The following is a 111299-nucleotide window of genomic DNA, read 5'->3' on the forward strand; positions in this document are numbered from 1 at the left end:
TCCCGGCATGCGCGAAGCCATGCGCCACGCTGTCGAGGCCCAGGTAAATCCGGAGCGCCGTGCCCAGGCACAGCGCCTGCTCGACCAGTTCGAGACCATGGTCAGCAATGAGCTGACGCCCATGCTGCAGGCGCTGGACGCCGGCGATATGGCTCGCGCCCAGCAGATCTACCGCGACCAGTACGCCAAGAGCTACGGCGTGATGCGCGGCGGTGCCAACGAGCTGCTCGACACCCTGCTGCAGCAGGCTGAACAGCAGAATCAGAGCAGCACCGACAACTATGAAGAAGGCCGCACGCGGCAACTGGTGATCATCGCACTGGGCCTACTGGTGTCGTTCGTCGCCTCCTGGCTGATCGTCACCAACCTGCGCCGACGCGTATCCACCCTGCAGAACAGCCTGGGCCATGCCGCCGACAACCTGGCGCTCAATGCACCCATCCAGCTGAACGGCAGCGACGAGCTCAGCGACATCGCCCAGAGCTTCAACCGCTTCCTGGCAAAGGTGCATGGCATCATGCAGCAGCTGGCCGGTAACTCCCGCGAGCTGGCGGCCATGGCCCGAGATGTGGCCGAGCGTGCACGACTGACCCAGAGCAACTGCGTGGCCCAGAGCGACCGCACCGTGCAGGTGGCCACCGCCATCCACGAGCTCGGCTCGACGGTCAATGAAATTGCTGGAAATGCCGAGAACGCCGCTCAGGTGGCCCGCGAAGCCACCGACTATGCCAACACCGGACGCGAAGTGGTGGACCAGGCCAACCGGCAGGTCGACTCGCTGAACGGCGAGCTGGAGCAGACCGCCAGGGTGGTCGGCGAACTGGCCGGGCAGATTGAGGCGATCAGCGCGACTCTGGGCACCATCCGCAGCATTTCCGAGCAGACCAACCTGCTGGCCCTCAACGCGGCCATCGAGGCGGCTCGTGCCGGCGAGCAGGGCCGTGGCTTTGCCGTGGTGGCCGACGAGGTACGTACCCTGGCCAGCCGCTCCGGCGCCTCCACCGAGGAAATCCAGAAAGTCATCGACCGCCTGCAGGCCGAATCGCGCTCGGCGGTCGAGGCCATGGCCAAGGGCCGTCAGCAGAGCGAGCGGGTGGTCGAATCCGCCGGCAAGGCGTCCCAGGCGCTGGCGCAGATCAACGGTCATATCACCCAGATCAGCGACCAGAACATCCAGGTCGCCACCGCCACCGAGGAGCAGTCCGCAGTGGTCGAGGAGATCAACCGCAACGTCGAACAGATCAACCAGTTCACCCAGGAAACCACGCAGATCGCCGATCAGCTCAACGATGCCAGCAGCAACCTGCAACAGTTGTCGCGCCAGCTCGACGAGCTGGTCGGCAACTTCAAGCTGTAAAACAGTTGCCGCCGGCGCAATGCCGGCGGCGGCCTTGCTAGTCCCGCTCTGGCGCCAGCAGGCGCGCGCCCAGCACCACCGCCCCACCCAGATACGCCACCGTGCTCCATGCCGCCATCAGGATGCCACCGAAGCGCTGGTCATCCACCTGCTCGAAACCGAACGCGCCCAGGCACAGCTCGGCGGGATAGATCAGCTTCGGCGCCATGATCAGCACCACGCCCAGCATGGTCATGTGCACGAAGGTCAGGAAGAAGCCGAACATTGCCGCTGCCAGCCCCCGACGTGAATCGCTGGCAAAACCGAGCAGCCAGACGCCAAGCCCCACGGCAAGAAAGCTGGCCTGCTGGGCGACGAACGCCCAGACGTTGAGCGCCGCCGCTTCATGCAGCGGCGGCGCATGCCAGCCCCACACAATGGCCATTTCAGCAGCGAAGATTAATGAGATCGTCGCGCCGCTGTGGCGCAGCCTGTCTACCCTCAAGCCTGCGCGGGCCAGGCCGATGGCCAACAGCGGCGCCGCCAGGGCAATCACGCCCAGGTGCAGCAGCATATGGGCGGAAAACGCCGTGCGGCTCATCGCCGGCAAGGGCCCCAGCCAGCAGGCGGCGAGCACCACGAAACCGAGCAGCAGCGGCCAGTTGCGCACAGGTCTGCTTGGCGCGGCGAGCTGATCAGCCATCGCGCGATTGCGCCAGGGCGGTGGAGATTTCCCGTATCGCATCCGCCGGCGCGGTGCGCAGGGGAATCAGGCTGGCCAGCTCGCCCTGCGGGTTCATCAAGTAGACCACGCCGGTGTGGTCGAGCACGTAGGTATCGCCCATTGGCACCTTTCGAAAGTACACAGCGTAAGCATCGGCGACTTGCTGGATCTGCTCCGATGTGCCGGTCAGACCGAGGATGCGCTCGTCGAAAAAGGTCGTGTAGGCAGCCAGCACCTCGGGTGTATCGCGCTCAGGGTCGAGGCTGATAAACAGCGGCTGCAACCGGTCGCCCTGCTCGCCCATACCGTCGAGCACTTTGGCGACCTGCATCAGGGTGGTCGGGCAGATATCCGCGCAACGGGTAAAGCCGAAGAACACCAGCAACCATTGTCCGTGGAAACTCTCGTGCGTAACGGCGCGCCCACTCGGGTCACGCAGTTCGAACGGCCCGCCGATGCGCTGGCCGGCATCGACGGCGGCCACCACCGGCGTGCGTGCCGGCCATAGCTGATAGGAAAGCGGCAACGCGGCGAGCAGCAACCCGATGATCACGGCGCTGGCTATCCAGGTGCGTTTCATGTGCGGCCTCCTCATCCGTCCCCGGCAGTGTTCTGCGCCTGCCTGAGGTTAATGACCGCGCCCGATCAGGCAGAGTGCGACCTGTAAAAGGTAACCTCAGGTCTCCAACACCACTCGCCTCACACCTTGGCCGACGACGACAGCTGCAGCCATACCGAAAACGCGCCCAGAGCAGCCCAGAAAATGGTGAACAGCCAGGGCGAACGCAACGAGAAGCGCAGGGACTTCAAATAGCGCTCCTTGCTGGACTCGTGCTCGCTGAACAGCGGCGACTCGTCGTAGGCGTGGCCAAACTTCGGCTCGCTGTGCAACAGCTGCTGTTGCTTGAAATGCCAGTGGCCGATGATCGCGGCCGAGGCGCGAATGCCCGGCCAGGCATTCAGTGAACTGACGATGCCGAGCAGCGCCAGCATGGTGGGCACCACCAGGGTGAACATGTCGCCCCAATCGGGGTTGGCGTTGGCCATCGACGAGGCAAAGGCGATGACCAGAAACGACTGCGCCGCCAGGTAGGCGTTGGTGCGGTCGGCCATCAGGTTGGTTTCGTACTGGATCTCCCGGCGATAGAAATCCAGGCGTTCCTTGGGCGTACCGAACATCAGCGAGTCGGAGACTTCGGAGTCGTCTCCAACCGGTTCGGCTTCAGGTGAGGTGATGATTCTGGACACGTGGAGAACTACCGGTTCGGCGGTGAAAAGAATGACGCCGGCGCCTCGCAGACATGCTGCAGGGCGCCGCAGGGTCGTTAGCGCTTGGCTTCGGTATCCGGCGCTTGCGAGCGGGTCAGGAAGGCATCGGTCAGCTCGGGCAGGTGAGCCTTAATCCACTCGGCCATCGCCTCCTCCTGGGGCAGGATGGTCTCGCAGACACGCTGGGTTTCGCGGTCACCAGCAGCCTTGGCGGCGGCGATCAGTACGGTGTAAGAGGCGATTTCCAGGTTCTCGAACACGTAGCCGCTCATGGCGCCCTTGATCACTTCATCGCTCATGACCGAGCCACCGACCGCCTGACCGAAGGCGGTCAGCTTGCCGGCGATGTCCTTGAGCATGGACGGTTTCTCACCGAGACGCTCCAGGCAGCCTTCCAGCAGTTCACGCTGGCCCTGGGTCTCCTCGATATGCTGTTCGATACGGGTCTTGAGTTTCGGATAATGTTCAAGGCGCGCGGCCTGCGCCTTCAACATCTGCTCGGCCTGCTGTTCCATCGCGTGGGCATCACGAAGCCAGCTCAACAAATTTTCGGTTTTGGTCGCCATGATCATTCGCTCCTAACATATTTGCGGATTCATTATTGGGAACGAGCGCGGCGCCAATACGTTCGCAATTAAGGACGAGCGGTTTACTTGAATGAACGAACAATTAACCAGCATGTTTTTCTGACAAATAATCCGCTCAAGAAAACGGTCAACACCTATACGTACAATCAATAAATTTATACACAAAGAATTAAATATAACTTCTCGCACAAGATCATTGGCTATTTTTTCGCTATCAATAAAAAGCCCCGCGAAGTGCGGGGCTCGATATTGGGTCCGGCTCAGGCCGTCGGGCGCTGGCGACGGTCCAGATTGCGCCGCGTCCACATCATCTTGGCAGCGGTCGGGCTTACCGGCGCGCCGGTGAAGGTAGGCAGCTTGCGGCGTACCCAGCGGGCGCCAGCGCCCTTCCAGGAGATTTCGCCGCTGACCAGCTTCTGGTCGCGCTCCAACTCGTGTGCCAGGGCGCGTAGCTCGTTCTGCTCGACCACGGTGCGGCGGTCGATGGCGCGGCAAAGTTGGGTTTCGCCACCCTTGGCAACTGTCAGCAGAAATTTTCCGTCCGGGCGCGGTGTGAGAGTGATTTCATGATCCGGCAGCGCAGACGCAAGCACTTCAATGGCAACAGCAGTCATTGGAAAACTCCCTAAGTGAATGACGGTTTTTAACGTCATTCGGTATTGCACAGCGCATGCCAAAAAAAGGGACTTAGCAAACGCCTGCAAACTGGGTCTTTCGGTCAACTTCTCCAACAATCCACATTGCAAAGTGCAAGATGCAACTTGCAGAGCACCGCATTTTGCATGCCATCAAATTAGAACCACAGAAATAATCTCGACATATATAAGTGGCGCACTTTCCAGTTAATTTACAATGCTTACAAAATTAATGACCTCGCTGCTTTTATATAGGCAGCGAGGTCATTGGGCGGTGAAAGTCGAAGATCGATCAGGGGCGCAGAATCACCTTGCGGCAGTCATCTTCCTGCTTGTCGAACAGCCGATAGCCCTCGGCGGCATCGGAGAGGTTCATGCGGTGGCTGATGATGATCTCCGGCTGCAGCTCCCCACCCTGGATGCGTTCCAGCAAATCCGGCAGCAAGCCGTGCACATGGGTCTGGCCCATCTTGAAGGTCAGGCCCTTGTCGAAGGCATCGCCGAACAGGAAGCCGTGGATGAACCCTGCATACACGCCGGGCACGCTCACCGTGCCGCCGCGCCGAACCGCCGCGATGCACTGGCGCAGCGCCTTGCCGCTGCTGCCCTCGAGCTTGAGCTGGGTGAGCAGGGTTTCCGTGGCACTGCCCTTGGCCTCGAAGCCGACCGCGTCGATAGCGGCGTCCACGCCACGATAGCCTTCGGTCTGCTCGATGATCGCTTCGGCGGGGTCATCGATCTTGTCGAAATTGATTGGCACCACGCCATAGGTCGCCCGCGCGTATTCGAGGCGGTACGGCTGGTTGTCGACCATGAAGATCTGCCGGGCGCCGAGCATCCGTGCACAGGCCGCCGCCATCAGCCCCACTGGGCCGGCGCCGTAGATCGCCACGCTGCTACCCTCCTTCACCCCGCCATTGATCACCGCCTGGTAGCCGGTCGGCAGAATGTCGGTGAGAAACAGCACGCGCTCGTCATCGAGCTCATCGGGAATCTTGAACGGCCCGGCATTGGCCTTGGGCACCCGTACCAGTTCGGCCTGGCCGCCGGGCATGCCGCCATACAGGTGGCTGTAGCCGAACAGCGCGGCGCCGGAAGGAATCTGTTTCTTGTTGATGATCGCGCCGCGACCGTCGTTGGTGGTTTCACAGGCGGCGTGCAGGTTCATGTCGCAGAAGAAGCAGCTGCCGCAGGCGATTACGAACGGCACGATCACCCGGTCGCCCTTGCTGACCGCCGTCACGGCGCTGCCGACTTCCTCGACGATGCCCATGAATTCATGGCCGAACACGTCGCCGTGCTTCACCTGAGGAATCTTGCCGCGATACAGGTGCAGGTCCGAGCCGCAGATCGCCGTGGCGGTCACCCGCAGGATGATGTCGTCCGGTTCCTGGATGATGGGGTCGGGTACGTTGTCGACGCGAACGTCGTGGCTGCCGTGATAGGTCAATGCGCGCATGCTGCTCTCCAGAACGAGGGTTTGAGTGCCTGTTCTAGAGTCCGAGGAAGCGCCGATTCCTTTGGTTCAGCCCTGGGGATGAGTGGCCGCTTACGCTTGTGGGGCGCGGCTTTGCAGCATTTCGAGGGCCTGAGCGACGCGCTCGGCGAGGGAGCCGCGCAGCTCGTGATAGACGCAGCCGCGGCGCTGTAACTCGTCGCGATACCAGACCTGCTGGCGACGGCGAAAGGTTTCGTCCTGGCGGGTGCCATCCTGCACGAAGGGAAAGTCGTCAGCGCACAGGAAGGTGTGCGCATAAGGCCGCTCGGCCAGGCGCTGCAGTTCGGGCTCGGAGCGGCCGAACATCGCGCCGCTGTAGAACAGCGTGGTCAACGGCGAGGTATCGCAGACCAGGTAGCGGGTGGCGCGCTCGGCAGCGGCGTTCTCGCGGGCGACCTGGGTGCGGCCGATATGCAGCAGATCATCGTACTGCAGCTCGCCGCCGCGCGCCTCCCAGCACTCGCGCCCGTATTCGGCGACATGCACGCTGCCCAACGCCTGGGCCAGTGCCGCGGCCAGGCTGCTCTTGCCGGTGGACTCGCCGCCCAGCAGCACGATGCGCTCGACGAAATCGGCATACACCGGCGGCGCCAGAAATGCCTTGAGCCGGTGGGGATCTTCACGCAAGCGAGTACCGGAGATCGGCACGGCAGCCCGCGCCTGATCGACGCAGACATGCTGCACCGGATGGCCAAAGCACTGGGCCAGGTGCGCGGCGAAGCCATCGCCATAGCTTTCACTGGTGAACACCGCATCGACCGTGGTGCCAAGCACCCCCTGGCACAGCTCGGCGACGAACTGGCGCTGTTGGTGATCGGGCGCCTCGTTGTGCGGCAGATCAGGCAGCACCCGGCCCTCGCCACGCCAGGCGTCGATACGCGCCTGGGTGACCACCAAAGCTGGCACATCGGCAAAGCGCGTCTGCAACCAGCGCTCGCGGCGTGGCGCCTCGCAGCCGGGCAACTCCGGCAACGAGTAGCTGAGCAGGTGGAGCTGCTCGCACTGGGCCAGCGCCTCGCGGATCAGGAATTCATGGCCCAGGTGCAAAGGTGAGAACTTGCCGACCACCAGGCCGCGTCGAAAGGCTTTACGCATCTCAGGCCAACCGTTCCTGGCCCTGCAGCTCACGACGCCAGCGGTACAGGCCGTACCAGGCGTTGCACCAGAACAGCACGTAAAGCCCGGCGGTCAGGTACAACTCGCGGGTGGCGAACAGCGGCACCGCTAGGGTGTTGACCAGCAACCAGCCGTACCAGGTTTGCAGACGCCGGCGCATCAGCAGCAACTGCGCCAGCACGCTGAAGGTCAGCACCAGGGAATCCACCAGCGGCGCGTAGGCATCGGTGAAACGATGCAGCAACAGGCCGTAGGCAACCGCAACGATGACCGCCATAGCCAGATAACCGAGCAGTGCCTGAGGCGGCGTGCGGCTGATCGGCAACTCAGCACCGGCATTGCCACGCTGCCAGGCCCACCAGCCCATGGCGCTGGTGACGATGAAAAAGCCCTGCAGGGTAACGTCGGCATACAGCTGCACGGTTAAGAACAACCAGCCGAACAGCAAACAGCCGACGATACCCACCGACCAGGTGTGCACACTGTTGCGCGCCGCAAGCAGCACGGCGATCAGGTTGGCGATATTGGCGAGCAGCTCCAGATTGCTGGGCATCAACGGGTCCTTGTCAGGCAGCCGTGGCGCCTGTCAGCCGGGTCGGGAAAGCGTGGATGGCCCGCCGGAAAGCGAGCCGAGGCGCAGCATAGCGCAACGGCTGCAGCCAGCGCGCGCAGTCAGTGCCCGGCTTGCTACTATCGCCCGCTGCCCACCCACGCGAGGACGACCATGAGTGATGACCGCCCCACCCGCAAGCGCTCTAGCCTGCAAGCGGGCAAAGCGCCAACCCTGGCAGACGTCGCCAAGGTTGCCGGGGTGTCGCCGATCACCGTGTCGCGCACCCTCAACCAGCCGGAGATCGTGCGCGCCGAATTGCGCGAAAAGGTCTTCCGCGCCGTACAGCTGACCGGCTACTTACCGGCCATGCTCACCGGCGCCGCCACACAACGCAGCCGGCTGATTTCCCTGCTGGTGCCGACCGTGACCAACTCGATTTTCGCCGACACCATGCAGGCGCTGATCGGCACCCTCACCGAAGCCGGCCACGAAACCCTGATCGGCCTGACCAACTACAGCGCCGAGCGCGAGGAGCAGCTGCTCGACACCATCCTGCGCCGCCGCCCCGACGGTATCGTGCTCACCGGCACCCTGCACACCAAGGCCAGCCGCACGCGCCTGTCGCGCTCGGGCATTCCCACTGTAGAAACCTGGGACCTGGCGCCACGGCCGCTGGACATGCTGGTGGGGTTTTCCCACGAAGCGGTCGGCGCGGCTATCGCCCGTTATCTCGCGGCCAAGGGCTACCGTCGCTTCGCCGTGGTGACGCTGGACGACCCGCGCGGCCAGCGGCGCTGCGACAGCCTCGAAGAGGAACTGGCCAACCAGGGCATCAACGTGCCGCGGGTGGTGCTGCCGCCACCGGCGACGGTCGATCTGGGGCGCGAGGGGCTAAGGCGCCTGCTGGCCGCCGGCGAACGCCCCGAGGTGCTGGTGTGCAGCTCCGACACCCTGGCCCATGGCGTGCTGGTCGAAGCCGCCGAGCGCGGCATCCGCGTACCGGACGATCTGGCAGTGATGGGCTTTGGCGACCTGAACATCGCCGCACACCTGCAGCCGTCGCTGTCCACGGTGCGCATCAACGGCGCGGAGATCGGTCTGCAGGCCGCCCGCGCACTGCTGCAGCGCATCGAGCATCCCGATGAGGAAGCGGTGAAAGTACGCATCGATACGGGTTTCAGCATTGTCGAGCGGCAGAGCGCCTGAGAACTTCACCTATGCGGAAAAACGCAAATCTCGCGGGCATGGACTAAGCACCCCCGCCCGCTCCCAAAGATCGCACAGCGCGTGAAACCTGCTTTACCCTGTTAGACGGATATACGACGAGAACAGCGCTCCCCGTGGGAGTGGGCCATGCCCGCGAAAAATCGCAGGCAGGCTCCGCCTACGCTGAAAATCACCGACCATGCAAGATCGATGGTGATACAGCTCAGGCAGAAAGGCCCTCAGCGCCAAGCCGCCATCCAGCCCAAACCATCCTCGGTAAGCCCACGTGGGTTGTATTCGCAGCCGATCCAGCCTTCGTAACCCAGCTCGTCGAGCAGCGCGAACAGATAGGCGTAGTTCACCTCGCCAAGGTCCGGCTCATGCCGATCCGGCACCCCGGCGATCTGGATGTGCCCCACCCCCGCCTGGAAGCGCTTGAAGCAGGCGGCCAGGTCACCCTCCATGATCTGCGCGTGGAAGAAATCCATCTGTACCTTGAGATTGGGCTCGCCCAACTCGGCGAGGATGGCATGCCCCTCGGCCTGCCGGTTGATGAAGTAGCCGGGAATGGAGCGGGTGTTGATCGGCTCGATCAGCAGGGTCAGATCCTGCTCGGCCAGCCGCCGGGTCGCGTAGCGCAGGTTTTCCAGGTACACCTCGCGCATCCGCGGGCGCAGCGCCTCGTCCTCGATCAGCCCGGCCATGGCGTGCAGCCGTGGGCAGCCCAGGGCCTGGGCGTATTCGATGGCCTGGTCGACGCTTTCACGGAACTGCGCCTCACGCCCCGGCAAGGCGGCGATGCCCCGTTCGCCAGCGGCGAAGTCACCCGGCGGCAGGTTGAACAGCACCTGGCTCAAGCCATTTTCGGCCAATCGCTCGGCCAGCTCGGCGGCCGGATAATCGTAAGGAAACAGATACTCGACGCCCTTGAAGCCGGCGGCAGCGGCGCGGCCGAAGCGCTCGATGAAGGGCGCGTCAGCGAACATCATGCTCAGGTTGGCAGCGAATCGTGGCATTGCGATCACCATTGGGCGCCGTAGGTCTGGCGCAGCTCGTCAATTTGTTCTTCATTCAGAGGGCGCGTCGGCTGCTGGCGCAGCAGCAGGTACAGCTTGGCGGTTTCCTCCAGCTCTTCGATGGCGTAGGTCGCCGCCTCCAGGTTCTTGCCCGACACCACGGGCCCATGATTGGCCAGCAGCACCGAGCTGTGCTTTCCAACCAGGCCACGAATCGCCTCACCCAGCTGCGGGTCACCCGGGCGGTGGTAGGGAATCAGCGGTAGGCGCCCGACCCGCATGACAAAGTACGGCGTCAGCGGCGGCAGGCAGGAACTCGCGTCCAGGCAATCGAGACAGGACACCGCCGCCGAATGGGTGCAATGCAAATGCACGATGGCGCCCGAGTCGTCTCGCCCCTCGTACACCGCGCGGTGCAGGAAGGCTTCCTTGGAGGCCGGTTTGCCGGCCAGGTGATTGCCCTGCCAGTCGAGCTTGGCAATATCAGCCGGGTCCAGACGACCCAGGCAGGCGTTGGTGGGCGTGAGCAGCCAGCCATCATCAAGGCGCACGCTGATGTTGCCCGACGAGCCGGGGCTCAGGCCACGCCCGTAGAGGGAGCGGCCGATCTCGACGATTTCTTCGCGCAGCAAGTTTTCTTTGCTCATGCCAGTTTCTCCCAGGCCTTGACCATGAAATCGGTGCTGCCGAAGTTGCCGGATTTGAGCGCCAGCGCCAACGGTTTGCCGGCACGCCCCAGGGTTTGCGTCCAGGGCACGCCCGGGTCGATACTCGGGCCGATGCGCAGACCCGCGATATTCAGAGCATTCACCACCGCGCCGGAGGTTTCGCCGCCGGCGACCAGCAGTTGCCCTACGCCCTGCTCGTCCACCAATGCTCGGGCGATAGCGGCCAGCGCAGCCTCGACGCGCTCACCCACCTGCTGGGTGCCGAACTGCTGCTGCACGCGGCGTACTTGCTCGGGCGGGCTGCTGGCGTAGATCAGCACCGGCCCCTGCTGCTCGACAGACCAGGCCAGCGCCTCAGCGACCAACTCGTCGCCACGGGCCATCAGCTCGCCGGCCTCGAGGCGAAACGCCGGGTACACCCCTGCCGCCTGCTCCACCTGCGCCAACGTGGCCCGCGAGCAGCTGCCACTGAGGATCGCCTGGCGCCCCCAGCCTCGGTCCAGTTTGCCGGCTTCGCTACCGGCGCCGAGCAGGCCCCGGGCCTTCCAGTCCTGAGCCAGACCGAGAGCCAGGCCGGAGCCTGCGGTTACCAGCGGCAATTGCGCGCAAGCGCCGCCCAGGACGGTCAAGTCGTCATTGTCGGTAGCGTCGCTGATGGCGATGCCGATGGACTCGTCGCGCAGCTCGGCGATCCGCTGGCGGGTCGCCTCGACACCGGCGCGCAGGGTGCGGTAGTCGATCAGGCCGACGCGGTGACGGGTCTGCGGTTGCAGCACGCGCATCAGGTTGGCGTCGCGCATTGGCGTCAGCGGATGGTCCTGCATGCCACTCTCGTTGAGCAGCACGTCGTTGGCGAACAGGTAACCGTTGAACACGCTACGGCGATTTTCCGGGAACGCCGGGCAGGCGACGGTGAAATCGCTGCCCAAGGCGCTCAGCAACGCATCGCTGACCGGGCCGATATTGCCTTCGGCAGTGGAGTCGAAGGTCGAGCAGTACTTGAAGTAGAACTGCCGGCAGCCCTGCGCCTGCAGCCATTCGAGCGCCTGCAGAGACTGCTTCACCGCCTCCTCAGGCGGCAGGTTGCGTGACTTCAATGCGACCACCAGCACGTCGGCCTCGCCAAGCTCGAACGGGCGCTGCGGCACGCCGATGGTCTGTACGGTGCGCGCGCCACCACGCACGAACATGCTGGCGAGGTCGGTGGCCCCGGTGAAGTCATCGGCAATGCATCCGATCAGGGGCATGGTCACATCTCCTCGTTGGCGGCGACAGGCAGCTGGATGCCGGGAAAGATCTTCGCCACGGCGATGTCATCCTCGCGGCCCAGGCCGGCGGCCGAGGCCTGCTTGAACATCTGGTGCGCGCTGGCCGTCATCGGCAACGGGAAAACCGCGTCCTGGGCACTGTCGAGCACGAGACCGAGATCCTTGACGAAGATGTCGACAGCCGAGCGCGGCTGGTAGTCGCCGGCCAGCAGGTGCGGTACGCGGTTCTCGAACATCCAGGAATTGCCGGCGCTGTGGCTGATCACCTCGTACAGCGCCTTGGGGTCGCAGCCCTGGCGGATGCCATAGGCCATGGCTTCGGCAGCGGCGGCGATATGCACGCCGGCGAGTAGCTGGTTGACCAGTTTGATCTGCGAGCCCTGCCCGGCTTCATCGCCCAGCCGATAGACCTTGGCCGCCACAGCCGCCAACGCGGCTTCGCACTGCTGAAACGCCGCCGCAGGCCCGGAGGCCATGATGGTCAGCTCACCCGCCGCGGCACGCACGGCACCACCGGAAATGGGTGCATCGAGCATCGCCACCTGGTGTTCGGCCAGGCGCTTGGCGATGCGCCGTGCGGCGTCCGCAGCAATGGTCGCGCAGGCCACCACCACCGTGCCCGGGCGCAGACGTGCAGCGATGCCCTGTTCGCCGAACAGCAACGCCTCGGTTTGCTTGGCATTGACCACCACGATGAACAGCACGTCGCTGCCCGCAGCCTGGTCGCCCAGGCTGGCGACCGGCAGGCCACCCTCGGCAGCGAATGCCTGGCGTACCTCCTCGCGAATATCGTAGCCCCAGACCGACAGGCCGGCGCGCAACAGGGAGCGCGCCATGCCCAGGCCCATGGAGCCGAGCCCGATCACGCCAATGGTGGATGTCGCTGTCATCTTGAAACTCCTCTTGTGATTGTTATCCGTCGCCATCGGCCTCGCTGCGCGCTTCACGCAGGCGCGTTTCGGCGTTGCGCAGGTGGGTGGAGGCCGCCTGGCGCGCGGCCTCGCTGTCGCCGGCGGCAATCGCCTCCAGCAAGGCATGGTGTTCGTGGTCGACCTGCTGCATGTAGTGGGCGTTACGCGCCTCGTTGCGGCGGGTCACGCTGATCGCCTGCTGCAGCAGCTGGTGCAGAAAATCAATGGTTTCCAGGAAATGCTGGTTGCCGGTCGCCGCCACTACGCTGCGGTGAAAGGCCAGGTCCTGCCTGACGCCGTCCTCACCCCGCTCGACCGCTTCGTCAAGTTCGGCCAGGGCGTTGCGCATTGCCCGCAGGTGAGCGTTGTCGCGGCGCGAGGCGGCCAGCTCGGCGGCCTTGATCTCCAGTGCGCTGCGCAGCTCGAGGATCTCCACCACTGCCGAGAAATCACCTTGCGGCTGCGCCAGGCGCAGGGCCACCGAGGGTTTGCTGGCGACAAAGGTGCCACTGCCCTGACGGGAAATGAGCATGCCTTCGCGCTTGAGCATGGAAATGGCCTCGCGCACCACGGTGCGGCTGACCCCGTACTGGTCGCACAGCGCCTGCTCGGTGGGCAGCCGCGTACCGGCGCCCAATTCGCCTTCGTGCACCGCCTCGCTCAGGCGTTTGGCCAGCCGCTCGGCGAGCTTGGGGGTGGCTTCGTTCAGCATCTGCACAGCGATCTCCCGGCAACCTTCACAGCGGTTCTCGCGCGGCTCGCGCACAGGAGAACGACGCCAACGGTTGCGCCAATGTTAAATTCATCATACAACATGACAACTACCTGTCACCTGATTCGTCCAATAACAAGAATACGGGGCATGCGTATGCCCGGATATTCTCCTCAGGGAGTGTGATCCATGAAGATACTGGTAACTGGTGGCGCCGGCTTTCTCGGTGCCCGACTGGTCGAGGCGCTGCTGGCGCCCGATGCGCGTGATCTGATGCCGGAGGGCGGGCGCATCGTGTCGGCGGACCTGGCTGCCTGCCCCATCGCCGATCCGCGCATCGAATCGCGCACCGGCGACATTTCCGACCCTGCCTTTCTCGCTTCGCTGGTCGACGCCGACACCCGCGTGATCTATCACCTGGCTGCCATCGTCAGCGGCCAGGCCGAAGCGGACTTCGACCTGGGCCTGCGCATCAATTTCGACGCCTCGCGCGCCTTGCTCGAACACTGCCGTGAGCAGGGCCAGGTGCCGCGCTTCGTGTTCGCCAGCTCCCTTGCCGTATTCGGCGGGCCGTTGCCTGACCGGGTACCCGAGTCGCTGGCTCCGCTGCCGCAATCGTCCTACGGGGCGCAGAAGGCCATGGCCGAACTGCTGATCAACGATTATTCGCGCAAGGGCTTCGTCGATGGCCGCGTATGCCGGCTGCCGACGATTTCCGTGCGCCCGGGCAAACCCAATGCCGCGGCCTCATCGTTCGCCAGCGGCATCGTGCGTGAACCATTGGCCGGCCAGGTCAGCAACTGCCCGGTGCCGCTGGACACACGGCTGTGGTTGTCCTCCCCCGGCACGGTGATCGCCAACCTGCTGCACGCCGCGCGCCTGGATGGCGAAGCCCTGGGCCAGCGCCGCACGCTCAACCTGCCAGGCATCAGCGTGAAGGTCAGCGAAATGCTCGACAGCCTCGCCCGGGTTGGCGGCGAGGCAGCACTTGAGCGCGTCAGCCATGAGCCGGACGAGCGCGTGCAACGCATCGTGTGCAGCTGGCCCGGCGATTTCGACATCACCCGCTCGCTGCAACTGGGGTTCACCGCCGACAGCAATTTCGACGCGGTGATCGAGGCTCACCAGCGCGACATGCACCGCTAACCGCTGCCAGCGGCGCGGTCGCTCCATCTAATAACAACAAGAGGAATCCACCATGCAAGCAACCTCCATCGCCGGGCCTCAGCTGATGGTTGGCCTGGTCCTGGCCATCGTCGTGCTGATCGTGCTCGTGCTGAAAACTCGCATCCACGCCCTGCTGGCGCTGATCATCGCAGCCTCCATCTCCGGCCTGGTCGGCGGCATGGCGCCCGATGCCCTGGTCAAATCCATCACCACTGGCTTCGGTACCACGCTGTCTACCATCGGCCTGGTGATCGGCTTCGGGGTGATGATGGGCCGCCTGCTGGAAGTTTCCGGCGCGGCCGAGCGCATGGCTTACAGCTTCGTGCGCTGGCTGGGCAACAAGCGTGAAGAGTGGGCGATGATGGTCACCGGCTACATCGTCTCGGTGCCGATCTTCTGCGATTCGGCTTTCGTCATCCTCAACCCGCTGGTACGTGCTCTGTCGCGTAACACCGGCAAATCCATGCTGACTCTGGGCATCGCCCTGGCCGGCGGCCTGATGCTCACTCACCATGCGGTACCGCCAACTCCGGGACCGCTGGGCATCGCCGGGATCTTCAACATCGACGTCGGCCTGATGATGTTCTGGGGCGTGGTGTTCACCCTGCCCGCCACTTTCGTGCTGGTCGCCTATGCCCGCTTCATGGGCCCGCGCATCGAAGCGATGATCGCCCAGAGCGGCCAGGCGCCCGTCGACCCGGCGGTGGCCTATCGCGAAGTGCTGCAGCGTGCGGACGAGCGTGAAGCCGAGCTGCCACCGCTGTGGCTGTCGATGCTGCCGATCCTGCTGCCGATTCTGCTGATCTTCGCCAATACCCTGGTCGGCGTGATCGCCAAGCTCGATGCCGGCAGCACCCTGCAGCAGAGCCTGCTCGGCCAGACCGTGGCCTTTCTCGGCAACCCGGTGATCGCCGTCGGCCTGGGCGTGGTCGTCGCGCTCTATGGCCTGGTGCCCCGTCGCCCGCGCGATGAAGTCATCGCCGAGATGGAAAAAGGCGTGGAAAGCGCCGGCATCATTCTCCTGGTAACCGGTGCCGGCGGTGCGCTGGGCGCCGTGCTGCGCGACAGCGGCGCGGGCCAGTACATGGGCGAATGGGTAGCGACGCTACCGTTGCCAGCGGTGCTGATTCCCTTCGTGATCGCCTCTCTGGTACGCCTCATCCAGGGCAGCGGCACGGTGGCGATGATCACCGGCGCGTCGATCTCGGCACCGATCCTGGCGACCATTCCGGATGTGAACATGGTCTTCGCTGCGCAGGCTGCCGCCATCGGCTCGATGGTCTTCGGCTACTTCAACGACAGCTACTTCTGGGTGGTCAACCGCATGCTGGGCGTGAAGAACGCCAAGCATCAGTTGCTGACTTGGTCGGTGCCCACCACCCTGGGCTGGCTCACCTCGCTGCTGACCCTGCTCGTGTTCAACGCCATCCTCGGCTGAGTGTCGCCGGCATCCTGGGCCTGCTAGCGCCCTGGATGCCGGCGCCTCGATGGCCACCATTACATCTTTAATGAAAGCGAGCCGGCACAGGCTTGAATGATTACCTAATCAGCTTAACGTCCGGGATCACGCCGGTGGTCTGCCACCCGGCGACTCCAACAAGAACGTCGAGCGAGGTAATCAGCGTGAGTGATCACATCCTTTCCCAAGGCTGCGCAGACCAGGACCAGATCGCCTGGGTGCGCATCGCCTCGGTCTTCCTGCCCCTGGCCAACCCGATCAGCGATGCCAAGGTGCTGACCGGCCGGCAAAAACCGATGACCGAAATCGCCATGCTGTTCGTGGAAATCGAAAGTAAGGATGGCCACCGCGGTCTGGGCTTCAGCTACTCGAAACGCGCCGGCGGCCCCGGTCAGTTCGCCCATGCCCAGGAAATCGCCCCGGCACTGCTCGGCGAGAACCCCAGCGACATCCAGAAGCTGTGGACCAAACTGTGCTGGGCCGGCGCCTCGGTGGGCCGCAGCGGCCTGTCGACCCAGGCCATCGGCGCCTTCGACGTGGCCCTGTGGGACATGAAAGCCAAGCGCGCGGGCCTCTCCCTGGCCCGCCTGCTAGGTGCCCAGCGCGACTCGGTGCGCTGCTACAACACCTCTGGCGGTTTTCTGCACACGCCGCTGGATCAGCTAAAGGTCAACACCGATCTATCGCGCGAGAAAGGCATCGGCGGCATCAAGCTGAAGGTCGGCCAGCCCGACTCGGCCCTCGACCTGCACCGCGTCGCCACCATTCGCCAGCACCTGGGCGACGACTTCCCGCTGATGGTCGACGCCAACCAGCAGTGGGATCGGCCCACCGCCCAGCGCATGTGCCGGCGTTTCGAGGAATTCAACCTGGTATGGATCGAGGAGCCGCTGGACTGCTACGACGCCGAAGGCCACGCCGCTCTGGCCGCGGCCTTCGACACGCCGATCGCCACCGGCGAGATGCTCACCAGCGTTGCCGAGCATGCCGAGTTCATCAAAGCCCGCGGCGCTGACTACCTGATGCCTGATGGGCCGCGGGTCGGCGGTATCACGCCATTCCTGAAGATCGCCGCCATGGCCGAGCACGCCGGCTTGATGCTCGCCCCACACTTCGCCATGGAGTTGCACGTTCACCTGGCTGCCACCTACCCGACCGAACCCTGGGTCGAACACTTCGAATGGCTCGAGCCTCTGTTCAACGAGCGCCTGGAAACCCGCGATGGCCGCATGCTGGTGCCGAACCGCCCTGGCCTGGGCCTGTCGCTAAGCGAGCACGTGGCTGGGTGGACCGCCCAGCAGGCGGAGTTCGGCCAGCGCGGCTAAGCTCTTCTTCGTGCAACAAAGCGCTACCGGCCCTGTGCCGGTAGTGTCGTTTGTACGAGTGGCCAATTGACGCCATTTTTTGTGTAACCACTCTTTAACGGTCACAAGCGAAGCACTACACTCGCCGCCCCGCGGTGGAACATCCGACAAATCGCGTGGAACGTCGGCGAACAGAGCCCCCTTTGTTAAAGGTTCCGCGCTTCTGGTCGAAGTAATGGAAATCCAAGGATTATTTCTCTGTCAGGAGCTGCGGCATGCAGTCGTTAAAGTCGCTGTACGATTCCATCGAAATGCACTTTTTCGATACCTTGACCAAAAAGCTCTCCAGCCTCTTTCTGTTAGTGGTGGTCAGTGGCCTGCTGGTCTGGGTGGCCTTGAGCCTGCGCGCCGATATCGTGCAGCTGCTGCACGGTGCCCAACTCGACCCGGCATTGCTCAAGCAGGTCGAAGGCAAGCTCGACACCTTGGGCACGGCGCTGACGCTCAGCGCGCTGTTCACGTTGGGCATGGTCAGTTTCATGGTCTGGTATTTCCGCCACCTGATCGTACGCCCGGTCGACAACATGACCCGCGCTTTGGAAGAAATCGCCAGCGGTGAAGGCGACCTGTCCCGCGACCTGCCCCTGCTCACCCACGACGAAATCCGTACCCTGGCCAGCACCTGCAACCGCTTCCTGGCCAAGCAGCGCGAGATCATCAGTAACGTGCAGGCACTGACCGTACAGATCGCCGTGGAATCGGCCCGCTCGCTGAAGAACATCAGCGACTCCAGCGACAGCGCCACCCACCAGGCGCGCTTCGCCAACGAGGTGATGAGCGAGAGCAACATCGCTGTCGGCCGTATCGACGAGGTGTCGCAGCAGACTCAGGCGATCTCGGCGACCACCGCACATAACCTCGGCATGGCACAGGACTCCTACGCGGAACTCCTGGAAGTCACCGGCAACATCAGCGCCATTTCCAACAGCCTCAACGAATTCAGCACCCTGGTTTCGGCGCTCAACGAGCGTTCGTCGAATATCAAGTCGGTGGTCGGCCTGATCCAGCAGATTTCCTCGCAGACCAACCTGCTGGCCCTCAACGCCGCCATCGAAGCGGCCCGTGCCGGCGAAAGCGGCCGTAGTTTCGCGGTAGTCGCCGATGAGGTGCGCACCCTGGCGCAGAACGTCAGCCAGGCCACCGGCGACATCTCGCAAAACATCGACGCCATGCTCAAGGAAGTCAGCACCACCCACGAGCAGACCGCACGCATCAGCCAGAGCGCCCGGGAAACCCAAGTGGTGGTCGAGCGTGCCACAGGGCACTTCGAGACGATGATCGGCGACTTCGAATCCACCACCAGCAAGCTGGCGGAGATCGCCGAGCACATCCAGCAGGTGGCCGATGCCAATACTGGCATCAACGATCGCGTCACCCAGATCCACGCCGACAGCCAGGCCATCGACCAGCGCATGCAGCGCTCGGCCACCGCTACCCGTGACCTCTCAGGCGTTGCCGAACGGGTGCAGGAACTGCTCGGTCGCTTCGTACTTGGCGAGGGCGAACTCGACGCTGCCATCACTCGCGCGACCCAGTGCCGTGACGCCCTGCAGGCGCGCCTGGCAACACTGCAGCGCGAAGGCGTGAACCTGTTCGACCAGAACTACAAGCTGATCCCCAATACCGATCCCAAGCAGTACTTGACCGGCTACACCGAACGCTTCGCGCAGATCTGCCAGGAAGAGATCGACCGTCTGACCAAGGGTACGCAAGGCGGCATCGTGACCTTTATCGTCGACAACAAGGGCTACTGCCCGGTGAACAACAGCTGGGTGTCGAAGCCGCCAACCGGCAACCGCGCCGTCGACCTGCCGGTGTGCCGCAACAAGCGCATGTTCTCCGACCCGGTGGGCCTGCGCGCGGCGGGCAACACTCAGCGCTTCCTGCTGCAGACCTACCTGCGCGACACCGGCGAGATCATGACCGAGATCGACGTGCCGTTCTTCTTCGAGGGGCGCCACTGGGGCAACATGCGCATGGGCTTCGATGCCTCGCGCCTGCTTGGCAAATCCTGATGTTGCGAGGCGCCTGACAAGCCCTCATGACCCACAAAAAAGCCCCGACGATGCGGGGCTTTTTTGTGGGTGCGCTGCACTCAATGCAGAGAATCCAGGTTGCGGCGCGACCACATCATCTTCGCAGCAGTCGGGTTGACCGGGGCGCCAGTGAAGGTCGGCAGCTTGCGCGTTACCCATTGCGCGCCAGCGCCCTTCCAGTTCACTTCGCCGCTGACCAGCTTGTGGTCCCGCAGGATTTCGCGCTCGAGCGCGCGAGCACCGTCCTCGGTGTCGATGGCCGCCTTGTCGACAGCCTTGAGAAAGATGGCCTCGCCCTCCCGACTGATGCTCAGCAGGTACATGCCATCCGGGCGCGGGGTAATAGAAACGTTGTAATCCGGTAACGCGATGCTCAGTTGGTCGAGCGCGGCAGTATTCATCGGTGATCCTTTTATTGGTCGGCAGACAGCTATTGATTAATGCACCTGAACGGGTGCATCACACATGCCAACTTTTCAATGTGACGAATACGCCGGTTTTATTGTCTATCGAGCCGCTTACGCTTGTGCAAGGTAATTGCACTTTGCATGAATCGCCTTTATTGCACGGGCATCATGCACGCCTAATAAGCATTCACTGCGTTTTATATTAAAAGGCCAGCATGGCCGACCGTCTTTTCACGCGAACTTAATGGCACCGGGATACTTCGTAAGTGAACAGGGTAATTATTCTGGTGACAGGTCGAGGCGCTTTGTGCATGTAACGGCCTCAACACGGGTAAGACGCCCTCCAGCTTCCGTCTAACCCTGCGAACCCAATATCCATGGCTTCGCCGCAACCACAGGAGTTCCGCCATGGGCGATCCATCCCTACTATTCTGGCTCGGCGCCTTTGTCGTCATCGCTTTCGTCGACCTGGTCACCATCATGAATCTGTGGCGCAGTGAAAAGCGCTTCAATACCCGACTTATGTGGGCATTGATTATTCTGTTGCTGCCGGTCATTGGTTTGATCATCTGGGGGTTTATTGGCCCGCGTGGCATGCCCAAACCGCCGACTTCACCCGAGCAGAGCAAATAAAGCAGAACTATTGATTTGACAAGAAAGTCCGGACTGCCACTAATACCGGTAATAAAGGAGTAATACCGAGAGCAATAATTGTGGCAAAGCTTAAATTCCTGGACGCTGCAGCATTGCTGTACAACTATTTCCAGCCACTTGTTGTACAAGTGTCATTACAGTCGCCGACCAGTATGGTCGTGCATCTTTCAGAAAAGGACTCGGAAACCTCCCTCGAAGTACGCGATATCCCCTGCAGGACATCGCTGACTCCGACGGAAGTATTCGCCATCATCGAGCAGATCGAAGCACGCATTCGCCTGGACAAACCCGAGCTGTTCAATCGCCACTGCGTGAACAAGGCGCGCCTGCCATGACCGCAACACTTAGGCCTCGGGCTCGCGCTGACGATCCTGCTGGATGGCATCGAGCAGCACCACCAGCTCTGCCGCGGTGGGCACGGTGCGCCCACCCAGCTCATCCTTGACCGAACCCTGCACGCTCGTGGTCGCGAGCCCGAAACGGTTCAGCGCATCGGTCATCGCCTGGTCATCGAGGCCCTGCTGCTGAAGCACCCGCATCAGGCTGTCCCACACATTGCGCAGGTCCGGCTGATGGTCTCGGCCATCCGGCCACGGGTGGCCGACGCGCGGTTCGGGGTGCATTTCCGCCACGGTCACTTCGCCTTCGTAGGCACGTACCCAGCCGCCTTTTTCGGCTACACGAGCATCGCGCGAGGCACGGTTCCAGGCGGCCTGCGCCAGTGCCGGCGAGGTGGTCGCACAGAGCAGTTCGTCATCGAGGTAAATCCGGAATTGGCCCATGTCGTTCTTCCATCGAGTGATTGTCGAGCGTCTCAGAATTCGATTCGGCCGATGCCCAGGGATTCAGCTTTTCTGCCGGCCGGAAGCCCCGAAATCCGTGGATTTGAAGCATCCGAATACAGACGGCGATTGTTCGAACTCGTCAGCCCTCAGGGCCTCGTAATTAACAAGGGGCTGACTCACAGCCCACAGCCAGGAGGAAACCCATGAGCCAGAAACCAATCGATTCGACGCCACCCAACAGCCCTGCCAAGGATGTGCAAGGCGAAGACGTCAACGTGGTGAAAAAGCAAACTCAGCGCCACGGTGAGAAGACCGAGGCGGTGGATCGGGCCATTACTCCGACAACCATCAAGACCAAGGAGCAGGAAGCGGAAAAGATCAAACAGGCTTCTGAAGAAGCGCGTCGCAAGCTCGAGCAATAAGCGTAAAAGATCAACCTCCCGATATCGCTCGGCAGCCGCAAGATGCGGCGAATGGCCCAGGCAACGATGTAATTTTGTAAACGGGCCCGCAGCGGGCGTACTGCGGGCCCCGGGCCTTACGGCAGGGGGTTGCCGCCGGTCACCCCAAAGGTTTCACCAGTGATGTAGCTCGATTCCTGAGACGCCAGCAGCACGTACAGCGGCGCACATTCGGCCGGTTGACCCGGGCGCTTCATTGGCACCTGAGAGCCAAAGGTGGGGATCTTCTCCTGGGGCTGGCCGTCGCTGGGCTGCAGCACGGTCCAGATCGGCCCCGGCGCGACCGCATTGACGCGGATGCCCTGCTCGATCACCTGGCTCGACAGCGCCTTGGTGAAGGCGACGATGGCCGCCTTGGTGGACGCGTAATCGAGCAGCGTGCCGGATGGATCGTAGGACTGGATCGAGGCCGTGTTGATGATCGCCGCACCTGGCGGCATATGCGCCACCGCCGCCTTGCACAGCCAGAACATGGCGTAGACGTTGGTCTTGAAGGTGTGGTCGAACTGCTCGGTGGTAATCTCGGAAATATGCTTCTGGGTGATCTGCTTGCCGGCCACGTTGACCAGAATGTCCAGGCCGCCGAGCGCCTCGACTGCGTCTCGCACCAGGGATACGCAGAAGGCTTCATCCTTGAGGTCGCCGGGAATGGCCACCGCACGCCGGCCCTCGGCCTCAATCAGCTTGATGACTTCCTGGGCATCCGGCTCTTCCTCGGGTAGGTAATTGAGCACGATGTCCGCACCTTCACGGGCGTAGGCGATGGCAGCTGCACGGCCAATGCCAGAGTCGGCACCGGTGATCAGTGCCTTGCGCCCGGCCAGGCGACCGAAGCCGATATAGCTCTCTTCGCCATGATCGGGCTCTGGGGTCATTTCCAGGTCCAGGCCTGGCTCGGGCTGATGCTGCGCGGGGAATTCAGGCTGCGGATACTGGGTCAGCGGGTTCTGCATGGCGAATTGGTTGGTGGTATTGCGGGTCATCGGATTCTCCTGTGCATGGATTCACGGTTGCCGCCACGTCTGAAGCGCAATCGCCACAGGCGAAAATCGCCTGCGTTCCAAGTTGGGAGAAAAGCCCGCCGCTTGAAGTTCAAGCCTTCCGAGCAGCGGGCATAAATGGCTCTAGCACGGCCGCTTCGCTTGTTTTCCACAGCGAAACGGCCGGCGTTTTCAGCGTTGGGCGGCGATCAGCGTCGGCTGCGCATCGCCAGGTGCCGCAGCAGTGCTCAGGCTCAGGGTCACGGGGATGGACTTAGCCGCCGGCACCTTGCTGCGTTCGGCGTGATGCCACAGCGGCACCAGTGGGTTGCACTCCGGGTAATAGGCCGCACAGCAACTCTGGGGAATGTCATAGGCAAGAATCTGCAGCGGCCCAACGCGCCGCTCGACCTGCGGCTCCACTGCGGTGGTCACATCTACCCAATCGCCGCCTGCCAGCCCCAATCGCGCGATATCGTCGGCATTCATGAAGATCACCGAGCGGGTGCCATATACCCCGCGAAAGCGGTCTTCGTAGCCGTAAATGGTGGTGTTGAACTGGTCATTGCTGCGAATCGTCATCAGTTGCAGCACGTCGCGCCGGCCGTAGGCGGCGCTAACGTCATTATCGGCGACGAGCTGCTGCGGCACCGCGAACTGCGCCTTGCCGCTCTCGGTCGCCCACTCACGCTGCGCCGCGGCCAGCGGTCGATGAAAGCCACCGGGCTGCCACATACGCGCTTCGAAATCGTGGAATATTTTGGGGTAGATAGTGGCGATGGCCTTGCGCACCAGCCCGTAATCACGGCGCCAGGCATCCCAGTCGATACCGACCTCGGCGCCCAGGGTCGCGCGCGCCAGCCCCGCGATGATCGCCGGTTCCGAGCGCAAGTGCTCGCTGGCCGGCTCGCTCTTGCCACGCCAGCCGTGAATGCAACCGGTGCTGTCCTCGGTACTGTGGCACTGCTCGACGCCGTCCTGCCGGTCGATCTCGATGCGCCCCAGGCACGGCAGCAGCCAGGCCTGTTCCCCAGGCAGCAGGTGCGAGTGATTGAGCTTGGTGGCCACTTGCACATTGAGCGTCAGACGCTGCCAGGCTGGCTCGATCTGATCGGTGTCCGGCACCGCGCGCAAGAAGTTGCCGCCCAGGCTGACGAAGCCGCGCACCTGGCCATCGAGCATGGCGGTGCAGGCATCGACGGTGTTCAAGCCCATGCGCTCTGGCACCTTGAAGTGAAAGTGCTGCTCGATCAGCTCGCCCGGCACCTTGGCCGGATCCTCGGTGATGCCCACGGTGCGCTGGCCCTGCACGTTGGAGTGGCCGCGCACCGGACAGATGCCGGCACCCGGCTTGCCGATATTGCCGCGTAGCAACAGCAGGTTCACCAGCATCTGCACGTTCTGCACGCCCTGTCGATGCTGAGTAACGCCCATGCCGTAAACGATCATCACCCGTTGCGACTGCGCATAGACCAGCGCCGCGGCCTCCATGGCGGCGCGCTTGAGGCCGGTGATGGCCTCGATCTGCGCCCACTCCTGCTCGCGTACATAGGCGATGAAGTCGTCGGCGCCGCTGGTGTGCTCTGCGATAAAGGCCATGTCCAGCACGCCGGGCTCGCCGCGCTGCCGGGCTGCGTCGTGCAGATCGAGCAGCGCCTTACTGACCCCGACGATGGCTGCGGTATCGCCGCCGATGGCGACCTGGTGATATTGGGTGCTTATCTGCGTCGAATTGGGGCCGAGCATCTCCAACGGCGACTGCGGGTTGACGAACTCCTGCAGGCCACGCTCCTTGAGCGGGTTGAAGGTGATGATCGGCACATCGCGCTGTCGTGCTTCCTGCAACTGGTGCAGCATGCGCGGCGCATTGCTGCCGACGTTCTGGCCGAAGAACAGCAGGCAGTCGGTGTGCGCAAAATCGTTCAGCGTCACCGTGCCGACCGGCACGCCGATGCTCTCCTGCAGACCCACCGAGGTGCTTTCGTGGCACATGTTGGAGCTGTCCGGCAGGTTGTTGGTGCCGTAGGCGCGGGCGAATAGCTGATACATGAACGAAGCCTCCAGCGAGGCACGCCCGGAGGCGTAGAACACCACCTCGTCCGGCTGCAGCGCGCGCAGACCGGCGCCGATTTCCTGGTAGGCAGCCTCCCAGGTGGTTTCCTCATAGTGATCGGTGCCCGGGTTATAGCGCATGGGATGAGTCAGGCGCCCGTGCTGCTCAAGCGCATGGGCCGACCAGCTGCGTAACTCGCTAACGCTGTGCTCGGCGAAGAACGCCGGGCTGCTGCGCTTGGCCGTCAACTCCCACGCCGTAGCCTTGGCGCCGTTCTCACAGAATTCCATCGGGCGAGTGTCGCCCGGTTTGGCCCAGGCGCAACTCACACAGGCAAAACCGTCGGGCTTGTTCTGCCTCAAGAGCGCCGCGCCGATCTTCACCACCGCCTGTTCACGCAGCAGAATACCCGCCACCGACCTGGCCGACCCCCAGCCCCCGGACGCGTCTGTGTAAGGTCGATAACGGGTCTTCGGATCAGTCAGCATGTCCCTCTCCTGCGCATGGCTCGTTCAGGTACGACGAAACCGTTTCGCGAAAGGTTCGGGTTAACGGCCCTGCGGTCTGGCGGGCGATTGATGAGCGGGTGTGTCGGGTGCAGGGAAGCGCTATGGCAGGCTGGCTGCTTGGCGCGAGCTCATTCGCGAAAGCCTCTGTCGCCATTCACGAACGAACTCACAGGTTTAGACGTTCGGACTTAACGGGAATGCGGCAATGCCGAACATAGCCACCAGCAAGATCAGAAGGGCCAGATTGATCAAAATACGTCGTCCTTTGCTAATCCCGATGAACTCTTTGGCGATACCTCCTAAAAACAGGGCCCCTACTGCCAAGAACGCCGGCATCGACACCATCCAGTCAGCGATTTGGCTGTTCATCAGCAGCTCACTATCTGGATAAAGCCCCTCACTGATGGCCATGTATTGGGGCCTTGCATCAACAAGCCCCCAATACGCCGCCACGGTAATCAGCTGAAGCACCAGCAATATCAGGTTGCAGAAGGTCTTCAGCCGGCGAAAACCTCTCACTTCACGGCTGTGCACAGAGCGCGCTCCCGTTCTGAGTCTTGCCCATCATGTCCTTGATCACACCGCGAATTTTAGTGTCTGCCAGTTGCCCACCTTTGGATTCGACCTTGATCCGGCTGAGCGAGAAGGTAGATTCATTGCTCGCATCATAAATGGTGAAATTCACATCAACGGTACCGCTGAATGCCAGCGTCCCCTTTAACTCGACTTCACCTAGCTTGCCAACCAGCGAAGAGCGGCTGCACAGCCAAGCGTGCTTGATGGTATCGATCTTCATCCAGGCCGTTTCGATATGGCCGGCGATCAGCGTACCGCTGTTGCCACCTATTTCAGGACCGGAGGCAATGCCAAAGGTCTGCGGCTGATCGCTGCTAGAACGCCTTAGCTGAATGTAAACACCGCTAAACAGGCTGAAACCAATGCTGGTTTTGGGTAACGCTGCGCCAATACCGCTGGCCAGTATCTTCATCTCCATCACATGCTCCTTATGTGTGTTCGGGTCGGTGGTTTAGTCGCTGAACAAGCATGACGTCACAGCAACAAATCCACCGTGAGTGACCGCGCACAAAGGAAATAAATCCCAAGTGCATGCAGAGGATTCGCACGAGGAGTCAGACGACCTACTACGGTCTTAATCTCGATGCTTGATACGATCCGCCCATGAGCCACTTACCTACCCTGGTTGCCCTGCTGAACGCCGATAAGTATCGCAGGCGAATACTGCAGCAGGTCCGAGCCCTGCATCTGCCTGACTGCTGGGTGGCAGCAGGCTTCGTCCGCAGCGCCGTCTGGGATCACCGGCACGGTCGAGCCAGCTCTTCTCTGTCATCCGATATCGACGTGATCTGGTTCGACCGCGGCAATGCCTCGCCGGAGCGAGATAGCGAATTGAAAGCCCAGCTGCAGAATGTTGATAAAGGGCTCGACTGGTCAGTGAAGAACCAGGCACGCATGCACCTGCGCAACGGCGACCGGCCTTATGAATCGGCGACGGATGCAATGCGTTACTGGCCCGAAACTGCCACGGCAGTCGCGGTGCGGCTAAACGCTGATGATGAATTGGAGGTTGCTGCGCCCTTTGGCCTGAACGACCTTTTCGATCTTGTCGTACGCCCAGCCGGAAGATTTCGAGACGAGAAAAGACACCTGTTTCTTAAGCGGCTACAGAACAAAGATTGGCTAGCGAAATGGCCTGGCCTGAAAGTACTCGACTAATCCCGCAGGGTGAATCACGCTTCACCGATCCATGATGGCGTATGTAAACAGCGACATCCGCCCTACGAGCTGCGGGGCCAATTTCACGGCGCCCACGAGCGCAACCTGAACGGCAGCCATCAGCCCTGCAAAAAACAAGGCATCCAGAAACCAACGCTGCGAAAACAAGTCTCCAGTAGGCGTGTCACCCACGCTTGTAGTCTCGGCAGCCGGCCCTCCGGCACTCCCTTCCTGTCGAAGCATCGCGGACCCTAGATCTTATGGATTGGCACCAAGCTCTTAGCGACAGCCTGATCTGGCTGGCCATCGCCTCGCTGTGCACCTTTATCGGCTTCACCCTCACCGCCACCGCCCTTATCCGCTTCACCCGCTGGGGCCGACAATTCTGGCAGATCACCGGGCCCTATCTCAGCCCGCGCAACAGTTGGCGGCCGCTGCTGACCTTCGCACTGCTCCTGCTACTGGCGCTGTTCGCGGTGCGCATGGATGTGCTGTTTTCGTTCTGGTACAACGGCTTCTACAGCGCCCTGCAGGGGCTGGATCAGCAGGCGTTCTGGTTCCTGCTCGGCGTCTTCGCCATCCTCGCCAGCATCCATGTGGCGCGTGCGCTGTTCGACTTCTACGTGAGCCAGGCGCTGAGCATCCACTGGCGTAGCTGGCTCAACGGGCGCCTGACCGACGACTGGCTCAAGGGCGATGCCTACTACAGGGGCCAGTTCCTCGCGCAGCCGGTCGACAACCCCGACCAGCGCATCGAGCTAGACATCGCCGCCATCGTTTCCAGCTCGCTCAAGCTCTCGCTCGGCGCGGTCAGCGCGCTGGTGTCGCTGGTGGCCTTCAGCGCCATCCTCTGGGGGCTGTCCGCACCGCTGAGCGTAGCCGGCGTGGAGATTCCACGGGCGATGGTATTCGCCGTGTACCTCTACGTGATCATCGCCACGCTGATCGCCTTCCGCCTCGGCCGCCCCTTGATCCGCCTTAATTTCCTCAACGAACAGCGCTCGGCCAACTTCCGCTACGCCCTGGTGCGTCTGCGCGAATACGCCGAAAACGTCGCCTTCTACCAGGGCCGCGACGTGGAGCGGCGTACCCTGCTGGGCCGCTTCGGCGCACTGGTGGAAAACCTCTGGGCACTGGTCTACCGAAGCCTGAAGTTCGACGGCTTCAACCTCGGCGTCAGCCAGGTGGCGGTGGTGTTCCCCTTCATCCTCCAGGCGCCGCGCTTCTTCAGCGGCGCCATCAAACTCGGCGACGTGATGCAGACCGCGCAGGCTTTTGGCCAGGTACAGGACTCGCTTTCGTTTTTCCGCAGCAGCTACGACACCTTCGCCCAGTACCGCGCCACCCTCGACCGCCTGAGCGGCCTGCTCGACGCCAACCAGCAGGCCCGCGAGCTGCCGCAGGTCACCACCAGCACTCAGGCCAGCGGCCTGCAGGTGAATGACCTGCACCTGCAACGCCCGGACGGCCAGTTGCTGGTCGCGGGCCTCAAACTTGATCTACACGCCGGCCAGGCCCTGCTGGTACGCGGCCCCTCCGGCTGCGGCAAGACCACCCTGCTGCGCGCCATCGCCGGGCTGTGGCCCTACGCAGACGGGCAGGTGGCAAGGCCCACCGGGCACCAGGCGCTGTTCCTCGCCCAACGCCCTTACCTGCCGCTGGGCGACCTGCGCAGCGCACTGGCTTACCCAACCGAACCGGGCGACGACCGCGAGCGTATGCAACGGGTGCTGGAACAGGTGTGCCTGCCGCATCTGGCAACTCGCCTGGACGAGCCCGGCGACTGGAGCCGCGTCCTGTCCCTGGGTGAACAGCAACGCCTGGCCTTCGCCCGCCTGCTCTACAACCGCCCGGCGGTGGCCTTCCTCGACGAATCCAGCTCGGCCATGGACGAAGGCCTGGAACAGGCGCTCTACACCCTGCTGCGCCGCGAACTGCCCGACACCCTGTTGATCAGCGTCGGCCACCGCAACACCCTCGCCGCCTTCCACAACCAGCAGCTCGACCTGGACGGCAAAGGCGGCTGGCAACTGAGCGACCGCGAAGGCTGATCGAAAGCAAAGCGCCATAGCCTTTTGGGCTATGACGCCAAGCATCATTTCGCGACCCAAGTTCCGAAAGCCCGTCAGGCGTAGGGTGGATCTCGCTTAACCGATCCACCATGGCGGATGTAAAAAGCGACATCCGCCCTAAGGGCTGAGACCTCGCGCGCCTATATCATGGGACACCTTACCCTTGTGGGAACGGGCCATGCCCGTGATCTCGCGCGCATGGCGCGCTCCCACAAATGCCAAAGCAGAACTGCTCCGTAGCCTGGGTTGAGCGCAACGATTGCCAGGGCGATTCCCGGGTGTCGCTACGCTCGACTCGGGCTACGAGATACCCCTCAGCCTTCCACATGGCTCCACTGCTTGCTCAGGCGTTTGTCCGACACGGCCATTTTGGTGCCCAGCTGCTGGGCCCAGAGGGAGACGCGGTATTCCTCGAGCATCCAGCGGTACAGGGTCAGGTTGGGGTCGCGCTTGCCTTCCTGCAGGTGCTTGCCCAAGCGCGCCTGGTACTGCTCCCAATAGCCGGCCAGCTCGCCGCTCCACACGCGGTCGCGTTGCAGTTGCGCAGCGATCTTGTCGAAGCGTTGTTCGATGGCCTTGAGGTAGCGCGGCAGTTCCTTGAGCCATTCGGCCGGGGTTTCGCGTACGAAGCCGGGATAGACGAGGTTGCTTAGCTGCGCCTTGATGTCGCTGAGCGCCAAGGCCTGGGCCAGGTCGATCTTGCCCTTGAAGCGCTTCTGCAGGCCGTGCCACAGCTTGAGGATTTCCAGGGTCAGGCGCGCCAGCTTCTCGGCGTGTTCGGTCCAGGCGCCGCGCTTCTTCTCGGCCAGGGCGGCCAGGGCGGCGCCGTCGCGCGGCAGCGGCTGTTCACCGTCGAGGATGCAGCTGTCCAGGCTGGCCAGGAGGATGTCCTCGACGAGCGCCTCGACGCGGCCCAGCTCGCGGTGCAGCAGGCCCAGCTCGGTCAGCCCCGGCAACTTGCCACGCAGGAACTTGGCGGGCTCGGCCAGTTGTTGCAGCAGCAGGCGCTGCAAGGCGCGACGATGCTGGAACTCGGCTTCGGCCTGGGTCGGGAAGCGCCCTTCCTTGACCACGCCAGCGTCCTCGACCAGCGCCGGGAACACGGTCATGGACAGCCCGGCGACCTTCTGCTGGGTCTTTTCGGCAACCTGGGCAAAGCCCTTGGCCTCCACCGGCTTCTGCACCTTGTCGGCCTGCGGAATGGCCAATGCAGCCTGGCTGGCCTCGGCGAAGCGGGCGGTCAGCTCGGCCAGGTCGCGGCCTTCGCCGAGCAGCTTGCCGTGGGTGTCGACCACTTCGATGTTCATTTTCAGGTGGTCTTCGAGCTGGCGGGTGGCTTCGATCCACGCCTCGGCGTCGATCCGCGCACCCGTCATACGCTGCAGCTCGCGGGCCAGGCTTTCCGGCAGGCTGCCCTGGCCGAAGGTGAGCTTGCTCAGGGCAGCGCCGACGAAGTCCGGCACCGGCACGAAGTTCTTGCGAATGGCCTTGGGCAGGCCGCGCACGAGGTCGATGGCCTTGGCTTCGATCAGCCCCGGCACCAGCCACTCCAGGCGCTCGCCTGGCAATTGCGGCAATAGCGGCGCCGGCACGCGCAAGGTCACGCCGTCACGGGGATGGTTGGGTTCGAAATGATAGGTGAGCGGCAGTTGCAACTCGCCGATATGCAGAGTGTCCGGATACTGCGCGGCGGTGACTTCCAGCGCCTCGCGGGCCAGCACGTCCTCCTCGCGCATCATCAGCAGCTGCGGGTCCTTGGCGCTCTCGCGCTTGTACCAGCTCTCGAAGGTAGCGGCCTGATAGATGTCCTCCGGAATCCGCGCCTCGTAGTAGGCGAACAGGGTTTCCTCGTCGGCGAGAATGTCGCGGCGGCGCGCCTTGGCTTCCAGCTCGTCGAGCTTTTCCAGCAGTTGGCGGTTGGCGTTCAGGCATTTGGCACGGCTGTTGATCTCACCGCGCACCAGGCCTTCGCGGATGAACAGTTCGCGCGAAGCCTGCGGGTCGATGGGCCCGTAATGCACCGGGCGGCGCCCCACCACGATCAGCCCGTACAGGGTGACCTGCTCGTAGGCCACCACCTGGCCGCGCTTCTTCTCCCAGTGCGGCTCGAAGTGGTTCTTCTTGATCAGGTGCCCGGCCAGCGGCTCGATCCAGTCCGGCTCGATCTTCGCCACCTGACGGGCGAACAGCTTGGTGGTCTCGACCAGTTCGGCGGCCATGATCCAGTTGGGCTTCTTGCGACCGATCACCGACGACGGATGCACCCAGAAACGCCGCTGCCGCGCCCCCTGGTAATCGCCCTCGTCGGTTTTCTGGCCGATCTGGCTGAGCAGACCACTGAGGATCGCCTTGTGCACCGCGGCATAGCTCTTGGCACGCTGCGCCGCCTCGCTGGCCTCGGCCTGCTCGCGCAGGATCACGTTGACCTTGGTGTCGGTGGTCGCCTGCACCGGTTTCGCCGCAGGCTTGCCGGCCTCGGCGGGTTGCGCCGCGGCCCTGGCGGGCACCAGCTGCAGATCCTTGGCGAGCAGCACCAGTTGGCGGTGAGCATCGCGCCACTCGCGCAAGCGCATGTAGTTGAGGAAGTTCTTCTTGCACCAGGTGCGCAGCGGATTGCTGCCCAGCTCCTGGCGCTTTTCCTCGAAGCCGCGCCACAGGTTGATCAGCGCGGCGAAGTCCGAGTCCACGTCCTTCCACTGCGCGTGGGCCTGGTCGGCAGCCTGCTGGCGATCCATCGGCCGCTCGCGCGGATCCTGCACGGACAGCGCACTGGCGACGATCAACAGCTCCTGCAGGCTGCCAAGCTTGGCCGCTTCGAGCACCATGCGGCCGAGGCGCGGGTCGATGGGCAGGCGCGCCAGCTGGCGACCCAGGGGCGTCAACTGGCTCTCGCGATTGACCGCCGAGAGTTCCTGCAAGAGGTTGAAACCGTCGCTGATGGCCTTGCCATCCGGCGGCTCGATAAAGGGGAAATCCTCGATGCCGCCCAGGCGCAGATGGAGCATCTGCAGGATCACCGCCGCCAGGTTGGTGCGCAGGATTTCCGGGTCGGTGAAGGTCGGCCGACCGAGGAAATCCTCCTCGCTGTAAAGCCGCACGCAGATACCCGGCTCGACCCGCCCGCAACGGCCCTTGCGCTGGTTGGCGCTGGCCTGGGAAATCGCCTCGATGGGCAGGCGCTGCACCTTGGCGCGGTAGCTGTAGCGGCTGATGCGCGCGGTGCCGCTGTCGATCACGTAGCGAATGCCTGGCACCGTCAGCGAGGTTTCCGCCACGTTGGTGGCAAGCACGATCTTGCGCCCGGCCATGGGCGCGAAAATCTTCTGCTGCTCGGCGGGCGTGAGCCGCGCATACAGCGGCAGCACTTCGGTAAAGCGCAAGTTGGCCTTGCGTAGCACCTCGGCAGCCTCACGAATCTCGCGCTCGCCGGGCAGGAAGATCAGCACATCGCCGGGGCGCTGGCCGACGCTTTTCTCGTGGGCCGCGATCTCGTCCAGGGCAGCGAGAATGCCCTGGTCGACGGTCAGGTCGTCGAGCAGGCTTTCGCCCTCCTCGTCCACTTCGGCAGCCAGCGGGCGATACCAGGTTTCCACCGGGTAGGTGCGCCCGGAAACTTCGACGATGGGCGCATCCGGCAGCCCGTCGCCGCCGAAGTGCTTGGCGAAACGTTCCAGGTCGATGGTCGCCGAGGTGATGATCACCTTGAGGTCGGGGCGGCGCGGCAGCAGGGTTTTCAGGTAGCCGAGCAGGAAGTCGATGTTGAGGCTGCGTTCGTGGGCCTCGTCGACGATGATGGTGTCGTACTTTTCCAGGTAGCGGTCGTGCTGGGTTTCGGCGAGCAGGATGCCATCGGTCATCAGCTTGATCAGCGTGCTGTCCTTGCTCTGATCCTCGAAACGCACCTGGTAGCCGACCAGCTCACCGAGCGGTGTGCCGATCTCCTCGGCCACCCGCGTGGCCACGCTGCGCGCCGCCAAACGCCGTGGCTGGGTATGACCGATCAGGCCGTGCTGGCCGCGGCCGATTTCCAGGCAGATCTTCGGCAGCTGCGTGGTCTTGCCCGAGCCGGTTTCGCCAGCGATCACCAGCACCTGATGCTTTTCCAGCGCCGCCTTTATCTCGTCGCGCTTGGCGGCGATCGGCAAGGCGTCGTCATAACGCATCACCGGCACGCTCAAGCGCCGCGCCTCGACCTTGGCGCACGACGCCTGAAAACGCTCCAGCCACTGCGCCTGCTTGGCCTCGTCGGGCTTTTTCTGCAGCTCGTGCAACTGCCGGCGCAGACGATGGCGGTCGGCGATCAGGGCATGGTCGAGGTTCTTCTGCAGGGCGGCGATATCGAAGGGGGCGTCGGTCATCAGGCTCGGGGCGGGTCGCGGAAAAGCGGCGATTGTCGCAGATTCCGGGCTGTTGCGCGTAAGCGCTACCGCCGCCCTGCGCGGGTCAAGGCATTCGCTGCCTGGCAGAGCCCATCGCCTGACGCCTGCAGCGCGCACCTTTAACCAGATCGCAGAAGAGGCATGCCGACCGAGAAAACCTCTGGCGGCTGATCAACCAGACCTTGCAACCGACGAGCCAGGTCGCCCATTCTAGGTTCGGTGGCGCCATACCCGGCAATACAATGAACATTGAAACGCCCTTACCAGGTCATGCATGACGTCCCTCATCATAAAACTGTGGGAACACGATCTATTACCGATCAAAGACGGTATCTACTTCAGTGATGGCCGCGCCTATTCGTGCACGATCCGTCAGCACCCTAGGCTAAGCCTCGAAAATGGTCCTTGCTTCGACCTCGATGCCTTTCACGCGAACAACAGCGACGAACTCACGGCCATCGATGGCCTCAAGCAAATAAGACTGTCGAATCTAGGCTACTGCCGAGTCGGTGAAGGTAGCCATGGCTCCGAGGGTTTTATCGCGTATCTGGATAGTGAGCAGCGGCTAATCTGGGTGATCTACGCGCAGCAGTCCAACCCCTTCACGCAAGTCGGCGAAAGTCCGAATGGCCTGATCACGGCCATATCAACCGCTGATATCAGGCTCGAAATCGACGTCGACGAACCACTTGGGCTGCGCTTGTCGGCAAGCAGCGAACGCAGATAAGGCAGCGCCGTGGGGCACTGCCCTGCAACCACCCCGCCGGGGCCGCTTACCGTGCCAACCGTAGCCCCTACAGCTCTGCTACTGCTCCTCGAACTGCAATTGCGGCGGACTGCGACGCAAGCCGCCAGTCAGCCAGAGCAGGTAGAGGCCACCGAGTACCAGCCAGGCGCAGCCGAGCATGATAGCCAGGCGGTCGAGGCTGGCCATCAGCCACAGCGTCGCCAGCAGGCCAATCAGCGGGCACAGCAGGTAGAGCAGCAGTTGCAGCGGGCCGCGCGCCTGGGGTTGGCGGGCGAAGTGGACGATCACCGAGAGGTTGACCAGGCTGAACGCCAGGAAGGCGCCGAAGTTGATGAAGGAGGTCGAGGTGGTCACGTCCAGCTTCAGGGCCAGCAGCGCCACCACGGCGCACACCACGATGGCGCCGACCGGCGTGCCGAAGCGCGGGCTCAGGGTGCCGAGCAGCGCGCGGGGTAGCACGCCGTCGCGGCCCATGGCGAACATCAGCCGCGAGGCGCTGGCCTGGGCCGACAGGCCGGAGGTGAACTGGCCGACGATCAGGCCGATCAGGAACACCGACACAAACAGGTCGCCGCCGATGTTGCGGGCGATCTCGTAAGCCGCCGAGTCGCTGCTCTGGAACACCACGGAAGGATGAGCCAGCTGCACGAAATAGGCGGTGGCCACGAAGATCAACCCGCCGATCAGGGTGATCAGCAGGATCGCCCGCGGGATGGTGCGCTCGGGGTCGTGGGTTTCCTCGGTCAGGGTGCTGACCGCATCGAAGCCCAGGAACGAATAGCAGGCCACCGCTGCGCCGGCCATCACCAGGTTCAGGTTCATGCCTTCACCGAAGAACGGTTGCAGCGACCACAACGGCTTGCTGGCATCGCCCAGCACGTAGTGCACGCACAGCGCCACGAAGGCCAGCAGCACCAGGAACTGCACCAGCATCAGCACACCGTTGATGCCCTTGGCCAGGCGCAGCCCCACCACGTTGATCACGCTGGTGATCACGATGAAGGTCAGCACCCACAGCGCCTGGGGCAACTGCGGGAACGCCGAGTGCAGGTAGGCCGCGCCGATCAGCCAGATGGCCATGGGCAGGAAGAGGTAGTCGAGCAGCACCGCCCAGCCGGCGATGAAGCCCAGGTGATCGCTGATGCTGCGGCGCACGTAGCTGTAGGCAGACCCGGCGACCGGGAACAACCGGGCCATGCGCGCGTAGCTGAGCGCGGTGAAGAACATCGCCACCGAGGCAGCCACGTAAGCAGCCGGCACGGCGCCGCGGGTGATCTCGGCGAGAATACCGAAGGTGCCGAGCACGATGATCGGCGTCATGTAGGCGATGCCGAACAGCACCACCGCGCCCAGAGAAAGGGATCGTTGCAGACGAGCCATTACTTGCTACTCCAGTGTTATTCGTTGTTATGGCAGAGCCGAAGTCGGCAAAAGCACGCGGCTGGGCCGCAGCGGGCGCTTCTGTGGCGCCCGGCAGGTCAATCAGGGAATCAGCAGTTCACGCAGGCCATTGGCGTGGTCGACGCGCGTGCCCGGCAGCGGCATGCGTCGCTCTTCCAGGTAGCGGTAATCGCGGCGTGCTTCGGCCAGGCGCTGGAAGTCCAGGGTGATGCTCTGCCGGCACGGCTCGCGGCCGGCCTCCAGCAGCAGGATGCCGTTGGGGTCGACCACGGCGCTGCCGCCGGCGAACACCAGGCCACCGTCGCCCTCGCCCACCCGGTTGCTCATCACCGCGTAGGCCTGGTTCTCCATGGCCCGCGCCATGATCGCGGTACGGTGCGTCGGCCCGTAGGGATCCATGTTGCCGTTGGTGACGATCAACAGCTCGGCGCCCAACTCGCCCAGGGCACGAGCGCTTTCCGGGAACTCGATGTCGAAGCACACCAGCAGGCCGACCCGCACGCCGTCGAGCAACGCCGTGGCGTAGCGATCGCCCGGCGTGAACACGCCACGGTCCGAGGCCCACAGATGGGTCTTGCGGTAGCTGAGCAGGATGTTCTGCCCGTCCATCAGCACCGTGGTGTTGTAGAAGGCGCCGCCGTCGTTCTCGGCGAAGCCGATGGCCACCGCCAGCCCGCGGGCCGCAGCAGCCTGCCCGATGGCGGTCAGGCTCGGGCCATCCAGGGGCTCGGCCAGCGCGGCGATGTTGTCCGCGGTGGGGAAACCGGTCAGGTAGGTTTCCGGGAACACCAGCAGGCGCGTACCCGCCTGGCACGAGGCGATGGCCTCCAGGGCCTGGGCGAGGTTGTGGGCCGTATCACCGTCACGTCCGGTGAGCTGAGCGAGTTCGACTTGCATGACGGGGCTCCGTTCTTGTTGTTGCATCACGCGGGGGGGCGCACACAGAATGCCGACACCGATGCGCCGGGGTTCGAGTATGGAGGCTGAGCCACCCAGGCGAAATCACGCACGCGGGGTAACCCCACAGGGGTAGACAGATGACCATGACCTTGCACGACATCGCCTTCCATCGCAGCGTGGCCGAGCTCATCGAGGCGCTGCACAGCCCGCCGTTCTGGCGCACCCTGGCCCGCACACTGGCGCAATACGTGCACCACGACAGCTGGGTGGCGCTGATCTTCAGCGAAGGTCGCCCCCAGGTACTGGCCGAGAGCCCCGGCGACGACGGTGCGCCGGATCTGCTGTTCCAGGATTACCTGCACGGTCTCTACCTGCTCGACCCCTTCTACATCGCCAGCCGCGAAAGCACGCGCGAAGGCCTGGTGCGCCTGAGCGACGTTGCCCCGGAATGCTTCGAGCAGACGGACTACTACCAGCGTTACTTCAGCCTCAACGTGGTAGCCGACGAGGTGCAATTCAACGTCGCCCTGCCCGGCGCACGCACCCTGTGCCTGTCGCTGGGCTCACGGCAACGCTTCCTGCCGGAGCAGATCGCCCTGCTCTCGCTGGTGCAGCCCTGGGTGACAGCACTGATGCGCCAGCGCCTGGGCTTCGAGCCCGAACCCAGCGAGCCCGCCGCCGCACCGCCCTGGCAGGAGCGCCTGGAACAGATGGCACATCAGGTGGAAACGGCGCTGACCGGCCGCGAGCTAGAAGTGGTGCGCCTGATGCTCGCCGGCCATTCCAGCAAGGAGGTGGCCCGCAAGCTGGTCATCTCGTCGGAGACCGTGAAGGTGCACCGCAAGCACGTCTACAGCAAGCTGGGCATCAAGTCGCAGTCGGAGTTGTTCGCGCTGTTCCTGCAGGCTCAGCGAGGCTGAGCCTGCAGGCGGCGGTCAATGGGGATGAAGTGCACAGCCCGGTTGGCTGCTGCCCGGCACCACCACCATCAGACAGGCTGGCAATTTACTGCGCAGTCGCTTGGGCGTTTCGACAGCGAAGGCGACCCGCCAGTGGCTGCCCTCGCGAATGGAATCGAGCCGGTAGCTGCCCACCTCCTCTTCCGAGAGGCCCAGGTAGTCAGCGAGTTGGCGATTGGTTGGTTTGGCGCTCATGGATAACCCTTTCCGTGGATTTTCGACAGGCACACTAAGGCTGAGAATCGCCACTGTTTCGCGGCGTTGGCGAAAGCGTGGTCGATGTTTGGGCAAAGCGCAAAATAAACCGGAACCATTTGCAGCGCGGCCGTCTCGGATTTGGATCGCGATCACACTTTCACCGAGTTGCATCCACCTTCACGGACGGCGCATCAATGAACCTGAGCAACCACCCGGCACGGGACCTTTCAGCCGACATTCTCGACTTCCTGCCCGTCGGTATGGTGCCGCGCCTGGAGGCCCTGGTGGCCGCACATAACTCGACGCTGACCGACGAGATCATCCGCGCCATCGAGGCGCACCTGTGCAAACAGGCCAAGGCCAACGTGCTCGCCATCGCCCGCGAAGCCGATGTACTGGGCCATAGCGAAGCCTGAACGAATGCGAGGGTCATTGACCCGGCCACCCCGCTACACCCCTTGACCTTGACGAATACGATAAATATCGCCGCCAGGCCTAAGCCTGCTTGCCATACGGCAGTGGGAAAATAGAGAGGGTGCCTTCAGCACAGCATACGAATGGCCGTGGCAAAAACTGGCTGGTCGGCCCCGTCCTCCATCGCACCAGTCTAGATACTCAGGATTTCGCTAGCCGGCAGCCGATTGGTGGTCTTCATTTCTCGCAGTGAGATGTTGGAGCGAATGCTACTGACCCCTGGCAACGCCCTCAGTACTTTCTCGACGAAACGGCTGTAGCTGTCCAGATCGCGCGCCACCACCTGAAGCAGGAAGTCGGCCTCGCCAGTGGTGTTGTGGCAACTGAGTACCTGCGGTGCGCAAGCGATGATGCTTTCAAACCGGGCAGTGGCCTCTTCGCTGTGATCGGTGCAGGAAATCTGTACGAAAGCCATGACGCCCAGCCCCAACTTTTTTCGGTTGAGAATGGCCTGGTACCCCTCGATAACCCCACATTCCTCCAGGCGCTTCTGCCTGCGCCAACACGATGCTTCACTAAGGGCGACTTGCTGCGAGAGCTTCACGTTCGACAACCTGCCATCGCGCTGTAGTCGGTCACAGATTGCAATATCCACTTTATCAACGGCGCCATGCACGGCAGTTTCCTTCATATAAAGACTATCGATGAAGGATCATTTCACGCGCAGTGAGCTGTCAATCCTATTCTGAAAGGTAATTTCAAGGCGTTTATTCATAATGACTGCAAAGCCCGAGCCCTCGAGATGCAGCGCGGCAGATTGGCCGTACCGGTCAGCGCGCCGCTGCACTTACTTCGCTATTGCATAGCCAGCGGCACGGGACTGATGCCGCATTGAACGTTCAATCCGAGGTGCTCCATGAAAGCCGTAGTCTACGAAGCATTTTCCCAGCCGCCACGCCTGATTACGGTCGCCGATCCCAGCGCGGAACGCCACGGCGTGGTCATTCAGGTCAAAGGCACAGGTGTGTGCCGCAGCGACTGGCATGGCTGGAAAGGCCATGACCCGGACATCCAGTTGCCGCACATACCGGGGCATGAGTTGGCCGGCGTCGTGGCGGAGGTGGGTCGTGATGTAACCAAGTGGAAGGTGGGCGACCGGGTAACTGTACCCTTCGTGGGTGGTTGCGGCGCCTGCCCCGAATGCAACAGCGGCAACCAACAGGTCTGCCAAACCCAGTTCCAGCCCGGTTTTACCCATTGGGGCTCGTTTGCGGAATATGTGGGCATCCACCAGGCCGACCTGAACCTGGTCGCACTGCCTGAGCACATGGACTATGCAACCGCCGCCAGCCTGGGTTGCCGCTTCGTCACCTCATTTCGCGCGGTCGTCGACCAGGGCAAGGTCAGCGCCGGCCAATGGGTAGCCGTACACGGCTGTGGCGGTGTGGGCCTATCGGCCGTAATGATCGCCCAGGCCATCGGTGCCAATGTCATCGCGATCGATATCGCTGACGACAAGCTGGCGCTGGCTCGGTCCCTGGGCGCCGTGGCGACGGTAAATGCGACCCAGGTGGCGGACGTAACCGAGGCAGTCATGGAGATTACCCGCGGGGGCGCTCATGTATCGCTCGATGCGCTGGGGCACCCGACCACCTGCTTCAACTCCATCAACAACCTGCGTCGTCGCGGCCGGCACGTTCAGGTTGGCCTAATGCTGGCCGATCACGCCCAGCCGGCGATCCCGATGAGCAAGGTCATCGCCCACGAACTGGAAATTTACGGCAGCCACGGCATGCAAGCGCATCGCTACGACGCGATGATCGAAATGATCGCCTCCGGCAAACTGGCGCCCGAGAAGCTGGTCGGCAAAACCATCAGCCTGGAACAGTCAATCGACGCGCTGATGAATATGGATCGTTTCGAAACCACTGGCGTTACGGTCGTCACGCAGTTCTAGGGCCGACATAGCCGCGCATTCAAATGCTCTGCGTAGGGATGCGCAGCGTCCGTCAGCCGGTCGGCTAAATGCCCCTGCCGGCCCTTCCAGTCTCGACCGGCACGCCCGCGCACACGAATCCAGATGCGGGGCCAGGCCGAGGCATAAGTCAGCGGCTCGGCTCGACCCGTTGCACCACCACTTCCTGTTGGGTGTACATATCCGTCAGCACCACGTCACCCTCGGTGAAATCCGGAGTGATCATCACCGAGCGGATCAGCCGCTGCGACTGCCCTTCTCGCTCCTGAATATTCTCGAATGCCACCACGATCGACTTGTTGCGCCAGTGCCCGACATCGAAGCCACCAGCGGCGATGAATTGCCCGATATCGCGCTGATCGTTGAAGGCCGACGCTGGCAATACCAGCGGCCGATCCTTGAGGAATACTTCGAAGTACTGATGGCTGCCCGCCGGGAAGTTACGCACGATCACATGCTCGATGCGCCAGTGGTAAACCGAGTTCTCGTACACCACCTTGCGCTCCAACGGTTTGCCGGTGCAGGCAGTGAGTAACGGCAGAAGCATGGCGCTGAGGCACAGGCCGAGTTTACGCAGCATGGGGGTCGGCTCCAGTAAAGGCAGCAGCACTGTTCAGAGCGTAAGGCTGGCGCCATTCGCCCTGGCAGCGTTCGCTATCGCGGGAAAACCGCGTGTGCAGTGACTGCGCTATCAGGCATCGCTGTCAGCAGTGGCGGCCGGCTCTTTCGGCTTCTGCTGAGCACGACGCATCTGGCTGCGCTGGCGTCTGGCCTGCTGCTTGGCATGCAGCGCCTGAGCCGCCGTCACCATGCCGGCCGGCTGGCCGTTCAAGTCCAGGCGCGGCGCGTCTTCGACCATGCTGGCCCAGTAGCGACCGCCCCGGCACCAGGATGCCAGGCCGAGCTTTAGCTGCTCCTGAGTAATGCCCAGCTTCTCCAGATGCTGCTCGGCATCCTTGAGAATGCCTTCCTTGAGCGGAACCTTGGGGGCGGGATTGACCGGGAAGGCCAGCGGGAAGTGCTTCTGCAAACGCCAGATCGCTTCCAGTGCAGGATCCTGCTCCTGAGCCTTCTTTGGCGAGGCAGGCTGGCGCTTGCGCGGTTTGGTCGTCTCGGCCTTCACCTGCTGCTTTTCAGCCCGCAGGCGGTCACGTAGATCAGCTAATTGCTCAAAACCCATCGTTCAGTTAACAACTTGGTGGTTGATTGTCGGCGCAAGCTTATCCCATGCAGTGTTACAACACAGCCTGTTGCGCACTTTGATTTTCAGCACGGCGAATCATGCATGGCCGGCCGGGAAGGAATTCCGTTAAGGTCGGCCGCTTGATCAGGTTTCGGAAGGTCCGTCATGAAGTCGCTGTTTCGCCTAGAGGATCTGGAGTTCAGCCAGGCGCAACTGCGCCTTGTGGTGGTTTTCGTCGTGTCGCTCTATGCCGTGATCATGTATCCGCTGGGGCTGCTCGACGCCGAGTTGCTCAAGGCCGTGCTGGTTACCGGTACGTTATTCACGCTGCTGTCGGTGTTGCTGCTCGCCCACCTCTGGTTCCTGCCGCAGCCCATGGTCTGGCGCAGGGTTGCCGCCATGCTGCTGGACAACCTGGGCGCCTGCGCGGTGATGATTCTCGGCCAGGAAGCGCTGCTGCCAACGTTCTGCGTCCTGCTGAGCATGACGGTCGGCAATGGCGTGCGATTCGGCCGGCCCTACCTGATTCTGGCCACCAGCTTTGGCCTTGCCTCTCTCACCCTCATCGCATTCTTCGTGCCTTTCCTGCAAGAGCACCCGGCGGTTCTGGTGATGATGGTGCTGAGCATGCTGGTGCTGCCCACCTTCAGCTATTTTCTGCTGGGCCGTTTGCAGGAGGCCATGGCGGCCGCCAAGCGCGCCGACCAGGACAAGTCGCGCTTTCTGGCGCAGGCCAGCCATGACCTGCGCCAACCCATCCACGCCATCGGCTTGTTCACCACCTGCCTGCGCGGCACTCCGCTCAATGCCGAGCAGCATCAGCTGATCGACAGCGTCGACCGTTCCCTGCTCAGCGTCGAGCAGCTCTTCCGCTCGCTGCTGGACATCTACACGCTCGACCAGCAGCAGGTGATGCCGCGTAAACAGACGGTAGACCTGCATCGATTGCTGGTCGACCTGAAAAAGCAGAACAGCGAGGCCGCGCGCTGGGCCGGCGTGGATATCCGTATACGTGGCGCCGCCACGCTGACCTACAGCGACCCCGCGCTGCTCGGCACCCTGCTGCAGAACCTGGTATCCAACGCCATCAAATACGCGCCGGGTCGCCCCCTGCTCATCGCCTGCCGCCAGCGTGGCTCGACCCTCACCGTGCAACTGCATGATCGCGGCCCGGGGATTGCCGCGGAGCACCTGCCGCACCTGTTCGAAGAGTTCTATCGCGTACGCCAGGACCGTGACCGGGATGTGGAAGGCATCGGACTGGGGTTGAGCATCGTGCGGCGCATCGCCACCCTCCTCGACCTGCAGATCAGCGTCGCCTCTAGAGTCGGCCACGGTACCTCGATCACCCTGGCAGGCCTGCCGGCAGTCATCCCTCGCCAGGCCCCCCATGCACTGCCGCCGACCGAACCTGTCGCCGACCTGCAAGGCATTCATGTGCTGCTCATCGAGGATGACCGCAGCGTGCTGGAGGCGATGGCCAAGCTGCTGCGCGCCTGGGGCTGCCAGGTCACCGCCATCGACGGCCCACCCAATGCCGCGTTGCCCTGCGATGTGGTGGTGACGGACTTCGATCTGGGCCGCGAGGCAACCGGCATCGAATGCCTGGCGCAGCTGGAAGAGTGGCATGGCCGTCCGTTACCGGCCGTGATTCTTACGGGTCACGACCCGCAGAGAATTCGATCAGCGCTACCGGACCCACGCATACCGCTGCTCTCCAAGCCCGTGCGCTCAGCCGAGCTGCAACGGGTCATCGCCGAATTGGCCGGGCGCCAGGTCAGCGCTCCCCTTCCCTGACCTGGGCGCTGCGACTTGCCGCGCCCAGCCCATGCCGTGCGCCCAGCGCCGCGGCTGCCGAACGCGAACTGAGCTTGAGAACGCCGAGCAGCGCCGACACGTGAATGCGCACGGTAAAGGGCGAAATGCGCAGAATCTGCGCGATCTCCTTGTTGCTCAGCCCATCGGTGATCAGTTGCAGCACCTCGAATTGCCGCGCCGTGAGCGACGAGAAACAATCGGCAGCAGTCGGCGGCTCGTAGGCCGTGAAGCTGCCCTGGGACGCACAACGCACCACAGGCTCGCCATTCAACGCAGCAGTCAGCGCTTCGGCGACCTCACTCGGGGGCAGCGATTTGCCGATAAAGGCGCTGGCCCCTTGGCTCATCACGCGCTCGACCACCAGTGGGTCTTCGCACATCGACACCACCACCAGCAACGAGGCGGGAAACTCCAGGCGCCAGTCCGCAATGGATGCCCAGGCGTTATCGCTCGAGTACATCAGATCCAGCAAAATGCCCGCCGGAGCCTGCGCTCGCGCCAGTTGCAACGCCTCATCTAGCGTCGCCGCTTCCCTGATCAGGGCCTGCGGTCGCGCCTGCGCGAGCAACCGCACCAGCCCATCACGAAAAAGCGGGTGATCGTCGGCGACGATGAAAAGCTCCTGCTGCATCTGCGATGAACGTCCGGGATTCTGAGGTCGATACCATACCCCATCGACGGCAGCTTGGCTGGCGCAATGGATGGTCCAGCCTTCAACTCCGCTTCACTGAATTACCCCGCTCAGGTACGCATCATCTCAGCCGCCTGCTCAGTGGCCTCCGTAGTGCGGGTCGCAAGCTTGCGCACCTCATCGGCCACCACCGCGAAACCTCGCCCCGCCTCACCGGCTCGGGCCGCCTCGATCGCCGCGTTCAGCGCCAGTAGATTGGTCTGGCTGGCGATGCTCTGGATAGTGCCGACGATCTGGGTGAGCTTCACGATGTTGGCTTCCAGGGTGCGCTGGTGCGCCGCCTCGGTATCACGCATGGCGTTCTGCTGATGTTGCAGATCCACGTCTACCAGTGCACCGACCACCCTCAGCGGCGCGCCCGAGGCGTCGCGTTTGGTCTGCCCGCGAGCCCGGAACCAGCGGTACTCACCGCTCTTCATCTTCAGGCGATATTCAATGTCGAAGGGCGTTTTGCCGGTACGATCGTTCAGGTGTGCCTGGAACGCCTCGAGGCTGTAGGCCTTGTCTTCGGGGTGCAGGCGCGATGCCCAACTGTCCAGCACATCGGGAAACTCCTCGACTGTCTCGAAGCCCAGCAGACGACGGAATTGCGGCGACCACCAGAAGGGGTTCTTCGGGTTGACCGGATCACCGGCGATCACCTCCATGTCCCACAGGCCGTCCGACAGCATCTCGCGGGCCAGCTCGAAGCGGGTGATGATCACGTCGTGCTCCTGTTCACGCTGCAGCTCATCGTGAATATCACGCAGCGCGCCGGCGACCCGCAGTGGTACGCCACGGCCGTCGCGTAGGGTTTCGCCTTGGGCAAAGAACCAGCGGTAGGTGCCGTCCTTCATGGCCAGGCGATTCCTGACCCGGTAAGGCGTCAGGCCCGACTTGTCGTTCAGGTGGCGGGCGAAGGCATCCAGGGTCGCCGCCTTGTCTTCAGGGTGCAAGCGGTCAGCCCAGCTGGCCAGCACGTTGGGAAAATCCCGCTCATCGCGGAAGCCGAGCATGGCCCGCAGCTGCGGCGACCACCAAAATTGGTTGCGCGGGTTCACCGGGTCACCGGCTACCACCTCCATATCCCACAGGCCTTCGCTGGAAGCGCGGTTGACCAGATCGAAGCGCGTTTCCGAAGCGCGGGCGCTGGCGTCGGCCTCAGCCAGCATGAGCCGCGCCGCTTCCAGTTCGCGCTCAAGCTCGGCGATGCGATTGTCGCTCTGCGCAGCCTTTTGTTCGCGTGATGTCCATTCACGCTGCACCTCTGCCCAGCTGGCAGACCCACGGCTGGCAGTACCCTGGGCAGAATTCGGAAGCGAAGCGGTGAGTTGCTTGAGCGCCAGGAGCTCAGCGCGCGGACGAAAGAGATGGAGCATGGTTCGGTACTCAGAGGCGTTCGAGAGGTGCCGAATCCATGGCCTTGGTTGGGTTTCAACACACTGAAAGCGCCACCCTACTGGCCGATCAGCTATCAGCGCAGAGTAGGACTGGCGAGACTTTGGAAAGGTTGCATCTTTTTGACATCATTATGATATCAGCGCATCAAAAGAGTACACACACCTAAAGGTCATGTTGGCGGGCGCTATTTTCATCACGGGCCAATAACCGGTCGTGCCCTGACGCGGGCCTGTTCGGTAGCCACATACTTCGCTGTCGCGCTATCTGCAGGCACGCCTAGAGATGGTGAAGGGTTTGAACCTGGGCGCCGGGATGACCTTCGTGGACTTTGCGTATCGGTGGCGACTCTCACCCAGCCTTAGCCGCTCAGGCATCTGCGCTCAAGGCGGCATGGGTACGCAGTTCTTCCTCGATGAATGCGGCGATCATCGCTCGATAAACCTGCTCGACGACCGCTGCCGAAGCGCCGTGCTCATCGGCCAGTGCACGCACCTTGCCGATGACCTGCTCGACACGCGCTGGGGCGCGGACATCCGCACTGTCTTTTTTGAAGTTTGCCGCCTGAGCGACGAAGCCGCCGCGCTGAGCGATGAGGTCGACCATGGCGCGATCGATCTGATCGATGCGCTTGCGTACCTCTTCAAGGGATTTGCATTGCACGTCCATATGACGATTTCCTGTGATGCTCCAAATGGGGCCATCACGTTAGTCAGCATGGCGACATGTGTCTAGCACGTAGGGCGGACTCAGGAACGCTAGCGAACAGTCCGCTGGAGTACGCAAAACGCGTACTCCTTCACCAACGGCACACTGTCTGGCACGCCATACACCTTGGCAGCCTTGCATGCACCTCAACTGCATACCCGCGGAGCAACCGGCCTGGATCGCCAGGCAAATCCAAGCACCATCAGTAGCCCCAACGCAGCCATCGCGGCACCGGCCAGGGAGATCGCCGGGTAGCCGAGGCCTGCACTGATCACCGCACCACCCAGCGCCGCGCCAATGGCGTTGCCGAGGTTGAAGGCGCCGATGTTCACGGCCGAAGCCAGGTTGGGCGCGCCCTTGGCGGCTTCCATCACGCGCATCTGCAGCGGCGGCACGATGGCGAAGCTGGCGATGCCCCAGATGAGGATCGCCACGGCGGCTGGCAGCGGCCAGCGCATCAGCACCGTGAAGGCCAGCAGCACCAGGATCAGCACACTCAGCGAGGCGATCAGGGTGCGGTCGATGGAGCGATCCGCTGCCTTGCCGCCCCACATGTTGCCCAGGGTCAGTCCCACGCCGTAGAGCACCAGCATGGCGGTGATGAAGCCGGTGGAGGCGTGGGTCTGGGTGCTGAGGATCGGCGCGATGTAGGTGAACACGGTGAACATCGCACTGGAGCCGACCACGGTCAGGGCCAGCGCGGCGAGTACCGGGCCACGGCCCAGCACGCGGATTTCGGCGAGCACGCCGTCGCTCTTCGGCAACTCGACATTGGGCAAGGCGAACCACAGCGCGAGCATGGTGATCAGGCCCAGGCCGGAGATGCCCCAGAACGCTGTGCGCCAGCCAAGCACTTCACCGAACCAGGCAGCCAGCGGTACGCCACCGATGGTGGCCAGGGTCAGGCCCATGAACATCGCGGCGACCGCGCCGGCCCGTTTGTCCGGCGCGACCAGGCTGGCCGCCACCACCGAGCCGACGCCGAAGAAGGCGCCGTGGTTGAGCGAGGTGACCACGCGGGCGATCAGCAGGCTGGTGTAGTCGGTGGCCAGGGCAGACATCAGGTTGCCGAGAGTGAAGATGGCCATCAGCCCGATCAGCAGGTAGCGCCGGGGAATCTTGCCGGTGGTCAGGGTCATCAGCGGCGCGCCGATCAGCACGCCGATGGCATAGGCGCTGACCAGCAGGCCGGCGGCGGGAATCGACACACCAAGATCACTGGCGATGCCGGGCAACATGCCCATGGGGGCGAACTCGGTAACGCCGATGCCGAAGGCACCGGTGGCGAGCGCGACGAGGGGTGGATTGATACGCATGAGAGGCTCCTTATCTATGCCGAAAATGCTACGATCCCGACCTCACGGGCGGTAGACCGCTTTTCTGGCAAACACCTTTGCTGCAGAGGCACAAATGGATATAGGCGGCCGATCAGGCGAGATGGAAGTCCTGGTACGCGTGGCGCAGGAAGGTAGCCTGTCGGCGGCGGCGCGCACGCTTGGCCTGACGCCTTCAGCGGTCAGCCGCATCATCGCCCGTACCGAGCAACGCCTGGGTACCCGCCTGCTGCTACGCACTACCCGCGCCATTACCTTCACGGCCGAAGGCGAGGCGTACCTGCGCGGCGCCCGGCGCATCCTGGCCGACCTGGCGGAGGTCGAGGGCGCCATCGCTGACCAGAGCGTGCCCAAAGGACGTATTCGCGTCAGCGCTGCGCTCGGTCATGGCCGGCTGGCCATCGTGCCGCTGGTGGCGGCCTTCAGCGCACGCTACCCGAATATCGTCGTCGACCTCACATTGGGCGATGAGGTGGTGGATATTCTCGGCGGCGTGGCCGACGTGGCGGTGCGTTTCGGCCCTTTGCCGGACAGCCCGCCGACCGCCCGCAAGATCGGCGACACCGGTCAGGTGGTGGTGGCCTCACCCGATTACCTGGCGCGCCATGGCACGCCCCAGGCCCCGGAAGACCTGCTGCAACACAACTGCCTACGCTTCAATTTCCGCCGCGCTGAGCCCAATTGGCCCTTCGTGCGTGACGGCGACGCGTTCTCCCTGAAGGTGTGCGGCAACATCGAATGCAGCAGCGGTGAGGCCCTGGCACAACTGGCCCGGGTCGGCGCTGGCATCGCCCGCATCGGCGCCTTTACGGTCAACGAGGACACCGAGCGGGGCGACCTGGTGCCACTGCTCGAGACCTTCAACCCGGGTGAGCGCGAGCCGATCCACGCCGTATTCGTCGGCGGCCCGACGATGCCAGCGCGAGTGCGGCTGTTCGTGGACTTTCTGATCGAGCATCACCGGTTGTAGGGGCTTGCTTAGAGGGACAACGCTTTGCTTTTCCGCCGTTGTTATCTGAAAGCGATCGGTGCGGCGCCAGTTAACCTCCCTCTCTGCGCCATCACCAAACCAAGGTGGGAACGCGGGGCGCCTAGTTCATGCGCACAAAGTCGCGGGCATGGCCCGCTCCTACAGGTTAGGCAATCCACCCTCAAGGCACAGCTGGATGCGCTCTTGGCGTCCGACCCGCTCAGCGACTCAAACTAAACGCAAACAGCAGATACAACCCGAATGCCACCACTGGCAGCAGGTGCCAGAAATGGGACAGCCACGGCGCCGAGTTGATGTAGCCGACCACCAACAAGGCAGCGGTGCCCAGCGAGATGCTGGGGAGCAGCAGCATCAGGGTCGCCAGCAGGCGGTCCTGAAACGGCGTCAGTTCGTTGTGGTTGGCGATGGCCGCAGCGGAAAAGACCACGATCAGGCCTTGCAGGCCGGCGAAGGTGATCTGGGCGATTACGCCAATGATCAGTGCAGCTAGGGACATGGGTTCGCTTCCTTTCATTCACCCGATTGCAGGTTGGCCAGCAGCTTGCCGGTGAGCGCATGCAGCTGCTGTTTTTCCTCGTCACTGAGGGCGGCCAGAACGCGCTGCAGGTTAGCAACGTGGGCGGTGAGCATGCTGTCGATCAGTTCAAAACCCGCCGGCGTCAGCGCCACCAGGATGCCGCGGCGGTCCGATGGATGCTTGCGCCGCTCGATAAACCCGGCCTTTTCCAGGCGGTCGATGCGGCTGGTCATGCCGCCGGAGGAAATCATCGCGCTTTCGTACAACACCGTGGGCATCAGTGCATAGGGCTCGCCTGAGCGGCGCAGAGTGGCCAGCACGTCGAACTCGCCGGCCTGCAGGCCATGGCTGGCGAAGAACGGCAGCAGATGATCACGACTGATCACCTGACTCAGTTCGCCCAACCTGCCGATCACCGCCATGGCAAAACCGTCCAGATCCGGGCGTTGTCCACGCCACTGCTCGGCGGCCAATTGTGCTCGATCCTGCATATGAACCTCGATTTATCTTGCCATCAAGATACTTTTCAAAAAGAATGTTTGCATCCTAGCGTATCCAGTCCAAGGAGGCACCTGCATGGCAGGCACGCAGCATCGACCCGTTTTAGCCCTGGCCCTGCTGTTCACCGTCGGCGCACTGATGGGGCTCACCAGCATTCTGGTCAAGCTGGCCGGCAGCGCCGGCTGGCAGCCGATGGCCTATCTGTTGTGGGGCCTGCTGGGCGGCGGCCTGCTGCTGTTGTTGTTCGCCTGGTGGCGCGGCGAGCGGCCGGGCATGAGCCTGGCGCAACAACGCTATTACCTGGCTTCGGGTCTGCTCAGCATTGCCGTGCCGAACGGCCTGCTGTTCAGCTCCATCGGCCATGTCGGCGCCGGATTCGCCTCGATGTGCCTGGCCTTCCCGCCCCTGTTCACCTACCTGCTGGCCCTGGCGCTGCGCATGGAAGCGCTCAGCCGCATCCGCTTGCTGGGCATCTGCATCGGCTTGTCAGGCAGCCTGCTGCTGGCCCTGGGCAAACTGCACGGCGGCGACAGCCAGGCCTTGTGGGTGGTGGCGGCGCTGTGCGTGCCGGTATTCCTGGCGCTGGGCAATATCTACCGCGCCCGATACTGGCCCAGCGGCGCCACGCCGCTGTCGCTGGCGCCCGGCATGCTGCTGGGCGGCGCGGTCCTGTTGGGGCTCACAGCGCTGTTTGGCGTGGACTTCTCGCCCAACCTGAACAGCCCCCTGGCCGTCGGCCTGATGCTGGTGCAGATGCTGTTGTTCGCAGCGGTCTATGCGCTGTTCTTCATCCTGCAGAAGCTGGCGGGCACGGTTTTTCTCAGCCAGATCGGCTCGGTGGCGGCGATCACGGGGGCGGCCATGGCCATCGGCCTGCTCGGCGAACAAGGTAGCCTGAGCCTGGCACTGGCAGCGCTGTGCATAGTCATCGGCGTTTTGCTGGTGGCCTGGCGCGGGGCCCAGGAGAACGCGCAATGAAACGGCAAACCCTGTTGCTACTGGCGATCATCCTGCTCGGCCTGAACCTGCGCCCGGTACTGGCGGCGGTGGGCCCGCTGCTCGACCGCATCCAACTGGACACGCACCTGGGGCATGTGGGCGCCAGCCTGCTGACCAGCCTGCCGATCGTGATCATGGGCCTCGGCGCCCTGGCTGCGACCTTTTTGCGCGGACGACTTGGCGAGCGACGCGGCATCCTGCTGGGTACCCTGCTGATCGCCCTCGCCTGCCTGGCTCGCGGCCTGTTGCCGAGCGCCACGCCGTTATTGATCAGCGCCCTGCTGGCCGGCGCCGGCATCGCTTTCGTACAGGCGTTGCTGCCAGGCTTGATCAAGGCGCGTTTCAACCATGACGCTGGACGGCTGATCGGCTTCTACAGCTGCGCGATCATGGGCGGCGCGGCCTTCGGTGCCGCGCTCACGCCCTGGCTTGCACAATGGCTGGGGTGGTCATGGGCGCTGGCGACCTGGGCTATGCCGGCCATCGTAGCCTGCCTGGTGTGGAGCCGCGCAGCACCGGCGGACGAGCCCTCGTCAGGCAGCGCAACAGCGCCGCTCAACCCCTGGCGCTCGCCACGCGCCTGGTTGCTGATGGCGTTCTTCGGGGTCGGTACCGCGGGTTATACGCTGGTGCTGGCCTGGCTGCCGCCCTACTACACATCGCTGGGCTGGAGCGCCGAATCCAGCGGCCTGCTACTGGCCGTCCTGACGCTCTGCGAAGTGGCGGCCGGCCTGCTGGCGTCGAGCCTGCTGGCACGCTGCCCGGATCGCCGCCTGCTGTTGGGTTTCGTACTGACGTGCCTGCTGCTCGGGCTGATCGCCCTGGTGGTCGCTCCCTTGGCACTGGTGGCGGTGATCTGCGTGCTGATCGGCATCGGTATCGGCGCGCTGTTTCCACTGTCGCTGGTGGTGGCTCAGGACCATCTCGACGACCCACGCCAGACCGGCGACCTGCTGGCCTTCGTACAAGGCGGCGGTTACCTGATCGCCGCCACCTCGCCGCTGCTCGCCGGCCTGCTGCGCCAGTACACCAACGACCTGCGCCTGAGCTGGCTGATGATGGCCGCCGCCACGCTGCTATTGATGATCATGGCCGCGCGCTTCAAACCGGGCAGCGGACACTTTCGCACCCGCTGATAGATCAGCGCGCCTCACGCAGGTAGGCGACCACCGCGGCCTTGTCGCCGGCGAAAACGATGCGCTCGGCCTTGCTGTCGCGCTGGTAGGCGTACATAGGATCGTAGTATTCGCGCAGCAGTCCGGCGATCCAGTTGCGGTGTAAGTCCACGGCGCCGCTACGCTGCTGGGCGCCGAGGGCATCGACCATGATCGCCCGCAAGCGCTGGTGGCGTTCACCGCCCAGGCGCTTGTGGATGTTGTCCAGGCTCTGCAGCAGCCGCGCGGCGAACAGGTCGAAGCCGCGCTCCTCACCGTTTACGGCGATGAACTCGGCGCAGAGGTCGATCACGTAGTCACGCAGGATGCGCTCCACACGCCCGTCGAAACTGTCTTCCAGCCACACCAGCGGGTAGCCCTGCATGCCCTGATGCAGCGACAGCGGCACGTTGCAGCTGCCGACGATGCGCCCTTCGTCTTCGATCACGAAGCGCTCGATACCCGCCGCCCGCTTGCGCAGGATGTCCACGGCCAGGGCGTTCTCGAAATCGATCTGTGCCGGCTGCCCGGTAGCGCGTTTGCCGAAGCTGGAGCCGCGGTGGTTGGCATGGCCTTCCAGGTCCAGGCCATCGGGCAGTTGGGCCAGCACGTCGGTCTTGCCGGTGCCGGTCATGCCGCCGACCACCACGAAGCGGCACTGCGCCACAGCGTCTTCGATAGTGTCGAGCAGGAAGGTGCGCATCGCCTTGTAGCCGCCGGTGATGCGCGGATAGTCGATGCCCGCCTCGCGCAGCCACTGCTGGACGATCTGCGAACGCAGGCCGCCGCGAAAGCAGTACAGGTAGCCATTGGGGTTGGCGCGAGCGAAGGCCGCCCAGGCGGCGACGCGTTCGGCCTTGATATCGCCGCCGACCAGTTGGTGGCCGAGCTTGATGGCGGCGTCCTGGCCGTGCTGCTTGTAACAGGTGCCGACCTTCTGGCGCTCCAGATCGGTCATCAGCGGCAGGTTGACCACGCCGGGAAACGCGCCCTTGGCGAATTCCACCGGCGCGCGGGTATCCATCATCGGCACGCCGTCGAGGAAGATCGTTCGAAAATCGCGGGCATCGTCGCGCATCAGAACACCTCGACGGCGTGACGCTGTCGCTCCACCAGCACCCCGATCGGCGCCAGGTGCAGGCCCAGCTCGGCCGCCGCGGCCAGAAACTCGTCCTGGCCCGCTTCGCTGACGGCGATCAGCAGGCCGCCGCTGGTCTGCGGGTCGCACAGCAGGTCGCGCTGGCTGTCGCTCAGGGCGGCGATGCGCTCGCCGTAGCTGTCGAAGTTGCGCAGCGTGCCGCCGGGCACGCAACCTTCGGCCAGGTAATGCTCGACGCCCGGCAGGCGCGGCACGGCGGCGTAGTCCAGGCGTGCGGTGAGGCTGGCGCCGTCGGCCATTTCCACCAGGTGGCCGAGCAGGCCGAAGCCGGTGACATCGGTCATGGCGTTGACGCCGGTCAGCTTGCCGAAGCGGCTGCCCGGCTTGTTCAGGGTGCACATCCAGTCGCGGGCCAGGCCCACGTCCTCGGCGCGGAGCTTGGCCTTCTTCTCGGCGGTGGTGAGGATGCCGATGCCCAGTGGCTTGGTCAGATACAGAGTGTCGCCGGCCTGGGCGGTGTCATTGCGTTTCATGTTCTGCTTATCGACGATGCCGGTCACCGCCAGGCCGAAGATCGGCTCGGGTGCGTCGATGGAGTGCCCGCCGGCCAGCGGAATGCCGGCGGCATCGCACACCGCGCGGCCGCCGCGGATCACTTCGCGGGCCACTTCCGGCGGCAGCAGGTTGACCGGCCAGCCGAGAATGGCGATGGCCATCAGCGGGTCGCCGCCCATGGCGTAGATGTCGCTGATCGCATTGGTGGCGGCGATGCGGCCGAAGTCGAACGGATCATCGACGATGGGCATGAAGAAATCGGTGGTCGACACCACGCCGCGGGTTTCGTCCAGGGCATACACCGCCGCATCGTCACGCGAGGCATTGCCGACCCACAGTTTGGGGTCGAGATTCTGTGCACCGCTGCCCGCGAGGATCACCTCCAGCACCTTGGGGGAAATCTTGCAGCCGCAGCCGGCTCCGTGGCTGTACTGGGTCAGGCGGATCGGCTCACTCATGGCAACGCTCTCGTCAACGGGAAACAGGCGGCGGATTCTAGCAAAGCTGGTCTTTCTCGCACCGCCTCCTATAATCGCCGCGATTCCCAGCCAATCCTGGCAAGCGCATCTGTATAGCGCTTGTTATCCGTTTTTTCCGCTATTGAACCGGAGAACTCCATGCTCAAGCGCACCCTGTCGTTGGTCGCCGGCCTTGCCCTGTCCGCTGCCGCCCTCACCGTCCATGCCGCCGAAACCCTGCGCGTCTCGGCGATTCCCGATGAAGCGCCCACCGAGCTGCTGCGCAAGTTCAAGCCACTGGGCGCCTACCTAGAGCAGCAACTGGGCATGAAGGTCGAGTTCGTACCGGTCGCCGACTACCCGGCCGTGGTCGAGGCGCTGGCCACCGATCGCCTGGACATGGCCTGGCTGGGCGGCTTCACCTTCGTGCAGGTGAACCTCAAGACCGGCAACGCGATTCCGCTGGTGCAGCGTGAGCAGGACGCGGCCTTCACCAGCACCTTCATCAGCGCCGATCCGCAGGTCAAATCGCTCAAGGACCTGAAAGGCAAGACCTTCGCCTTCGGCTCGATTTCCTCCACCTCCGGCAGCCTGATGCCGCGCTACTTCATGCTGCAGGACGGCATCAAGCCGGAAAGCTATTTCAGCCGTGTCGCTTACTCCGGCGCCCACGATGCCACCGCCGCCTGGGTGCAGGCCGGCAAGGTCGACGCTGGGGTGCTGAACTCCAGCGTGTGGGTCAAGCTGGTCAAGAGCGGCAAGGTCGACACCACCAAGGTCAAGGTCTTCGCCACCACGCCAACCTACTTCGATTACAACTGGACCGTGCGCGGCACCCTCGACCCGGCGCTGGCCGAGAAGATCAAACAGGCGTTCCTGGCCCTCGACCCGGCCAACCCGGAGCACAAGGCAATTCTCGACCTGCAGGCGGCCAGCCGCTTCATCGAGACCAAGCCTGAGAACTACAAGGGCATCGAAGAGGCTGCCCGCGCTGCCGATCTGCTCAAATGAGCCTGCGCCTGACCGCCGTCGGGCTCAGGCACGGCAATGGCGTGCAGGCGCTGCAGGGCATCGACCTGCAGGTCGAACAGGGTGAGCGGATGGCGATCATCGGCCCGTCCGGGGCCGGCAAGTCGAGCCTGCTCAACCTGCTGGCCACCGCCCTGGCGCCAAGCGCAGGCGAGCTGCAGGTGCTGGGCGAACGCCCGTGGCAGCTTTCCAGCCGCCAGCGCCAACGCCTGCGCACGCGCATCGGTCTGATCCATCAGGCGCCGCCTCTGCCCCTGCGCCAGCGAGTGGTCACCGCCGTGCTGGCCGGACGCCTGGGCCAGTGGAGCCTGGCCAGAAGCCTGGTCAACCTGCTGTATCCGCTGGACATTCCCGGCGCGCGAGCGCAGTTGGACAAGCTCGACCTGGCCGACAAGCTGTTCGCCCGCTGCGGCCAGCTCTCCGGCGGCCAGCTGCAGCGCATCGGCATCGCCCGCGCCCTCTACCAGGCCCCGCAATTGCTGCTGGCTGACGAACCGGTCTCGGCCATGGATCCGCGCCTCGCCGATCACACCCTGTCGCTACTGGTCAGCCATGCCGAAGCCGGCGGCGTGACCCTGGTCGCCAGCCTGCACACGGTGGAGCTGGCCCTGGCGCACTTTCCGCGCATCGTCGGGGTGCGTGACGGGCGCATCGCCTTCGACCTGCCGGCCAGTGAAGTCGACTCCGAGCGTCTGCAGGCACTGTATGCCAACGAACAGTTGAGCCCTAGCCGCGTTGATGAGCCTGCGCCGGGGGCCAGGGCGGCGCGATGCTGAAACGCGATCAGCGCGATCCCGCTGCTCTGCCGCGCCTGGCGTTCGTGCTGCTGGCCGTCGCCCTGCTGTGGCCGGGCATGCGCCTGGCCGAGCTGGACCTGGGCGTGTTGCTGAACCCGGACAGCGCCCAGTCCATGGGCAGCTTCCTGAAGGATTTCTGGCCGCCCGCCCACAACGAAGACTTTCTCAGCCTGCTGCTGGACGCCACCCTGCAGACCCTGGCCATCGCCACCGCCGGCATGGCCCTGGCGCTGCTGCTGGCGGTGCCGGCGAGCCTTTTGGCCAGCCGCGCGCTGTCGCTCTCGGCGGCCTCACGTGGTGGTCAGCCGAGTGTGCTGGGCCGATGGCTGCGCTGGCCGGTGCGCGGGTTGCTGATCGTGCTGCGCAGTGTGCCGGAAATCGTCTGGGCGCTGTTGTTCGTGCGCGCGGTGGGCCTGGGGCCGACCGCCGGGGTGCTGGCCATCGCCATCACTTACGCGGGCATGCTCGGCAAGGTCTACGCGGAAATCTTCGAGTCGGTGGACCAACGCCCCGTACACGCCCTGTTGCAGAGCGGCAGCGGGCGCCTGGCCGCCTTCGCCTATGGCGTGCTGCCGGCCGCCGCCGCGGAGCTGACCTCCTACACGGTGTACCGCTGGGAATGCGCGGTGCGCGCCTCGGTGGTGATGGGCTTCGTCGGCGCAGGCGGCCTGGGCCAGCAGATCGACCTGTCGATGCGCATGTTCGCTGGCGCCGAAGTGGCCAGCATGCTGCTGACCTTTCTGCTGCTGGTGCTGCTGGCTGACCAGCTCAGCCACCTGCTGCGCGGAAGGCTCACATGAGGCGCCTGGGCAACCTGCTGCTCGCGCTGGCCATCATCGCAGCAGTGATCGGCTCCTTCGTCTACCTCGAGCTGGATCTGGCCGGCCTGTTCGGCGCCGACAGCCTGGGGCAGATGGGTAGCTATGCGGCGCGTTTCATGCACCCCGACTTCAGCACCAGCCATCTGTGGGCCACCGCCCATGGCGCCCTGGAAACCCTGGCCATGTCGGCCGTCGGCACCCTGCTCGCCGCCGTGCTCGGTCTGCTGCTGGCGCTACCGGCGGCCGGGCGCCTGGGTGCCCTCGCCCAAGCTGCCACTCGGCTGCTGCTCAATGCCCTGCGCGCCATTCCCGAACTGGTATGGGCGGTGCTCATGGTGCTGGCGGCTGGTCTTGGCCCCAACGCCGGCACTCTGGCACTGGCGCTGCATACCGCGGGCGTACTCGGCCGGTTATTCGCCGAGGCCCTGGAGAACACCCCAACGCAGCCAGCGGACGCCATTCGTCTGCAGGGCGGCGGCGCCTGGGCCGCATTCTGCTATGGCACCCTGCCGGCATTGTGGCCACAATTGCTGGCCTACAGCCTGTACCGCTGGGAGAACAATATCCGCATGGCGGCGATCATGGGCTTCGTCGGTGCCGGCGGCCTGGGGCAGATGCTCTACGTCAGCCTGAGCCTGTTTCAGGAAGCCCAGGCCGCCACGGTGATCCTCGCCATGTTGCTGCTGGTGCTGGCCGTGGACGCCTTCAGCGGCTGGATGCGCCAGCGCTGGGTACGCAATTAATCCGGGAGCTCCACGGCTAAGGCTGTGGTCAGATTCCGTCTGCAGACCTGAATCCGAGACCTGTCCATGTCGCTACACCGCATTGGCTTTGCCTGTCAGTACCGCCACCCCGACCAGAGCCTGCCGGCCGGCGAGCTGAAAACCATCGAGGCGGCGTTCAACCCGCGCACCACCACCCTGCGCTGGATGGATAGCGTCAGCCAGGCGGTGGCCTACGCCAAGCTGACCGAAATCGTCGAGCACAACCTGCAGGCTCAGCTGCGCCTGCTCGCCTACGTCGCCACGCTGCCCAAGCCCCTGCAGATGCTGCGCTTGAGCAGCGACCTGCTGCCGTTCTACAGCCACCCGAAGGTCGCGGCCTTCTATCAGCAGCCGCAGATGCAGGGTTACCTGATCGAGCAGTTCGCCGCCATCGGCGAGGTGGCGCGCACGGCCAACATTCGCCTGTCCATGCACCCGGGCCAGTACTGCGTATTGGGCTCGGACCGCCCGGACGTGGTGGAGAACAGCGTCGCGGAATTCGAGTACCACGCCGACATGATCCGCATGATGGGTTACGGGCGAACCTTTCAGGACTTCAAGTGCAACCTGCATATCGCCGGCAAGCTCGGTGGCGACGGCATCCGCACAGTGTGGCCGCGCCTGTCCCATGAGGCGCGCCAGTGCATCACCTTCGAGAACGACGAGAAGACCTACGGCGTCGATGCCTGCCTGGAGTTGGCCGATCTCGCCCCCGTGGTGCTCGACGTGCACCACTGCTGGATCCACGAGGACGACTACATCGACCCACACAGCGAGCGCGTGGCGCGGATCATCGACAGCTGGCGCGGTATTCGCCCGACCATGCACCTGTCACAGCCCCAGGAGCGTTTGCAGGAGCTGGGCCTCAGCGCCGAAGGGAAACTGGAGATGCCCGAGGTGCTCAAGGTCGCGCCCAAGCGCGAGCTGTACGGCCACAGCGCGCGGATGTGGAACCACTGGACCAACCAGTACGTGCTGCAGTTTCTCGATCGCTTCGACATCATGTTCGAGTCCAAGGACAAGAACGCAGCGACTCTGGAGTTCTACGAGCGTTATCTGAGGAACGCCTGACCTGGACTACGGACCGACACAACGCAAAAGGCCCTGCAATGCAGGGCCTTTTGCTACAGCGCGACGCTTATTTCTTACCGAGCTTCTTCAGCTCTTCGTCACGCAGCTCGCGGCGCAGAATCTTGCCGACGTTGGTGGTCGGCAGGCTCTCGCGGAACTCGACCTGCTTGGGTCGTTTGTAGCCGGTGAGGTTGTCGTGCATGTGCTGCATGACCTGTTCCTTGGTCAGGGTCATGCCCGGCTTGACCACCACGAACACCTTGATCGCCTCACCCGAGCGCTCGTCCGGCACGCCGATGGCAGCGCACTGCAGCACGCCCGGAAGGGTCACCAGCACTTCTTCCAGCTCGTTCGGGTAGACGTTGAAGCCAGACACCAGAATCATGTCCTTCTTGCGGTCGACGATGCGGATATAGCCGTCGGGCTGGATGATGCCGATGTCGCCGGTCTTGAACCAGCCGTTGGCATCGATCACTTCATCGGTGGCTTCCTGACGCTGCCAGTAGCCCTTCATCACCTGCGGGCCCTTGATGCACAGCTCGCCGGTTTCGCCCATGGCCAGCTCGTTGCCCTGGTCGTCGATGACCTTGAACTGGGTCGACGGCACCGGAATGCCGATGGTGCCCATCTGGTTATGGGTCACCGGGTTGACCGAGGCCACTGGGCTGGTTTCAGTCAGGCCGTAACCTTCGCAGATGGCGCAGCCGGTGACCTGCTTCCAGCGCTCGGCGGCCGCCTGCTGCAGCGCCATGCCGCCGGAAAGGGTGACCTTGAGCTTGGAGAAGTCGAGTTTCTGAAAGCCCTCGTGGTTGCTCAGCGCCACGAACAGGGTGTTGAGGCCGACGAAGGCGCTGAACTGGAACTTGGCCAGGTCCTTGACCAACGCCGGCAGGTCGCGCGGGTTGGTGATCAGGATGTTGTGGTTGCCGCAGTGCATCATCGCCATGCAGTGAAAGGTGAAGGCGTAGATGTGGTACAGCGGCAGCGGCGCCACGATGATTTCGCTGCCCTCCGCCAGGTTCGAGCCCATCAGCTCGCGGCACTGCAGCATGTTGGCGATCAGGTTGCGGTGCGTGAGCATCGCGCCCTTGGCCACGCCGGTGGTGCCGCCGGTGTATTGCAGCACGGCGACGTCCTGGGCGTCCGGGCTGGCCTCGTTGACCGCCTTGCCACGGCCCTGGCTCAGGGCATCGGTGAACTTCACGGCTGCCGGCAGGCTGTAGGCCGGCACCATCTTCTTCACGTACTTGACCACGCTGTTGACCAGCAGCCGCTTGAGCGGCGGCAGCATGTCGCCGACCTCGGTGACGATCACCGTCTTCACGCCGGTCTTGGGCACCACCTGCTCGGCCAGGTGCGCCATGTTGGCCAGGCACACCAGCGCCTTGGCACCGGAGTCGTTGAACTGGTGTTCCATTTCCCGGGCGGTGTACAGCGGGTTGGTGTTGACCACCACCAGGCCGGCACGCATGGCGCCGAATACGGCCACCGGGTATTGCAGAACGTTGGGCAGTTGCACGGCGATACGATCGCCGGGCTTCAGATCGGTGTGCTGCTGCAGGTATGCAGCGAAGTGACCGGACTGCTCGTAGAGCTGACCGTAGGTGATCGTCTTGCCCAGATTGGTGAAAGCGGGCTTGTCGGCATAACGCTGGCAGGACTGCTTCAGCACCGCCTGAACGTTGGGGTACTGGTCGGGATCGATCTCGGCCGCGACCCCCTCGGGATATTTGTCCGTCCAGAAGTTTTCGGTCATGGACACCCACTCCTAAGCAACAGCTTGTCGTCACCGCGTCGGCGGTTGTTTGTTGTATGTATGCCTGGCTGTTCGCCCCTGAGGAGCGCAAAAGCGGGCCGAGATTAGCAGAGTTGCCTGAGACCGACCAGAGCATGAAAAGGCTGCCAGGTATTTAAAATGACCATAAAGAAAATACTGGTCACAGAATTTTTACCGAAGCAATCCGGCGGGTAGCACTCGTCTGGCGGCAGGCAACGCCCATGATAGACGCCTGCGCGCTTTCCTGCAGGTAGAGATATGAGGGAAAGAAGGACAGGTGCCAACGCTCGCGTCGGTCCTGCCATGCGCGGCGACCCCGGACATTACCCGGGAGCGAGCTGTAGCCCGGGTCGAGCGTAGCGACACCCGGGGCACTGCCCTGGGTATCACTACGCTCAACACCAGGCTACGAATCCGAGCGGGCGCCAGCCGCCAGGAAGCAAAAGGCCCCGCAATGCAGGGCCCTTATCGTTGAATCATGCAGCAGGCTAGGCGTTGGCGGGCGCCTTCACCGCTTCACCGCTTCATCGCGCAGCTCGCGGCGCAGGATCTTGCCGACGTTGGTCATCGGCAGCGAGTCCCTGAACACGATCTGCCGCGGCACCTTGTAGGCCGTGAAATTCTCCTTGCAGTAGGCCTTGAGCTCCTCGGCGGTCAGGCTGTCGTCGCGCTTGACCACGAACAACTTGACCGCCTCGCCGGATTTTTCGTCCGGCACGCCGATGGCCGCGCAGCTGGCCACCTTGCTATGGGCCATCACCACGTCCTCGATCTCGTTGGGGTAAACGTTGAAGCCGGAGACGATGATCATGTCCTTCTTGCGGTCGACGATGCGCACGAAACCGTCTTCGTCGATCACCGCGATGTCGCCGGACTTGAACCAGCCCTCGGCATCCAGCACCTCGGCGGTGGCCTCTGGGCGGTTCCAGTAGCCCTTCATCACCTGCGGGCCCTTGATGCACAGCTCGCCGCGCTCGCCAATCGGCAGCTCGTTGCCGTCGTCATCGATGACCTTGAACGCGGTGCCCGGCACCGGAATGCCGACCGTGCCCAGGCGCGCCAGGTCACCACTAGGGTTGGCGCTGGCGATCGGCGAGGTTTCAGTGAGCCCGTAGCCCTCCACTACCGCGCAGCCGGTCAAGCGCTGCCAACGTTCGGCGGTGGCCTTGACCAGCGCCGTACCACCCGAATTGGTGACTTTGAGATGGCTGAAGTCGAGCTTGTCGAAATCGGGATGATCCATCAGCGCCACGAACAGCGTGTTGAGGCCCAGCAGCGCGGAGAACTGCCACTTGCCCAATTCCTTGACGAAACCGGGAATGTCCCGCGGATTGGTGATCAGCACGTTGTGGTTGCCGTTGACCATCATGCACATGCAATTCATGGTGAAGGCATAGATGTGGTACAGCGGCAGCGGCGCGATCATTACCTCCTGGCCAGGCTTCATCAGCGGTGTGCCATCGGGGCCATGCTGCAGCATGCAGGCATTGGCCTGCAGCATGTTGGCGATCAGGTTGGCGTGGGTGAGCATGGTGCCCTTGGCCACGCCGGTTGTGCCGCCGGTGTACTGCAGCACGGCGATATCGTCCTGTTTGGCCGACACCGGGCGCAGGCTGAGCCGCGCGCCATCGCTGAGCACCTGCTTGAACGCCAATGCCTGGGGCAGATGGTAGGCAGGCACCATCTTCTTGACCTTCTTGACCACGGTGTTGACCAGCCAGCCCTTGAGCGTGGGCAGCAGGTCGCCCATGCGCGCTTCGATCAGGTACTCGATCTGGCTGTCAGGCAGTACTTCCTGCACCAGCTTGCCGAACATGTTCAGGTATACCAGGGCGCGCACGCCGGCATCCTTGAACTGGTGGCGCATTTCACGGGCGGTATACAGCGGGTTGGTGTTGACCACGATCAGCCCGGCACGCATGGCACCGAACACGGCAATCGGATAATGCAGCACGTTGGGCATCTGCACGGCAATGCGGTCGCCGGGCTTGAGGTCGGTGCGCTGCTGCAGGTAGGCGGCGAAGGCGGCAGAAAGTTTGTCCAGCTCGCCGTAGGTCAGCGTTCTGCCCAGATTGCTGAACGCGGGGCGGTCGGCGAAAGTCTTGCAGGAGCGCTCGAACACCTCGACCACCGACTGGTAGGCGTCCATGTCGATGTCGTTGGCCACGCCAGGGGCGCGTTTATCGTTCCAGAAATCGGGCTGCATTGTTGTTATCCCTTGGTTTCCGACGGTGATATCACCGACACGAACTTAGCAGCCGGCCACAGCCTGGCAAAGCCACAATCAATACCGTGAATTTCAGCACCTGCAGGGTCTACAATGCCCGACATCGCAGAAAGGGACTTTGCCATGCAACAGCGCAGCTTCTGGCTCGACAGCAGTGATGGCGTGCCGCTTTACGTCAATCACTGGCATACCCAGCAAGCGCCCAGGGCAGTGGTGATGCTCGCCCACGGCATGGCCGAACACAGCGGCCGCTATGCACGCCTCGGCGAGGCGCTGGTTGCCGCCGGCCTCGAACTCTACGCGCTCGACCACCGTGGACACGGACAAACGGCGCAACATGGCCTGCTCGGCCACTTCGCCGACGAGAACGGCTGGAACCATGTAGTCGGCGACCTCTGCGAGCTCAACCATCACATCCGCCATCAGCACCCGCAGACACCGATCATTCTGCTCGGCCATAGCATGGGCAGCTTCATCTCCACCGCCTACCTGATGCACCACAGCAGCAGCGTGCAGGGTGCGATTCTCAGTGGCTCGAATTACGGCAAGCAGGGCACTTATCACGCGGCGGCGCTGGTGGCGCGCTTCGAGCGCTGGCGTCAGGGCGCGACCGGGCACAGCGCCCTGATCGACTGGCTGTCATTCGGCACCTTCAACAAGGCCTTCGTCCCGGCGCGCACGCCGTTCGACTGGCTCAGCCGTGACAACGCCGAGGTCGACCGTTACATTGCCGACCCCCTGTGCGGTTTTCGCTGCACCAACCAGTTATGGCTCGACCTGCTGGAAGGCCTGCAGCGCATCACCGCGCCCGCCTCGCTGAAGCAGATCGCCCCGCAGTTGCCGATCCTGATCATCGGCGGCGACCACGACCCGGTCAGCCGGGGCAACGGCCTGCAACGCCTGGCCGATGCACTCAGGCAGGCAGGACACAGCCGCACCACGTTGAAGATTTATTCACAGGCCCGCCACGAAACGCTCAACGAAACGAACCGTGACGAGGTCACCCGCGACCTGATCGACTGGCTGGAGCAGACGCTCTCGCAGCCCCAGCAGCGACCATCAAACTCTCAGGAACCCCATCCATGACGCAAAGCAGCAACACGCCTTACGAAGCCCTCGAAGTGGGCCAGACCGCCAGCTACAGCAAGAGCGTGGAAGAACGCGACATCCTGCTGTTCGCTGCCGTTTCCGGTGACCACAACCCGGTGCACCTGGACGCCGAATACGCCGCCACCACCATGTTCAAGGAACGCATCGCCCACGGCATGTTCAGCGGCGCACTGATCAGCGCGGCCGTGGCCTGCACCCTGCCCGGCCCGGGCACCATCTATGTGGGCCAGCAGATGAGCTTCCAGAAGCCGGTGAAACTGGGCGACACCCTGACCGTGCGCCTGGAAATTCTCGAGAAGCTGCCGAAATTCCGCGTACGCATCGCCACCCGGGTGTTCAACCAGCACGACGAACTGGTGGTCGACGGCGAAGCTGAAATCATCGCGCCACGTAAAGCCGTTACCGTCGAATTGGCTACCCTGCCGCCGATCAGTATCGGCTGATTTCCCAAGCCCGACACATCCTACTGTTAAGCGCCCACTGCCTTCCCCTGGAGCTTCCATGCCACTGTCCATGCATTCCATTACCATCCCGGTGTTCACCCGCCAGCTGACCAACCTGTCGACCATTCTCGGCATCGCCGCGGCCAATGCCGAAGCCCGCAAGATCGAGCAGAGCGTGCTGCTCGGCTCGCGCCTGGCGCCGGACATGTTCCCGCTCAGCCGTCAGGTACAGATCGCCTGTGACACGGTGAAATCCGGCGCGGGCCTGCTGGCCGGCGTCGAAGTGCCGAGCCATGCCGACGACGAAACCAGCTTCGCCGAGCTGCAGGCGCGTATCGCCAAGACCCTGGAATTCGTGCAGGGCATCAGCGCCGCCCAGCTCGACGGCAGCGAAGACCGCACCGTGACGCTAAAGCGCCGCGACAAGGAAACCCACTTTCAGGGCTTGGCCTTCCTGCAGGATCACGTGCTGCCGAACCTGTACTTCCACATCACCACCACCTACGCCATCCTGCGCCACAACGGCGTGGAGCTGGGCAAGCGCGACTTCCTCGGCACCCGCTAAGATCGCGTTCGCGTCTTGCATCACGGGTAACGACGACGGGCTGCCACGCGGCTCGGCGCGTAGGCTGGATCAGGGCGCGGCTAGCGGCTAGCCGCCGGCAGATTTCTCAGGGCGGGCAACAATAGCCGCCCTGTCTTCTCTTATCTGCCAGCAGTCACTCGGGCTCGCCGGCCGCCTTGCGGCGACGCTTGCTGCTGAGCGAACGGGAGCTGCTGTCCATGTCCATCAGCAGGTTCATGCCGCGTTCCGCGTAGCTCAGCGCGGCCACCAAGGCCGCCTCGGCGGACTTCGCATCCTTGCGGCGCAGCGCTTCGAGAATCTCGCGAAGGTGGGCGTGGATCTTGGCCACGAAGATCGGCGCCTCGAAAACCGCGTTCGAGGGCGGTGCGACATGCACCCAGGCATACTCGATGACTTCCAGCAGCGCGCTTGAGCCGCCGATGCGATACAGATCCATGAGCAGCGCGTTGAAGCGCTGGGCATAGCCGCTGGTGCGGCCCGCCTCTATCTCCTCCTGGATATGCTCTGCGCGCTCGATCAGGCTCTGTAGCTGTTCATCGGTGATGCGCTGCGCCGCACGCTCGATGGCCAGGGTTTCCAGGCGCACGGTGATTTCATAGAACTCGGAGAAGCGCTGCTGGGAGATCTCGGGTACGCGTGCCGAACGGTTTTCCTCGACCGCCAGCGCGCCCTCCTCGCCGAGGCGTTTCAAGGCCAGGCGCACGGGCATGGCGCTGACGCCGAATTCTGCCGCCAGATCACGAATTTTCAGCCGGTACCCGGTGGGCCAGCGGCACTCCATCAGGTCCTTGCGGATGGCGTTGTAGATCTGCTCGGCAATTGTCTCTTTGGGGGCCGCGGGAGGCCGCATAGCTATTCCTTGTGATCGCCATTACTGAGAGTGGTGACGATATATCCTGTGCGGCTTCACAAATCCAGTCTGCGCGCCAATCAACTGCCTGCCGCCTGGCCCGGTGCGCCTGTTGGAACGCATATGGCCGCGCCATCTGGTGCAGCCATACAGCCGATTGCTAATCGAAGCTCAGGTTACAACCCCAGGCTTCGATGACGCTGACCCACACTTCGACACCCAGACTGTTGCCGAACTGGGCATTCCAGCCACTGACGATCTGATCACAAAGCGCCTGAAATTCAGGGCGAAGTTCGACGTCGCTGGTGGATACCTTGATCACCACATCGGGCACCGCGGCGGCACGCACCGCAGAGGCGTTGAATGCCAATACCTTGCACTGATCGAGCTCGATGATGATGTCGTGCTCGGGCACCTTGAATACCGACCGGACGGCGCCCAGCAGCATATCCATCAACTTGGCACAACACTCGGTCAGCTGTGCTTGCGCGGCTGCCGATTTGGGGAATATTTCGATATAGGCCATGGCGGTGATTCACTCCGGGTAGCGCGGCAAGGTTTGCGGGGCGTCAGGGCGCCTTTATTTCCATCAACTCGATGGGAAAGCCGATGGAAGGCTGCATGTCCATTTTCACTTCCCGCGAGTGTTCGGATGAAAGCGAGTCGGTCATGCACCAGCCGAGTTTCGACAGTCGCTCCACTTCGGCATCCATATCCGGGGTGAGAAAGCCGATCTCGCTCAGGTGGCCGATGGGCGTGGCGCAGCCGGTGTCGTAGCCCAGCTGCTGCTTCTCCAGGGGCTGCATGAGTTCGAGGTAGAACTCGTCGCTAACCCAGGCGCCACTTACCGCCGCCTCACCTTTGAATAGAGACCCGGTAACCCGGTTGAAGGCACCGATGCCGAACGACTCGGCCAGCAGCTTTTCCGTGCGGTCGATATCTTCGACGCGAACACAGACGTGATTCATGATCAGGCGTTTCTCGCGATGACATTTTTCCACTAGGCGCATCATGCGGCTGTCGAAATCGTCTTCAGTGCTCTGTCCTTCCATCGTGTTTCCTCCAGCCAGCCCGTCGAGGTGCTGGCAAGACGTTGAATGAAGAAGCCTGCAGGGCCTGTCACCGCTAGCCCGTGCGCCGTTGCGGCGAGTGGCCAATCTAGGTCTGGCAGCTCAACGAGCCGCACCGACACGGAGCACAAAATATCACAAAAACACTTTATATCTATATCAAATTAATCACAAATGGCATTTTCGCCCTCATTGTCGACGTTCTTGGAGTGAAGAGAAGAGCGCCGGTCCTCAGTTCGCCCAGACCATCCAGGGTAGCTTTTATCGACCGCAAGGGCCTGGTGCATAACGGCCCATCAGCGCACCAAGACAGGTCATGAATAGTGACAACTTACAAATAAACGCCGGCTATTCGCTGAAAATCCGCAACCTTTTGTGCACATCGCACAATGCGCGCTGTATGCACCACCCAAAGGTTCGGTTGGCACGTCGCCTGCTATAGCCATGGCTTCCCTCACCCTGTGGAGCCAGGCCATGACTCATCCCACCACCGACAGCGACTACCCTTTGAGCGAAGTGCCGGCCGGCGCCCGCAAGGGGCTGTTCTCCACGTCGATCATGCTGTTCTCCTTTACTTTCTTCACCGCCACCATGTTCGCCGGCGGCAAGATCGGCATGGCCTTCGACTTCACTACGCTGATCTGGGCCGCAGTGATCGGCAACCTGCTGCTCGGTGCCTATGCCGCGATCCTCGGCCTGATCGCCTGTCGCAGCGGCCTCAATTCGGTATTGATGGGCCGCTTCTGCTTTGGCGAGGCCGGCAGCAAACTCTCCGACGTGTTGCTCGGTTTCACCCAGATCGGCTGGTACGCCTGGGGCACCGCCACGGTAGCCATCGTGCTGGTGAAGATTCTCGGCTTGCCTGAGGGGCTGACCATTCCCCTGATGGTGCTGTTCGGCTTCGCCTTCTGCATCACCGCGTTCATCGGCTACAAGGGGCTGGACATCCTGTCGCGCATTTCCGTGCCGGCGATGCTCGCCCTGCTGGTCTGCTCGCTGTGGATCGCCACCGACGACATCGGCGGCCTGAGCGCGCTGATGGCCATCGAGCCGACCCAGAGCATGACCCTGAGCGTGGCCATCACCATGGTCTTCGGCACCTTCGTCAGCGGCGCGACGCAAGCCACCAACTGGACGCGCTTCGCCCGCACCGGACGCATCGCGGTGATCGCCAGCATGGTCGGCTTCTTCCTGGGCAACGGCCTGATGATCGTCGCCGGGGCTTACGGCGCCATCGTCTACCAGCAGCCGGACATCGTCGAAGTACTGGTGCTGCAGGGTCTGTCCATGGCCGCGGTGGTGATGCTGTTCCTGAACCTATGGACGACCCAGGACAACACCATCTACAACTTCGCCGCCGCCGGCTGCAACCTGCTGCGCACCGGCCGGCGCAAGACGGTGACCGTGGTCGGCGCCGGCATCGGCACGCTGCTGGCCATCGGCGGCATGTACGAGATGCTGATTCCGTTCCTGATCCTGCTCGGCTCGATCATCCCACCGATCGGTGGTGTGATCATGGCCGACTATTTCTACGGCCATAAGAGCCGCTACCCGCTGCTCGCCGAGGCGCGCATCCCCGCCTTCAACTGGGTCGGCCTGGGCGCTTACGGCGTCGGTTCGCTGTGCGCCTACTTCTCGCCCTGGGTCGCGCCGCTGGTGGGCATCGCCGTCGCGGCAGTGGTGTACATCGTGCTGTTCGAAGCGAAGAAGATCCTCGCCGCCCGTGGCCAGGTCGCCCGCGCATGAGCCTGAGCGTCGCCGATGTACTGGCCCTGCCCGGCCTGCACGAGCTGCGCCTGCGCGCTTGCCAGGCAGCGCTGGGCAATCCGGTACGCTGGCCCTACGTGGCCGAGAACGAGGATATCGCCGACTGGGTGATGGGTGGCGAGCTGGTGTTCGTCACCGGCATCAACCACCCGCGCGATGAAGCCAACCTGCTGCTCCTGGTGCGCCAGGCGGTCGAGCGGGCTACCGCCGGGCTGGTGATTCTTACCGGCGCCGAATACATCCAGGCGATTCCAGCGGCGGTGATCGCCGAGGCGGAGCGCCTGGGCCTGCCGCTGCTGGAGCAGCCCTACGGGCTGAAGATGGTGGTGGTCACCCAGGCCATCGGCACGGCACTGGTGCAGCAGCAGATGATCGGCAGCTCGCGCCAGCACGTGCTGGAGCAATTGCTCGAAGGCGACTACCAGTCCCTCGACGTGCTGCTGCAGCGCGCGGCCAGCCTCGACTTGCCGCTGAGCGTGCCGCGCCAGGTCGCCCTGCTGCGCCTGCAGAACAGCGAGCAACTGTTCGACGGTGAAGCAGCGGCCAGCGGCGAGCGCCTGCTGCGCGACAACCGCCAGTGCCTGCAGCAGCGCCTCGAACAGTGCCTGCAACAACTGGGTGACGCCCTGCCGCTGATCAGCCAGGGCGAGCACTGGATCGCCCTGCTGCCCTGCACCGGCAGCCAGGACGAGCAACGCAACCGTAAAGTCCTGATGGACTTGCTCGGTGAACTGGACGAACGCCTGCAGCCGCAGCGCCTGTTTCTCGGCCTGAGCAGCGGCAATCACCACCCCGAACATTTCGCCCGGGCACTCGGCCAGGCTCGCCAGGCGCTGGTCGCCGCCCAGGCCTTTCCCGAGCGGCTGGGGCTGTGCAGCTTCAACGAACTCGGGGTGATCGAACTGCTCGCCGCGATCCGCGACCGCAGCCTGCTCGAGCGCTTCGTCGAGCGCACCCTGGGCCCGCTGATCGGCGATGATTCACGCCACGAACCGGTGCTGATGCCCACCCTGGAAGCCTGGTTCTTCGAAAACGCCAACCTGGCCCTGGCCGCGCAACGCCTGGGCGTACACCGCAATACCCTGAGCTACCGTGTACAACGTATCGAAGCGCTGACCGGGTGCTCGTTCGATGATCCTCACGACCGGCTGAACATCAGCATTGCCCTGCTGATTCGTCGCCTGTCGTCTCATAGCCTGCCAAGGAGTACCCCATGAACATCGTCAACGCCCGCCTGCGTGGCCGCGAAGGTCTTTTCCACATTGCACTGGACGGCTCGCAGATTGCCGCCATCACTGCACAACCCGCAGTGATCAGCGCCAGCGAAGATGATCTGGACGCCGCCAGCAACCTGGTGGTCGCACCCTTCATCGAGCCGCACATCCACCTCGACGCCACCCTAACCGCCGGCGAGCCGGCCTGGAACATGAGCGGCACGCTGTTCGAGGGCATCGAGCGCTGGGCCGAGCGCAAGGCGCTGGTCACCCATGAAGACACCAAGACCCGCGCCAAGAAAACCATCGACATGCTGGTCGACCATGGCATCCAGCACGTGCGCACCCACGTCGACGTCACCGACCCGACCCTGGCCGCGCTCAAGGCGATGCTCGAAGTACGCGAGGAAACCCGCCACCTGATCGACCTGCAGATCGTCGCCTTTCCCCAGGAGGGCATCGAGTCCTATGCCAACGGCCGCGCGCTGATGGAGCAGGCGGTGGAACTGGGCGCTGATGTGGTGGGCGGCATTCCGCATTTCGAGAACACCCGCGACCAGGGCGTCAGCTCGATCAAGTTTCTGATGGACCTGGCCGAGCGCACCGGCTGCCTGGTGGACGTGCACTGCGACGAGACCGACGACCCGCAGTCGCGCTTTCTCGAGGTGCTGGCCGAAGAAGCCCGGGTGCGCGGCATGGGCGAAAGGGTCACCGCCAGCCATACGGTGGCCATGGGCTCCTACGACAACGCTTACTGCTCCAAGCTGTTTCGCCTGCTGAAGATGTCAGGCATCAACTTCGTCTCCTGCCCCACCGAGAGCATCCACCTGCAGGGGCGCTTCGACAGCTACCCGAAACGCCGTGGCCTGACCCGCGTGGCGGAGATCGATCGCGCCGGCATGAACGTCTGCTTCGGACAGGATTCCATCGTCGACCCCTGGTACCCGCTGGGCAACGGCAACATCCTGCGCATTCTCGAGGCCGGCCTGCACATCTGCCATATGCTCGGTTACGAAGACCTCAAACGCAGCCTCGACCTGATCACCGACAACAGCGCCCGCACCCTGCACCTGGGTGAGCGCTATGGTCTGGAAGTGGGTCGCCCGGCCAACCTGCTCATTCTCTCGGCGCCCGACGATTACGAGATGATTCGCACCCAGGGCCATGCGCTGGTTTCGGTACGTCATGGTGAAGTGCTGATGCGCCGCACCCCGGCGAGCGTGCAGCGCGGCTGATCAATCGCCGCCCGTAGCCAGGGGTTGAGCGTAGCGATACTCAAGGAATGTCCCGGGTGTCGCTACGCTCGACTTGGGCTACGAAATCGTGGGAGGGGCTTTAGCCCCGATAAGCCCTTAAGAGCTCGTGGCTAAAGCCCCTCCTACAATGACTAAACGCGCCCTACTCCACCCGCACGCTGGCGGTCATGCCGGCGCTCAGTTGCACGTTCTCCGGCACGTCATCGAGCTTGATGCGTACCGGAATCCGCTGGGCCAGGCGTACCCAGTTGAAGGTCGGCTCGACGTTGGCCAGCAATTGACCGTCCGGGCTGGCATTGCGGTCGGTGATGCCGCGGCTGATGCCTTCCACCTCGCCACGAATCTCCTGCTCACCGCCCATCAACCAGATCTCCACCGGCGCACCGACCTGGATGCGCGGCAACTTGGTTTCCTCGAAATACGCCTGCACGTAGAACGAGCCGGTATCGACCAAGGCCATCACCGCCTGCCCAGCGGTCACGTAGTTGCCCTGGGCCAGCCTCAGGTTGGTGACCTGGCCATCGCGCGGCGCGCGCACTTCGCTGCGCTCCAGGTTGAGCTGGGCGATACGCAGGTCGGCCTGGGCCTCGCGGAATTCACTGCGGGCCATCTCGGCGTTGATCTGCGCGTTCTCACGCAGCTCGGCGCTGATCGCCTGGCTACCCAGTTGCGCACGGCGCGAAGCTTCGTGCTCGCGCAGGCTGAGCTGCTGCTTGCGGATGTCCACCACGGCCTGGGCCTTTTCCACCGCGGCCTGGTAACGGTCACGGTCGATGGTCATCAACAGATCGCCAGCCTTGACCTGCTGGTTGTCGCGCACCTTGAGATCGAGCACCCAGCCGGACACGTCCGGCGCGATGGTCACCACATCGGCGCGCACCCGGGCATCCCGGGTCCAGGGCGAATACATGTAGTGCTGCCAGATCCACGAGCCGGCGAGAACCGCCACCGCCACCATGGCCAGGGTGATGCCGACGCGAATGGTCGAACGCATGCTTTTCTCCTCAAGTCGCCAGGACGGCAATCACCGCCGCCAAGACGCAAACGAACAGGGCGCAGTCGAACAAGGCCTCGTGCCAGATCCACTGCGCCAATCCCACTCGCTGCAGCCCCAGGCGGATCACGCCGGTGAGCAGCAGCGCCAAAACCGCATAGGCCGCCATCGGGCTCAATAGAACACCGCCCAGCGACCACTCATGTAAGCCCATTGGCTTCTCCTCTTAGCTGGCACCAGTGGCGCCAGCCATTCTGCAACTGCAACAGCGCCGCTTCAGCGAGGCGCTTGTCGATGCTCGGCGTGCAGGCGCGCAGGGCTTGCTGCAACTCGGCCACCGGGGCGTTCAGGTCATCCTCGCGGCCCGGCGCCGGGCCGCGCTCCAGCGCATCGTCGAGGCGCTCCAGAAACCGTCGCTGCGAGCGCGCCAGGCCGGTATCGGCCTTGGCCAGACAGGCGCGCAGGTGCAGCAGCTCGTCACCCAGGTCCAGGCCTGCAACGCCTTCGTCCCAGCGGCTGCGCGCCTGATCCGGACGCGCCGGGTAGTGCCGCGCCAGCTGCAGCAAGCGGTCAGCCATGCGCCCACCAAACCAGTTTTCCGCGCGGCCCAGGTCACGGCGCGTCAGCCGGCCGAGGTCGACCAGCATGGCATGCACCAGACGCCGGCCATGCCACACCGGGTTGCGCAGCACGATCACGCGAAACGCCATGACCGCCACCGCCACGCCCATGAGCATGCCCGGCGCCTCGTTGAGGAAATATTCCACGTTGTAGCCGACGCTCGGCGGCGGTATGCAGAGCACGATGAAGTGCAGGCAGAAGGCCGTCGAGGTGGCGGCCACCGCCGGCTTGGCCATGCCCAGCACGCCAAAGAACAATGGCACGCCGAGCACCATGCAGAGCATCACGAAGCCGTCGATCTGCGGCATCAGGATCTGCCCGACGAAGAACGCCACCGGCAGCGCATAGAGGATGCCGCGCAAGAACATCATGCCGATCTGTGGCGCCGCCTCCAGCCGTGCGAACAGGCTACATACCACGCAGGCCAGCAGCATGGCACCGGTGGCGTGGGTCCAGCCGGTGGCCAGCCAGAAGCTCGCCAGGGTCAGGAACGCCAGGGCGCTGCGCGAACCGAACACCAGCGCACTCTGCCAGTCGTAGTGCCAAGACAGCGCCCGCGGCGCATCGGCCGGCGCCCTGCCCTGCTCGACCGCCAGCAGCGCACGGCCGGCATCCTCGATGCGCATCAGCAGCACCGCCATGCGTCCCAGGCATAGTTGCTGGCCGCCGTTGAGCTCGTCGTCCTCGGCAGCCTGGCGCAGGCGCTCGATCAGCTGCGGGCGGTCGCTCGCGCCGTCCTGCAGACGCTCATCCACTTCCTGCAACCAGGGCGCCACGGCCTGCGCTTCCTGACTGCTCAGCTGCCGCCACTGGCGCGCCACACCGCGAGCCAGGCGCAGCACGCCGAGCAGGTCGCGGCTGAGCACCCGCAGGGCGATGGCCCGCTGGCGACCGCGCTCGCCCTCGAACCAGGCGTGCTCACGCTGGGCATCCACGGCGACGATACGTGACAGGGCTTCGAGCAGGCCTTTGCGCGCCTCTTCCTCGCCGGTCAGCGCCTGGCGCGCCGCCTTGAGGCCGGTCTGCCAGGCATCGCGGGCCTGCTGGGCCAGTTGCCGCTCGACCCGCTGCGGCCACAGCAGCGCACTGCTCAGGGTGGCGCAGACGATACCCAGGCAGATTTCCGTGGAGCGGGCGATGGCTTCGTCGAAGATCACCTGGGGCTTACCGATGGCCGGCAGGCCGATGATCGCCACCGTATAGCCGGCCAGCACGAAGGCGTAGGACCAGGCGCTGCGCAACATGGTCGAGGCCGCCGTGCACAGGCCCAGCCACAGGGCGAAGGCCAGGACGAAGAGCAGCGGCATCTGCGCGAACAGCGCCATCATCACCACGGCCATGAAGGTGCCGACCAGGGTGCCGAGCAAGCGCGCCAGACCTTTCTGCACCACCATGCCGGACAACGGCTGGGCAACGATGAAGGCGGTCATCAGCGCCCATTGCGGCTGCTCCAGCCCCAGGCGCAGGGCGAGCCAGAGCGCCAGACCGCCGCCGAGCAGGGTCTTGATCGCGAACTGGATGGCTTGGGTGCTTGGCGCAATGAACGCCAGCAGGGAATCACGCACGGTGCTTACCTAAAAGGGTCTCAGCTCTGAACATAGCCGTAGCCAAAGGGTTCCGCCTCCGTGCAGGGTGCGAATTATTAGCTAGCTAAGCATGTACTGTCCAGAGAGCACCCACCCGCAAGCGTATTAAATGCAGACGAAAAAAAGGGCGACCGAAGTCGCCCCAATGCCTTGCGTGCTCGTGAATCCGGAAATCACTGCGGCTTTTTCTTGTTCGCATCCTTCCAGACGAAATAGGTGAACCCGGCGCCAAACAGAATCATCAGTCCAACGGTGCCGATACCGGCGAGAACCACCACATCTAAGAACATGCTGCCTCCTTGCACCTGCTGCTCGGGTATGGCGCTACGTTAACAGCCATACGCCGCCCGCCATTGACCCAGGTCAACGGCCAGGCACGGACGAGCATCAGCGCCGGACAGCGACTGATCTGCATCAATTTGGACGGGTTTGGGCGGCGCGGACGGATACGCAGCGAAGCCGCACTGGCATCCGTTAGCGATCTTTTATGAATGCGCAAACAGCAGAAATGGCAGGTTGAGCAAAGCGTTTGATATGTAGGAGTGGCTTTAGCCACGAGCCCCTGGCATCTCGAAATAGCTCGTGGCTAAAGCGGATCGCCGCGCGATCCTCTACAAGATCGCGACCGTATCGCAGGAGGCTCTCAGCGTTTCTTCGGCTTACTCTTGGACTTCTTCTTGCCCTTGGGCAGCGGTAAGGCCTGTTCGAAGGCGTTGCGCATCTCTTCGAGCTTCCTGTCGCGCAGGTCGTGGATGCGCTTGTCGCGCTCGGCGGCGAAGTCGATCAGTTTCACATCATTGCTCATAGCGGCGTCCGGATCAGACGAAACGTCAGGTTCAGTCGTGGGGCACAGGGCTTGCGCGTCTTGGCCACCTGGTGCTGCCAATGATGCTGCGTCTGGCCGCTCATGACCAGTAGCGAGCCATGGGCCAGTTGCAGCGAGTGCTCGATACGCGTGCCGCCCTTGCGGCGCAGGTCGAAACGACGTTCGCCACCCAGGCTCAACGACGCCACCAGCGGCTCAGCGCCCAGTTCGCGCTCGTCGTCGCTGTGCCAGCCCATGGAGTCCTGACCATCGCGGTAGTAGTTGAGCAGCACGCCATTGAGCGGCTGGCCAAGGTTGTCGACCACGCGCTGACGAATCTCGGCCAGCAGCGGCGTCCAGGGCAGCGGTTGATGGGTCATGCCGGAATAGCGATAACGGGCATCGCTGTCGCCATACCAGGCTACCAGGCGCGGCACCGGCAACTGACGGCCGAACAGCACCACTTCGGGTTGCTGCCAGAGTGTTTGCTCGACCAGCCGCTGCAGCCATTCACCGGCTGTGGCCTGGTCGAGCCAGTCGGGTTGATAAGTGAGTTCGGCATCGGGCAGTTGCAGCGCTGCCTGCTCGAAGAGCCCGCCCTGGGCGGTGATCCCATCCACCGGCGTCAAACCTCGACGTCCACCCACAGGCCCTGGCGCGGCAACTGGTCGATGGCAGGCTCATCCGCCTCGTCGACTTCGCCCTCGGCCAGCTCGGCGGCGCTGTAGCCGCGTCGCTGCCGACGACGCTGCTCTTCACGCAGCCGCTCGGCCACCTCATCAGGGTGGCGCTTGTCCAGGCCGACCGAATCTTCCTGAGCCGTTTCAGCAGTGGGCGTCACCGGCGCGATCTCCGGGCGCGGCTTGACCACGTCCTGCTGGGCGGTAACCGGAATCAGGCTGTGAGGAATCGGCGGCAGCATGAAACACCTCTCTTTGCAGCCTTATCGGCCAAACGGCGGGCGACTTTATGGCGGCATGACTAGACTGTCTGACCGGACGCGCGTCGGTAAGTGCCAAATCGACCCTGATGCACCTTTGGTCAAGCCTGGCACTGCGGTAACATAGCCGGCTTTTTTGACAGGTGGAGACAGGCAGCATGGCGGAGTATCAACCGGGGCAACGCTGGATCAGCGACAGCGAAGCGGAACTGGGCTTGGGCACCATCCTCATGCAGGAAGGCCGCATGCTCACCGTGCTCTACCCCGCCACCGGCGAAACCCGTCAGTACGCGGCGCGCAATGCGCCGCTGACCCGGGTGCGCTTCTCGCCGGGCGACGAGATCACTCACTTCGAAGGCTGGAAACTGACCGTGCGCGAAGTCGACGACGTCGATGGCCTCTTGGTCTATCACGGCCTCGACGCCAAGAACCAGGCCGTCACCCTGCCGGAAACCCAGCTGTCCAACTTCATCCAGTTCCGCCTGGCCAGCGACCGCCTGTTCGCCGGTCAGATCGACCCGCTGCCGTGGTTCGGGCTGCGCTACCGAACCCTGGAATTCACCAGCAAGCAGGTGCAATCCTCGCTGTGGGGCCTGGGCGGCGTACGTGCCCAGCCCATCGCCCACCAGCTGCACATCGCCCGCGAAGTCGCCGACCGCATCGCCCCGCGCGTGCTGCTGGCCGACGAAGTGGGCCTGGGCAAGACCATCGAAGCCGGCCTGGTGATCCATCGCCAGCTGCTTTCGGGTCGCGCCAATCGCGTGCTGATCCTGGTACCGGAAAACCTGCAGCACCAGTGGCTGGTAGAGATGCGCCGCCGCTTCAACCTGGAAGTCGCGCTGTTCGATGCGGAGCGCTTCATCGAGAGCGACGCCAGCAACCCGTTCGAAGACGCACAACTGGCGTTGGTCGCCCTGGAATGGCTGTGCGAGGACGAAAAGGCCCAGGACGCGCTGTTCGCCGCCGGCTGGGACCTGATGGTGGTCGACGAAGCCCACCACCTGGTCTGGCACCCGGAAAAGGCTAGCCGCGAGTACAGCCTGGTCGAGCAACTGGCCGAAGTGATCCCTGGCGTGCTGCTGCTCACCGCCACCCCCGAACAGCTCGGCCAGGACAGCCACTTCGCGCGCCTGCGTCTGCTCGACCCCAATCGCTTCCATGACCTGGAAGCCTTCCGCGCCGAGAGCGCCAGCTACAAGCCGGTGGCCGAGGCGGTGCAGGAGCTGCTCGACGAAGGCAAGCTCAGCGCCCAGGCCCGCGATGCCATCGGCAGCTTCCTAGGCGATGAAAGCCGCGAGCTGCTCGACGCCGCTGACGGTGGCGATGCCGACGCCCGCGCACGCCTGGTACGCGAGCTGCTCGACCGCCACGGCACCGGCCGCCTGCTGTTCCGTAACACCCGCGCCGCCGTACAAGGTTTCCCCGAGCGCGAACTGCACCCCTACCCGCTGCCGAGCCCGGACGAGTACATGGAGCTGCCGCTGGGCGAGCACGCCGAGCTGTACCCGGAAGTCAGCTATCAGGGCCAGGCCGACATCGAGGAAGATCAGCGCTGGTGGCGCTTCGACCCGCGCGTCGAGTGGCTGATCGACACCCTGAAGATGCTCAAGAAATTCAAGGTGCTGGTGATCTGCGCCCACGCCGAAACCGCCATGGACCTGGAAGACGCCCTGCGCGTGCGCTCCGGCATCCCGGCCACCGTCTTCCACGAAGGCATGAGCATCCTCGAGCGTGACCGCGCCGCTGCCTACTTCGCTGACGAAGAGTTCGGTGCCCAGGTGCTGATCTGCTCGGAAATCGGTTCCGAAGGCCGCAACTTCCAGTTCGCCCATCACCTGGTGCTGTTCGATCTGCCGGCCCACCCGGACCTGCTCGAACAGCGCATCGGCCGCCTCGACCGCATCGGCCAGAAGCACAAGATCCAGCTGCACGTGCCGTACATGGAAAACAGCCCCCAGGAGCGTCTGTTCCAGTGGTACCACCAGGCGCTGAACGCCTTCCTGGCCACCTGCCCGACCGGCAACGCCCTGCAGCACCAGTTCGGCAGCCGCCTGCTGCCGATGCTGGAAAACGCCGACGACGGCCAGTGGCAGACGCTGATCGACGAAGCCACCGCCGAGCGCAAGCGCCTGGAAGGCGATTTGCACGCCGGCCGCGACCGCCTGCTGGAACTCAACTCCGGCGGCGCCGGTGAAGGCGAGGCGCTGGTCGAGGCAATCCTCGAGCAGGACGACCAGTTCGCCCTGCCGATGTACATGGAGCAGCTGTTCGACGCCTTCGGCATCGACAGCGAGGACCATTCCGACAATGCCCTGATCCTGCGTCCCAGCGAGAAGATGCTCGATGCCAGCTTCCCGCTCGGCAACGACGAAGGCGTGACCATCACTTACGACCGCGACCTGGCCCTGTCGCGCGAAGACATGCAGTTTCTCACCTGGGAGCATCCCATGGTGCAGGGCGGCATGGACCTGGTGCGCTCCGGCTCGATGGGCAACACCTCGGTGGCGCTGATCAAGAACAAGGCCCTCAAGCCCGGCACCGTGCTGCTCGAGTTGCTGTACGTCAGCGAAGTAGTGGCGCCGCGCAAGCTGCAACTGGGCCGCTACCTGCCGCCGGCTGCATTGCGCTGCCTGCTCGACGGCAACGGCAACGACCTGGCCGCCAAGGTGTCCTTCGACACCCTCAACGACCAGCTCGAAGCCGTGCCGCGCGCCAGCGCCAACAAGTTCGTGCAGGCCCAGCGTGATGCGCTGACGCCGAAGATCGCCGCCGGCGAAGCCAAGGTCTCGCCGCGCCATGTCGAGCGCGTCACCGAAGCCAAACGCCGCCTGGCCGCCGAGCTGGACGAAGAACTGGCCCGCCTGACTGCCCTTCAGGCGGTCAACCCGAGCGTGCGCGACAGCGAACTGGACGCCCTGCGCGAGCAGCGCGAGCAAGGTCTGGCCATGCTCGACAAGGCCGCCCTGCGCCTGGAAGCGATTCGGGTGCTGGTCGCGGGCTGAGGCGTGCCGCCAGCCATTTATGGGTTTCACCCATCCTACAGACTGAACCAAGCCTCGTAGGATGGGTGAAACCCATCAAAATACGTCCCTGCAAACGCCCCTACACCATCTGCAACCGCTGCTTGCGCGTCGGTGCCGGGTAGGCGCTGTCGATCGCCTGCAAATCGGCGGCGCTGAGCTGCAGCTCGGCTGCTGCCGCGTTCTCGGCCAGGTGTCGGGGATCGCTGGCCTTGGGAATCACCAGCACGTTGGGCTGACGTAGCGCCCAGGCCAGGGCGACCTGGGCGGCGGTCACGCCATGCTGCTGCGCCACCTGCTGCAGCGCCGGATCGGCCAGCAGCGCACCGCCCTGCCCCAGCGGGCAGTAGGCCATCAACGGCATGCCCTGTTTCTGCTGCCAGGGCAGCAGGTCGAACTCCACGCCGCGCTCCTCGGGGTTATAGAGCACCTGATTGGTCGCACAGGCCGGCGCACCGAGCTCCTGCAGATCATCCAGATCGAAGTTGGAAACGCCCCAGCGGCCGATCTTGCCCTGTTCGCGCAGGCGCTCGAAAGCCTCGACCGTTTCTTCCAGCGCGTACTGGCCGCGCCAGTGCAGCAGATACAGGTCGATATGCTCGGTGCCCAGACGCCTCAAGCTGCGCTCGCAAGCGGCCGCCACGCCACTGCGGCTGGCGTTGTGCGGGTAGACCTTGCTGACCAGAAACACCTGGTCGCGCTTGCCGGAAATCGCTTCGCCGACGACCTCTTCGGCGCCGCCTTCACCATACATTTCGGCGGTGTCGATCAAGCGCAAACCGCGCTCGATGCCCTCGCGTAGCGCAGCGATTTCGCCTCTGCGCCGATCGCGATTTTCGCCCATGCGCCAGGTGCCCTGGCCTATCACCGGCACCTGAGCGCCGGCCAATTCGAGTGTGCGCATCATGCTTCCTCCTGTGATTGCATCCTGACCAGCCCATATAGCTCAGGTTCAGGCCCACAATCCAAACCTAGGCGTATGTAAAGACTGGATTTTTTTGACCGATCGGTCGGACAGCGCACGCCAGAGCGGCTACCCTGTCAGGAAAGGACAAGCCAGGGCCAGTTAACCATGGGCGCACTATGGCGATCCGACTCCGCACCGCCTGCTCGCGAACACAAGGTTGCGACCGCGGTGCCGCGTAAACCCAAGCCCCGCAAGCATCGCGTGCGCTGGGTGGTTGGCTCGACGCTGCTGCTCGGGCTGATGGGTATCACGGGGCTGGCAGTCTTCGAGCTACGCTCCGCCTACTTCCAATCGACCGAACTGAGCCGCTACGCCGCCACGCTTACCTATGAGGTGAAGGACGGCGCCAGCGAAGCCATCATCTACCCCGGCAATGGCCCCTTCGATCAGCGTCAGGGCTACAGCCGCCTGCCGACCTTTATCGAGCGCCTGCAAAGCCGTGACTTCGAAGTGCTGCAACAAGCGCGCTTCTCCCCTGCCCTGGCCGACTACACCCAGCGCGGCTTCTTCCCGCCCTACGCCGAGAAGGCGCAGACCGGCGTGAACATCGAGGATTGCCGCGGCACGCCCTTCTATACCGTGCGCAACCCGCGCCAGCGCTACCCCAGCTTCGCCGACATTCCACCGTTGGTGGTCGGCAGCCTGCTGTTCGTCGAGGACCGTCAGCTGCTCGCCGCAGAACCGGCTGAAGCCAACCCGGCGGTGGACTGGCCGCGCTTCGTCAAGGCAGCTTTTTCCCAAGTCGGCAAGTACGCCGGCATGCAGGATCAGTCCGCCGGCGGCAGCACCCTGGCCACCCAGCTGGAGAAATACCGTCACTCGCCGGACGGCATCACCCATGCGTCCGTCGAGAAATTGCGGCAGATGGTCTCGGCCAGTGTACGCGCCTACCAGGGCGGCCCGCAGACCCTTGCTGCGCGGCAGAACATCGTGCGCGACTACCTCAACAGCGTGCCGCTCTCGGCTGCCCCCGGCCATGGTGAAGTGCACGGTTTGGCCGACGGCCTGCGCATCTGGTTCGGCGTGGATTTCGTCACCACCAATCGCCTGCTCGCCGCGGACCAAAGCGATGAGACAAACCTGGCCGAACGCGGCCTCGCACTGCGCCAGGTGCTGTCCCTGATGATCGCCCAGCGCCGCCCGTCCTATTACCTTGCCCAGGGCCGCGCTGAACTGGCCGCCCTGGTGGACAGCCACCTGCGTCTGCTGGCCGACGGCGGCGTGCTGGACGCCAAACTGCGCGATGCAGCCCTGGCCCAGCAGGTGACTTACCGCGACTGGCAGACCGATCCGAACCTGCAACGTATCGACAGCGACAAGGGCGTGAGCATGGCGCGGGCGCGACTGGCCGGGCTGCTTAACCTGTCCTACTACGAACTCGACCGCCTTGACCTCGACGCCCGCGCCAGCCTCAACTCCGACCTGCAGCAACAGGTCAGTCTTTATCTGGAGCAGCTCGCCGACCCGGCGTTCGCCGAAAGCGTCGGTTTGTTCGGCGACCGGCTGCTGTCACCCAGCAAGACCGGCGACGTCAGTTACAGCTTCACGCTGTTCGAGCGCACGCCCAACGGCAACCAGGTGCGTGTACAGACCGACAACACCCATCAGCCGTTCGACATCAACGAGAGCAGCAAGCTGGAGCTGGGCTCCACCGCCAAACTGCGGGTAATGGCCACTTATCTGGAGGTGATCGCCGAACTGCATGGACGCCTGGCCGGCCTGAGCCCGGCGCAATTGCGCGGGCAGGATATCGCCGATCAGGATCTGCTCAGCCGCTGGGCCATCGATTACCTGCTGCGCAACCCGGGCGCCGACCTGACCAGCATGCTCGACGCAGCCCTGGAGCGCCGCTACTCGGCCAGCCCGGCGGAGCGCTTCTTCACCGGCGGCGGCCTGCACACCTTCGGCAACTTCCGCCGCGAGGACGACGGCCGACTGCCCACCCTGCGCGAGTCGCTGCGCGAATCGATCAACCTGCCTTTCGTGCGCCTGATGCGCGACCTGGTGCGCTACAGCACCTATCAGGCGCCGGGCAACAGCGCCGCCCTGCTCAGGGACGACAAGGACCCACGGCGCCAGGAATACCTGAGCCGCTTCGCCGACCGCGAGGGCACCACCTTCATGCTGCGCTTCTGGCGCAAGTACCAGGGCCAGTCCGCTCAGGAGCGTCTGGACACCTTTATCGGCGGCCTGCGCCTGACCGATACACGCCTGGCCGCGGTGCACCGCTACCTGATGCCGGAAGTGGATCAGGCGACCTTTGCCAACTTCATCCGCGCCCATCTGCCCGGCGTGCGGATCAGCGACAAGCGCATCGACGAGCTTTACCGGCGCTACGGCCCCGGCGCCTTCAGCCTGCCTGATCAGGGCTATATCGCCCGCGTGCATCCGCTGGAGCTGTGGCTGCTGAAATACCTGATCGACCATCCGCAAGCGTCGTTCAACGACGCGGTGAGCGCCAGCGCCGAGCAGCGCCAGGAGGTCTATGGCTGGCTGTTCAAGAGCCGCCACAAGAGCGCCCGCGACAGCCGTATTCGCATCATGCTGGAGGTCGAGGCCTTTTTGGATATCCACCAGCGCTGGCAGAACCTCGGCTACCCGTTCGAGTACCTGGTGCCTTCCCTGGCCACCGCCCTGGGCAGCTCGGGTGATCGCCCCGCGGCCCTGGCCGAGCTGATCGGCATCATCCAGAACGACGGTATCCGCCTGCCAACGGTGCGTATCGACAGCCTGCACTTCGCCGGCGGCACGCCCTACGACACGCGCCTGGGGCACGTGCTCGAAGCGGGCAAGCGAGTGATGGCCCCGGAGGTCGCCGCAGCGCTGCGCGAAGCCCTGTCACAAGTAGTGGATGGCGGCACCGCGCGACGCTTGCAGGGCGCCTTCACCCTGGCCGACGGCAGCCCGCTGATCCTCGGCGGCAAGACCGGCACCGGCGACAACCGCATGACCAGCGTCGGCCGCAGCGGCCAGGTGATCAGCTCGCGGGTGCAGAACCGCACCGCCACCTTCGTGTTCTTCCTCGGCCCGGATCACTTCGGCACCCTCACCGCCTTCGTACCGGGCCGCGCCGCAGAAAACTTTCGCTTCACCTCGGCGCTGCCGGTGCAGGTGCTCAAGGGCATGCAGCCGATTCTGGCGCCTTACCTGCAAACCGGTGCACGGACGCAATGCGCACCGCCTCCGCAGCAACAGACGGTGCAATTGCTTCGCTAGAGGCTGCTGCGATTTAAGCTGACGCTACATGGCAAGAGCGGCCATTCGCATGATCCGTAGGAGCGGCTTTAGCCGCGAGCTCTTCAAGCCCTAATAAAGCTCGGGGCTGAAGCCCCTCCTACGAAAGCGGCAGCAACAATTCCAGCTAATGCTTTGCTCACGCGTTTCGTAACCGCCAACGTCCCCTAGCGCTTCTGCCGCAGATACAACGCCTCGACCTTCTCCCGCGCCCAGGGGGTTTTGCGCAGGAAGGTCAGGCTCGACTTGATGCTCGGGTCGCTCTTGAAGCAGCGGATGTCGATGCGTTGGGCCAGGCCGTCCCAGCCCAGTTGCTCAACCAATTCGGTGAGGATGGCTTGCAAGGTGATGCCGTGCAGCGGGTCTTTGGAGGCGGTCATGGCGGGTTCCTGATGGCGGGGCGCTAAGCTTACCAGCAGCCACCAACGAAAAGGCCCGGACAATATCCGGGCCTCTGTTCAACAGGCTACGCAGGGGCGATCAGAGATGCGCGTCCTGGTATTCCTTCTCGGCTTCGTCGAAGCGCTTGAGCATCGCCGGCGTCGCCGGGCTGCCGATCTTGCTGAAGATCACGATGGCCAGGGTAGCGAGGATGAAGCCCGGGATGATTTCGTACAGGCCCAGGCCGATGAAGTTCTTCCACACCACCACGGTGACGGCGCCGACGACCATGCCAGCCAGCGCGCCATTACGGGTCATGCCCTTCCACACCAGCGACAAAATCACCACCGGCCCGAAAGCCGCGCCGAAACCGGCCCAGGCGTAAGAGACCAGGCCCAGCACCTTACTCTCCGGGTTGGAGGCGATGCCGATGGCTACCAGGGCAATCAGCAGCACCATGGCGCGACCGACCCACACCAGCTCGGTCTGGCTGGCATTTTTGCGCAGGAAGGCCTTGTAGAAGTCTTCGGTCAGGGCGCTGGAGGACACCAGCAGTTGGCAGCTCAGGGTGCTCATCACGGCAGCCAGAATGGCAGACAGGATCAGACCGGCAATCCACGGATTGAAGAGGATTTTGGTCAGCTCGATGAACACGCGCTCGCTGTTCTCGCCCACCGGGCCGGCCAGGGCCGGGTTATTGGCGAAGTAGGCGATACCGAAGAAGCCGACGGCAACGGCGCCGCCCAGGCTGAGGATCATCCAGGTCATGCCGATGCGGCGCGCGGCCGGGATCGTCTTGACCGAATCAGCCGCCATGAAGCGCACCAGGATGTGCGGCTGACCGAAGTAGCCCAGGCCCCAGGCCAGCAGCGAGATGATGGCGACGAAGGACAGGCCGCGGAACATGTCGAAGTTGGCCGGGTTGGCCTGCTCGATGGTGGTCATGGCGGCGTCGAAATCGCCGAGCGCCAGAATCACGAACACCGGCGTGATCAGCAGCGCGAAGATCATCAGGGTGGCCTGTACGGTGTCGGTCCAGCTGACTGCCAAAAAGCCGCCGATAAAGACGTAGGCAATGGTCGCTGCGGCACCGACCCACAGGGCGGTGTCATAGCTCAGGCCGAAGGTCGACTCGAACAGACGCGCACCGGCCACCACGCCCGAGGCGCAGTAGATGGTGAAGAACACCAGGATCACCAGGGCCGAGAAAATGCGCAGGATCTTGCTGTTGTCTTCGAAGCGATGGGTGAAGAAGTCAGGTAGGGTCAGGGCGTTGTTGTTGTGCTCGGTGTGCACACGCAGGCGACCGGCCACGAACAGCCAGTTCAGCCAGGCGCCCATGATCAGACCGATGGCGATCCAACTCTCGGAGATGCCAGCGATGAAGATCGCGCCCGGCAGGCCCATCAGCAACCAGCCGCTCATGTCCGAGGCACCAGCGGACAGCGCGGTAACGAAACTACCAAGGCTGCGACCGCCGAGGATGTAGTCGGAGAAGTTCTTGGTCGCGCGGTAGGCAGCGAAACCGATCAGCAACATGGCCAGGATGTAGACCACGAAGGTGACCAGCATGGGAGTGCTTGCAGTCATTGGGGAATGCCCCTCTCGTTTGTTTTTATTCGAACCGGGATTCCCGATCCAGTTGGCACATCACGACCATCGCTGATGGTCGCGCTCCAGGTACACCACTCTGCATGGTGGCGTTACCGATTCGGGGCATCAGCCCCCAATAAGACGCCTCTAAAAACGCAGTTGTTTTTCGAGGTTTCCGATAGCAAAACGGGCGGAAACCTGAAGATTCCCGCCCGCTCGTGATTACTCGTCGCCCAGCGACAGCAATGAGGCGTTGCCGCCCACCGCCGTGGTGTTCACCGAAGTGGTGCGCTCGTTGACGAAGCGCAGCAGGTAGCTCGGGCCACCGGCTTTCGGGCCGGTGCCGGATAGACCGCAACCGCCGAACGGCTGCACGCCGACCACCGCACCGATCTGGTTGCGGTTCACGTACAGGTTGCCGACACGCGCCAGGGCTTCGATGCGGGCGGCAGTTTCCTCGTTTCGGCTGTGAATGCCAAGGGTCAATCCGTAACCGGTGCCATTGATGGCCGCGACTACCTTCTCCAGATCCGCCGCGTCATAGCGCACCACGTGCAGCACGGGGCCGAACTGCTCTTTCTTCAGTTCATGAATGCCGCCGATCTCGAAGGCCACCGGCGCCACAAAATGCCCATTCAGGTCGCCGGCAACCGTAGCCTCGGCGATCAGCTTGCCCTCGCCCTTGAGTTGGTTGATGTGCGCCAGCAGACCTTCGCGGGCTTCGGCATCGATCACCGGCCCGATATCGTTCTCGCGCAGTTGGGTCGGGCCGATCTTCAGTTCGGCCATTGCGCCCTTGAGCAGGTCGATCACCCGGTCGGCGATGTCACGCTGCACGTACAGCACGCGCAGGGCCGAGCAGCGTTGGCCGGCGCTGGTGAAGGCGGAGCCGACGGCATCCTTGACCACCTGCTCGGGCAGCGCAGTGGAGTCGACGATCATCGCGTTCTGGCCGCCGGTCTCGGCGATCAGGGTGGCGATCATGCCGTCCTTCTCGGCCAGCTGGCGGTTGATGATCCGCGCCGTGTCGGTGGAGCCGGTGAAGCACACGCCGGCCACGCGCGGGTCGCGGCAGAACACGCCGCCCAGGGTGGCGCCGTCCCCCGGCAGAAAGGCGATCACGTCTTTCGGCAGGCCAGCTTCGAACATCAGTTCCAGGGCACGGGCAGCGATCAGGCTGGTCTGCTCGGCCGGCTTGGCCAGCACCACGTTGCCTGCCACCAGGGCCGCGCTGATCTGACCGAGGTAGATGGCCAGCGGGAAGTTCCACGGGCTCACACAAACGAAAATGCCGCGGCCTTCATGGAACAGCTCGTTGCGCTCGCCGGTCGGGCCTTTGAGTTCTTCGCGGCCCAGTTTCAGGCGCGCCTGCTGGGCGTAGTAACGGCAGAAGTCCACCGCCTCGCGCACCTCATCGATGCCGTCCTGCATGGATTTTCCCGCTTCCACGGTGCACAGCGCCATCAGCTCGGCACGGTGTTTCTCCAGCAGGTCGGCCAGGCGCTCGAGCACGCTGGCACGGGCGTCGATGGGGGTGGCGTTCCAGTTCGGCCAGGCAGCGCTCAGACCATCCAGCGCCTGGGCGGCCTGGGCGGCGGTGGCGAACTGCGCGGTGCCGACCACTTTGTTCAGATCATACGGGCAGCGAACCTCCTGAACGGTGCCGCTCAGGGTCTGGCCATTGATCACCGGCGCGGCCTGCCACTGGCGATCCAGTTGCGGACGGTAGGCGTTTTCGAGTTCGGTCAGCGATTTCTGGATGTTCATGTTGATGCCCTGGGAGTTTTTCCGTGTGGCCCCGTACAGCGCAGGCGGCAGCGGGATTTTGTTATTGGCGAGGCTGGCGAACTTGCGCAGCTGGGTGACCGGGTGATCGATTAGCGACTCGACCGGCACGCTCGGGTCGACCAACTGGTGCACGAACGACGAGTTGGCGCCGTTCTCCAGCAGGCGCCGCACCAGGTACGGCAACAGGTCCTTGTGGGCGCCGACCGGGGCGTAGATGCGCACGGTCTTGCGGTGCTTCTCCAGCACCGTGTCGTACAGCGCATCGCCCATGCCGTGCAGGCGCTGGAACTCGAACTCGCGCGGCGACGCCTGCTCGGCCGCCATCGCCAGGATGCAGCTGACGGTGTGGGCGTTATGGCTGGCGAACTGCGGGTAGATCACGCCGCGGGTGAAGTCGCTTAGCAAGTAGCGCGCACAGGCCAGATACGAGGTATCGGTACCTTCCTTGCGGGTGAATACCGGGTAGCCGTCGAGGCCCCACACCTGGCACTGCTTGATCTCGCTGTCCCAGTAGGCGCCCTTGACCAGGCGCAACGGCATCTTCTCGCCCAGTTCCTTACCCAGCAGGGTCAGCCACACCAGCACCGGCAGGCAGCGTTTGGAATACGCCTGGATGACCAGACCGAACTCGCCCCAGCCGGCAATGGCCGGATCGCGCAGCAGCTTTTCGTACAGCTCCAGGGACAGCTCGAGGCGATCCGCCTCTTCGGCGTCCACCGAGATGCCAACGTTGAGCTTGCGCGCGCGGATGGCCAGCTCCCGCACGTTGGCGAACAGCTCGCTGAGCACGCGCTCGCGCTGGGCCACTTCATAACGCGGGTGCAGCGCGGATAGCTTGATCGAGATCGAAGGCTTCGGGCCTGGACCGACCTGCGGCTCGGCGCCGACGGTGTCGATGGCCTTGCGGTAGTCGGCCATATATTTCTCGGCATCCTCGGCGGTCAGCGCCGCTTCGCCAAGCATGTCGAAGGAATAGGTGTAGCCTTTCTCGCGCTCCGGGCGACCGTTCTTCAGCGCCTCGCTGATGGTGCGACCGAGCACGAACTGCTTGCCCATCAGCTTCATGGCCTGGTTCATCGCCGCGCGAATCACCGGCTCGCCGGACCGCTGGATGAGACGACCAAGTACCTTCTTCGGGCGGCCGTCAGCGGCTTGCGGGTCCACCACCTTACCGGTCATCACCAGGCCCCAGGCCGCGAAGTTGACCAGCACGTTGTCGCTCTTGCCCAGGTGCCGCTCCCACTCGGCGGCGCTGAGCTTGTCGCGAATCAGCGCATCAGCGGTGCTGGCATCCGGCACGCGCAACAGCGCTTCGGCCAGGCACATCAGCATCAGGCCTTCCTGGGTATCCAGGCTGTACTGGCGCAGCAACGCATCGAGGGTGTCGACCGCATTGTCGCGGCCGCGCACGTCCTGAATCAGGCTGCGCGCCTGCTGACGAATGCTCTCGATACCGGCGGCACCGGGATCGGCGAGCTTGAGCAGCTCCTCGAGGTACGCGGTTTCGTCGACGTTGTAGTTGGCACTGATGGCGGGAAAGAAATCGGCGGCTTTGGCGGCGGAGATCTGCGCGAGAAACTCCGGCTGCAAGACCTGGCTGGCTTTGAACATCACGCCCATCCTCTTGTAGGGATTATCTATGGGGTACCCCTGCTTTGGGTCTAGCCCAGATACGAGGATCTGGCGATCACAGGCTTGCAGAAGCGGATGGCGGAATTTAGTGGCAGATCGGTGACGGCTTCTTGCGGAAAGCTCTGAAGTTTTTGCAGAAAACTCCGAATAGCCCGTCAACCCAGGAACTGACGGAGCGACGCGGCTGTTTGCGGAAGAGATGATGCGTGACGCCAGGACGCTCGTGACCGCTGTCGAAGTGACCTTCCAGCTTATCCCTCGGCGGATGAGCGAGTATTCTTGCCGTCACCTCCCGTCGACGCGTTATCGTGTCGGCCTTGAAAAATCCTGGAAAAGCACAGGTGTGCGCACTCGACGAACGAGGCTAGGATCCAGCTGCCCGCATCAGCCCACAGGCCATGAACCGAGCTAACCCATTACACGGAGTTGAAAGCATGTCGCTGAGCATCAAGACCCCTCTTCTGGAATCGCTGCCCCTGAGTAACCGTATCGGTACCAAGGTGTGGATGAAGATGGAGGCCATGCAACCAGGCGGATCTTTCAAGATTCGCGGCGTGGGCTTCGCCTGTGAGCAACACCACGCAAAGGGCGCCGAGCGCTTCATTTCGTCCTCGGGCGGCAATGCCGGGCTCGCCGTCGCCTATGCCGGGCGTCGCCTGGGTGTACCGGTTATCGTGGTCGTTCCGCAGACGAGTTCGGAGCGCGCACGAAGCCTGCTCAAGCTGGAAGGGGCTGAAGTGATCGTTCACGGCGAGTCCTGGTTCGAGGCCAACGAGCTTGCCCGTTCCTTGCAGACAGCAGCTGACGCCTTCATTCATCCGTTCGACGATCCGCTTCTGTGGACCGGTCATGCATCGATGATCGATGAAGTCGTCGCCGATGGCCTACGTCCGGATGCCGTTGTGCTCTCTGTTGGCGGTGGCGGCCTCCTGGCTGGCGTCGATGAGGGCTTGCGTCGCAATGGCCTCGTCAATGTGCCGATCTATGCGGTCGAGACACACGGAACCGCATCGCTGCAGGCCTCCATCAGCGCAGGGCAGCTCGTGGAGATTCCAGCGGTTTCCGGGGTCGCGACCTCCCTTGCAGCGCGTCAGGTTTGCCGCAGAGCCTTCGACGTGTCAGAAGAGCGGCCCGTGATACCTGTTCAGGTCTCGGATCGAGAGGCTGTAGAGGCTTGCCTGACCTACCTGAATGATCATCGCACCCTGGTCGAGCCAGCCTGTGGCGCAGCCCTGGCTGTGCTGTATGGAGGCAAGGTTTCCCTCGCTGAGTTGAACAACGTGCTGGTCATCGTGTGCGGTGGCTCCACGGCCACCATCGAGTCGCTGCTCACCTTGCGAGGCTGATGCCTGACTTATAGGCGCATGCGGGCAAGCAAAACGAAAACGCCGCCGTTCCCTTTCGGCAACGGCGGCGTCTGCGTTGGCAACGCGTGATCAGGCGGTGAGCCGGGTCAGCGCTTCGCGGTACTTGTCGGCAGTCTTCTGCGCGACATCAGCCGGTACGGCCGGTGCCGGCGGCTCCTTGTTCCAGCCGGTGGACTCCAGCCAGTTGCGCACGAACTGCTTGTCGAAGCTCGGCGGGTTGGTGCCCTCGGCGTAGCTGTCGGCCGGCCAGAAGCGGCTGGAGTCGGGGGTCAGAACCTCGTCCATCAGGGTCAGAGTGCCGTCTTCGTCAAGACCGAATTCGAACTTGGTGTCGGCGATGATGATGCCACGGGTGGCGGCGTATTCCACCGCTGCCTTGTACAGGGCGATGGAGGTATCGCGCACCTGGGCGGCCAGCTCGGCACCGATGATCGCTTCGCACTGGGCGAAGCTGATGTTCTCGTCATGGTCGCCCACGGCGGCCTTGGTCGACGGCGTGAAGATCGGCTCGGGCAGCTTGGCCGCTTCCTTCAGGCCAGCCGGTAGCACGATGCCGCACACGGTGCCGTTCTTCTGGTACTCCTTCCAGCCGGAGCCGACGATATAGCCGCGCACGATGGCTTCCACGGCGACTGGCTTGAGACGCTTGGCGACCACGGCGCGGCCCTCGACCAGCGGCAGCTCGGCGGCCGGCACGACGTCTTCGACGCGATCACCGGTAAAGTGGTTGGGCACCACGTGGGCGAGCTTGTCGAACCAGAAGTTGGAAATGGCGGTAAGGATCTTGCCCTTGTCCGGAATCGGCTGTTCGAGGATCACGTCGAAGGCCGACAGGCGATCGGTGGCGACCATCAGCATGCGCTTGTCGTCGATCTCGTAGAGGTCGCGGACTTTGCCCGAATAGATCTTTTTCAGGCTCAGAGAAGGTGTGCTCATGTCGGGATTGCGCCTCGTCGCGGGATAGTCGCGCCGCACGGCGTCAAACGGACGCACCACGGCTGTAAGGGGCGGCAGGAAAACGCCCTGCCTGTGAAAACAAAAGGCGAAACCCAAGGGGTTTCGCCTGTCGCCAAACTCGTGCCAGGAGTCCCTAGCCGAGGTTCTCCTGGATCATGTCCAGCACCTTGCGGGCCACATCGGCCGGCGCCACGGTGTTGATGTCCTTCTCGACGGTTACCTGCACGGTGTCGCCCACGGCGGTCAGGCGCACCTGGTAACGCTCGGCGCGCGCTTCGATGGCAGCCTTGTCTTCCGAGCCGCCGAACATGCGCTTGAAGAAGCCCGGCTTCTCGTTGTTGCGCTGCGGGCCTTCGGCCAGGTTGACGTAGTACACGCCCAGAGTACGGTTGATATCGTCGACGCGCAGGTCAGCCATGCGCAGCGAGCGGCCCACGCCGGACCAGGCGCGGTCGAAGTCGGTGCTCAGGTTGAGGATCGGGTTGCCGTTGCCATCCTGCGACAGCGCTACGCGATTCGGCGCATCGAAGTCGCGGCCGGCGAGCAGCGAAACCGAGCCGCCCTGCTCCACGCTGCGAGTCAGGCTGGCCTGCAGCTCGTCGAGCAGTGCGGCGTCGAGGGTCTTGTTAACGCTGCGCTCGGTGAACGGCACGTCAGCATTGCTGCCGGCCGGACGCTGGGCGCTGACCACGAAAATTTCGCTGGTATTGCGCTGCACGCCTGGCTCGAGACGCACGTGCACACGGGTTTCGGTGTTGCTGTCCAGACCACCGACGCGGCCGGTCAGGCGGCTCTGCATGCTGCTGGACAGGGCGTCGAAACGCTGCCAGTCGGTGCTGAATTCACCGGTCTGCGGGCGCTCGTCGACGATGCGGAAACCGCCATCTTCGAAAAACTGCCGCGCGCCTGGCCACACTTCGGCCGGTACGCGTTGGGCGACCAGCCAGCTGGAGTCGCCGCTGTTCTGCAGGCTGAAGTCACTGACGTTTGCGGCGACGGTGAGCGCCTGTGGGCGCGGCACATCATATTCGCCCTTCACGTCGCTGTCGCGAATCTGCTGGGGAACCGGCAGCAGCGGGTCGAGGCGCTTGGCTTCGACATCGGCCGGCAACTTCATCGGCGCGGTTTGGCGTGCGCTCAGGTAATCACTGCCGCGGTCGCGGAAGTAGCCATTTTCGCCCCAGATCCAGCCACAGCCACTGGTGCTGGTGATGATCAGGGCAAGTGCGGAAAGTCCGGCCAGTCGCTTCATGCGTCTTAATTCCTCGATTAGACCAATACACCGGACTGGCGCAGGGCCTGACGCAGCGGTTCGTGACAACGGGGGCTCAACCAGGTCAGCGGCAGGCGAATGCCGTCGGCCATCATGCCCATTTCATTCAGGGCCCACTTCACCGGAATCGGATTGGCTTCGATGAACAGGTTCTTGTGCAGCGGCATCATACGGTCGTTGATGGCCCGGGCGATTGCGGCTTCACCGCGCATGGCAGCGGTGCACATGTCGCTCATCGCGCGCGGTGCGACGTTGGCGGTCACCGAGATATTGCCTTTGCCGCCGAGCAGGATCAGCTCGACAGCGGTCGGGTCGTCACCGGAATAGAGGCTGAAGTTCGAGCCGACGCGGTCGAGGATGTCACGGGCACGCTGCAGGTCGCCGGTGGCTTCCTTGATGCCGATGATGTTGTCGACCTTGGACAAGCGCTCGACGGTTTCCGGCAGCATGTCGCAAGCGGTACGACCTGGCACGTTGTAGAGAATCTGCGGGATGGCCACAGATTCGGCGATATGGCGGAAGTGCAGGTACAGGCCTTCCTGGGTCGGCCGGTTGTAGTAAGGGGTGACCAGCAGGCAGGCGTCGGCGCCGGCGCTCTTGGCATTCTGGGTCAGCTCGACCGCTTCCCGGGTGGAGTTGGCGCCGGTGCCGGCGATGACCGGGATGCGCCCGGCGACCTGATCCACCACGCGGCGAATCACTTCGATGTGCTCGTTGACATCGAGCGTCGCCGATTCGCCGGTGGTGCCGACCGCGACGATGGCATGGGTGCCCTCTTGCAGGTGGAAGTCCACCAGTTTGCTCAGGGCCTCCCAGTCGAGATTACCCTGCGCATCCATGGGCGTGACCAGTGCCACCATACTGCCCGCAATCATGCAACCGCTCCTGCCGAAAAAGAGAGCCGTAATGGTACTGGCGCCACCAGCCTTGCACAAGCGACCAAGTGGCTGTGATGACGGGCATTGCGCGCGCTCGACAGCACGGCCAGAACATAGATGGTCATTCCCCTGGCGAGCGCTTTTCGCTACCCTGCGAGTTTGTTTGGCGCTGTCTATAGCGTCGGGCGTTCAACGTTTAGGAAGGCTGCATGTCCACCCCCCCAGTTCGCGAACAATTCCTCGTCATCAGCGCACTTGGCAGCAACGCCATGGAGCTGACCAACGTGCTGTGCCGAGCCAGCCATGAAAACCGCTGTGCGGTGATCAGCACGCGCCTGAGCCGCCACGGCGAACTCAGCGCACTGGTGCTGCAGATCTCCGGCAACTGGGATGCCCTGGCTCGCCTCGAAGCCGGCCTGCCGGCCCTGGCCAAGAAACACGAGTTCACCGCCAACGTGATCCGCAGCGCCGCCCAGGAGGTACGCCCCCAGGCGCTGCCCTACGTGGCTTACGTCAGCTCCGTGTACCGCCCGGACATCCTCAATGAACTGTGCCAGTTCTTCATCGACCACCGCGTCGAGCTTGAAGCGCTGACTTGCGATACCTATCAGGCGCCGCAAACAGGCGGCACCATGCTCAACGCCACCCTGACCGTCACCCTGCCCGCGGGCACCCAGATCAGCTGGCTGCGCGACCAGTTCCTGGATTTCGCCGACGCACTGAACCTGGATGCCCTGATCGAACCCTGGCGCCCCCAGAATCCATAAGGAGTCCTGCCCCATGGCCATCGCTATCGATTCCCCCGTTCCCGACTTCAGCGCGCCGGCCACCGGCGGTGATTTCAACCTGGCCGCCCACAAGGGCAAGCAACTGGTGATCTACTTCTACCCGAAGGACAACACGCCAGGCTGCACCACCCAGGGCCAGGGTTTTCGCGATGCTAATGAGGCCTTCGCCGCCGCCAACACGGTGATCGTCGGGGTTTCACGCGACAGCCTGAAGACTCACGAGAACTTCAAGGCCAAGCAGGGCTTTCCCTTCGAACTGATCTCGGACAAGGATGAAAGCGTCTGCGGTCTGTTCGACGTGATCAAGCTCAAGAAGCTCTACGGCAAGGAATACTTAGGCATCGACCGCAGCACCTTTCTGCTCGACAAGAACGGCGTGCTGCGCCAGGAATGGCGCGGGGTGAAAGTGCCCGGCCATGTCGACGAAGTACTGGCCGCCGCCCAGGCCCTGAACAAAGCCTGATACAGATAAAAAATGCCGCTCTCGAGCGGCATTTTTCATTCAGTGCGTGGCACTCGCATCACGCCTTGCGCAACCAGTAGCGAAACACCCCGCCCTCGCTTTCCTCACGCAGTAGGATGTGACCAGCCAGGCGCGCGAAGGCACGAAAGTCACGCTGCGACCCGGCATCCGTGGCCGACACCTTCAGTACCTCGCCACTGGCCAGGCCATTGAGCGCCACCTTGGCCTTGAGCAGTGGCAGCGGGCAATTCAGCCCGCAGGCATCCAGCTCGGCCTGATGCTCGCCCTGCCAATCCGACACTTCACTCATGACACCCTCCCGTTTGCAGGCTGACAGCATAACCCAAGCCCTGCCGGCGCTGGTCAGGCAAGTGCCTGGCCGCTACAGTACGGCACTGATCAAACAAGAGCCCTGTGCATGAATGTTCTGCGCCCCACTCTGCTGACGCTCGCCTGCCTGCTGGCACAACCGGCCATGGCCAGCGACCTGCCCTCCCTCGGTGACGCCAGCTCGGCGATGGTCTCGCCGCAACAGGAATACCAGCTGGGCCGCGCCTGGCTGAGCATCGTGCGCGGCCAGGTCAGCCAGCTCTCGGACCCGCAGCTCAAGGACTACGTCGAGAGCAGCGTCTACCGCCTGGCCGAAACCAGCCAGGTACAGGACCGGCGCCTCGAGTTCGTGCTGCTCAACAGCCCGCAGATCAACGCCTTCGCCGCGCCCGGCGGGATCATCGGCGTCAACGGCGGCCTGTTCCTCTATGCCCAGACCGAAGGCGAATATGCCTCGGTACTGGCCCACGAACTGGCGCACTTGTCGCAGCGCCACTTCGCCCGCGGCCTGGAAGCCCAGAAGCGCATGCAGTTGCCGGTCATGGCCGCCATGCTCGCCGGCATCGTCGCTGCCGCAGCCGGTGCCGGCGATGCTGGTATCGCCGCCATCGCCTCGACCCAGGCGGCAGCTATTCAGGAGCAGCGGCGCTTTTCCCGGCAGAACGAACAGGAGGCCGACCGTATAGGCCTGGTGAACCTGGAGAAAGCCGGCTACGACCCGCGCTCGATGCCAAGCATGTTCGAGCGCCTGATGCGCCAGTACCGCTACGACCGCATGCCGCCGGAATTCCTGCTCACCCACCCGGTTTCCGAGTCGCGGATCGCCGACACCCGCAACCGCGCCGAGCAGTTCCCCACCGGCGGCACCGAAGACAGCCTGCGCTACCAACTGATGCGCGCCCGCGTGCAACTGACCTATGAGGAAACGCCGGGCATTGCCGCCAAACGCTTCCGCGCTCAGCTCGACGAAAATCCGAACATGGATGCCGCCCGCTATGGCCTGGCCATCGCGCTGATCAAGGGCAGCCAGTTCGACGAAGCACGTGATGTACTGGCACCGCTGCTGCAGAAGGCACCCAACGACATCACCTATAACCTGGCGCAGATCAGCCTGGACTCTGCCGCCAACCGCCTGCCAGCGACCGAGCAGCGCGTCAGCCGCATGCTCGATCTGTACCCAAATAATTACCCGCTGAACCAGGCGCGCATCGACCTCTTGCTCAAGCAACGCAAGATTCCGGCTGCCGAGCAGGCGCTCAACGAACTGCTCAAGCGGCGCATGAAGGATCCGGATGTCTGGTATCAGGTGGCGGAAGTGCGCGGATTGAGCGGCAACACCATCGGCCTGCATCAGGCCCGTGCGGAGTACTTCGCACTGGTCGGCGACTACAACCAGGCCATCGAACAGCTCGACTTCGCCAAGCGCCGCGCCTCCAACAACTTCCAGCTGGCCTCGCGTATCGACGCTAGGCAGAAAGAGTTGATCGAGGAAAAACGTATGACCGAGGAAATGCTGCGCGGCTAAGAGCCTGTTCACGATCTGCTGCGCGTCGGCCCTACTGCGTTAAAAACAGGCTGGATTGCCAGCCCAGTCGGAATGCTCATTTACAGCTCGTAAACTCCGCTTCCTCGCCTGTTTTGCCTTGTATGGCTCTAGCTCGCGAGATCGTGAACAGGCTCTAAGGGCGCAGCACGAACCCGAAACGCTATCGGCCGATAGCGTTTTGGGCTCGGGAGTCAGGCATTGCCGGCCTGCTTCAGGCGCGCAGCCTGGGTGAAGTCCAGCATGCGCTTGAGCGGCTTGATGGCCCGCGGAATCAGCGCCGGGTCCACGAACACTTCATTGCTACCCTCGCGCAGGCACTGCAGCGTGCGCTGCAAGGTGTTCATCGCCATCCAAGGGCAGTTCGCACAACTGCGGCACGCCGCGCCGTTACCGGCAGTCGGCGCTGCCACGAATTCCTTGTCTGGGCACAGCTGCTGCATCTTGTAGAAGATGCCGCGGTCGGTGGCGACGATAAAGGTCTTGTTCGACATGCGCTGGGCCGCGGCGATCAGCTGGCTGGTCGAGCCGACCGCATCGGCCAGCTCGATCACTGCCGTCGGCGACTCCGGGTGCACCAGCACCGCAGCTTCCGGGTACAGCGCCTTCATGTCCTGCAGCTGACGCGCCTTGAACTCCTCGTGAACGATGCAGGCACCATCCCAGAGCAGCATGTCGGCGCCGGTCTTGTTCTGGATGTAGCGGCCCAGGTGTTGGTCCGGCGCCCAGATGATGCTTTCGCCGTTGTCCATCAGGTGCTCGACGATCTCCACTGCGCAGCCAGAAGTCACCACCCAGTCGGCGCGCGCCTTCACGGCCGCCGAGGTGTTGGCATAAACCACCACGGTGCGCTGCGGGTGCTGATCGCAGAACGCGGCGAACTCATCGACTGGGCAACCCAGGTCCAGCGAGCAGGTCGCCTCCAGCGTCGGCATCAGCACGCGCTTTTCCGGGTTGAGGATCTTGGCGGTCTCGCCCATGAACTTGACGCCAGCCACCAGCACGGTCTGCGCCGAATGCTGGTTGCCGAAGCGCGCCATCTCCAGGGAGTCGGACACGCAGCCGCCAGTCTCTTCGGCCAACGCCTGCAGCACCGGGTCGCAATAATAGTGAGCGACCAGCACGGCGTTCTGGCGCTTCAGCTCCTTGGCAATTTCATCACGGTAGAACGCTTCCTGCTCCGCGGTCAGCGTCTCTGGCTGCTTGGCGTCGAGGTGAGCCTGGACTAGAAGTCGCTCGGCAATCTGCGTCATGTCATCAGGCCCTATCGAGGTCTATCTGCACGGGACGTGGAGTATACCGCCAGACGCACTGCGCCTGCCGGAGCGCGCCACCGCCTCGCCTGCAAAAGCAGCAATGTCGGTTGGCGCGGGCGCGCATGGTGGTGCATTGACCAAGTTTTTTCAATCTCGCCGCGCCTGCCAGCGCGACACCGGTTGATCGCCACGATAATCCGCCGCATCATCACCGCTACGGCCATCGTTAGCGATCAGGCACGCCTTGGGCCTGACGAACAGCCCACCCTTTTACCGACTGCACAAGCAAGCGCCTGTGCGGTCACCCTGAAAATTCAACGGACATACGCACGCCGCAGTGGCCGTTCAGCGATTGAGGATGTCATGGCTTACGAAAACATCGAATGGGACAAGCTGGGTTTCGACTACATCAAGACCGACCAGCGCTACCTGTCGCACTGGCGCAACGGCGACTGGGATCAGGGCAAGCTGACCGAAGACAACGTGCTGCACATCAGCGAGGGCTCGACCGCCCTGCACTACGGCCAGCAGTGTTTCGAGGGCCTCAAGGCCTACCGCTGCAAGGACGGCTCGATCAACCTGTTCCGCCCCGACCAGAACGCCCTGCGCATGCAGCGCAGCTGCGCCCGCCTGCTGATGCCGGCGCCGTCGACCGAGCAGTTCATCGAAGCCTGCAAGCAGGTGGTCAAAGCCAATGAGCGCTTCATTCCGCCGTACGGCTCGGGCGGCGCGCTGTATCTGCGCCCGTTCGTGATCGGGGTGGGCGACAACATCGGCGTGCGTACCGCACCCGAGTTCATCTTCTCGGTCTTCTGCATCCCGGTCGGCCCGTACTTCAAAGGCGGCATGAAGCCGAACAACTTCGTAATCTCCAGCTATGACCGTGCCGCGCCTCAGGGCACCGGCGCCGCCAAGGTCGGCGGCAACTACGCCGCCAGCCTGATGCCGGGCTCGCAAGCCAAGAAGAGCAACTTCGCCGACTGCATCTACCTCGATCCACAGACCCACACTAAGATCGAGGAAGTCGGCTCGGCCAACTTCTTCGCCATCACCCACAACGACGAATTCGTCACCCCGAAGTCACCGTCGGTACTGCCAGGCATCACCCGTCTGTCGCTGATCGAACTGGCCCAGAGCCGCCTGCGCCTGAAGGTCATTGAGGGTGACGTATTCATCGACAAGCTGAGCGAATTCAAGGAAGCCGGCGCTTGCGGCACCGCGGCGGTGATCACACCGATCGGCGGCATCGAGTACAACGGCAAGCTGCACGTGTTCCATAGCGAGAAGGAAGTCGGCCCGGTGGTCAGCCGCCTTTACGCTGAACTGACCGGCGTGCAGTCCGGTGACGTCGAAGCCCCAGAAGGCTGGATCGTCAAGGTGTAAACCGCGCAGCTGGCGGCTCCCTGGAGCTGCCAGCCCGGTTCCTCGAGACAGAAACTAAAAAGCCCGAACCTCTGTAGAGATTCGGGCTTTTTAGTGCGCCTTCACTTGGAAAGCTTGAGATGGTGGGTCGTGTAGGATTCGAACCTACGACCAATTGGTTAAAAGCCAACTGCTCTACCAACTGAGCTAACGACCCGTGGTGCGAGCGGTATGATACTGATTTAACTCAGGAATTCAACACCCGCCGAAAACTTTTTTAATGCCCCTGCATTCTTTTCACTGATAGCGCGTCGGGTCAGGCATACCAGCCGCCACAAAACCCGCTGCGCGCAGCCTGCAGCTGTCGCACTTGCCGCAGGCACGACCATCGGCATCGGCCAGGTAGCAGGAAACGGTGAGGCCGTAATCGACCCCCAGACGCGAGCCTGCCTGCACGATCTCGGCTTTGCTGAGCATCTGCAGCGGCGCCTGGATACGGATGCGCCGCCCTTCTACCCCCATCTTGGTCGCCAGGTTGGCCATGTGCTCGAAGGCGTTGACGAACTCCGGTCGACAATCCGGGTAGCCCGAGTAGTCCACCGCATTGACGCCGATAAAGATGTCCTGCGCTTCCAACACCTCGGCCCAGCCCAGCGCCAGGGACAGGAACACGGTATTGCGAGCCGGCACGTAGGTAACCGGAATGCCCGTGGTCGGGCTCTGCGGCACGTCGATACTGGCATCGGTCAGCGCCGAGCCGCCGATACCGTCGAGGTTGATGCCGATGACCTTGTGCTCGACCACGCCGAGCTGGCGCGCCACCCGCTCGGCCGCCTGCAGCTCCGAGCGATGCCGCTGCCCGTAATCGAAACTCATGCTGTAGCAGCTGTAACCCTGCTCCCTGGCCATTGCCACCACGGTGGCGGAGTCGAGGCCGCCCGACAGCAGGATGACCGCTTTCTTGTCGCTCATATCAATGCCCCGGCTCATCGTTCCAAAGAATCTTGTGCAACTGCAGCTGCATGCGTACCGGCAGGTTGTCGGCAATCACCCACTCGGCCAACTGGCGACCGCTGACCTGCCCGTGGCTCGGCGAGAACAGCACTTCACCGACACGTGCGGGAAGGTCGTACTGAATGACCTTGCTCACCGACCAGTCATAGTCCTCGCGCGAGCAGATCACGAACTTGACCTGATCGCGTGGCTGCAGATGCACGATGTTCTCGTAGCGGTTGCGGCCCATTTCGGCCGAACCCGGGGTTTTCAGGTCCACAACCTTGCTGACCCGAGGATCGACGGCGGCAACGTCCAGCGCTCCGCTGGTTTCCAGAGAAACGTCGTAGCCGGCATCGCACAGTTTTTCGAGCAAGGGGATGCAGTTGGGCTGCGCCAACGGCTCACCACCAGTCACGCAGACATATCGCGGCCGGTAGCTCGCCACCTGCTCGAGAATGGCATCCAGGGTAAACAACTCGCCGCCACTGAAGGCATAGGCGGTGTCGCAGTATTGACAGCGCAGGGGGCAGCCGGTCAGGCGCACGAATACTGTCGGCAAGCCGGCGGTACGCGCTTCCCCCTGCAGCGAGAAGAAAATCTCGGTGATGCGCAGGGTATCTTTCATAGGGGCACCGGGCGTGACAGCTAAACAGGCCATCCGCCTCCGTTGCGAAAAAGGGCGGCAATTCTAAACGAAACACGCGGTGGCAGGCCATCGCTCAGAGGTCGCACAGTGGCCACCCATTTTCCAGGCACAAAAAACCCGCGACTGGCGCGGGTTTCTTGAATAAGCGTTCCGATCAGCGAATACGCTGCAGATCACGCTGCGCCAACTGAGCGGCAGAGGTGCCCGGATACTGGGCGATGACCTGCTGCAAGGTACCCTTGGCCTTGTCGTTATTGCCCATGCGGATTTCCACATCGGCCAGCTTATACAGTGAATCCGGCACCTTGCTGTGCTGCGGATAGGCTTGGCTGACCTTGGCGAATGCCTGGCTCGCGCCCTGCAGATCGCCCTTGGCGAGGTTCACTTCACCCAGCCAGTATTGCGCGTTGCCGGCGTACTGACTATTGGGATAACGACGCAGGAAAGCAGCGAATGCCTGACTTGCCTTGTCGAAATCCTTGGCTTTGATCAAGTCGAAAGCTGCATCGTAGAACAGCTTTTCCTTCGCAGGATCGGCCGGCTCGGCAGAGGCTTGCTGCCCTGCCTCGCCCGCACCTGCGGAACTACCACCGGCACCATTGCTGGCACCCACGGTTTGAGAATTCTGTGTGGCTGGGCCACTGCTCAGTCGTTTGTCGAGGTCCTGATAACGCTCCAGGCTTTCCTTCTTCAAACGCTGAATATCGTTCTGCTGCTCTTCGAGCATGCCACGCAGTTGCGCAATATCCTGCTGCATCTGCTGGAGCTGACTGAACAGCATGCCCTGCGCTGTAGATGGAGTTTGCACCCCACCTCCAGCGTAGGCGCCAGACGTGCCGTAACCGGCATTCGAGTTGCCACCACCGTTACCGGTGCTGCCATCTTGTACGGGCACCTGAGCCAAAGCCGCAAGCGGCAGACTCAGGACCATAGCGGTTACTACACGCTGGCAAATTCGCATATCGAATTACTTACGCAGTTCGACGCGACGGTTCTGGGCCCAGGACTGCTCGTCGTTGCCAGTAGCAACCGGACGCTCTTCGCCGTAGGAAACCAGCTCCAGCTGAGCAGGGGAAACGCCCTGCAGAACCAGGTAACGCTGAACGGCCTTGGCGCGACGCTCGCCCAGAGCCATGTTGTATTCGCGGGTACCGCGCTCGTCAGCGTGGCCTTCCAGAACGACGCGAGCGCCGTTGGCTTTCAGGTCCTTGGCATGAACGTCCAGAGCGCGCATGGCTTCCGGCTTCAGGTCAGAGCTGTCGTATTCGAAGTAGAAAGTGGTGATAGCGCGCAGAGCGGCTTCTTCACTCAGGCTGCCATCAACGGCGCCGGTGTTGGCACCGTAGCCAGCGTTCGGATCTACAGCGCCTTCGCCAGCAGCGTCGCCGCCTTTGGAGGAACAGCCAACAGCCACGGCGAGAGCCAGGCTCAGTGCAGCAAACTTGCCAAATTTCAGCATTTCCATGTGTAACTCCTAATGAACCCCAGTGTGTTAAGCATCAAACAGGTAAAGCACCGCGCATCAGTTCAGGAAGGGGGACCAGGATGGCTCTCGAACTTCGCCTTGAGCGGTAGGTAGAGGGAGCCTAACGCGACCATTGGTGGACGCTAACATCAGGACTCCCCGCCCCTGCTGGCGGGTAGCGTAGATTATCATGGTGCCATTGGGCGCAACAGTAGGCGACTCATCCAAACTTGTATCTGAAAGAATGCGCAGATTGCCGCGTTCCAGGTCCTGAGCCGCTACCTTGAACACGGTGTAACCATCCTGGCGATGAATCATTACCAGGGTTTTTTCGTCAGCGGACAATTTAGGGTTGGCATTGTAGTTACCGACGAAGGTCACTCGGTCGACCGCACCAGAATTGATGTTGGTCTTATAGATTTGCGGCTTGCCGGAACGGTCGGAGGTGAAATAGATGGTCTGGCCATCCTTGCCCCAGAACGGCTCGGTATCGATAGCCGAATTGTTGGTGATGCGACGCAGGTTACGCGAACCCATGTCCATTACGTAGATTTCCGGGTTGCCGTCACGCGAAAGGGTGAACGCCAGCTTGCTGCCGTCCGGCGACCAGGCCGGCGCGCCATTGAGGCCTTCGAAGTTGGTGATCTGCTCGCGGCGACCGGTATCGACGTTCTGCACGAAGATGCGCGGGCGCTTCTGCTCGAACGACACATAGGCGATGCGCTTGCCATCGGAAGCGAAGGACGGCGACAGAATTGGCTCGCGCGACTGCAGCAGGGTCACGGCGCGGGCGCCGTCATAGTCCGAGCGTTGCAGGGTGTAGCGGGTGTTGTTCACACCGAAGCGCTCGGCCGTCACATAGAGCATGCGTGTGGAGAAGGCACCCTTGACGCCGGTGAGCTTCTCGAACGACTGGTCAGCAATGTAGTGCGCCATGTCGCGCAGCTGATCGGTGCCGCCACCTACGGTGCCGGTCATCACCTGCTGCTCGGTCGCCACGTTGAACAGCGCGTATTGCACCTGCAGGCGCGCGCCATTGGGTACGATGTTGCCGACCAGTACGTACTGAGCACCGAGCGCCTTCCAGTCGCGGAAGATGACTTCGCTGGCCTGAGTCGGCAGGCTGATCATATTCTGGCGCGGAATCGGTTCGAAAACGCCAGTGTTGCGCAGATCGTTACCGACGATGGTAGAGATGTCTTCGGGCAGCACATTGCCGCCCTGCCAGCCGAAAGGTACTACAGCAATGGGAGTGGCTCGATCAGTACCGGTACTGATGACCAAGGGATCAGCCGCTTGCACGGTACCGACCAGCATGGCCAGGCCCAGTACAACGATTCGCATCAGGGTATTCACAGACCTAAATCCTCCGGTTTGAAGACGGCACGACGCTGCCGGTAAAGCCGATCGAACGTGGCACGATCAAGTTGCTGCATTTCTGCAATACGCCCCACGTTGCGTACTGCCTGTACCGCTGAACTGTCGAAGGGCGCATCACCGCTGGAGCGACTCACGCTGGCATTGGTGATGGTGCCATCGGGCAACATCTCGATCAGCACTTCAACGCTCATGCCATTGCGAGCGGAGGGCGGACGTCGCCACTGCTCACTCACCAGTTTGACGATCAGATCATCAAGACTGCCGGCGACCTGGTCACCCTGGGTCTCTGCCAGCGCCTGCTGACGCTCGGTATCGTCGGACAGCAGCTCGGCCAGTGCCGCTGCCTTCTTGTCCTCGACCGCCTTGCGCTCTGCCGCCTGCGCCGCTTTCTTCTTGGCATCCTCGGCAGCCTTTTTCTTGGCTGCTTCAGCTGCCGCTTTCTTCTTCGCCTCTTCGGCTGCCTTTTTCTTGGCATCCTCGGCGGCTTTTTTCTTCGCTGCTTCGTCAGCGGCCTTTTTCTTCTCGGCCTCTTCCGCTGCTTTCTTTTTCGCCGCTACATCAGCGAGCTTCTTCTGCTCGGCAGCTTTCGCCGCAGCATCGGCCTCAGCCTTCTTGGCTGCATCGGCTTTTCGAGCCTCGTCGGCTTTCTTTTGTTCCGCTGCTTTGGCCTCTGCCTGCTTCTGCGCCTCAGCCTTGGCCTGAGCCTGTTTTTCGGCCTCGGCCTTTTTCTGTTCCAGCTGCTCGGTTTCGTATTGCGGCGCGGCAGTCTTCTTCGCTTCGCCGGCAATCTTCTGGTTGGTCTGGGTAGTGGCCTGGCTCTGCGACTTCAATTGGTACAGGGTAGCCTGCACGATCGGCTTTGCCGGCGGCAGCTCGGGTGCGAAGGCGAAACTGACGAACAGCATGCCGAACATCAGCACGTGCAGCCCTACGGCCCAAACCACCGGCCAGAACAGGCTTTCCGAAGGTGAGCGTTCACGCTGCTGCATCAGGGCGCCTCGGTGATCAGGCCGACGTTACCCACGCCCGACTGCTGCAGGCCGCCCATGGCGGACATCACGGTGCCGTAATCAACGGCCTTGTCGCCGCGCACGAACACCTGCACCTGCTTACCCTGACTGCGGCTCTGGTTGATGATGGCGGTCACTGCGCGGGTCATTTCATCCAGCGTCAGGGCGCGATCCTGAACCGTATCGGTGTCCACCTCGGTGCCCATGTTCCAGTAGTACGACTTGTCGGACTTGATGGAAATGGTCAGCACCTGGGAATCGTTATCCTGGGGCAGCACATCGCTGCTGACCTGCGGTAGGTCGACCTTGACGCCCTGGTTGAGCATCGGCGCCGTCACCATGAAGATGACCAGCAGCACCAACATCACGTCGATGTAGGGCACCACGTTCATCTCGGCGACGGGCTTGCGTCTGTTGCGAATTCTGGCTCTGGCCATGGTATTGAAACCTGTGTTGAGTGCGCCGGAAGCTTATTCTTCGCTGCTGTGTACTTTGCGGTGCAGGATCGCCTGGAATTCATCGGCGAAGGTGTAGTAGCGGCCGATCAGCATTTCACCGCGAGCGGAGAAACGGTTGTAGGCGATGACTGCCGGGATGGCCGCGAACAGACCGATGGCCGTAGCGATCAGTGCCTCGGCAATACCTGGAGCGACGGTCGCCAGAGTGGCCTGCTGAACCTGCGCAAGGCCACGGAAGGAGTTCATGATCCCCCATACGGTGCCGAACAGACCGATGTACGGGCTGGTGGAACCGACGGTGGCGAGGAACGGCAGACTGGTTTCCAGCTTTTCTTCCTCGCGGGAAATGGCCACGCGCATGGAACGGGCGACGCCGTCCATCACGGCGTCAGGGTCCATGCCCGGCTGCTGGCGCAGGCGCGAGAACTCCTTGAACCCGGCGCGGAAGATCTGCTCCAGGCCCGAGTCCGGATCCGGGTTGCTGCCGGCCTGGCGATACAGCTTGGACAGGTCGATACCCGACCAGAAACGCTCCTCGAAGCTATCCAGCGAACGCTTGGCCGAGCGCAGAAAATTGCTGCGCTGGAAAATCATCACCCACGAGATGACCGAGGCGGCCACCAGGGTGAGCATCACCAACTGCACCACCAGACTGGCGTTGCTGATCAGACTCCACATCGACATGTGGTCAACGGCATTTGCGTTGGCTTGCACGCTTACTCTCCTGCAGTAGATGTACCGGCAACGTCTCCCTGCCCTGCGAACGCCGTTCGCAGAGACGGGGACATGGCCCGGGGTTTGAAATTATCGGCGCGCACACAGGCCACCAGAAACTGCCCCTCGCAGAGCAGCACGTTATCTGCAACCCGCCTCACCTGTTGACGAAAGCGCAGGCTGGCGCGGTTCAACTCGTATACCTCGGCACTGACCAACAGCTCGTCGTCCAGCCGCGCCGGCGCGTGGTAACGCGCTTCGCTGGAATGCACGACGAACAGCAGCCCCTCACCGGCCAGCGTCGATTGGGAAAAACCCAGTTCACGCAGTCGCTCGGTACGGGCCCGCTCCATGAATTTGAGGTAGTTGACGTAATAGACCACTCCGCCCGCATCGGTGTCCTCGTAATAGACACGACAGCGATGTGCAAACGGCTGACCAGCATCTTGGGCGCGCATACTCTAGTGCCAGCCCCGTGTCTTGCCAATCGGGCGCGCAAGTATTTTTTTCATGGCGCGCCTCCATCGTTGAATAGGTCGAGCGTCGGGCGCTCGTCCATGCGCTTGGGAGCATTTAGGCCAAAGTGCAAATAGGCGTGACGGGTCACAACACGTCCTCTGGGCGTGCGCATGATGTAACCCTGCTGAATCAGGTACGGCTCGAGCACGTCCTCGATGGTGTGGCGCTCTTCGCTGATCGCCGCGGCCAGACTGTCGACGCCCACCGGGCCGCCGTCGAACTTCTCGATCATGGTCAACAACAGGCGCCGATCCTGGTGATCGAAGCCGCGCTCATCGACATCCAGCAGGTTCAACGCCAGGTCGGCGACCTGCTGGGTAATGGCGCCCTGACCGCGCACCTCAGCGAAGTCGCGTACCCGGCGCAATAGGCGGTTGGCAATACGCGGCGTACCACGCGCCCGACGAGCGATCTCCACGGCGCCGCGCGCTTCGATGGGCAGACCAAGGATGCCAGCGGCACGGCTGACGATGGTGGCCAGGTCCTCGGTGTTGTAGAACTCCAGACGCTGGACGATCCCGAAACGGTCGCGCAGTGGATTGGTGAGCATGCCAGCGCGAGTGGTGGCGCCGACCAGGGTGAACGGCGGCAGATCCAGCTTGATCGAGCGGGCCGCCGGGCCTTCGCCAATCATGATATCGAGCTGGAAATCTTCCATCGCCGGGTACAGGACTTCCTCGACGATGGGCGAGAGACGATGAATTTCATCGATGAACAGCACGTCGCCTGGCTCGAGATTGGTCAACAAGGCCGCCAGGTCACCCGGGCGCTCGAGCACCGGGCCCGATGTGCTTTTGATGGAGACCTGCATTTCCTGGGCGATGATGTTGGCCAGGGTGGTCTTGCCAAGGCCAGGCGGGCCGAAGATCAGGGTGTGATCGAGTGATTCCTTGCGCCCACGCGCCGCCTGGATGAACAGCTCCATCTGCTCGCGCACCACCGGCTGACCGATGTACTCGGCCAACTTGAGCGGACGAATGGCGCGGTCGACCTGCTCGTCGCGGTCGCGACTGCCCGCCGTCACCAACCTGTCGGCATCGAGCATCTAGAGCATTCCTTTCAGCGCGCGGCGGATCATGTCTTCACTACTCAATCCATCTTCTTTGACTGCCGAAACGGCGCGACTGGCTTCCTGAGGCTTGTAGCCCAGCGAGATAAGCGCACTCACCGCATCATTCTCCGCGCTTGAGACTGCGCCTCCAGCACGAGGTTCAACCACCAGTGGCGCCATGCCAGGCACCGCTTCCCAGGCCTTGAAGCGATCCTTGAGCTCGACCAGCAGACGCTCGGCGGTCTTCTTGCCGACGCCGGGAATCTTCACCAGCGCGGCGGTATCCTGAGCTTGCACACAGCGCACCAGCTCGTCGATTTCCAACCCGGACATCAACGCCAGTGCGAGCTTCGGGCCGACGCCGTTGAGCCGGATCAGCTCACGAAACAGCTCGCGCTCGCGCTTCTCGAAAAAGCCGTACAGCAGGTGAGCATCCTCGCGTACCACCAGATGGGTGTGCAGGGTCAGCGGCTCGCCTACGGGGGGCAAACGGTACAACGTGGTCATGGGGACTTCCAGCTCATAGCCCAGACCATTCACATCCAGAATCAAATGCGGCGGCTGCTTTTCCGCCAGGGTGCCGCGTAAACGTCCGATCACCGACGCATTCCTCACATAGAAGATTCAATACCGTTCAAGGTCACGCGCAGCTCGCAACAAGCCGCTACCGACCAGAACGAATACTTATAAACGAAGCCGGCCGCCGCGCCGTTTGGCGCTAGCCAGGCCATGGGGAATCAGGCTTTGCCGGTGGTGGGCGTGGCACAGAGCGATCCCCAGGGCATCGGAGGCATCGATCTGCGGCTTCTTCACCAGCTTGAGTAAGTGCATGACCATCATCTGCACCTGTTCTTTGTCGGCGCCGCCGGTGCCGACCACCGCCTGCTTGACCTGGGTGGCGGTGTACTCGCTGACCTCCAGGCCCGCCTCGACCGCCGCGACGATGGCCGCGCCGCGCGCCTGGCCTAGCTTGAGCGCGGAATCGGCGTTGCGCGCCATGAATACCTGCTCGATGCCCATGGTCACTGGGCCGAAGGTGCGGATCACCTCGCTCACGCCACGAAACACGATCTGCAAGCGCTCGGCCAACGGCCCGGCGCCGGTACGAATGCACCCTGAGGCCACGTACTCGCAGGTGCGCCCGGTATCGCGTATCACCCCGTAGCCGGTAATGCGGGAACCGGGGTCGATTCCCAGAATCAGCGTCATGCCCGTCATCCACCTGTGGCCTGGCAGCCACACTGTCTATTTATCCAGGCGCGAGTATAGGGGCCTCAGGCAGCAGCCGTCACTCAAAGGATTCGCCCAGCCATCCGAACTGCCGACCGCCGAAACGCACCCATAAAAAAGCCGGAAGCGCGCAACGGCAAACTTCCGGCTCGGATGCAGCGATGGATCAGCCCAACTGCTCCATGATTTCGTCGGAAACCTCGGCGTTGTGATAGACGTTCTGCACGTCATCCAGATCTTCAAGCATGTCGATCAGCTTGAAGACTTTCTGCGCGGTTTCCAGATCGGTGATCGGCGCGCTGATCGACGGGATCATGGCGATCTCCGCTTCCTCGGCCTTGAAACCGGCAGCGGCCAGGGCCTCGTTGACGGCATGAAACTCGGTGAAGCTGGTCGACACCAGAGCTGCGCCCTCCTCGCCCATTTCCACGTCGTCGGCACCGGCCTCGAGCGCCGCTTCCATCAAGGCGTCTTCATCTACCGAGGCAAAGCTGATCTGCCCCTTGCGCTCGAACATGTAGGCGACCGAACCATCGGTACCCAGGTTGCCGCCGCATTTGGTGAAGGCGTGACGCACCTCGGCAGCGGTACGGTTACGGTTGTCGGTCATCACTTCGACGATGATCGCCACGCCACTCGACGCATAGCCTTCATAGCTGAATTCGACGACGTTGTCGGCTTCGTTGTTGCCGGCGCCGCGGGCGATGGCACGGTCGATCACGTCACGCGACATGTTGTTGGTCAGCGCCTTGTCGACGGCCAGACGCAGGCGCGGGTTATCCGCCGGGATCGGCCCGCCGTGCTTGGCGGCGACCGTCAGCTCACGAATCAGCTTGGTGAAGATCTTGCCGCGCTTGGCGTCCTGACGCCCCTTGCGGTGCTTGATGTTGGCCCATTTGGAATGACCGGCCATATTCAACTCCAACTTTTTGCTTGGTTGCGAAGGTGTGAGAGTTCGAGTCTCTCCACCCCATTAACAGAGAAGCCTGGATAACCAGGCTTCTTGTGTCGGCTTATTCGGCCTTGGGTTGCTCGCGCAGGCGAATATGCAATTCACGCAGCGACTTGCCATCCACCACACCCGGCGCCTGAGTCATGACGCAGGCAGCGCTCTGGGTTTTCGGGAAGGCGATCACTTCACGAATCGAGCTGGCACCGGTCATCAGCATCACCAGGCGGTCAAGGCCAAAGGCCAGACCACCGTGGGGCGGCGCACCGTACTTGAGGGCGTCGAGCAGGAAGCCGAACTTCTCCTGCTGCTCGTCTTCGCTGATGCCGAGCACACGGAACACGGTCTGCTGCATGGCCTTGTCGTGGATACGGATCGAACCGCCACCCAGCTCGGTACCGTTCAGTACCAGGTCGTAGGCGCGCGACAGGGCGGCGGCCGGGTTGGCCTCCAGCTCTTGTGGCGAGCACTTGGGCGAGGTGAACGGATGGTGCATGGCGGTCAGGCTGCCGTCGTCGTTCTCTTCGAACATCGGGAAGTCGACGACCCACAGCGGCGCCCACTCGGCAGTCAGCAGATTGAGGTCATGGCCGAGCTTGATGCGCAGCGCGCCCAGGGCATCACAGACCACCTTGGCGCGGTCGGCACCGAAGAACACGATGTCACCGTCCACGGCACCAACGCGATCGAGAATGGTGTTGAGGTTCGGTTCGGCGATGTTCTTGACGATCGGCGACTGCAGACCTTCCACACCCTTGGCGCGCTCGTTGACTTTGATATAGGCCAGCCCCTTGGCGCCGTAGTTACCGACGAACTTGGTGTAGTCGTCGATCTGCTTGCGCGGCATGCTCGCCCCGCCTGGTACGCGCAGCGCGGCAACACGACCTTTCGGGTCGTTGGCCGGGCCGGAGAAGACCTTGAAGTCGACGTCCTTGAGTTGATCGGCAACGTCGACCAGCTCCATCGGGATACGCAGGTCCGGCTTGTCGGAACCAAAGCGACGCATGGCCTCGGCCAGGGTCATATGCGGCAGTTCGCCGAACTCGACGTCCAGCACTTCCTTGAATAGGTTGCGGATCATGGTCTCGGTGAGGTGCATGATCTCGGCTTCGCCCAGGAAGCTGGTCTCGATGTCGATCTGGGTGAATTCCGGCTGGCGGTCGGCACGCAGGTCTTCGTCGCGGAAGCACTTGGCGATCTGGTAGTAACGGTCGAAGCCGGCCACCATCAACAGCTGCTTGAACAGCTGCGGCGACTGCGGCAGGGCGAAGAAGCTACCCGCGTGGGTACGGCTCGGCACTAGGTAATCACGGGCGCCTTCGGGGGTGGCTCGAGTGAGGATCGGCGTCTCGACGTCCAGGAAGCCATTGTCGTCCAGGTAACGACGGATGCTCGAGGTGATGCGCGAGCGCAGCTTGAGCTTCTCGGCCATTTCCGGGCGACGCAGGTCGATGAAGCGATAACGCAGGCGCGTCTCCTCACCCACATCGGTGTATTCGTTGAGCGGGAACGGCGGGGTTTCCGCTTCGTTGAGCACTTCCAGCTCGTAACCCAGCACTTCGATGGCGCCGGACGCCATGTTGGCATTGCGCGCACCTTCGGGACGCAGACGCACCTTGCCTGTGATCTTCACCACGTACTCGCTGCGCACGCGGTCGGCCTTGGCGAAGGTGTCGGCACGATCCGGATCGAACACCACCTGAGCCAGGCCTTCGCGGTCACGGATATCGAGGAAGATAACGCCACCGTGGTCACGACGACGGTGAACCCATCCACACAGGGTGATTTCCTGGCCATCCAGGCTTTCGTTCAACTGGCCGCAATAGTGGCTGCGCATCATGATCGGGTTCGCTTCTCTGATCGGTTCTGGATTCGTCGACATCGCCTACCAAAAGGGCAAGGCGCCTGAGCCGCACGCGTGAAAAGGGCGGAATTATATAGGCTTTATTGACAAGGCGCAGCACGTGATGCGCGCCACCGCCCGGGCAAATGAGCTGAACCCGTTAGCCGCGATTGATTCAAAGCATGACCGTCATTGAGACGAAGCCGACGCATGTGACGAACGGTCATGATAGGATTTTTGCCATCGACCTTTTAACCATTGGCCCAATCAGGAGAGCCCCCATGGAAATCAATATCGGCATCGCCGAACAGGATCGCGAAGCCATCGCCGAAGGCCTGTCGCGCCTGCTCGCAGACACTTATACCCTGTACCTGAAAACCCATAACTTCCACTGGAACGTCACCGGCCCGATGTTCAACACCCTGCACCTGATGTTCGAGGCGCAGTACACCGAGCTGGCACTGGCGGTCGACGCCATCGCCGAGCGCATTCGCGCGCTGGGCTTCCCGGCGCCGGGCACCTACGCCGCCTATGCCCGCCTCTCCTCCATCAAGGAAGAAGAAGGCGTGCCGAGCGCTGACGAGATGATCAAGCTGCTCGTGCAGGGCCAGGAAGCGGTGGTGCGCACTGCGCGCGGTATCTTCCCGCTGCTCGACAAGGTCAGCGACGAGCCGACCGCCGATCTGCTGACCCAACGCATGCAGGTCCACGAAAAAACCGCGTGGATGCTGCGCAGCCTGCTGGCTGCCTGATCGCCACACCAACAGGGCTGCCATGGTAGCCCTGTTTCGTTTCATACCGCCACAGCCGCCTACCCAGCGCCGCCCATTTGAGTAGCCCTTCTCTTTGCTGTTAAATACGCCCCGTGCCGCCATCCCGACTCATGGGCCGGCGCATAGGCTGGCCCTCCCGAACCTTCATCGCCCTTACGTCACGGCA

General features: G+C 63.4%; 106 protein-coding genes, 1 tRNA gene and 3 pseudogenes (1 of these 110 running past the window's edge). 39 read left to right on the top strand and 71 right to left on the bottom strand.

Annotation, left to right across the window (positions count from 1 at the left end):
* Together PVA39_RS23465 and PVA39_RS23470 are read left to right on the top strand one after the other, a co-directional pair.
* Positions 1-271, top strand: a pseudogene (locus PVA39_RS23465) (MCP four helix bundle domain-containing protein); its annotated part reaches 290 nt to the left of the window's first position; the annotation flags it as partial.
* 285 nt (positions 272-556) lie between these two features.
* Positions 557-1357, top strand: coding sequence for a methyl-accepting chemotaxis protein (locus tag PVA39_RS23470; protein ID WP_371259300.1), 801 nt, complete (start codon positions 557-559; stop codon positions 1355-1357).
* A 37-nt stretch (positions 1358-1394) separates the two neighbouring features.
* Here PVA39_RS23470 and PVA39_RS14145 read toward each other — a convergent pair whose 3' ends face one another.
* The 8 genes from PVA39_RS14145 to pnuC all read right to left on the bottom strand — a co-directional run bounded on the left by PVA39_RS14145 (position 1395) and on the right by pnuC (position 7718).
* Positions 1395-2039 carry a cytochrome c oxidase assembly protein gene (locus PVA39_RS14145; RefSeq protein ID WP_274124582.1) on the bottom strand — a complete coding sequence of 215 codons (645 nt, stop codon included), beginning with the start codon at positions 2037-2039 and terminating at the stop codon, positions 1395-1397.
* A complete protein-coding gene (locus PVA39_RS14150) occupies positions 2032-2640 on the bottom strand; it encodes an SCO family protein (protein ID WP_274124583.1) in 609 nt (202 codons plus the stop codon). Before PVA39_RS14150 ends, PVA39_RS14145 begins: the two co-directional genes overlap by 8 nt.
* Positions 2641-2759: 119 nt before the next feature.
* Positions 2760-3308: a RipA family octameric membrane protein gene (locus tag PVA39_RS14155; protein ID WP_093502883.1), complete on the bottom strand. Its 549-nt coding sequence runs from the start codon at positions 3306-3308 to the stop codon at positions 2760-2762.
* Positions 3309-3385: 77 nt separating this feature from the next.
* Positions 3386-3895: a ferritin-like domain-containing protein gene (locus PVA39_RS14160; RefSeq protein ID WP_093503517.1), complete on the bottom strand. Its 510-nt coding sequence runs from the start codon at positions 3893-3895 to the stop codon at positions 3386-3388.
* Positions 3896-4176: 281 nt separating this feature from the next.
* The gene (locus tag PVA39_RS14165) at positions 4177-4530 is read right to left on the bottom strand and encodes a DUF3509 domain-containing protein (protein WP_013790729.1); all 354 of its coding nucleotides are present in this window, start codon (positions 4528-4530) and stop codon (positions 4177-4179) included.
* 313 nt (positions 4531-4843) lie between these two features.
* Positions 4844-6010, bottom strand: coding sequence for a zinc-dependent alcohol dehydrogenase (locus PVA39_RS14170; protein ID WP_274124584.1), 1167 nt, complete (start codon positions 6008-6010; stop codon positions 4844-4846).
* A gap of 90 nt (positions 6011-6100) precedes the next feature.
* Positions 6101-7144: an AAA family ATPase gene (locus tag PVA39_RS14175; RefSeq protein WP_274124585.1), complete on the bottom strand. Its 1044-nt coding sequence runs from the start codon at positions 7142-7144 to the stop codon at positions 6101-6103.
* A gap of 1 nt (position 7145) precedes the next feature.
* Complete coding sequence (gene pnuC, locus PVA39_RS14180) at positions 7146-7718, bottom strand: nicotinamide riboside transporter PnuC (RefSeq protein ID WP_274124586.1); 573 nt, start codon at positions 7716-7718, stop codon at positions 7146-7148.
* 171 nt (positions 7719-7889) lie between these two features.
* Here pnuC and PVA39_RS14185 point away from each other — a divergent pair, with 171 nt between their 5' ends.
* Positions 7890-8924 carry a LacI family DNA-binding transcriptional regulator gene (locus PVA39_RS14185; RefSeq protein ID WP_274124587.1) on the top strand — a complete coding sequence of 345 codons (1035 nt, stop codon included), beginning with the start codon at positions 7890-7892 and terminating at the stop codon, positions 8922-8924.
* Positions 8925-9163: 239 nt separating this feature from the next.
* Here PVA39_RS14185 and otnI read toward each other — a convergent pair whose 3' ends face one another.
* Genes otnI through PVA39_RS14210 form a run of 5 tightly spaced genes read right to left on the bottom strand, consistent with a single transcriptional unit; the run spans position 9164 to position 13499 of the window.
* Positions 9164-9940, bottom strand: coding sequence for a 2-oxo-tetronate isomerase (otnI, locus tag PVA39_RS14190; protein ID WP_274124588.1), 777 nt, complete (start codon positions 9938-9940; stop codon positions 9164-9166).
* 5 nt (positions 9941-9945) lie between these two features.
* Complete coding sequence (gene otnC / locus PVA39_RS14195; protein ID WP_274124589.1) at positions 9946-10587, bottom strand: 3-oxo-tetronate 4-phosphate decarboxylase; 642 nt, start codon at positions 10585-10587, stop codon at positions 9946-9948.
* Complete coding sequence (otnK, locus tag PVA39_RS14200) at positions 10584-11855, bottom strand: 3-oxo-tetronate kinase (protein WP_274124590.1); 1272 nt, start codon at positions 11853-11855, stop codon at positions 10584-10586. Before otnK ends, otnC begins: the two co-directional genes overlap by 4 nt.
* A gap of 2 nt (positions 11856-11857) precedes the next feature.
* Positions 11858-12802, bottom strand: a complete 945-nt coding sequence (gene ltnD, locus PVA39_RS14205; RefSeq protein WP_274124591.1) for an L-threonate dehydrogenase — start codon at positions 12800-12802, stop codon at positions 11858-11860.
* Positions 12789-13499 (bottom strand): FadR/GntR family transcriptional regulator, encoded by a 711-nt coding sequence (locus PVA39_RS14210; RefSeq protein WP_274124992.1) that lies wholly within the window; start codon positions 13497-13499, stop codon positions 12789-12791. Before PVA39_RS14210 ends, ltnD begins: the two co-directional genes overlap by 14 nt.
* Positions 13500-13688: 189 nt before the next feature.
* On the opposite strand from PVA39_RS14210, the gene denD reads away from it, so the two are divergent.
* The 4 genes from denD to PVA39_RS14230 all read left to right on the top strand — a co-directional run bounded on the left by denD (position 13689) and on the right by PVA39_RS14230 (position 19504).
* Positions 13689-14645: a D-erythronate dehydrogenase gene (gene denD, locus PVA39_RS14215; RefSeq protein WP_274124592.1), complete on the top strand. Its 957-nt coding sequence runs from the start codon at positions 13689-13691 to the stop codon at positions 14643-14645.
* A 52-nt stretch (positions 14646-14697) separates the two neighbouring features.
* The gene (locus PVA39_RS14220) at positions 14698-16104 is read left to right on the top strand and encodes a GntP family permease (protein ID WP_274124593.1); all 1407 of its coding nucleotides are present in this window, start codon (positions 14698-14700) and stop codon (positions 16102-16104) included.
* Positions 16105-16289: 185 nt separating this feature from the next.
* Positions 16290-17450, top strand: a complete 1161-nt coding sequence (locus PVA39_RS14225) for an L-talarate/galactarate dehydratase (RefSeq protein WP_274124594.1) — start codon at positions 16290-16292, stop codon at positions 17448-17450.
* A gap of 254 nt (positions 17451-17704) precedes the next feature.
* The gene (locus PVA39_RS14230) at positions 17705-19504 is read left to right on the top strand and encodes a methyl-accepting chemotaxis protein (protein WP_274124595.1); all 1800 of its coding nucleotides are present in this window, start codon (positions 17705-17707) and stop codon (positions 19502-19504) included.
* A gap of 80 nt (positions 19505-19584) precedes the next feature.
* On the opposite strand, the gene PVA39_RS14235 is transcribed toward PVA39_RS14230, so the two are convergent.
* Positions 19585-19926: a hypothetical protein gene (locus tag PVA39_RS14235; protein WP_274124596.1), complete on the bottom strand. Its 342-nt coding sequence runs from the start codon at positions 19924-19926 to the stop codon at positions 19585-19587.
* A 414-nt stretch (positions 19927-20340) separates the two neighbouring features.
* Here PVA39_RS14235 and PVA39_RS14240 point away from each other — a divergent pair, with 414 nt between their 5' ends.
* Complete coding sequence (locus PVA39_RS14240; protein ID WP_093502867.1) at positions 20341-20565, top strand: PLD nuclease N-terminal domain-containing protein; 225 nt, start codon at positions 20341-20343, stop codon at positions 20563-20565.
* A gap of 80 nt (positions 20566-20645) precedes the next feature.
* Positions 20646-20921, top strand: coding sequence for a DUF1652 domain-containing protein (locus PVA39_RS14245; RefSeq protein WP_167363123.1), 276 nt, complete (start codon positions 20646-20648; stop codon positions 20919-20921).
* Between the two features lie 9 nt (positions 20922-20930).
* On the opposite strand, the gene PVA39_RS14250 is transcribed toward PVA39_RS14245, so the two are convergent.
* The gene (locus tag PVA39_RS14250) at positions 20931-21368 is read right to left on the bottom strand and encodes a hypothetical protein (RefSeq protein WP_274124597.1); all 438 of its coding nucleotides are present in this window, start codon (positions 21366-21368) and stop codon (positions 20931-20933) included.
* A 206-nt stretch (positions 21369-21574) separates the two neighbouring features.
* Here PVA39_RS14250 and PVA39_RS14255 point away from each other — a divergent pair, with 206 nt between their 5' ends.
* Entirely contained in the window at positions 21575-21793 is a 219-nt protein-coding gene (locus tag PVA39_RS14255) for a hypothetical protein (RefSeq protein WP_274124598.1), read from the top strand.
* A 116-nt stretch (positions 21794-21909) separates the two neighbouring features.
* Here PVA39_RS14255 and PVA39_RS14260 read toward each other — a convergent pair whose 3' ends face one another.
* The 4 genes from PVA39_RS14260 to PVA39_RS14275 all read right to left on the bottom strand — a co-directional run bounded on the left by PVA39_RS14260 (position 21910) and on the right by PVA39_RS14275 (position 26368).
* Positions 21910-22815, bottom strand: coding sequence for an SDR family oxidoreductase (locus tag PVA39_RS14260; RefSeq protein WP_274124599.1), 906 nt, complete (start codon positions 22813-22815; stop codon positions 21910-21912).
* Between the two features lie 189 nt (positions 22816-23004).
* The gene (locus PVA39_RS14265; RefSeq protein WP_274124600.1) at positions 23005-25353 is read right to left on the bottom strand and encodes an FdhF/YdeP family oxidoreductase; all 2349 of its coding nucleotides are present in this window, start codon (positions 25351-25353) and stop codon (positions 23005-23007) included.
* Positions 25354-25548: 195 nt separating this feature from the next.
* On the bottom strand, positions 25549-25908 hold the full coding sequence (locus PVA39_RS14270; RefSeq protein WP_274124601.1) for a hypothetical protein: 360 nt from the start codon (positions 25906-25908) through the stop codon (positions 25549-25551).
* Positions 25895-26368, bottom strand: coding sequence for a hypothetical protein (locus tag PVA39_RS14275; protein WP_093502855.1), 474 nt, complete (start codon positions 26366-26368; stop codon positions 25895-25897). The genes PVA39_RS14270 and PVA39_RS14275 overlap by 14 nt, the downstream gene beginning before the upstream one ends.
* 185 nt (positions 26369-26553) lie before the next feature.
* Between PVA39_RS14275 and PVA39_RS14280 the strand changes: the two genes are divergently transcribed.
* Positions 26554-27108: a nucleotidyltransferase family protein gene (locus PVA39_RS14280; protein ID WP_274124602.1), complete on the top strand. Its 555-nt coding sequence runs from the start codon at positions 26554-26556 to the stop codon at positions 27106-27108.
* A gap of 260 nt (positions 27109-27368) precedes the next feature.
* Positions 27369-29159: an ABC transporter ATP-binding protein/permease gene (locus tag PVA39_RS14285; RefSeq protein WP_274124603.1), complete on the top strand. Its 1791-nt coding sequence runs from the start codon at positions 27369-27371 to the stop codon at positions 29157-29159.
* 335 nt (positions 29160-29494) lie between these two features.
* Here the strand turns inward: PVA39_RS14285 and hrpA are convergent, their stop codons facing one another.
* A complete protein-coding gene (gene hrpA / locus PVA39_RS14290) occupies positions 29495-33538 on the bottom strand; it encodes an ATP-dependent RNA helicase HrpA (protein ID WP_274124604.1) in 4044 nt (1347 codons plus the stop codon).
* Between the two features lie 295 nt (positions 33539-33833).
* On the opposite strand from hrpA, the gene PVA39_RS14295 reads away from it, so the two are divergent.
* Complete coding sequence (locus PVA39_RS14295) at positions 33834-34286, top strand: hypothetical protein (RefSeq protein WP_274124605.1); 453 nt, start codon at positions 33834-33836, stop codon at positions 34284-34286.
* 78 nt (positions 34287-34364) lie between these two features.
* Here PVA39_RS14295 and PVA39_RS14300 read toward each other — a convergent pair whose 3' ends face one another.
* Together PVA39_RS14300 and PVA39_RS14305 are read right to left on the bottom strand one after the other, a co-directional pair.
* The gene (locus PVA39_RS14300) at positions 34365-35687 is read right to left on the bottom strand and encodes an APC family permease (RefSeq protein ID WP_274124606.1); all 1323 of its coding nucleotides are present in this window, start codon (positions 35685-35687) and stop codon (positions 34365-34367) included.
* 102 nt (positions 35688-35789) lie between these two features.
* Positions 35790-36605, bottom strand: coding sequence for a carbon-nitrogen hydrolase family protein (locus tag PVA39_RS14305; RefSeq protein WP_274124607.1), 816 nt, complete (start codon positions 36603-36605; stop codon positions 35790-35792).
* A gap of 140 nt (positions 36606-36745) precedes the next feature.
* Between PVA39_RS14305 and PVA39_RS14310 the strand changes: the two genes are divergently transcribed.
* Complete coding sequence (locus PVA39_RS14310) at positions 36746-37528, top strand: helix-turn-helix transcriptional regulator (RefSeq protein WP_274124608.1); 783 nt, start codon at positions 36746-36748, stop codon at positions 37526-37528.
* Positions 37529-37543: 15 nt separating this feature from the next.
* Here PVA39_RS14310 and PVA39_RS14315 read toward each other — a convergent pair whose 3' ends face one another.
* A complete protein-coding gene (locus PVA39_RS14315) occupies positions 37544-37762 on the bottom strand; it encodes a hypothetical protein (RefSeq protein ID WP_147177020.1) in 219 nt (72 codons plus the stop codon).
* Positions 37763-37959: 197 nt separating this feature from the next.
* Here PVA39_RS14315 and PVA39_RS14320 point away from each other — a divergent pair, with 197 nt between their 5' ends.
* Positions 37960-38181: a hypothetical protein gene (locus tag PVA39_RS14320; protein ID WP_274124609.1), complete on the top strand. Its 222-nt coding sequence runs from the start codon at positions 37960-37962 to the stop codon at positions 38179-38181.
* Positions 38182-38372: 191 nt separating this feature from the next.
* On the opposite strand, the gene PVA39_RS14325 is transcribed toward PVA39_RS14320, so the two are convergent.
* Positions 38373-38870: an Lrp/AsnC family transcriptional regulator gene (locus PVA39_RS14325; protein WP_443200966.1), complete on the bottom strand. Its 498-nt coding sequence runs from the start codon at positions 38868-38870 to the stop codon at positions 38373-38375.
* A gap of 225 nt (positions 38871-39095) precedes the next feature.
* Here PVA39_RS14325 and PVA39_RS14330 point away from each other — a divergent pair, with 225 nt between their 5' ends.
* Positions 39096-40136, top strand: a complete 1041-nt coding sequence (locus tag PVA39_RS14330) for a zinc-dependent alcohol dehydrogenase family protein (RefSeq protein ID WP_274124610.1) — start codon at positions 39096-39098, stop codon at positions 40134-40136.
* A 148-nt stretch (positions 40137-40284) separates the two neighbouring features.
* Here PVA39_RS14330 and PVA39_RS14335 read toward each other — a convergent pair whose 3' ends face one another.
* Positions 40285-40734, bottom strand: a complete 450-nt coding sequence (locus PVA39_RS14335) for a hypothetical protein (RefSeq protein ID WP_093502835.1) — start codon at positions 40732-40734, stop codon at positions 40285-40287.
* Positions 40735-40845: 111 nt separating this feature from the next.
* Positions 40846-41334, bottom strand: a complete 489-nt coding sequence (locus PVA39_RS14340; RefSeq protein ID WP_274124611.1) for a ProQ/FinO family protein — start codon at positions 41332-41334, stop codon at positions 40846-40848.
* 168 nt (positions 41335-41502) lie between these two features.
* Between PVA39_RS14340 and PVA39_RS14345 the strand changes: the two genes are divergently transcribed.
* On the top strand, positions 41503-43134 hold the full coding sequence (locus PVA39_RS14345; RefSeq protein ID WP_274124612.1) for a hybrid sensor histidine kinase/response regulator: 1632 nt from the start codon (positions 41503-41505) through the stop codon (positions 43132-43134).
* On the opposite strand, the gene PVA39_RS14350 is transcribed toward PVA39_RS14345, so the two are convergent.
* The 5 genes and pseudogenes from PVA39_RS14350 to PVA39_RS14365 form a co-directional block, all read right to left on the bottom strand.
* Positions 43115-43786 carry a LuxR C-terminal-related transcriptional regulator gene (locus tag PVA39_RS14350; RefSeq protein WP_274124613.1) on the bottom strand — a complete coding sequence of 224 codons (672 nt, stop codon included), beginning with the start codon at positions 43784-43786 and terminating at the stop codon, positions 43115-43117. The two genes, PVA39_RS14345 and PVA39_RS14350, sit on opposite strands and share 20 nt — an antisense overlap.
* Positions 43787-43905: 119 nt before the next feature.
* Positions 43906-44124, bottom strand: a pseudogene (locus tag PVA39_RS23475) (methyl-accepting chemotaxis protein); the annotation flags it as partial.
* Between the two features lie 54 nt (positions 44125-44178).
* Positions 44179-45204 (bottom strand): annotated as a pseudogene (locus tag PVA39_RS14355) (PAS domain-containing protein); the annotation flags it as partial.
* 388 nt (positions 45205-45592) lie between these two features.
* Positions 45593-45892: a chorismate mutase gene (locus PVA39_RS14360; RefSeq protein ID WP_274124615.1), complete on the bottom strand. Its 300-nt coding sequence runs from the start codon at positions 45890-45892 to the stop codon at positions 45593-45595.
* 185 nt (positions 45893-46077) lie between these two features.
* Positions 46078-47247: an MFS transporter gene (locus tag PVA39_RS14365; RefSeq protein ID WP_093502823.1), complete on the bottom strand. Its 1170-nt coding sequence runs from the start codon at positions 47245-47247 to the stop codon at positions 46078-46080.
* 94 nt (positions 47248-47341) lie between these two features.
* Here PVA39_RS14365 and PVA39_RS14370 point away from each other — a divergent pair, with 94 nt between their 5' ends.
* Positions 47342-48235 carry a LysR family transcriptional regulator gene (locus PVA39_RS14370; RefSeq protein WP_274124616.1) on the top strand — a complete coding sequence of 298 codons (894 nt, stop codon included), beginning with the start codon at positions 47342-47344 and terminating at the stop codon, positions 48233-48235.
* 220 nt (positions 48236-48455) lie between these two features.
* On the opposite strand, the gene PVA39_RS14375 is transcribed toward PVA39_RS14370, so the two are convergent.
* Entirely contained in the window at positions 48456-48752 is a 297-nt protein-coding gene (locus PVA39_RS14375) for a hypothetical protein (protein WP_274124617.1), read from the bottom strand.
* A 14-nt stretch (positions 48753-48766) separates the two neighbouring features.
* A complete protein-coding gene (locus PVA39_RS14380) occupies positions 48767-49264 on the bottom strand; it encodes a MarR family winged helix-turn-helix transcriptional regulator (RefSeq protein ID WP_274124618.1) in 498 nt (165 codons plus the stop codon).
* Between the two features lie 85 nt (positions 49265-49349).
* On the opposite strand from PVA39_RS14380, the gene PVA39_RS14385 reads away from it, so the two are divergent.
* Together PVA39_RS14385 and PVA39_RS14390 are read left to right on the top strand one after the other, a co-directional pair.
* Positions 49350-50252 carry a DMT family transporter gene (locus tag PVA39_RS14385; protein ID WP_274124619.1) on the top strand — a complete coding sequence of 301 codons (903 nt, stop codon included), beginning with the start codon at positions 49350-49352 and terminating at the stop codon, positions 50250-50252.
* The gene (locus PVA39_RS14390; protein WP_274124620.1) at positions 50249-51409 is read left to right on the top strand and encodes a cyanate transporter; all 1161 of its coding nucleotides are present in this window, start codon (positions 50249-50251) and stop codon (positions 51407-51409) included. Before PVA39_RS14385 ends, PVA39_RS14390 begins: the two co-directional genes overlap by 4 nt.
* Before the next feature lie 4 nt (positions 51410-51413).
* Here PVA39_RS14390 and mnmH read toward each other — a convergent pair whose 3' ends face one another.
* Together mnmH and selD are read right to left on the bottom strand one after the other, a co-directional pair.
* Positions 51414-52505, bottom strand: a complete 1092-nt coding sequence (gene mnmH, locus PVA39_RS14395) for a tRNA 2-selenouridine(34) synthase MnmH (protein WP_274124621.1) — start codon at positions 52503-52505, stop codon at positions 51414-51416.
* Positions 52505-53539 carry a selenide, water dikinase SelD gene (selD, locus tag PVA39_RS14400; protein ID WP_274124622.1) on the bottom strand — a complete coding sequence of 345 codons (1035 nt, stop codon included), beginning with the start codon at positions 53537-53539 and terminating at the stop codon, positions 52505-52507. The genes mnmH and selD overlap by 1 nt, the downstream gene beginning before the upstream one ends.
* 159 nt (positions 53540-53698) lie before the next feature.
* Between selD and PVA39_RS14405 the strand changes: the two genes are divergently transcribed.
* The 5 genes from PVA39_RS14405 (at position 53699) to PVA39_RS14425 (ending at position 58021) form a co-directional block, all read left to right on the top strand.
* The gene (locus PVA39_RS14405; protein ID WP_274124623.1) at positions 53699-54550 is read left to right on the top strand and encodes a putative selenate ABC transporter substrate-binding protein; all 852 of its coding nucleotides are present in this window, start codon (positions 53699-53701) and stop codon (positions 54548-54550) included.
* Positions 54547-55344, top strand: coding sequence for a phosphonate ABC transporter ATP-binding protein (locus tag PVA39_RS14410; RefSeq protein ID WP_274124624.1), 798 nt, complete (start codon positions 54547-54549; stop codon positions 55342-55344). The genes PVA39_RS14405 and PVA39_RS14410 overlap by 4 nt, the downstream gene beginning before the upstream one ends.
* The gene (locus PVA39_RS14415) at positions 55338-56165 is read left to right on the top strand and encodes a PhnE/PtxC family ABC transporter permease (RefSeq protein ID WP_274124625.1); all 828 of its coding nucleotides are present in this window, start codon (positions 55338-55340) and stop codon (positions 56163-56165) included. Before PVA39_RS14410 ends, PVA39_RS14415 begins: the two co-directional genes overlap by 7 nt.
* Complete coding sequence (phnE, locus tag PVA39_RS14420; protein ID WP_274124626.1) at positions 56162-56929, top strand: phosphonate ABC transporter, permease protein PhnE; 768 nt, start codon at positions 56162-56164, stop codon at positions 56927-56929. Before PVA39_RS14415 ends, phnE begins: the two co-directional genes overlap by 4 nt.
* Positions 56930-56995: 66 nt before the next feature.
* Positions 56996-58021, top strand: coding sequence for a UV damage endonuclease UvsE (locus PVA39_RS14425; protein WP_274124627.1), 1026 nt, complete (start codon positions 56996-56998; stop codon positions 58019-58021).
* A 67-nt stretch (positions 58022-58088) separates the two neighbouring features.
* On the opposite strand, the gene fadD1 is transcribed toward PVA39_RS14425, so the two are convergent.
* A complete protein-coding gene (gene fadD1, locus PVA39_RS14430) occupies positions 58089-59777 on the bottom strand; it encodes a long-chain-fatty-acid--CoA ligase FadD1 (protein ID WP_274124628.1) in 1689 nt (562 codons plus the stop codon).
* Between the two features lie 529 nt (positions 59778-60306).
* Complete coding sequence (fadD2, locus tag PVA39_RS14435; RefSeq protein ID WP_274124629.1) at positions 60307-62004, bottom strand: long-chain-fatty-acid--CoA ligase FadD2; 1698 nt, start codon at positions 62002-62004, stop codon at positions 60307-60309.
* Positions 62005-62148: 144 nt separating this feature from the next.
* Between fadD2 and PVA39_RS14440 the strand changes: the two genes are divergently transcribed.
* From PVA39_RS14440 to PVA39_RS14450, 3 genes are read left to right on the top strand one after another with little or no spacing between them, the layout of a single operon-like run.
* On the top strand, positions 62149-63111 hold the full coding sequence (locus tag PVA39_RS14440) for an alpha/beta hydrolase (RefSeq protein WP_274124630.1): 963 nt from the start codon (positions 62149-62151) through the stop codon (positions 63109-63111).
* Positions 63108-63578: a MaoC family dehydratase gene (locus PVA39_RS14445; protein ID WP_013790676.1), complete on the top strand. Its 471-nt coding sequence runs from the start codon at positions 63108-63110 to the stop codon at positions 63576-63578. Before PVA39_RS14440 ends, PVA39_RS14445 begins: the two co-directional genes overlap by 4 nt.
* A 58-nt stretch (positions 63579-63636) precedes the next feature.
* Positions 63637-64143 carry a DUF1993 domain-containing protein gene (locus tag PVA39_RS14450; RefSeq protein WP_274124631.1) on the top strand — a complete coding sequence of 169 codons (507 nt, stop codon included), beginning with the start codon at positions 63637-63639 and terminating at the stop codon, positions 64141-64143.
* 154 nt (positions 64144-64297) lie between these two features.
* On the opposite strand, the gene PVA39_RS14455 is transcribed toward PVA39_RS14450, so the two are convergent.
* The 3 genes from PVA39_RS14455 to PVA39_RS14465 form a co-directional block, all read right to left on the bottom strand.
* Positions 64298-65014: a GntR family transcriptional regulator gene (locus PVA39_RS14455; RefSeq protein ID WP_274124632.1), complete on the bottom strand. Its 717-nt coding sequence runs from the start codon at positions 65012-65014 to the stop codon at positions 64298-64300.
* A gap of 160 nt (positions 65015-65174) precedes the next feature.
* The gene (locus PVA39_RS14460; protein WP_274124633.1) at positions 65175-65540 is read right to left on the bottom strand and encodes a hypothetical protein; all 366 of its coding nucleotides are present in this window, start codon (positions 65538-65540) and stop codon (positions 65175-65177) included.
* A gap of 43 nt (positions 65541-65583) precedes the next feature.
* Positions 65584-66066: a VOC family protein gene (locus tag PVA39_RS14465; RefSeq protein ID WP_274124634.1), complete on the bottom strand. Its 483-nt coding sequence runs from the start codon at positions 66064-66066 to the stop codon at positions 65584-65586.
* 492 nt (positions 66067-66558) lie between these two features.
* Here PVA39_RS14465 and codB point away from each other — a divergent pair, with 492 nt between their 5' ends.
* From codB to codA, 3 genes are read left to right on the top strand one after another with little or no spacing between them, the layout of a single operon-like run.
* Complete coding sequence (gene codB / locus PVA39_RS14470; protein ID WP_274124635.1) at positions 66559-67830, top strand: cytosine permease; 1272 nt, start codon at positions 66559-66561, stop codon at positions 67828-67830.
* On the top strand, positions 67827-69068 hold the full coding sequence (locus PVA39_RS14475) for a PucR family transcriptional regulator (protein ID WP_274124636.1): 1242 nt from the start codon (positions 67827-67829) through the stop codon (positions 69066-69068). The genes codB and PVA39_RS14475 overlap by 4 nt, the downstream gene beginning before the upstream one ends.
* Positions 69065-70300, top strand: coding sequence for a cytosine deaminase (gene codA / locus PVA39_RS14480; RefSeq protein WP_274124637.1), 1236 nt, complete (start codon positions 69065-69067; stop codon positions 70298-70300). Before PVA39_RS14475 ends, codA begins: the two co-directional genes overlap by 4 nt.
* Before the next feature lie 163 nt (positions 70301-70463).
* Here the strand turns inward: codA and PVA39_RS14485 are convergent, their stop codons facing one another.
* The 7 genes from PVA39_RS14485 to PVA39_RS14510 form a co-directional block, all read right to left on the bottom strand.
* Positions 70464-71315 carry an efflux RND transporter periplasmic adaptor subunit gene (locus tag PVA39_RS14485; protein ID WP_274124638.1) on the bottom strand — a complete coding sequence of 284 codons (852 nt, stop codon included), beginning with the start codon at positions 71313-71315 and terminating at the stop codon, positions 70464-70466.
* A 10-nt stretch (positions 71316-71325) separates the two neighbouring features.
* The gene (locus PVA39_RS14490; RefSeq protein WP_075932084.1) at positions 71326-71529 is read right to left on the bottom strand and encodes a DUF1656 domain-containing protein; all 204 of its coding nucleotides are present in this window, start codon (positions 71527-71529) and stop codon (positions 71326-71328) included.
* Positions 71516-73501, bottom strand: a complete 1986-nt coding sequence (locus tag PVA39_RS14495) for an FUSC family protein (RefSeq protein ID WP_274124639.1) — start codon at positions 73499-73501, stop codon at positions 71516-71518. The genes PVA39_RS14490 and PVA39_RS14495 overlap by 14 nt, the downstream gene beginning before the upstream one ends.
* A gap of 194 nt (positions 73502-73695) precedes the next feature.
* On the bottom strand, positions 73696-73812 hold the full coding sequence (gene ccoM, locus PVA39_RS23305; RefSeq protein ID WP_279626491.1) for a cytochrome c oxidase subunit CcoM: 117 nt from the start codon (positions 73810-73812) through the stop codon (positions 73696-73698).
* Positions 73813-74165: 353 nt separating this feature from the next.
* The gene (locus tag PVA39_RS14500) at positions 74166-74327 is read right to left on the bottom strand and encodes a hypothetical protein (RefSeq protein ID WP_274124640.1); all 162 of its coding nucleotides are present in this window, start codon (positions 74325-74327) and stop codon (positions 74166-74168) included.
* Positions 74324-74947, bottom strand: coding sequence for an alpha-ketoglutarate-dependent dioxygenase AlkB family protein (locus PVA39_RS14505; protein ID WP_274124641.1), 624 nt, complete (start codon positions 74945-74947; stop codon positions 74324-74326). The genes PVA39_RS14500 and PVA39_RS14505 overlap by 4 nt, the downstream gene beginning before the upstream one ends.
* Positions 74948-74952: 5 nt before the next feature.
* On the bottom strand, positions 74953-75249 hold the full coding sequence (locus tag PVA39_RS14510; protein ID WP_274124642.1) for an aspartate-semialdehyde dehydrogenase: 297 nt from the start codon (positions 75247-75249) through the stop codon (positions 74953-74955).
* A 176-nt stretch (positions 75250-75425) separates the two neighbouring features.
* On the opposite strand from PVA39_RS14510, the gene rapA reads away from it, so the two are divergent.
* On the top strand, positions 75426-78269 hold the full coding sequence (rapA, locus tag PVA39_RS14515; protein WP_274124643.1) for an RNA polymerase-associated protein RapA: 2844 nt from the start codon (positions 75426-75428) through the stop codon (positions 78267-78269).
* A gap of 100 nt (positions 78270-78369) precedes the next feature.
* Here rapA and PVA39_RS14520 read toward each other — a convergent pair whose 3' ends face one another.
* On the bottom strand, positions 78370-79191 hold the full coding sequence (locus PVA39_RS14520; protein ID WP_093503511.1) for an aldo/keto reductase: 822 nt from the start codon (positions 79189-79191) through the stop codon (positions 78370-78372).
* A 168-nt stretch (positions 79192-79359) separates the two neighbouring features.
* Here PVA39_RS14520 and PVA39_RS14525 point away from each other — a divergent pair, with 168 nt between their 5' ends.
* Positions 79360-82470 (top strand): transglycosylase domain-containing protein, encoded by a 3111-nt coding sequence (locus tag PVA39_RS14525; protein WP_274124644.1) that lies wholly within the window; start codon positions 79360-79362, stop codon positions 82468-82470.
* 185 nt (positions 82471-82655) lie between these two features.
* Here the strand turns inward: PVA39_RS14525 and PVA39_RS14530 are convergent, their stop codons facing one another.
* The 3 genes from PVA39_RS14530 to putA form a co-directional block, all read right to left on the bottom strand.
* Positions 82656-82868: a VF530 family protein gene (locus PVA39_RS14530; RefSeq protein WP_274124645.1), complete on the bottom strand. Its 213-nt coding sequence runs from the start codon at positions 82866-82868 to the stop codon at positions 82656-82658.
* 100 nt (positions 82869-82968) lie between these two features.
* Complete coding sequence (gene putP / locus PVA39_RS14535) at positions 82969-84459, bottom strand: sodium/proline symporter PutP (protein WP_274124646.1); 1491 nt, start codon at positions 84457-84459, stop codon at positions 82969-82971.
* 225 nt (positions 84460-84684) lie between these two features.
* On the bottom strand, positions 84685-87861 hold the full coding sequence (putA, locus tag PVA39_RS14540) for a bifunctional proline dehydrogenase/L-glutamate gamma-semialdehyde dehydrogenase PutA (RefSeq protein ID WP_274124647.1): 3177 nt from the start codon (positions 87859-87861) through the stop codon (positions 84685-84687).
* Between the two features lie 455 nt (positions 87862-88316).
* On the opposite strand from putA, the gene PVA39_RS14545 reads away from it, so the two are divergent.
* Complete coding sequence (locus PVA39_RS14545) at positions 88317-89228, top strand: pyridoxal-phosphate dependent enzyme (protein WP_274124648.1); 912 nt, start codon at positions 88317-88319, stop codon at positions 89226-89228.
* Positions 89229-89318: 90 nt separating this feature from the next.
* Here PVA39_RS14545 and PVA39_RS14550 read toward each other — a convergent pair whose 3' ends face one another.
* The 3 genes from PVA39_RS14550 to dapA form a co-directional block, all read right to left on the bottom strand.
* Entirely contained in the window at positions 89319-90185 is an 867-nt protein-coding gene (locus PVA39_RS14550; RefSeq protein ID WP_274124649.1) for a phosphoribosylaminoimidazolesuccinocarboxamide synthase, read from the bottom strand.
* A 154-nt stretch (positions 90186-90339) separates the two neighbouring features.
* Positions 90340-91458, bottom strand: a complete 1119-nt coding sequence (gene bamC / locus PVA39_RS14555) for an outer membrane protein assembly factor BamC (RefSeq protein WP_274124650.1) — start codon at positions 91456-91458, stop codon at positions 90340-90342.
* Positions 91459-91475: 17 nt separating this feature from the next.
* A complete protein-coding gene (gene dapA, locus PVA39_RS14560) occupies positions 91476-92354 on the bottom strand; it encodes a 4-hydroxy-tetrahydrodipicolinate synthase (protein WP_274124651.1) in 879 nt (292 codons plus the stop codon).
* A gap of 212 nt (positions 92355-92566) precedes the next feature.
* On the opposite strand from dapA, the gene PVA39_RS14565 reads away from it, so the two are divergent.
* Positions 92567-93124 (top strand): glycine cleavage system protein R, encoded by a 558-nt coding sequence (locus tag PVA39_RS14565; RefSeq protein WP_093502749.1) that lies wholly within the window; start codon positions 92567-92569, stop codon positions 93122-93124.
* 13 nt (positions 93125-93137) lie between these two features.
* On the top strand, positions 93138-93608 hold the full coding sequence (locus tag PVA39_RS14570; protein WP_274124652.1) for a peroxiredoxin: 471 nt from the start codon (positions 93138-93140) through the stop codon (positions 93606-93608).
* Between the two features lie 58 nt (positions 93609-93666).
* Here PVA39_RS14570 and PVA39_RS14575 read toward each other — a convergent pair whose 3' ends face one another.
* Positions 93667-93918: a sulfurtransferase TusA family protein gene (locus PVA39_RS14575; protein ID WP_274124653.1), complete on the bottom strand. Its 252-nt coding sequence runs from the start codon at positions 93916-93918 to the stop codon at positions 93667-93669.
* A gap of 108 nt (positions 93919-94026) precedes the next feature.
* On the opposite strand from PVA39_RS14575, the gene PVA39_RS14580 reads away from it, so the two are divergent.
* Positions 94027-95463, top strand: a complete 1437-nt coding sequence (locus PVA39_RS14580) for a M48 family metalloprotease (RefSeq protein ID WP_274124654.1) — start codon at positions 94027-94029, stop codon at positions 95461-95463.
* A gap of 212 nt (positions 95464-95675) precedes the next feature.
* Here the strand turns inward: PVA39_RS14580 and nadA are convergent, their stop codons facing one another.
* Positions 95676-96734: a quinolinate synthase NadA gene (gene nadA / locus PVA39_RS14585; protein ID WP_274124655.1), complete on the bottom strand. Its 1059-nt coding sequence runs from the start codon at positions 96732-96734 to the stop codon at positions 95676-95678.
* A gap of 366 nt (positions 96735-97100) precedes the next feature.
* Between nadA and PVA39_RS14590 the strand changes: the two genes are divergently transcribed.
* The gene (locus PVA39_RS14590) at positions 97101-98120 is read left to right on the top strand and encodes a branched-chain amino acid aminotransferase (RefSeq protein WP_274124656.1); all 1020 of its coding nucleotides are present in this window, start codon (positions 97101-97103) and stop codon (positions 98118-98120) included.
* 120 nt (positions 98121-98240) lie between these two features.
* Here PVA39_RS14590 and PVA39_RS14595 read toward each other — a convergent pair.
* The 15 genes from PVA39_RS14595 to aspS form a co-directional block, all read right to left on the bottom strand.
* A tRNA-Lys gene (locus PVA39_RS14595) sits at positions 98241-98316 on the bottom strand.
* Between the two features lie 80 nt (positions 98317-98396).
* Complete coding sequence (gene queC / locus PVA39_RS14600) at positions 98397-99071, bottom strand: 7-cyano-7-deazaguanine synthase QueC (protein ID WP_274124657.1); 675 nt, start codon at positions 99069-99071, stop codon at positions 98397-98399.
* 1 nt (position 99072) lies between these two features.
* Positions 99073-99720, bottom strand: a complete 648-nt coding sequence (gene queE, locus PVA39_RS14605) for a 7-carboxy-7-deazaguanine synthase QueE (protein WP_274124658.1) — start codon at positions 99718-99720, stop codon at positions 99073-99075.
* Positions 99721-99895: 175 nt separating this feature from the next.
* Positions 99896-100702 (bottom strand): tol-pal system protein YbgF, encoded by an 807-nt coding sequence (gene ybgF / locus PVA39_RS14610; protein WP_274124659.1) that lies wholly within the window; start codon positions 100700-100702, stop codon positions 99896-99898.
* A 6-nt stretch (positions 100703-100708) separates the two neighbouring features.
* Entirely contained in the window at positions 100709-101206 is a 498-nt protein-coding gene (gene pal, locus PVA39_RS14615) for a peptidoglycan-associated lipoprotein Pal (RefSeq protein WP_093502731.1), read from the bottom strand.
* A 57-nt stretch (positions 101207-101263) separates the two neighbouring features.
* Positions 101264-102562 carry a Tol-Pal system beta propeller repeat protein TolB gene (gene tolB, locus PVA39_RS14620; RefSeq protein WP_013790641.1) on the bottom strand — a complete coding sequence of 433 codons (1299 nt, stop codon included), beginning with the start codon at positions 102560-102562 and terminating at the stop codon, positions 101264-101266.
* A complete protein-coding gene (tolA, locus tag PVA39_RS14625) occupies positions 102559-103578 on the bottom strand; it encodes a cell envelope integrity protein TolA (protein WP_027904827.1) in 1020 nt (339 codons plus the stop codon). Before tolA ends, tolB begins: the two co-directional genes overlap by 4 nt.
* On the bottom strand, positions 103575-104033 hold the full coding sequence (gene tolR / locus PVA39_RS14630; protein WP_013790639.1) for a protein TolR: 459 nt from the start codon (positions 104031-104033) through the stop codon (positions 103575-103577). The genes tolA and tolR overlap by 4 nt, the downstream gene beginning before the upstream one ends.
* 33 nt (positions 104034-104066) lie before the next feature.
* Positions 104067-104738 (bottom strand): protein TolQ, encoded by a 672-nt coding sequence (gene tolQ, locus PVA39_RS14635; RefSeq protein WP_036986435.1) that lies wholly within the window; start codon positions 104736-104738, stop codon positions 104067-104069.
* A gap of 32 nt (positions 104739-104770) precedes the next feature.
* Complete coding sequence (gene ybgC / locus PVA39_RS14640; RefSeq protein ID WP_274124660.1) at positions 104771-105226, bottom strand: tol-pal system-associated acyl-CoA thioesterase; 456 nt, start codon at positions 105224-105226, stop codon at positions 104771-104773.
* 50 nt (positions 105227-105276) lie between these two features.
* Complete coding sequence (gene ruvB / locus PVA39_RS14645) at positions 105277-106332, bottom strand: Holliday junction branch migration DNA helicase RuvB (protein ID WP_274124661.1); 1056 nt, start codon at positions 106330-106332, stop codon at positions 105277-105279.
* Complete coding sequence (ruvA, locus tag PVA39_RS14650) at positions 106333-106938, bottom strand: Holliday junction branch migration protein RuvA (protein ID WP_013790635.1); 606 nt, start codon at positions 106936-106938, stop codon at positions 106333-106335.
* 84 nt (positions 106939-107022) lie between these two features.
* Positions 107023-107547 carry a crossover junction endodeoxyribonuclease RuvC gene (gene ruvC / locus PVA39_RS14655; protein ID WP_075932110.1) on the bottom strand — a complete coding sequence of 175 codons (525 nt, stop codon included), beginning with the start codon at positions 107545-107547 and terminating at the stop codon, positions 107023-107025.
* 187 nt (positions 107548-107734) lie between these two features.
* The gene (locus PVA39_RS14660) at positions 107735-108481 is read right to left on the bottom strand and encodes a YebC/PmpR family DNA-binding transcriptional regulator (RefSeq protein WP_274124662.1); all 747 of its coding nucleotides are present in this window, start codon (positions 108479-108481) and stop codon (positions 107735-107737) included.
* 100 nt (positions 108482-108581) lie between these two features.
* The gene (gene aspS / locus PVA39_RS14665; protein ID WP_274124663.1) at positions 108582-110357 is read right to left on the bottom strand and encodes an aspartate--tRNA ligase; all 1776 of its coding nucleotides are present in this window, start codon (positions 110355-110357) and stop codon (positions 108582-108584) included.
* A gap of 284 nt (positions 110358-110641) precedes the next feature.
* Here aspS and PVA39_RS14670 point away from each other — a divergent pair, with 284 nt between their 5' ends.
* Positions 110642-111112, top strand: a complete 471-nt coding sequence (locus PVA39_RS14670; RefSeq protein WP_013790631.1) for a Dps family protein — start codon at positions 110642-110644, stop codon at positions 111110-111112.
* The last annotated feature ends 187 nt before the right edge of the window (positions 111113-111299 follow it).

Origin of the sequence: Pseudomonas sp. CNPSo 3701 (genome assembly GCF_028674975.1) — a bacterium.
Taxonomy (GTDB): domain Bacteria; phylum Pseudomonadota; class Gammaproteobacteria; order Pseudomonadales; family Pseudomonadaceae; genus Aquipseudomonas; species Aquipseudomonas straminea.

Excerpts from the sequence above, each read along its gene's own strand:
- PVA39_RS14375 (WP_274124617.1), bottom strand. The coding sequence starts at position 48,752 with ATGTCCCTAGCTGCACTGATCATTGGCGTAATCGCCCAGATCACCTTC.
- PVA39_RS14660 (WP_274124662.1), bottom strand. The coding sequence starts at position 108,481 with ATGGCCGGTCATTCCAAATGGGCCAACATCAAGCACCGCAAGGGGCGT.
- PVA39_RS14335 (WP_093502835.1), bottom strand. The coding sequence starts at position 40,734 with ATGCTGCGTAAACTCGGCCTGTGCCTCAGCGCCATGCTTCTGCCGTTA.
- PVA39_RS14440 (WP_274124630.1), top strand. The coding sequence starts at position 62,149 with ATGCAACAGCGCAGCTTCTGGCTCGACAGCAGTGATGGCGTGCCGCTT.
- PVA39_RS14550 (WP_274124649.1), bottom strand. The coding sequence starts at position 90,185 with ATGAGCACACCTTCTCTGAGCCTGAAAAAGATCTATTCGGGCAAAGTC.
- selD (WP_274124622.1), bottom strand. The coding sequence starts at position 53,539 with ATGAGTGAGCCGATCCGCCTGACCCAGTACAGCCACGGAGCCGGCTGC.
- PVA39_RS14280 (WP_274124602.1), top strand. The coding sequence starts at position 26,554 with ATGAGCCACTTACCTACCCTGGTTGCCCTGCTGAACGCCGATAAGTAT.
- PVA39_RS14220 (WP_274124593.1), top strand. The coding sequence starts at position 14,698 with ATGCAAGCAACCTCCATCGCCGGGCCTCAGCTGATGGTTGGCCTGGTC.
- pal (WP_093502731.1), bottom strand. The coding sequence starts at position 101,206 with ATGGAAATGCTGAAATTTGGCAAGTTTGCTGCACTGAGCCTGGCTCTC.
- putA (WP_274124647.1), bottom strand. The coding sequence starts at position 87,861 with ATGTTCAAAGCCAGCCAGGTCTTGCAGCCGGAGTTTCTCGCGCAGATC.
- queE (WP_274124658.1), bottom strand. The coding sequence starts at position 99,720 with ATGAAAGATACCCTGCGCATCACCGAGATTTTCTTCTCGCTGCAGGGG.
- PVA39_RS14455 (WP_274124632.1), bottom strand. The coding sequence starts at position 65,014 with ATGCGGCCTCCCGCGGCCCCCAAAGAGACAATTGCCGAGCAGATCTAC.
- PVA39_RS14360 (WP_274124615.1), bottom strand. The coding sequence starts at position 45,892 with ATGGACGTGCAATGCAAATCCCTTGAAGAGGTACGCAAGCGCATCGAT.
- otnI (WP_274124588.1), bottom strand. The coding sequence starts at position 9,940 with ATGCCACGATTCGCTGCCAACCTGAGCATGATGTTCGCTGACGCGCCC.
- PVA39_RS14445 (WP_013790676.1), top strand. The coding sequence starts at position 63,108 with ATGACGCAAAGCAGCAACACGCCTTACGAAGCCCTCGAAGTGGGCCAG.
- PVA39_RS14165 (WP_013790729.1), bottom strand. The coding sequence starts at position 4,530 with ATGACTGCTGTTGCCATTGAAGTGCTTGCGTCTGCGCTGCCGGATCAT.
- PVA39_RS14570 (WP_274124652.1), top strand. The coding sequence starts at position 93,138 with ATGGCCATCGCTATCGATTCCCCCGTTCCCGACTTCAGCGCGCCGGCC.
- ybgF (WP_274124659.1), bottom strand. The coding sequence starts at position 100,702 with ATGCGAATTTGCCAGCGTGTAGTAACCGCTATGGTCCTGAGTCTGCCG.
- PVA39_RS14285 (WP_274124603.1), top strand. The coding sequence starts at position 27,369 with ATGGATTGGCACCAAGCTCTTAGCGACAGCCTGATCTGGCTGGCCATC.
- PVA39_RS14575 (WP_274124653.1), bottom strand. The coding sequence starts at position 93,918 with ATGAGTGAAGTGTCGGATTGGCAGGGCGAGCATCAGGCCGAGCTGGAT.
- ybgC (WP_274124660.1), bottom strand. The coding sequence starts at position 105,226 with ATGCGCGCCCAAGATGCTGGTCAGCCGTTTGCACATCGCTGTCGTGTC.
- phnE (WP_274124626.1), top strand. The coding sequence starts at position 56,162 with ATGAGGCGCCTGGGCAACCTGCTGCTCGCGCTGGCCATCATCGCAGCA.
- PVA39_RS14300 (WP_274124606.1), bottom strand. The coding sequence starts at position 35,687 with ATGGCTCGTCTGCAACGATCCCTTTCTCTGGGCGCGGTGGTGCTGTTC.
- rapA (WP_274124643.1), top strand. The coding sequence starts at position 75,426 with ATGGCGGAGTATCAACCGGGGCAACGCTGGATCAGCGACAGCGAAGCG.
- fadD1 (WP_274124628.1), bottom strand. The coding sequence starts at position 59,777 with ATGACCGAAAACTTCTGGACGGACAAATATCCCGAGGGGGTCGCGGCC.
- queC (WP_274124657.1), bottom strand. The coding sequence starts at position 99,071 with ATGAGCGACAAGAAAGCGGTCATCCTGCTGTCGGGCGGCCTCGACTCC.
- PVA39_RS14365 (WP_093502823.1), bottom strand. The coding sequence starts at position 47,247 with ATGCGTATCAATCCACCCCTCGTCGCGCTCGCCACCGGTGCCTTCGGC.
- PVA39_RS14390 (WP_274124620.1), top strand. The coding sequence starts at position 50,249 with ATGAAACGGCAAACCCTGTTGCTACTGGCGATCATCCTGCTCGGCCTG.
- PVA39_RS14235 (WP_274124596.1), bottom strand. The coding sequence starts at position 19,926 with ATGAATACTGCCGCGCTCGACCAACTGAGCATCGCGTTACCGGATTAC.
- PVA39_RS14295 (WP_274124605.1), top strand. The coding sequence starts at position 33,834 with ATGACGTCCCTCATCATAAAACTGTGGGAACACGATCTATTACCGATC.
- PVA39_RS14380 (WP_274124618.1), bottom strand. The coding sequence starts at position 49,264 with ATGCAGGATCGAGCACAATTGGCCGCCGAGCAGTGGCGTGGACAACGC.
- denD (WP_274124592.1), top strand. The coding sequence starts at position 13,689 with ATGAAGATACTGGTAACTGGTGGCGCCGGCTTTCTCGGTGCCCGACTG.
- PVA39_RS14385 (WP_274124619.1), top strand. The coding sequence starts at position 49,350 with ATGGCAGGCACGCAGCATCGACCCGTTTTAGCCCTGGCCCTGCTGTTC.
- pnuC (WP_274124586.1), bottom strand. The coding sequence starts at position 7,718 with ATGCCCAGCAATCTGGAGCTGCTCGCCAATATCGCCAACCTGATCGCC.
- ruvC (WP_075932110.1), bottom strand. The coding sequence starts at position 107,547 with ATGACGCTGATTCTGGGAATCGACCCCGGTTCCCGCATTACCGGCTAC.
- PVA39_RS14315 (WP_147177020.1), bottom strand. The coding sequence starts at position 37,762 with ATGAGCGCCAAACCAACCAATCGCCAACTCGCTGACTACCTGGGCCTC.
- PVA39_RS14275 (WP_093502855.1), bottom strand. The coding sequence starts at position 26,368 with ATGGAGATGAAGATACTGGCCAGCGGTATTGGCGCAGCGTTACCCAAA.
- nadA (WP_274124655.1), bottom strand. The coding sequence starts at position 96,734 with ATGACGCAGATTGCCGAGCGACTTCTAGTCCAGGCTCACCTCGACGCC.
- PVA39_RS14520 (WP_093503511.1), bottom strand. The coding sequence starts at position 79,191 with ATGCGCACACTCGAATTGGCCGGCGCTCAGGTGCCGGTGATAGGCCAG.
- bamC (WP_274124650.1), bottom strand. The coding sequence starts at position 91,458 with ATGAAGCGACTGGCCGGACTTTCCGCACTTGCCCTGATCATCACCAGC.
- PVA39_RS14450 (WP_274124631.1), top strand. The coding sequence starts at position 63,637 with ATGCCACTGTCCATGCATTCCATTACCATCCCGGTGTTCACCCGCCAG.
- PVA39_RS14485 (WP_274124638.1), bottom strand. The coding sequence starts at position 71,315 with ATGCGTTCGACCATTCGCGTCGGCATCACCCTGGCCATGGTGGCGGTG.
- codA (WP_274124637.1), top strand. The coding sequence starts at position 69,065 with ATGAACATCGTCAACGCCCGCCTGCGTGGCCGCGAAGGTCTTTTCCAC.
- PVA39_RS14260 (WP_274124599.1), bottom strand. The coding sequence starts at position 22,815 with ATGACCCGCAATACCACCAACCAATTCGCCATGCAGAACCCGCTGACC.
- codB (WP_274124635.1), top strand. The coding sequence starts at position 66,559 with ATGACTCATCCCACCACCGACAGCGACTACCCTTTGAGCGAAGTGCCG.
- PVA39_RS14490 (WP_075932084.1), bottom strand. The coding sequence starts at position 71,529 with ATGGGCTTACATGAGTGGTCGCTGGGCGGTGTTCTATTGAGCCCGATG.
- PVA39_RS14460 (WP_274124633.1), bottom strand. The coding sequence starts at position 65,540 with ATGGCCTATATCGAAATATTCCCCAAATCGGCAGCCGCGCAAGCACAG.
- putP (WP_274124646.1), bottom strand. The coding sequence starts at position 84,459 with ATGACTGCAAGCACTCCCATGCTGGTCACCTTCGTGGTCTACATCCTG.
- otnK (WP_274124590.1), bottom strand. The coding sequence starts at position 11,855 with ATGCCCCTGATCGGATGCATTGCCGATGACTTCACCGGGGCCACCGAC.
- PVA39_RS14545 (WP_274124648.1), top strand. The coding sequence starts at position 88,317 with ATGTCGCTGAGCATCAAGACCCCTCTTCTGGAATCGCTGCCCCTGAGT.
- ccoM (WP_279626491.1), bottom strand. The coding sequence starts at position 73,812 with ATGTTCTTAGATGTGGTGGTTCTCGCCGGTATCGGCACCGTTGGACTG.
- PVA39_RS14330 (WP_274124610.1), top strand. The coding sequence starts at position 39,096 with ATGAAAGCCGTAGTCTACGAAGCATTTTCCCAGCCGCCACGCCTGATT.
- PVA39_RS14510 (WP_274124642.1), bottom strand. The coding sequence starts at position 75,249 with ATGCTGCCGCCGATTCCTCACAGCCTGATTCCGGTTACCGCCCAGCAG.
- PVA39_RS14475 (WP_274124636.1), top strand. The coding sequence starts at position 67,827 with ATGAGCCTGAGCGTCGCCGATGTACTGGCCCTGCCCGGCCTGCACGAG.
- hrpA (WP_274124604.1), bottom strand. The coding sequence starts at position 33,538 with ATGACCGACGCCCCCTTCGATATCGCCGCCCTGCAGAAGAACCTCGAC.
- PVA39_RS14250 (WP_274124597.1), bottom strand. The coding sequence starts at position 21,368 with ATGGGCCAATTCCGGATTTACCTCGATGACGAACTGCTCTGTGCGACC.
- PVA39_RS14415 (WP_274124625.1), top strand. The coding sequence starts at position 55,338 with ATGCTGAAACGCGATCAGCGCGATCCCGCTGCTCTGCCGCGCCTGGCG.
- PVA39_RS14525 (WP_274124644.1), top strand. The coding sequence starts at position 79,360 with ATGGGCGCACTATGGCGATCCGACTCCGCACCGCCTGCTCGCGAACAC.
- PVA39_RS14265 (WP_274124600.1), bottom strand. The coding sequence starts at position 25,353 with ATGCTGACTGATCCGAAGACCCGTTATCGACCTTACACAGACGCGTCC.
- PVA39_RS14565 (WP_093502749.1), top strand. The coding sequence starts at position 92,567 with ATGTCCACCCCCCCAGTTCGCGAACAATTCCTCGTCATCAGCGCACTT.
- PVA39_RS14410 (WP_274124624.1), top strand. The coding sequence starts at position 54,547 with ATGAGCCTGCGCCTGACCGCCGTCGGGCTCAGGCACGGCAATGGCGTG.
- dapA (WP_274124651.1), bottom strand. The coding sequence starts at position 92,354 with ATGATTGCGGGCAGTATGGTGGCACTGGTCACGCCCATGGATGCGCAG.
- PVA39_RS14370 (WP_274124616.1), top strand. The coding sequence starts at position 47,342 with ATGGATATAGGCGGCCGATCAGGCGAGATGGAAGTCCTGGTACGCGTG.
- PVA39_RS14145 (WP_274124582.1), bottom strand. The coding sequence starts at position 2,039 with ATGGCTGATCAGCTCGCCGCGCCAAGCAGACCTGTGCGCAACTGGCCG.
- PVA39_RS14590 (WP_274124656.1), top strand. The coding sequence starts at position 97,101 with ATGGCTTACGAAAACATCGAATGGGACAAGCTGGGTTTCGACTACATC.
- PVA39_RS14465 (WP_274124634.1), bottom strand. The coding sequence starts at position 66,066 with ATGGAAGGACAGAGCACTGAAGACGATTTCGACAGCCGCATGATGCGC.
- PVA39_RS14240 (WP_093502867.1), top strand. The coding sequence starts at position 20,341 with ATGGGCGATCCATCCCTACTATTCTGGCTCGGCGCCTTTGTCGTCATC.
- PVA39_RS14530 (WP_274124645.1), bottom strand. The coding sequence starts at position 82,868 with ATGACCGCCTCCAAAGACCCGCTGCACGGCATCACCTTGCAAGCCATC.
- PVA39_RS14310 (WP_274124608.1), top strand. The coding sequence starts at position 36,746 with ATGACCATGACCTTGCACGACATCGCCTTCCATCGCAGCGTGGCCGAG.
- PVA39_RS14345 (WP_274124612.1), top strand. The coding sequence starts at position 41,503 with ATGAAGTCGCTGTTTCGCCTAGAGGATCTGGAGTTCAGCCAGGCGCAA.
- PVA39_RS14230 (WP_274124595.1), top strand. The coding sequence starts at position 17,705 with ATGCAGTCGTTAAAGTCGCTGTACGATTCCATCGAAATGCACTTTTTC.
- PVA39_RS14175 (WP_274124585.1), bottom strand. The coding sequence starts at position 7,144 with ATGCGTAAAGCCTTTCGACGCGGCCTGGTGGTCGGCAAGTTCTCACCT.
- PVA39_RS14160 (WP_093503517.1), bottom strand. The coding sequence starts at position 3,895 with ATGGCGACCAAAACCGAAAATTTGTTGAGCTGGCTTCGTGATGCCCAC.
- PVA39_RS23470 (WP_371259300.1), top strand. The coding sequence starts at position 557 with ATGGCCCGAGATGTGGCCGAGCGTGCACGACTGACCCAGAGCAACTGC.
- fadD2 (WP_274124629.1), bottom strand. The coding sequence starts at position 62,004 with ATGCAGCCCGATTTCTGGAACGATAAACGCGCCCCTGGCGTGGCCAAC.
- tolQ (WP_036986435.1), bottom strand. The coding sequence starts at position 104,738 with ATGTCGATGTGGAGTCTGATCAGCAACGCCAGTCTGGTGGTGCAGTTG.
- PVA39_RS14320 (WP_274124609.1), top strand. The coding sequence starts at position 37,960 with ATGAACCTGAGCAACCACCCGGCACGGGACCTTTCAGCCGACATTCTC.
- PVA39_RS14425 (WP_274124627.1), top strand. The coding sequence starts at position 56,996 with ATGTCGCTACACCGCATTGGCTTTGCCTGTCAGTACCGCCACCCCGAC.
- PVA39_RS14210 (WP_274124992.1), bottom strand. The coding sequence starts at position 13,499 with ATGCTGAACGAAGCCACCCCCAAGCTCGCCGAGCGGCTGGCCAAACGC.
- tolR (WP_013790639.1), bottom strand. The coding sequence starts at position 104,033 with ATGGCCAGAGCCAGAATTCGCAACAGACGCAAGCCCGTCGCCGAGATG.
- PVA39_RS14150 (WP_274124583.1), bottom strand. The coding sequence starts at position 2,640 with ATGAAACGCACCTGGATAGCCAGCGCCGTGATCATCGGGTTGCTGCTC.
- ltnD (WP_274124591.1), bottom strand. The coding sequence starts at position 12,802 with ATGGCGACGGATAACAATCACAAGAGGAGTTTCAAGATGACAGCGACA.
- otnC (WP_274124589.1), bottom strand. The coding sequence starts at position 10,587 with ATGAGCAAAGAAAACTTGCTGCGCGAAGAAATCGTCGAGATCGGCCGC.
- PVA39_RS14325 (WP_443200966.1), bottom strand. The coding sequence starts at position 38,870 with ATGAAGGAAACTGCCGTGCATGGCGCCGTTGATAAAGTGGATATTGCA.
- PVA39_RS14405 (WP_274124623.1), top strand. The coding sequence starts at position 53,699 with ATGCTCAAGCGCACCCTGTCGTTGGTCGCCGGCCTTGCCCTGTCCGCT.
- ruvB (WP_274124661.1), bottom strand. The coding sequence starts at position 106,332 with ATGCTCGATGCCGACAGGTTGGTGACGGCGGGCAGTCGCGACCGCGAC.
- aspS (WP_274124663.1), bottom strand. The coding sequence starts at position 110,357 with ATGATGCGCAGCCACTATTGCGGCCAGTTGAACGAAAGCCTGGATGGC.
- PVA39_RS14170 (WP_274124584.1), bottom strand. The coding sequence starts at position 6,010 with ATGCGCGCATTGACCTATCACGGCAGCCACGACGTTCGCGTCGACAAC.
- PVA39_RS14340 (WP_274124611.1), bottom strand. The coding sequence starts at position 41,334 with ATGGGTTTTGAGCAATTAGCTGATCTACGTGACCGCCTGCGGGCTGAA.
- mnmH (WP_274124621.1), bottom strand. The coding sequence starts at position 52,505 with ATGCGCGACGATGCCCGCGATTTTCGAACGATCTTCCTCGACGGCGTG.
- PVA39_RS14305 (WP_274124607.1), bottom strand. The coding sequence starts at position 36,605 with ATGCAAGTCGAACTCGCTCAGCTCACCGGACGTGACGGTGATACGGCC.
- PVA39_RS14670 (WP_013790631.1), top strand. The coding sequence starts at position 110,642 with ATGGAAATCAATATCGGCATCGCCGAACAGGATCGCGAAGCCATCGCC.
- PVA39_RS14500 (WP_274124640.1), bottom strand. The coding sequence starts at position 74,327 with ATGAGCAATGATGTGAAACTGATCGACTTCGCCGCCGAGCGCGACAAG.
- PVA39_RS14185 (WP_274124587.1), top strand. The coding sequence starts at position 7,890 with ATGAGTGATGACCGCCCCACCCGCAAGCGCTCTAGCCTGCAAGCGGGC.
- PVA39_RS14350 (WP_274124613.1), bottom strand. The coding sequence starts at position 43,786 with ATGCAGCAGGAGCTTTTCATCGTCGCCGACGATCACCCGCTTTTTCGT.
- PVA39_RS14255 (WP_274124598.1), top strand. The coding sequence starts at position 21,575 with ATGAGCCAGAAACCAATCGATTCGACGCCACCCAACAGCCCTGCCAAG.
- PVA39_RS14580 (WP_274124654.1), top strand. The coding sequence starts at position 94,027 with ATGAATGTTCTGCGCCCCACTCTGCTGACGCTCGCCTGCCTGCTGGCA.